This window comes from Microbacterium luticellae (genome assembly GCF_050408645.1).
In the GTDB taxonomy this organism is placed as follows: domain Bacteria; phylum Actinomycetota; class Actinomycetes; order Actinomycetales; family Microbacteriaceae; genus Microbacterium.
Window position 1 is genome coordinate 57,672 of the sequence record NZ_JBNTKE010000003.1, and the last position, 113,471, is coordinate 171,142.

Consider the following 113,471-nt stretch of genomic DNA (forward strand, 5'->3'; position numbering starts at 1 on the left):
TTGCCCTTCAGAAAATAAACGTCGGGTGCTTCTTCGGGGCGCTGCACATGAATGCCGATATCGGCGAGCGCACGAACATACTTTTCTTGTTTTCTTCGTGAACGCAACGAAGGTCGAAACGACTGAAGAAAAGAGTGTTCTTGATTGGTGAGCATCGCTCCGGCAATAACAACCATGGCTACCGGGCCGCGTTTACCCTGCGGTGCAAGTACCTGAATCTTTTTGTGTACGGCCAGTTGAACAATCGTTGCTGCTAACACTCGCCGGTTGGCGCGAAGAGCAAACCCGTGCTGTGTGATGTCACCGGGCGGCGGCACATAGTGGGCAACGAGCGAACGAGGAAGCCGACGCGTAAACGGGTAGGTGAGCGCGGCAATGAGCAGCGCTACACCAACGATCACTACCCCGAGACCAATAATCCCGACAACATAGTGGAGATCCACTGAACCGGATGCCACTATCGCCCTCCGGTTGCTGTGCTCATACGTAGCATCCGGAATTCACCCTGCAAAGTGCGGATACGTGTTCGTGTCGGCCGCGGTAATCGGCCGCGCGACCGTACAGGGAACACCCACCGCCACAACGTTGGCAGGAATATCTTTGGTGACAACGCTCCCTGCACCAATGACCGTGTTGTCTCCGATGGTGACGCCGGCCAATACGACGACCCCCGCGCCGATCCACACGTTGTTGCCGACGGTGATGGGCTTGGCAACCTCGATACCGGCCTTGCGCATCTCGGGATCGATAGCGTGTTCTGCGGTGGTAAAACAGCAGTTCGGAGCCACAAAAACGTTGTCACCAAAAGTAACGTGCGCCCCATCGGTGATCACCAGATTGTGGTTGGAATAAAAGTAGTCACCGACGGTGATGTTGTAGCCGTAGTCGCACCAAAACGGCGGCGTGATGGTTGTCTCTTGCCCCATAGATCCGAGCAGATTTTTCAGTATGCGGCGTTGAGATTCGACATCGTTTGGGTTGAGTTTGTTGTACTCAAAACACTGGTCTTTACCGCGGCGGATTTCTTCTTCAAAGACCGGGTTGTAACACCCCTGAAAAAAGGTGTTGATCGGCACCTCTGGCTTGTCCATTTTCACCTTGACGTTGTTCGCATAACAGTGTTGTGGCGAGTGCTCCGCGGAAGAAACATCCGGCCGAGTACTCTTTGGCAATCCCACGAACGTAACACGCAGACCTGCTGATGCTCGCCTATTCGGTCGACGTCATCGTTACTATGGCTGCGGCGATATTTGCCCGACGCTACCGGGTATCCGTTACGAAGACTGGCCCATCGGTGACCCGGCCCTCGCCTCAGCCGAGGGTATTGCCGCCATTCGCGCTGACATCGAAAATCGTGTCCGTTCTCTGCTCGAAACCACCACACCTTAAGAAAGCACGCCATGACCACTGCTCAGCCCTCTGTGCTGTTCGTTTGTGTCCATAACGCCGGCCGCTCCCAAATGGCGGCCGGATATCTACGCCATTTTGCCGGTGACCGCGTAAAGGTTCGCTCTGCCGGGTCGATGCCTGCAGAACACATCAACCCGGTGGCTGTTGAGGTGATGCTCGAAGAGGGAATCGATATCACCAGGCAGCAGCCGCAGGTACTCACGCCTGACGCTGTTGAAGCATCCGATGTCATCATCACTATGGGCTGCGGCGATGCCTGCCCTATTTTTCCGGGTAAACGATACGAAGACTGGGTGCTTGACGACCCGGCCGGAGAAGGCATCGATACGGTGCGGCGCATCCGCGACGACATACGCACGCGGATCAACAAACTCGTGAACGAACTACTGGGCTTGTGATTCCATGACCGCGCGCCGGCCGGTCACTATACGAGAATGGAATCATGTCGATTGATCGTTCCATCATCCGGGTGAAGGCCATGCTCATCACTACTAGCGACGATGGTTCACACCATCTGGTTAGCGTCAACGACCCCACGGACGAGAACCCATCGGGTTTTCATCGGCTCATCGGAGGCAGTGTCGAACTCGGAGCAACGCACAAGGATGCGATTATTCGCGAGGTACGCGAGGAACTCGGTGCGCAGATTATCGATCTCCAGCATCTTGGCATTATCGAAAACATCTTTCGCTTTAACGGCGAAGTCGGGCACGAAATCGTAGCCCTCTACACGGGCACCCTCAACCCGGCACCCGTCGAAGACGGCGGAACACTCACCGAATCAGACGGCACCGTCGTCCCGGTTGTGTGGCGCCCCATCGAAAACGCCGACCCGGCCGTGCCGCTGTACCCCGCCGGAATCGACGACTGGGTACGCTCACTGCGCGCTTAGAAGGCTTCCCCAGGCCAGGCTGTGTCTTGCAAACCACACCGCGCGAGCGGGTGACGGCACACACGGGGCGCCTACTGAATCGCGGCGAGGGCCTCGAGTTCATCAAACATCGCCGTCGTTTCTGCCTCGTGTCGAGGCTCGGGAGTAAAAACACCGTCACTCCAGTGCGTAAAAGCATTAAAGTTCAGCTCGGCACGTGCCATAAACATCGAAAAGTTCGCGAGAATCTGCCGCCACTGCTCCACCGCCCGCACACCACCAACAGAACCATGCGCGACGAAAGCCGCCGCTTTCTTCTTCCACTCCGGGCCGAGCAGATCGACCGCATTTTTCATGCCGCCAGGCACGCCGTGGTTGTATTCCGGCGTCACAAAAATGAACCCGTCCAACGCATCAATCGTGTCTGACCAGCGCTGCACCCGCTCATCGTCATACTGTTTGCCCCGCAGCATCGGATGCACCGGGTCGGTGAGCAGAGGAAGATCATAGTCGCGCACATCAATGAGGGAATACTCGACCGAGCCTGCTCGAGCCTCGGCCGCCGCATACACATACTGAGCGACAGCTTCTGTTGCACGCTGCTGACGAATCGAACCGACAATGATTCCGATCTTCACTGAATTTCTCCTCACGGTTTTTGATGCACTCCTTCTCTCATGCTAACGACGCACCACTGTGCTCTCCTTGACGTGAGCGAAGTCACTAGCATGGAGCCATGCCATCCGCCCCGCGCTACACGATCGACCTCGAATGGGTGTGGGGACCAGAAAACCGCCACCTCGAGGGCATCGCAACAGTGCGTGCGACAGTCTCCGACCCGGCTGCAGGGCTCGCCGCCCAAAAGACCCGAACATGGCTCAAGAGACTACGCCGAGACGACGAAACCTCGTGGATCAGCGGCGGCTGGGCGGCAAGCATCCGGCAACAAGACGCCGTAAGCATCGTGCTCGATCTCACAAGCGGAGGGCAAGATGTTGCCGAGTCACTCAGCGATGCCGTCGAACAGTTACAAGACGCAGTGCTCACGGGTGCCACAACGATACGGTGGGAGCCGCAACCGATCCGCCTGTAACTAAATTCGGTCTGCCTCGTCCCGAAGGAGAGCAATCTCTGCCGCAATGTCTGCGCGCAGGCCGTCGTGAGATGCACTCAATGCGTAACTCGGATCAGACCAGTTCTCCGGCGGATACAGCCAGACAGGTTTCTTCAGCAGAGCCTCTGGTTCCCAATCATAGCGCGGCCAGACATGGGCATGCAGGAATGCGTCGGTATTCCCAAGGATTTCCACGTTCACGCGACGGAAAGCGCTATCGCGACGACGGCAGACTTCTTCAACAGCCGAAGCAAGAAGGTCGACATCGGTCAGGTATCCGACTCTCCGCGCTCGCGGCAGATCGGAGAGCCGATCAACCCCTGGAACCTTCGTGAGCGCGAGTGAGTAACCCGGCAACCACTGCACGTCGCCGATAACGGCGAACGAATAGTCCAATTCCGCGAGCCCCTAACACAAGCAAGCGAGAAACACACTAAAACTGTATTATTTTCGCCCTCACAAACCGCATGAAAACGTTCCGTGCCTTCCTTGACAAATCCAGCGCCCCGAGCAACAGCGCCGGATGCAGGATTGTTCAACCGGTGCCCAAGTTCACGTCGTTCAGGTCCACAAACCGTCGACCCCCAATCCGCGACGGCCGCCGCCGCACGAGACCTCACCCCGACCCGCCATGTCTGCGTTTGATGCGAAAGCGGCGTGTACCGCGTCGGCATCCGTCTTACGCAGGCGACGCAGCGATGGGTCGATGCTCACGCGGCCTTCAGCGGAGTGATCGCAGCGACCTTGTCGCACAGCGCCCGCCGCTGTAACCGCAACTCGTAGTTCGACTGCAGGTTCATCCAGAACTCCTCAGATGTTCCGAAGTAACGCGCCAAACGAATCGCCGTATCCGCGGTGATCCCCCGCTTACGGTGCACGATCTCGTTGATCCGACGCGGGGGCACCCCGATCGACACGGCGAGCCTGTTCTGTGTGATCTCGAAGCCTTCGATGAAGTCCTCCATCAGGATCTCCCCCGGGTGGATAGGTTCGATCAGCTCCGGCTCAGTTGTAGTCGACGAGTTCGACATGTTCTGCACCTCCATCTCTCCAGACGAAGCAGAGACGCCACTGCGCATTCACCCGGATGCTGTGCTGACCACTGCGGTCGCCGACGAGCCGCTCCAGCCTGTTCGCCTGCGGGATCCGGAGGTCTTCGACCTCCTTCGCCGCGTGGACCAACTCGAGCTTCCGCAGGGTTGCCCGCTGCACCGTCCGTTCAACGCACTTGACGTACTGCTCATACCAGATGCGTTCGGTGTCCGTGCCCCCAAACGATCTGATCACAAGGCAAGCACATAACGGAACCCGTCAATATCGCTAGACGTTAAACCGGGACTCCACCACGTTCCAGCACCGACAGCTATCACGGCGCTCGTCTGCGTTGCGGCACGCTCATAGTGGGAGAGCCGAACACATCATGGTCGCTGGTAGAAGCGAAGCGCAGTCGACGAAGATACGCAACGCTCCGTCGAGAATACCCATCCGCTGTGCGCTTCCAGCCCAGTCGCGCATACTCGCCCAACTCAGAAAACTGCCGAGCGGACGATCTCTGTGATGCGCTGCTCTGTGGTCTCGTCGATGCTGTCGAAGTACCATGCAGCGGGCATCAGCGCCCCATCGGAACCGCCTGCGGGTCGGAGCGTAACCTTCTCGGTGAGGGCAAGGTTGACACGCTCGTCGTTGCGCAGTGTTACCAGTGCCGGTGTGCTCGCGGACTGCGCATAGGCTGGCATGCCATACCAGATTCTCGGCTTCAAAGAAGGTACAGCGATCAGGATGACCTCATGCACTCTCTGCATTAGCGATCGCTCCGGTTCGTCCATCTTCGCAATCTTGTCGATCACCTGGGCGAGGTTCTTCTCATCCTTCGATGCCATTACATGTCCTGTCGTCGACCGATGTCTCGCATCGGTGGTTGAAGTCGGCGCAGATACGCGCCATACCCCATCCGGACATGTCCCGAGCGAGTCGGTTCTCTCCGCAATGATTCAGGCGATGGATGCCTGGAAGTGCAGTCGGCAGCATTCGCTCCCATGGTCAGGCTACTACACGCTCAACCGATAGTGCGAGCGGAAGCAGAGCAGGGGACCCGTCATTCACACGTTGCGGTCACACGTTGAACCGGAACTCCACGACGTCGCCGTCTTGCATGACGTAGTCTTTGCCTTCGAGTCGTGCGCGTCCGCGTGCTCGAGCTTCTGCTACCGAACCGGCATCAACGAGGTCGTCGAATGAGATCACTTCGGCTTTAATAAAGCCTTTTTCGAAGTCGGTGTGAATAACGCCAGCGGCCTGGGGCGCCTTCCATCCCTTGCCGATTGTCCACGCTCGCGCCTCCTTGGGCCCGGCCGTGAGGTAGGTCTGTAGCCCGAGTGTGTCGAAACCGATGCGCGCCAACTGGTCGAGTCCCGACTCTTCTTGCCCTGTAGCGGCCAGCAGCTCTGCAGCGTCTTCGGCGTCAAGATCGATGAGTTCTGACTCAATTTTGGCGTCAAGAAAAATGGCTTGAGCAGGTGCCACCAAGGTGGCGAGTTCTGCCTTGCGTGCAGCATCCGTCAACACTTGTTCGTCGACGTTGAACACAAAAATCACTGGCTTCGCCGTTAGCAAACCCAGTTCGCGTACGGGTGCCAAATCAATATCGGTGGTCGACAGCAACTGCCCACGGTCGAGCGCCTCCTGCGCAGCGCGTGCTGTTTCCAGCACTGCAGGGTCAAGTTTGCGCCCGCGCACCTCTTTTTCGTATCGTGTGATCGCTTTTTCGAGTGTCTGCAGGTCGGCCAGCATGAGCTCGGCATTAATTGTTTCCATATCGGATGCTGGATTCACAGCACCATCGACATGCACAACGTCGCTGTCAGAAAACCCGCGCACCACCTGCGCGATCGCGTCGGCTTCACGAATGTTTGCCAGAAACTGGTTTCCGAGCCCTTCGCCCTCACTGGCTCCGCGCACAATACCGGCGATGTCAACAAAGCTGACCGTTGCGGGCAAAATTCGTTCGCTGCCGAAAATATCGGCCAGCACTCGCAAGCGAGGGTCGGGCAGGTTCACCACGCCAATGTTCGGCTCGATCGTGGCAAACGGATAGTTTGCCGCGAGCACGTTGTTCTTGGTCAGTGCGTTAAATAGGGTGGACTTGCCGACATTGGGCAGGCCGACGATTCCAATAGTGAGAGCCACGAAAGACGAGTCTACCCGCCCCAATGTCAGAGGCCCGTGTCAAGCTTCTTCTATGCCCGATGTTCTCTTTATTTTTCTTGCCCTCGCCGTAGGTGTCGCGCTCGGTGCTGTCGTCGGTGTGCTGTTTGCACGCACCCGGTCCGCCAGGCTCCATTCGGATGCTGCTCAGCAGATCACGCGCCTCGAGACTCAGATCGACAGCATGACGCGCAGCGCCCAAGAGCGCGAGCAGTATCTCGAGAGCACACACCGCGACAGTCTTGCGCGCACGCAAAAGGAGTATGAGAACCGTCTGGCCGATCAAGAAAAGGCTTTCACCGAGCGTGAAGACCTCATTCGCACCAACCATGAAGAAACACAGCAACGTATCAAGGCCGACCATGCGGCCCTGCGTGAACAGTTTGAAGCGCTGGCGTCCGAGGCACTCGACAAGAACAGTAAACGTTTCCTCGATGTGGCCAATGAGCGCCTCAAGCGCAGCCACAAAGAATCGGCTGCCGAACTAGAGAAACGTGAACAGCTATTCCGTAGCCTCGTCGAGCCCATGAAAGAAACGCTCAACAAGGTCGAAAACCAGACGGTTGAGGCCGAAAAGCTACGCGTACAAACGCAGGAGGCACTCACGCAGCAGATTCACCAGATGATGCAAAAGTCAGACGAACTCGGCAAGACAACAGAATCACTGCGGTCGGCACTCCGCCGCCCCGAAATTCGAGGCCGCTGGGGCGAACTCCACCTCCGCCGCGTTGTCGAAGTAGCAGGGCTCGTTAACGGAGTCGACTTCGTCGAACAGAGTTCCGACACCACAGACGAAGGCCACCGCCTACGCCCCGATATGATCGTCACGCTCTCGGGCGGCCGCAAAATTATTGTCGACGCCAAAGCACCCCTCGACGCCATACTCGACATCGATACCGATCCCGAAAACGCCGAACAGCATGCCCGCCGCCACGTCAAAAACGTGCGCGAACGGGTCAAAGAACTCAACTCCAAGCCATACCGGCAACAGTTCGGCTCCACCATCGACTTCTCCGTACTGTTCCTCCCCGCCGAGTCATTCCTCCAAGTCGCCACAGAGCAAGACCCACAACTACTCACCGACGCCTACGAATCCGGTGTCATCATCGCAACACCCACCGTGCTCGTCGCGATGCTCCGCACCGTCGCGCAAACCTGGAAAGCCGAAGCACTCGCCCAAAACGCGCAAGACGTACTCGACACCGGAAAAGAACTCTACAAACGGCTCTCCACCATGGGCGGGCATATCGCCGCCCTCGGCAAAGCCATCGACAGAGCAACCGACGCCTACAACCGCACCGTAGGCTCACTCGAACGCCAGGTACTCCCGCAGGCCCGACGATTCGCCGACCTGCAACAGATCGACAACGAACTCGACATCGCTGTCGCCGAAAAGACCGCGCGAGACATAACGGCACCCGAACTTACCGTGTCGCTCGACACAACAACGCTCGAACTGGAGTGAGAGAGTAGTCAGATGCCCGTGGACTTCACTGCCATCGACTTCGAAACCGCCAACTCTCACCCCGCCTCGGCGTGCTCCGTCGGCCTCGTGCGCGTTCGCAACGGTGTCGTCGTCGCCCACGACACGTGGCTCATCCAGCCACCCCACGAACACAGCATCTTCAACGAATGGAACATCCGCATCCACGGGATTCACCCCGAACACGTCACCGACGCACCCCAATGGCACAACCAGTTAGAACGACTCTGCGACTTCACCGGTAACGACATCCTTGTTGCCCACAACACCCGATTCGACATCGGGGTCCTCTACGGGGCCAGCGAAGCCACAGGCACACAGTGCCCACCATTCCGGTCACTCTGCAGCCTGCACATTGCCCGCCGCACCTACCAGCTCGACTCGTACCGGCTGCCCGTCGCTGCGGCTGCAGCAGGATACGGTGAATTTGACCACCACAACGCAGCAGCCGACGCCGCAGCATGCGCCCACATCATCATCGATGCAGCACAACGCGCACAAGCAGCCAGCGTAGAAGAACTAGCGACGCTCTCCGGCGTCGCCATCGTCAACAGCGATCAGAAATCACGCGCCGCCAGGAGCAAAGCTCAATAGCCAAACAACAGCGCTCGAAAAAGCCACAAAAGCGCCAACCATCCACCAGGCGCTCACCTCATGACCCTCTTCCCGTCGAACACGGAAAAGAACATCGGTGCGTCGAGCAGGGTCAAAATCGAGAACCTTCACGGTTCCCGTCTCCGTAACCGTCGTGTGCACCTTTTCGGTGGCCATCAGACTCGCCCTTCCTGAAATGACAAACCATTACGCGGGTTCGTCAAACGCTAGGAGTGTCTTCATTGTGCCAGGCCAAGATCGAAAAATGCTCCTATCCACCACCAAAACAGCACAGGGTAGGTAACAAAAGCATCACAACCACAGGGTTACGCAATTACAGCCACTTCGAAACCAGATGCTCCGAAGCAACCCTCCGCAACGTACCCGAAGCACTCCGCAACACCACGCTCTCGGTATAGACGTACCCACCCTCACGACTCACACCCCGCACCAACTGGCCATCCGTCACACCGGTGGCAACAAACAGCGTGTTGTTTCCGCGCACCAAATCATCGGCCTCATAGACATGATCCATATCCAGCCCGGCATCACTACCACGCTGACGCTCCTCGTCATCACGCGGCCACAAACGTCCCTGAATATGGCCACCCAGAGCCTTAATTGCGCATGCCGTGACAATGCCCTCCGGGCTTCCGCCCACGCCCACACACATGTCGGTGAGCGCACCAGGCCGTGCAGCGTTAATCCCACCCGCCACATCACCGTCCGACATAAGCCGCGTTCCCGCGCCCGCCTCACGAATCTCACGAATCAGAGCCTCATGCCGGGGCCGGTTCAACACCGAAACAACCATCTCATCAACAGGCTTACCCAGCGCCTTCGCAAGAAGACGAATGTTCTCGCCCACGGGCAAGCGAATATCGACAACGCCCACCCCTGCAGGTCCTGTCACGAGCTTGTCCATATAGAAAACACTCGACGCATCGAGCATCGTTCCACGATCCGACACGGCAATCACCGACAGCGCGTTCTGTCGCCCCGCCGCCGTCAACGACGTGCCATCGATCGGATCCACCGCGATGTCACACTCGGGGCCACGACCTGTTCCCACCTTTTCGCCATTGAAAAGCATGGGTGCTTCATCTTTTTCACCCTCGCCAATCACGACGCGGCCGGCGAAATCAACGGTTCCTAAAAACGCACGCATGGCATCGACCGCCGCGCCGTCCGCTGCGTTCTTATCGCCTCGCCCAATAAACGGAACGGCACGGATCGCCGCAGCTTCCGTGGCCCTCACCAACTCAAGAGCAAGATTTCGATCAGGACGCAGAGGGCTTAAATCAGCCGTAAGACTCACCATGCCCTCATGCTAATGAAGCAACCGAGTATTTTTCGCTAGTTTTCGCAGCATCCGGAGTTTAAAAACATCACTTCTTTCATCACTGGTAATTCGATGCAAATGCGAACCACCCTGCCTGCTACGACCCCTCCGTGACAGCCCGATAGAGTTGCTGGTGAAACCCCCACGCGAACTACAGGAGTCTCCATGCCCGTTGCCACCCCGGATCAATACGCCGAGATGATCGACCGCGCCAAGGCCGGCGGCTTTGCCTATCCCGCATTCAACGTCTCGAGCTCCCAAACCATTCACGCTGTCTTGCAGGGACTGACCGAGGCCGGTTCCGACGGCATTATTCAGGTCACCACCGGTGGCGCCGACTACTTCGCCGGGCACACCGTCAAAGCACGCGCTACCGGCGCTCTCGCCTTTGCTAAATACGCTACGGAAGTTGCCAAGTCGTACCCCGTCACGGTAGCGCTGCACACCGACCACTGCCCGAAAGAAGCACTGGACGACTTCGTGCTGCCCCTCATCGCCGCATCCGAAGAAGAAGTGCGCGCTGGCGGCAACCCCATCTTCCAGTCACACATGTGGGATGGCTCTGCGGTTCCCCTCGAAGAGAACGTGCGCATTGCCAGCGAACTGCTCCCCCGCATGAAGAACATCAACTCAATTCTCGAGATCGAAATCGGTGTCGTCGGCGGAGAAGAAGACGGTGTCAAGCACGAGGGCTCCAACGACGCCCTCTACACGACCTTCGGCGATGTCGATCAGGCTGTGCAGGCACTCGGCCTGGGCGAGCAGGGTCGCTACATCTCGGCACTCACCTTCGGTAACGTGCACGGCGTCTACAAGCCCGGCAACGTCAAACTGCGCCCCGAACTACTCGGAGAAATCCAGCAGCAGGTGGCAGCAAAATACAACACGGGTGCCAATCCCCTCGACCTCGTCTTCCACGGCGGTTCGGGCTCGAGCGACGAAGAGATCGCTACCGCTGTGGCCAACGGCGTGATCAAGATGAACATCGACACCGACACTCAGTACGCCTACACGCGTGCGATTGCCGACTACATGTTCAAGAACTACGACGGCATTCTCAAAGTCGATGGCGAGGTCGGTGTCAAGAAACTCTACGACCCGCGTGCCTGGGGCAAGGTCGCCGAAACAGCCATGGCCGCCCGTGTTGTTGAGGCAACACGCCAGCTGGGCTCCTTCGGTCACTCCCAAAGCTAATAGCCGCGTCAACGCAACAGGGGCAGAATCACACACCGTGGTTCTGCCCCTGTGCTGTACGTATCAACCTGCTGCGGCCGCCGAGAGGCCTGCCAGGTGAGCCTGAAACGACGGGTCACCCATAATGGCAACGGCCAACGCCAGCGAAGCAAGAATCGTTGTGACAACCGCGCCCACAAGTGGCACCCACCAGGCGTGCTTGGGAATACGCAACCGGCGCACAGAAAGATACGCCGTCAGCGTCCAACCCACAATGAGCACGGCGCTTGCCACTGTTGACCAGAGTCGCCCCTGCCCATAGTTCGTAAACGACCCCTCAACACCCAGCATTCGCCAGGCGTCATTCATCACGGCCGAAAAGTCGCGATACGCCAGCACCGTCATGATGACGTTCACCAGGCCGTACGCCAATAATCCGAGGGTGACCAGACGATCCACCGGCGAGACCGCAGCAGGCGAGGCACCACCTGTGGAGGCGGCCGCCTTATTGGGACCAGCGGGGGTAACCCCACGGCGCTCGTACGGTGCACGCTCGTAGGGTGTGGGCTCAGGCAGCGCGGGTTGCGCCGGCTGGATAGTGGCATCCGGATGCTGCACACCACTGCCCCGCCGTCGCTGCTGTTCTTCGACGCTGGCGTATTCGCCAAACTGCGGGCGCGCCGGTGTGGCGTCGCTCATTGGCTGCTGCGGCCGCCCCGAGCCCCGTCACCGCGAAGCTCTTTGGGGAGGGAGAAAATAAGGTCTTCTTCGGCGGTGCGGATCTCTTCAACGTCGCTGTAGCCGGCATCGTCGAGCACATCGAGCACCTGGCGCACCAGAACCTCGGGCACGGATGCCCCGCTGGTCACGCCGACGGTTGCGACGCCGTCGAACCATTCTTGCTGTAGTTCGTCGGCATAGTCGATACGGTAAGCAGCTTTTGCGCCGTTTTCGAGAGCAACCTCAACCAGACGAACACTGTTTGATGAGTTGGCAGAGCCAACAACAATCACAAGTTCGGCTTCGGCCGCCACCTTCTTAATCGCTACCTGACGGTTCTGGGTGGCGTAGCAGATGTCGTCGGACGGCGGGCTCTGCAGCTGCGGGAAACGCTTGCGAAGACGGTTGACTGTCTCCATCGTTTCGTCGACCGAGAGCGTTGTCTGTGACAGCCATACGACCTTCGACGGGTCGCGCACCTCAACCGTGTCGGCCTCGTCGGGCGAATTCACAATCGTCACGTGGTCGGGCGCTTCACCAGCGGTGCCTTCCACTTCTTCATGACCTTCGTGGCCGATGAGCAAAATTTCGTAATCGTCACGAGCAAAGCGCACAGCCTCGCGGTGAACCTTCGTCACGAGCGGGCACGTGGCATCAATGGCGTGGAGCCCGCGATCATCGGCGGCCTGTACAACGGCAGGAGAAACGCCGTGTGCACTGAAGACCACGTTGGCGCCCTCGGGCACCTCGTCGACCTCTTCAACAAAAACCGCGCCCTTTTCTTCGAGCTCGGTCACGACATGAATGTTGTGCACAATCTGTTTGCGCACATAAACAGGGGCACCGTAGCGTTCAAGCGCTTTTTCGACGGCAACTACGGCGCGGTCGACGCCAGCGCAGTAGCCACGGGGAGCAGCAAGGAGTACCCGCTTGGCTCCCGCGACCGGACGATTTTCAATAAGTCCGCGTGCGGGGGCATCCAATCGACGGGGAATCCGGGGAAGAGGAAGAGGCACGGATACAGAGGTCACGCCTTCGAGTGTAGCCGCGAGAACTGGGGTGAGGCTGGGTATCGCAGCATCCGGTAGTCAACAGCCCCGACTGCTCTGTCAGAGGCGCGGGCTATCCTGGTGATATTCCTTCCGGATGCACCGAGACATCCCCACACACGTGCCACTGCGTAATTCTTTTTGAGGACTCTATGACGCTCTTTCACGCCGCCGCAGGAGACACACCACCCCCTGCCGACGCCGTGGCTCCGCGCGACTCCACCGCAGAAGCACCCACCTCGGTTGCGCGCCTGAACTCGACGATTCGCGACGCCGTCTCTCGGTGGGGCACGGTGTGGGTCGAGGGCGAGGTGACCTCGTGGAATGTTCGTGCAGGGCACGTTTTTGCGCGACTCAAAGACGCAGCATCCGAAGCACAAATTTCTATCCGCGTATGGGCGAGCGTGCGGTCACGCATTCCTGGCGATATCGGTATTGGTGACCACGTGGTTGCGGCTGTCAAAGCCGACTATTTCGTCAAGGGAGGAGACCTGAGTTTTACGGTCTCGGCGATGAAGCACGTGGGCCTCGGCGATCAGTTAGAGCGCCTGGAACGGTTGCGCGCCCAGTTACGCAAAGAGGGGCTATTTGCCCCGGAACGCAAAAAGCCTCTGCCATTCTTGCCCGGACTCATTGGGCTCATTACGGGCGAGAATTCGGATGCCGAAAAAGACGTGCTCCGTAATGCTCAGCTGCGCTGGCCACACGTGCGCTTTCGCACTATTCACACCGCTGTGCAGGGTGAGCGCTGTGTGCCAGAAACTCTCGCCGCGCTCGCGCAGCTTGAGGCCGACCCCGAGGTCGATGTCATCATCATCGCGCGCGGGGGCGGCGACCCGCAGACTCTGCTTGGCTACAGCGACGAGCAGATCGTCCGAGCGGTCGCGGCTGCCCACACCCCCGTGGTGAGTGCGATCGGACACGAAAACGATCACCCGATTCTCGACGACGTCGCCGACCTGCGCGCCTCAACCCCGACCGACGCCGCGAAGCGGGTAGTGCCCGACGTCGGTGAACAGCACACCCTCATTTCGCAGTTGCGTGCGCGCGCCCTGCAAAGACTCACGCAGCGGCTCAGCCACGACGTCACACAGCTTGAACAGTTACGGTCGCGCCCCGTGCTGCGCAACCCGGAACCCATCGTGACTCAGCGCGCACAAGAGCTGTTCTTGTTGACGGCGCGCAGCAGTGATCTCATCAACCGCATGATCGACCAGGCCCACCGCCACACCGCCCAACTGCGGGCACAGCTGCGCGCACTATCACCGGCCTCGACGCTTGCCCGCGGCTATGCGATTGTGCACGACTCAACAGGTTCTGTCGTGCGAACAAGTAGCCGTGTGACCCGCGATGAACACCTGCTGATCACACTCGAAGAAGGCCAGCTGCACGCAATCGCGGCCGGAGATGCCTCCAATCCCAGCCCTACCCCCGCGGCGTCGGGCACCAGCCCGCACGCCGATAAGATAAAGGAGTGACCGTGGCGAGTGAACACAACGCAACGGACGAAACCGTAACTGCAACGGCAACGCCCGTGTCTGAGCTCTCCTTTGAACAGGCACGCGATGAACTTGTTCGTGTCGTCTCAGAACTTGAGCAGGGTGCCCCCACTCTCGAACATTCGCTCGAGCTGTGGGAACGAGGAGAAGCTCTCGCGGCCCGTTGCGAAGAGTGGTTGCGCGGAGCCCAGCAGCGCCTCGATGCGGCACGCGAACAAGCAGCATCCGGAGAATCATCATGACCGACTCACGACAGCGCGTTGTCGCCGAATTGGGCCGCCCAGAGACACCCGAAGAAACCGCCGCGCGCAAAGCCGAGTCATCGCGCATATACCGCTCCAGCCAAACTATGCGCAACCTGATCACGGCGCTGGGCGTAACTCTCGCCGTCGTTGCCATCATTATCTTCGCGGTTCCGCGCGGCGAGCCTCTCGAGCCTCAACCCATCGACATCGAAACCGTCGCGCACGACGCGCAAGTGTCACTTGACCGCCCGCTCGTTGTGCCCGAGGCGCCGGATGCTTGGCGCATAACGCAGGCGCATGTTGCCGGTGGTCCGGTGAAAACGTGGAACATGACGCTGGCGCCCATGGGCAAAGAAGACCGCGGATTCTTGCGTGTTACCCAGGCTGTCGAAGCAGATCGTCTGTGGGCAGCCACCCCTCTGCGCGGCACCCAGGCCGTCGGCACAACCTCGATCGCCGGAATCGAGTGGGACGAATATCGCCCCGCCAACCCCGAAGCTGTCGGCAATATTTCTTATGCCCTCGGCACACAAATCGGCGATGACTATCTGCTCGTCTATGGCGCATTATCGGCCGACAAAACAGCCGATTTCGTCACGACGCTGGCCCCCGCCATCAATCAAATACTGGAGAGCGAATGAACACTGAACCGCTGCCGACCCCCGACGAAGCCTGGCGCCAAATGCGCGAAGGCAACCGACGTTTTGTCGAGGGCAGTCCGCAGCACCCGCACCAGGATGTCGATACCCGCCATAGCCTCGCTGAAGGCCAGCGGCCCGTCGCCACCCTCTTCGGATGCTCCGATTCACGGCTAGCCGCCGAGATTATCTTCGACAAGGGGCTCGGCGACCTGTTCGTCATCCGAAATGCGGGGCACATGGTTTCAGCCTCGGCCGTGGGCAGTATCGAATATGCGGTCGAGATCTTAAACGTACCGCTCATTATTGTGCTCGCCCACGACACTTGCGGTGCCGTACGTGCCGCCATCGACGGCACCGCCATCGACGCGGCCCCGCTCCCCCCTCAAATTTGGAAGCTCATCGCCCCCATCGTTCCCGCAGCACGGAAGGTGCTTGCCTCCAATGGCGGCAAGTCGGCCGCAGAAATCGATGCAGAACAGGTCGGCCGCGAACATCTGAGAAACACCGTGGCAGAGCTACTGTCGTCGTCTGAAATTATCAGTGACGCCGTCGCCGAGGGTCGCCTCGGCATTGTCGGCGCCAACTACCGCCTCTCCCAAGGAGAGGTCATCCCCATCGTTTCCGTCGGGCTCTCAGAAGATGTGGGCCTGGCGAACGATACCCATCCGGCATCTGTGAAGGAGCAGCTGTGACCGATATCGAGTACCGCATCGAACACGACACCATGGGTGAGGTGCGCGTGCCCGCCAACGCCCTCTACAGTGCGCAGACCCAGCGCGCTGTAGAAAACTTCCCCATCTCGGGAAGCGGGCTAGAACCCACCCAAATCGCCGCCCTCGCGCGCATCAAAAAAGCAGCAGCGCTGGCTAACAAAGAGCTGGGCACTCTTGACGGCGCCATCGCCGACGCTATTGCCCAGGCCGCCGACGAAGTAGCTAGCGGCGCACACGACGACCAGTTCCCTGTCGACACCTACCAGACAGGTTCGGGTACGTCGTCGAACATGAACATGAACGAGGTTCTGTCGACCCTCGCTTCGCGCATTCTCGGTTCGACTGTGCACCCCAACGACCACGTCAACGCCTCGCAGTCATCAAACGATGTGTTCCCCACATCGGTACACATTGCCGTAACACAGGCACTCATCGACACGCTCGTGCCCTCCCTCGACCACCTTGCCCAGTCGCTCGAAGCGAAAGCTGAGCTCTGGAAAGACGCCGTCAAGGCCGGTCGCACACACCTCATGGATGCCACGCCCGTCACGCTCGGTCAAGAGTTCGGCGGCTACGCCCGCCAGATTCGACTCGGAATTGAGCGTGTTGAAGCGGCCCTGCCGCGCGTTGCCGAAGTTCCTCTCGGCGGCACCGCGGTCGGCACCGGGATCAACACTCCCCTGGGCTTCCCGCAAAAGGTCATCGCCATTCTGGCCGCAGAAACGGGCCTTCCCGTGACCGAAGCGAAAGACCACTTCGAAGCACAGGCTAACCGTGACGGGCTCGTCGAAGCATCCGGTGCGCTGCGCACGATTGCGGTGTCACTCACCAAAATCAACAACGACCTGCGCTGGATGGGCTCTGGCCCCAACACGGGCCTCGGTGAAATTCACATCCCCGATCTCCAGCCCGGCTCGTCCATCATGCCCGGCAAGGTGAACCCTGTTGTTCCCGAAGCCGTACTCATGGTGTGTGCGCGCGTCATCGGTAACGACGCAACAGTGGCCTGGGCCGGGGCATCCGGTTCTTTCGAACTGAACGTTGCCATCCCCGTCATGGGCACGGCACTGCTCGAATCGATCCGTCTGCTGTCGAACGCTTCACGTGTACTCGCTGACAAGACCATCGATGGGCTCGAAGCCAACCTCGAACGCGCCGCAGCCTTTGCCGGTATGTCGCCGTCGATCGTGACGCCACTCAACAAGGTGATCGGTTACGAGGCAGCAGCAGCAATCGCCAAACACGCCGTCGCAGAGGGCATCACCGTTCGCGACGCCGTTATTGCACTCGGCTACGTGGAACGCGGCGAAATTACCCTCGAAGTTCTCGACGAGAAGCTCGACCTGCTGTCAATGACTCACGCAGGCTAATAGTTCCTCACACACCAGAGGGCGTCGTTCACACTCGCTGTGCGAACGGCGCCCTCTGTCGTCCAACCTGTCGTGCGACAACCCAGCCGGATGCCGCCTATACGCCCGGCTCTAACAGTTCAGTCACCAACGCAGCAATCGCCGACCGCTCCGATCGGGTCAACGTCACATGACCAAAGAGCGCGTTGCCGCGCAAACTCTCAATCACGCTGGCAATGCCGTCATGTCGGCCCACGCGCAGGTTGTCGCGCTGGGCAACATCGTGGGTGAGCACGACGCGCGAATTCTGGCCGATACGACTGAGCACAGTCAACAAAACATTGCGTTCCAACGACTGCGCCTCATCAACGATCACGAACGAATCGTGCAGGGAACGCCCGCGGATATGCGTGAGCGGCAGCACCTCGATCAGACCACGTTCCACAACCTCGTTGATGACGTTCTCAGAAACAACAGAGCCGAGCGTGTCAAAAACGGCCTGTCCCCACGGAGACATTTTGTCGCCCTGATCACCGGGCAAATATCCCAGTTCTTGCCCGCCCACCGCATAGAGCGGGCGGAACACAATAATGCGTCGGTGCTGCCGCCTTTCCAACACCGCCTCCAGGCCCGCGCACAGCGCGAGAGCCGATTTTCCCGTACCGGCACGGCCGCCCAGCGAAACGATACCCACGGCGGGGTCGAGCAGCAGGTCAATTGCTAACCGTTGTTCTGCCGACCGGCCGTGCACTCCAAACACTTCCCGGTCACCGCGCACAAGCGCATATTCGCCGTCGCCGGTCACACGGGCAAGCGCCGAACCACGCTCGGAGTGAATGATGAGTCCGGTGTTGATCGGCAGGCCACGAGCAGCATCCGATGATCCCACTTCTGACTCATACAGGTCGACGATCTCGTCGCCCGAGACGTCGAGTGTACTCACGCCCGTCCATCCAGCATCCGGAGCCTGCTCGGCCCGGTACTCTTCGGCATCGAGCCCGGCAGCCGACGCCTTCACGCGGAGCGGTAGATCTTGCGATACGACCGTCACTGATTCACTATCACGCTGCAGATGCGCTGCGACCGCCAGAATCCGTGCGTCGTTGGTGCCGGCCCGAAGACCAGACGGAAGAACACTGACGTCAACGTTGTCGAGTTCTACCCGAATCGAGCCAGTACCACTCCCCCACATAATCGCGGTGTCGAGTCGTCCGATGCGCATGCGCAGGTCGTCGAGATGGCGCAGGGCCTGCCGCGCAAAATAGCCAAGCTCGGGATCGTGACGTTTTGCTTCAAGCTCGGTAATCACGACAACGGGAATGACGACTGCATGCTCGGCGAAGCGAAACAGCGCCTGCGGGTCGGACAACAATACCGACGTGTCGAGCACGTACGTTCGTGTCGTTTGCCGCTGCGCTGCGGTTTCGGAAGTCGTCGTGCGCTGTGCTGTACGTGTACTCACGGCCTGCTCCCACCCCGGGAAACCCGGTTATGTGTCAAGCCGACCGTGGTCACGAGTCGTGGATGTGGCCGACTCGATCAGACGAGGTGTCCGATACTGCGACCGTACGCCCACACCCTCGCCGCTCCTGCGGTCGACACGCGTATAGTTCGTGACTCCCTCACGAACATGCGGTAAATAGTTACCGGCCGAAGCGACGGTCCCGCGTGGTGTAGTCCCGGATAGCGCGTAAAAAGTCGACCTGACGCAGGTCGGGCCCTAATGCCTCAACAAAATAAAACTCACTGTGAGCGCTCTGCCACAGCAGAAAGTCGCTCAGACGCTGTTCACCGCTCGTACGAATGACGAGGTCGGGGTCGGGTTGCCCGACCGTATAGAGATGCTCACCGATCATCTCGGGTGTCAAGGATGCGGCAAGCTGGTCGAGTGTGCCACCGGATGCCTCGTGCCGGGCAATAATGCTGCGCACGGCGTCGACGATCTCGTTGCGCCCCCCGTAGCCGACCGCTAGGTTGACGTGCAGTCCGGTGTTTCCCCGCGTGCGTTCTTCTGCTTCGGCAAGAACGCTAGCCAGATCGCTGGGAAGCACATCGCGGCGACCCACGTGTTTGACCCGCCATGATTGGGCGTGCGACAGGGCGTCAGCCAGTTCGGCGATGATTTCAATCAGGTCATGAATCTCGCGCTTATCGCGTTTGAGCAGGTTGTCGCTGGAAAGCAGGTAGAGCGAAACGACCGGAATACTCAGTTCATCGCACCAGCCGAGAAATTCTCGCATTTTCGCGGCACCGGCGCGGTGCCCTTCCGCGGCTGTTTCGTACCCCAGGGCTCGCGCCCAACGTCTGTTGCCGTCAATCATCATGGCGACGTGGTGCGGAAGTGCCTCGGCGTTAAGTTGTCGGCGAAGACGACGACCGTACAGGCGATACAGCGGCCCCAGAGCGGCATCCGTGCGAGCGTTCACGAGTCCACGCTACCGCGTTGAGCCGATTTATCCTGTGTATGTGCCGCTGTGGGCATGCGGGCGGGAATACAATGACGGAGGTGAGCCAAGCACCCCGTGACGTACCCGAAACGTCGAGCGATGTTCCCCAATTGCCGCTTCTCGAAGCCGCTACCGTGGCGGAAGAAATCAAGCCCTCGTGGCGTGGTTGGATTCATGCTGCAACCTTTCCGGCAGCAATCGCAACCGGGATCATACTGATCGTTGTGGCTCAGGGCGGCGCCGCTAAGGCCGCGGCGGCCGTGTTTATGGCTACATCGATGCTGCTGTTTGGCAACTCCGCGCTCTATCACCGTTTTCACTGGGGCACTCGCACCAAAGTGATTCTCAAGCGTATTGATCACGCGAATATTTTGCTGCTGATTGCCGGCACCTATACTCCGCTGGCCACTCTGGCTCTGCCACCGCGCAAGGGCGCCCTGCTGCTGGTTCTTGTGTGGTCGGGTGCTGCGCTGGGCATTCTCTTTCGCGTGCTCTGGATCAATGCTCCGCGCTGGTTGTATGTTGCGCTGTATATCGCTTTGGGCTGGGCCGCCGTCATGTATATCGTCGATCTTTTGCATGCCAACGTAGCCATGATGGTGTTGGTGTGCGTGGGCGGCATCCTCTACACACTGGGCGCGGTTGTTTATGCGTTCAAGCGCCCCAATCCGTGGCCAGGTCACTTTGGTTTTCATGAGATTTTCCACGTGTGCACGGTGCTGGCTTTTCTTTGTCACTGGACGGCCTGTTTGCTCATCACTCTGCAGCCCTTGAGCCCGTCGCTAGGTGCCTAACGGCTGCACGAGCGCTGTCTGGTCTACAGACAACAAACGGGGCGATCGCATGCTGTTGTGATCGCCCCATTTGCTGTGCGGTTAGCCCTTGACGGCCCCCGAGACGAGACCGCTCGTCATACGGCCCTGAACGATCACAAAGAAGACGATCACGGGGATCGCGACGATGGTCGACGCCGCCATAACCTGACTCCAGTCGATGGCCTGCGTGTTGCTCTGCTGCACAAAAGTGCGCAGCCACAGCGGCAGAGTCTTGTTGTTCTCCATAATGACAAGTGCAACCGTGAACTCGTTCCAGCACTGCAAAAAGGCGAAGACCCCGGATGCCACGAGCCCGGGTGCGAGCAGCGGGAATGTGATGCGTACAAAGGCCTGCGTGCGGCTGAGTCCGTCGATCATGGCCGCTTCTTCAAGTTCAGCGGGAACACCTGCGACGAATCCGCGGAGCATCCAGATCGTGAACGGCACGACGGCGGCAACGTACAGGATGCTGAGGCCGAGAGCATTGCTGAGCAGACCGAGGCTGGCCATCATCTTGTATTGCGCGATGAACAGGCCCTCGGCGGGAAGCATTTGAATCAGCAGAATGGTGACGATAAAGCTCACCCGGCCTCGGAACTTAAACCGCGAAATGGCAATCGAGGCAAGAAAGGCGAAGGTCAAACAGACCGCGACCGACAGCAGCGTGACCGTAACGCTCAGGCCCAGTGCCGAGTAAAACGCTGGGTTGAGTACGCGCTCGTAGGCTCGGAGGCTTCCGCCGATGGGAAAGAACGTGGGTGTGCGCGACTCGAGCGTTGCCGACGACAGCAGCGACGAGTTCATCATCCAGTACACGGGGAAGGCCCACGCAATGGCCAGGAAGAGGCAGAGGGTGCTCAAGAGCCCCTTGCTGACGTTGATCCTGGCGCGCCGCACAGGCACAATGCTGCCGTCGTGGCTGCGAACCTCGGTGCGTCGCTTTGTGGGGCGCTGCGCTGTAGCAGTAGCCATGACTTAGGCCTCCTCTTTCACCAGGTTGCGCACATAGAACCAGCTGATGGCGATGGTCAACGCGAGCACGAAAATAGACATTGCTGCGGCAGAACCGAACTGGCCGCCACCAACACCGATCTTGTAGATGTACGTGCCCAGCAGGTCGTAGGCAGTTGATTTTGACCCGGCGTCTTGCAGCAGAGTGATTTGGGCGAAAACGCGGAGGTCCCAGATGAGGTTCAACAGCAGCACAATCGCGATCACAGGCTTCAGCACGGGGAACATAATGTAGCGGAAGCGTTGGAAACCATTGGCTCCGTCGAGCGAGCTTGCCTCGAGCACTTCGCCGCTGACCTGTGTGAGACCGGCGTATGCCGAGAAGGCGACGAAGGGCACCGACATCCAGATGATGATGATGCTGGCGACGCCGAAGAAGAGCGCGGGGCTGGAGCCGATCCAGTTAAAGTTGCCGATATCGACGCCGGGGATGCTGTTGATGAGGTAGTTGACAACACCGCGACGGCGGTCAAACAGCCAGATCCACACGGTCATCGCTGCAATAACGGGCATAGCCCACGCAACCAGCAGTGCGATCTGAAAGATCAAGCGGATCGTGTTGTGCACCTTGGTCATGAGCAGCGCCAAAAGCACGCCAACAATGATCGTGATGAACGCGGTGATGACACAGAACAGTACCGACCGCGCGGCAACTGCCCAGAATGTTGGGTCAGTGGCGATAGTTATGTAGTTTTCTAACCACACGAAGTCGGGTGCAGCTCCAAACTGCTGCTGCATGCCGTATTTCTGGAACGATGTGACGATCTGCCAGTAAACGGGGTAACCCATTCCTAGAAGCAGAACGAAAACCGATCCCGCAATCAGCAAATAAGGTACGAGTTTTACTCGCCACGGTTGTTCTTTGCGTGTTACTGCCCGGCGATGATCTCGCCGAGAAGTGGGCGCAGTGGTGGATGTCATGTATGCCCAGACCCTGTTCGTTATGCGTAAAGAGAGTGGGGGTCGGGTCCCAGCGACCCGACCCCCACGTTTTGTGATCAACCGTTGATGATTGCGTCGATCTTTGCGTCGTACTCCTCCGCAAGACTCGACACGTCTCCGCCAGCGGCGACCTTGCCGAAGAACTCTTCGAGGATCTTCTGGCCCTCAACAGCGGCCCAGCCGGGAGCTGCGGGGGTCAGCTTCGAACCGAGCGCAGAGTCACGCAGCGCGACAGCAAACTGGTCGTCGCCCAGCGAGTCCACGTACTCGGTGTTAGCCGGGCCCAGTCCGTTGGTGCCCAGAAGCTCTTGGTATTCCTGCGAGAAGATGATGCGCAGCAGTTCTTTCGCACCTTCCTGGTTCTCGCTGGCCTTCGAAATGGCAATGTTCGAGCCACCAGCGAAGACCGGGGCGACGGTGCCGGCTTCAACACCGGGCAGCGGGAAGACGCCGAAGACGTCATCATTCCAGGTGCGCTGCTCTACGCCTTCGTCGTTGACGCCGTCGTAGTCACCAATCGACCAGTGCGCCCATCCGGGAGCAATGATGGTTGCAGCGGTGGGTGCGGCACCGTTTTTGTCATTGTTGATGTTGATCCACGGCGTCGAGTCGTCTTCTGTCGCCGGCGCGTTGGATGCGTTCGTGAAGATGTCTTGGAACTGTGTCAGCCCCTCGATGCTCTTCTCAGCAGAAAGCGTGGAAACCCACTTGTCGCCATCTTTTTCAGCAAGTTCTCCGCCGTTAGCAAAGATCCACGAAACACCGTTGCGCCAGTCTTCGCCACCAATGTAGAAACCGGCCTGGTCAGCGGTCTTGAGCTGCTTGACCGACTCATTGAACTCGGCAAGAGTCGTCGGTTCGTCAAGACCCGCGGCCTGCCAAATGTCCTTGCGGTACGTGATGTAACGCGAGCCGAAATAGTACGGCAGTGCGTACTGCTGGCCATCAACACTGCCGACGTCAACGAAGGACTGCAGCAGGTTCTCTCCGCCGAGCTCATCGTAAATCGCGCTGAGGTTGGTGAAAGCACCGGCACCCGTAAAGGTCGGTGACCAGGTGTTACCGATCTCCGTGACATCCGGGGTGTTTTTCGAGTCGGGCAGCTGGTTGGTGAGCTTGGTCAGGGCGTCTGACCAGTCTTGCTGCTCGATCGTGAGTGTGCCGCCAGTGGCGTCTTTGTATTCGTCGACAAGGAACTGGCGCGCTTCTTCAGGCGTGTCGCCACCCATGACCCAGAACGTGATGTTCTGGCCCTGGGCGCCGTCGGGGTCGAAACCGCTGGCGTCGCCGCCAGCATTTCCGTTGTCACCGGTCGAGCAGCCCGCGATCGCTACTGCAGCGACGCTGAGGAGCGCGATGGCTCCGAGCTTCTTCTTCATTGAGTGATTCCTGTCTCTCGGTGGGGACATGCCGACGTTCATCGTCGGCATCGGGGGTTGGGCTTTAACTCAGCGTCAGGGCACGCTCATGCATCTCTGACGTCGGGTGCATTTGTTAGTACACCTGCCGAACTATGTAAACGCAAGCTCTAAGTCGCGCTGTTACACGATGTTTATCAAACCGTTACATCGAGAGCATGTTTCTCAGCGGTGCAGTAGCCTGCCGAGCTAGGCGCGAGGCTCGTCATCCGAGGGCGGTTCAGAAGCATCCGGATGCCCCTCGCCCTCGGTGTCTTCTCCAGGCTCAGCCGCCTGCTGCCGCTGCTGCATTTCGCGCTCTTCTGCATCAAGCTGCTCACGCACTTCGTCGCGATACCGCACACGACGCACGCGGCGGAGCATGTCAAAGATGATGAGTGTCACCATGACGACAAGCACAACCATGACAATGAAACCCACCGGGCCCGGTGAAACCAGCTCGGGATCGATAGTGGGGGTGGGAATGGGGGTTGGTGTGTCGTCAGCCAACCGCACCAGCGTGTCGATCATGAGTCTGCCTTCTGCTCAGAGAGCGCCTAGTCTGGAAGGGTCGATACCTCCAGCCTAACGATCGGAACCTGTGTTCTATGACCACGCCAGAGCAACTAGATGAGCGCTATGGCCGCACGGGCGGACGCCGCACCAAACTGGTCATCATTGTGAGTGCAGCCATCGCCCTCATCGCTGCCCTGGCCTGGATCATTATTCGCTCGACGGGTAGTTCTGTTGCGGCCACGGATCTCGGCTATGAGGTTGTTGATCAGCACAGCGTTACCGTCAAATTTCAGGTCACAGCACCGCGCGATCGCGCACTGCTGTGCGCGCTCGAAGCACTCGACGAAGAGTTCGGCATTGTCGGCTGGCGCATCGTTGAGTATCCGGCGACCTCGACACATGCTCGCGCCTTCTCAGAAACCATTCCGACGGTGTCTTTGGCGACGACCGGTTTGGTGAACACCTGCTGGGTCGAATAAACTCAAGGTGTAAATCGACGCCCCGGCACGGTGCCGGGGCGTTTTGCCATATACCGCGACGATGATCGCGGCCCATCCCGACGGAGGATTCAACGTGTCGGACAACGAACAGGTTCCCTTCCTCACGCAAGAGGCTTACGACAGGCTTGCCGCTGAGCTTGAGCATCTTTCAACCGTCGGGCGTGAAGAGATCGCCAAGCGTATCGAGGCCGCCCGCGAAGAGGGCGACCTGAAAGAAAACGGCGGCTATCACGCCGCCAAAGATGAACAGGGCAAGCAAGAGGCACGCATTCGCACTCTGGAGCACCTGCTTAAGACAGCAAAGGTTGGCGAAGCGCCCGAGAGCCGCGGCGTTGTTGAACCGGGTACGGTCGTGACGGCCGTTGTCGCTGGCGGCGAAGAAGTATTCTTGCTTGGCAGTCGCGAGATCGCCGGCGATACCGACCTGGATGTTTACAGCGAGGCGAGCCCTCTAGGCACTGCCATTCTGGGGCTTAAAGCCGGTGAAAAGACATCGTATGAAGCACCCAACGGTCGCAAAATTGCCGTGGAGATCGTTAAGATCGACACCTTCTCTGGCTGAACCTCTGGCTGAGCGCCCAGCGCTCTCGCGCCCGTGCAGTTTAGTCTTGCACCACGATGGGCGAGAAGCCCGCATGGCGGAGTACCCCGAGCGTGAGCTCTGAGTGCTCCGCCCCTCGTGTTTCTACACTGAGTTCAAGGATCACTTCGCTAATCTGCAGCCCGTGACCGTGGCGTGTATGCATGGCCTCAATCACATTGGCACCGGCCTGGGCGATCAGTTCCGAAACCCGAGCGAGTTGTCCGGGGCGATCGGGCAGCGGAATACGGATCGTCAGGTGCCGGCCCGAAGCGGCGAGGCCGTGGGCAACAACGCGCTGCAAAAGCAACGGGTCAATGTTGCCGCCCGAAATAACAGCGACCGTCGTGCCGAGCGCAGCTACGTTGCCTGCCAGTATTGCTGCGGCAGGCACAGCCCCGGCGGGCTCGGCAACCACTTTCGCGTTTTCCATCAGCACGAGAATGGCCCGCGCAATGTCGTCGTCGGTGACGGTTACGACTTCGTCGACCAGGTCGTCAATGATCGCAAACGGCACGTTGCCGGGTCGCGCGACAAGAATTCCGTCGGCAATCGTCGGCTGGGTTGTGATTTCAACCGGATGTCCCGCGGCCAGCGACGGCGGCATGGCCGCGGCGTTCTCGGCCTGCACACCAATAATGCGCACGTCACGGCCGCGCGCGGCTGCGGCCTGTTTGGCAGCGGCTGCGAGTCCAGCGATGAGCCCTCCACCGCCAATTGCTGCAATTATTGTGTCGACGTCGGGAACATCGTCGATAAGCTCGAGCCCCAGTGTTCCCTGCCCTACCACGACATCGCGGTGGTCAAAGGGGTGGATAAGAACGGCTCCCGTGCGCTCAGCGTATTCTGCTGCCAGCCGCAGTGAGGTAGCGACAGTATCGCCCTCGAGCACCACTTCGGCACCGTAGCCGCGCGTGGCCAACAGTTTGGGCACGGGCACACCGTTGGGCATGAAGATCGTTGCGGGGATACCCAGTGACTGCGCGGCGAGCGCAACGCCCTGGGCATGGTTGCCTGCCGAAGCCGCAACAACACCGCGACCGCGCTCTGCCGGGGTCAATTGCTGCAGTCGATGGGTCGCTCCGCGGATTTTAAAAGAGCCTGTGCGCTGCAGGTTCTCCATCTTCAGTAGTACGGGCGATCCGAGTGCTTCTGTCAGTGTGCGTGACGGCAGCGCCGGTGTGTGCGAAATAACACCGACGAGACCGTCTGCTGCCGCCTGGAATTCTTCCAGAGTCGGCAGCCCCTCTGTCATGCCGACCGTGCCGTCTTGGGTTTGCGTGGGTTGTGGGGCACGGTACTCCAAATGAGGTCTCCTTCTGGATCAGCCCCGGTGCGCCACGCACCTGAGCTCACGGTGACGACGGCAACGTTCACGAACGCTGCCAGGGGAACAGCAAACAGAGCGCCGGGAATACCGGCGATCATGGCACCGCCGGCAACGACGAGCACCACGGCCAGGGGGTGTACTTTCACTGCTGCTCCCATGAGCAGCGGCTGCAGTACGTGACCTTCCACCTGCTGCACTGTCAACACTACCGCCAGCATCGCCACAGCAAACCATAGTCCGTTGTAGACGAGGGCGAGGAAGACCGCCAGTGCACCGGTGAGCACGGCACCGACGATGGGGATGAACGAGCCCAGGAACACCAGCACTGCGATGGGGATGGCGAGTGGTACGCCGAGGAAGAACGCCCCCAGACCGATTCCGATGGCGTCAATGCTGGCGACAAGAAGCTGTGTGCGAGCGTAGTTGACTACGGTTTCCCAACCGTTGCGTGCGGCAGCGTTGACTGCCTGACGTGCTTGGCGGGGGAAGAGTCGCAGCGTCCACCGCCAGATGCCTTCGCCATCGGCCAGGAAGCACAGCAGAATAAACAGGGCCAGCACCGCACCGGTCACCACATGGCCGACGGTAGTGCCGATAACGAGAGCACCGGAGAGCAAGAAGTTTTTCTGCTCTTGCACGAAGGTCGTTGTCTGTTTTAGCAGGTCGGCGATCTGCTCTTCAGAAAGCTGAAGGGGGCCCGTTGTCAAAAAATGTTGGAATTCGGTGAGCGCTTCGCCAGTTCTGGCTCGCACGTCAGGCCACTGCTGGGCTACCTGCCATCCGACCAGCCAAAACAGGCCGGTCACGATCGCGACTGTGCCTACGAGCGCGACGACAATAGCCAACCATCGTGGCACGTGCTTCTTTAGCATCCAGCCAAAGAATGGCCACAGAAGTGCTGTGACAAGAATCGCCACCAGAATAGGAACAACGAGAAGTTTCAGCTGAATCACCAGCCACACCAGCAGCGCGATAGCGCCCGCCAGCACAAGAAATCTCCACGCATAGGCCGCGGCTATTCGCAAGCCCGCTGGCACAGTTGTGGTGGGTTCGATGCTCACCGTTCGATCACGCATGAGCTGTTGCAAGCGCGTCTTTTTCTCTGCCATTTGTTTAGTCTAGGTTGACGCGCCCCACATCTGCTGAAAGACGGCCCATCCCGTGCGGTGTGCCTATGCTGAGAAAATGACTGCTGTCCGCCGCCCTCGCAAAGTTCTGTTGGTGCTCGCAGTGTCACTCATTGTTATGGGTGTGGTCGCTATTACGCTGCTGTGGCTTTTCCGTTCGCCGCAGGCTACTGCCCGCACCACGGTTGACGAGGTTTTCCACGGGCTGGCTACGGGCGACAGCGATGCTATCTCGGCAGCAGGCATCCGCGTGCCGGATGCTGCGGCCCAGGCGTTTGCCGCAGCCGAGGCCTACCTCTCTGAGCCCACGATCACACAGCTGGTCAAACACGATAATTCGGCGACGGCCGACGTCACTTTTCAGCTCGACGGCGCAACGCACACCACGACGGTTCAACTGACACATGCTGACGGTGCCTGGTCGATAACAGAGGGGCTGTGGGGCACGCTCACGGCTACTTCTACGCAGGGCACGCACGTCGCGGTGGGCGATGCGCTGATGACGCTGGATGAGCAGCATCCGGTGCTGCCTGCTGTCTATACCGTTGTTGCGGCTCCCAGCAGCTTCTTGGGTGGTTCGGCGACGGCCACAGTGCTTCCGGATGCTGGTGGTGAGGCTGCTGTGACGGCTCAGTTGCATGAGAGCGGTCGCGCATTCGTGCAAGAAGCGATCGAGGACTATGCGCGCGACTGTGCGGCGGTAACAACTGCCCTTGCTGAACGTTGCGGTCTGACTGTGCCGTGGGCCGCCGACTTGGCCACGCTCGAATCGGTCAGTGTGGATATTGAGCGGATGCCGCGGGTGGAACTGGCCGAGATGAAACCGGGGGCAGACACCGCCGATTTCTCTGCGGCCGACGGTGTGGTCATTGTTACGGTGTCGGGAAAAACAACTGCGGGAAGCGACGAAGAATTTTCGTATCGCTCCCCGCAGTGGATGCTGACGGGCACGTACTCGTTCGAAGGCGACGAGCTTATAGTGCGTGTGCGCTGACTAGAACTGCACCCGCGGCGGTTCGGCGACGGCAGCTGCGTCGGCCACCTCGAAGAACTCGCGCGATGTGAAGCCAAGGTTGCGGGCGAAAAGGTTGTTGGGAAAGACTTTGATCTTCGTGTTCAGCTCACGAACGCCGCCGTTGTAAAAGCGACGCGAAGCCTGAACCTTGTCTTCTGTATCGACAAGAGCCTGCTGCAACTGCAAAAAGTTATGGCTTGCCTGCAACTGTGGGTAGCCCTCCGCAACCGCGAAGATGCTCTTGAGCGCCTGCTGCATGTGGCCTTCTGCCACTGCTGCATCGGCTGGGCCCTGCGCCGCCAGAGTTTCTGCGCGCGCACGGGTGACGTTTTCAAACACCGCTTTTTCGTGAGCAGCGTAACCACGCACGGTTTCGATAAGGTTCGGGATGAGATCGGCTCTTCGTTTGAGCTGAACAGTGATGTCACTCCATGCTTCGTCAACACGAACGTTCAATTGAACGAGCCCGTTATACGTCGACCAAAGATAAATTCCGAGTATGACCAGCAGGGCGAGAAATACCCCGATGACAATCAGGAATGCAGCGAACGCCGACATGGGCCCCTCCTTCGACAGTTTTCTTCATACTAATCATGCATCCTGCGCATCATCTGGATATTGGTCGCAGGCTGTGGAAACTCCAGCGCCACCGCACTAAGCGCCCAGCACTCGTTTCAGGTGTGTGTTGGCAAAAATACGGTCGGGATCGCACTGTTCCCGCAGCTCAAGAAAATCATCAAACTTCGGGTGTACTTCGCGCAGTTGCTGCGCCCCCAGCGTGTGCAGTTTGCCCCAGTGTGGGCGGCCCCCATGGGCGAGCATGATGCGTTCGATCGCACCAAAATATTCGGTCGGGTCAATGCGCCAATACCGGTGCACGGCGATGTAGACCGTATCGCGGCCATAGGCTGTCGACAGCCACCGGTCATCGGCGGCAGCCACACGCACTTCGATGGGGAACTCGATCTGCCAGCCCCTGTCAACGATCAGTTTTTGCACTGCTGTGAAGGCCGAAAGGAACTGTTCCCTCGGCAGCGCATATTCCATTTCGCGAAACCGCACTGTTCTGCTCTGGGTAAAGACGCGGTGCGAGAGATCGGTGTATTCGCGGTCGCCTGTGAGCTGCACAGCAAGCCGGTTAAACGGGCCTCGCACCGCGGGAACCAGGGTCGAGGTTGAGCATACGACGCGATAAACACCGTTCGACAACAGCGACTCATCGACCCACCTACCCACGGCCGGCAGGGGGTCACGCACAGCGGACTCTGCGAGTCGCGTTTGCCGCTTGGTGAGCGCGCGGTCGGTGTGCGGAAACCAATAAAACTCAAAGTGATCGTTGCCGTCGGCGTAGCGGTCAAACGATCCGAGCACGTCATTGAGCGGCGCAGGCTCGTCAATAGCGTGCACAACAAAGGCCGGAACACACTGAATCGTCACCTCGACCATGACACCCAGTGCACCGAGCCCAATCACAACCGCCGGTAAAAGGTCGGGCTCGTGTGTGTCATCAATACGACGAAACTCGCCCTCGGCCGTGATCATAGTGATGCCCACCACCTGTGCCGCAAGACCGGCAAACTGGGCCCCCGTGCCGTGCGTACCGGTAGATATCGCGCCCGAGAGCGACTGCCGGTCAATATCGCCAAGGTTTTCCATCGCAAGGCCATAGGGCGCCAACAGCGCTGGAATACGGTGCAGGCGTGTTCCAGCCAAAAACGTTACCCGCCCCAGCTCGTGGTCAACGGCAACGATTCCCTGCAGGTCGCTGAGATCGAGCAGCACTCCGGGCGCGACAGCAATTCCGGTAAAACTGTGCCCCGCGCCCACCGCTTTCACGGGTAGCTGCTGGGTCCGTGCCGCATGAACAGCGCGTTGCACAGCCTCGGGGCTGCGAGGGCGCTCAACTCGCGCCGGTTGTACCGCTGCGCTGCGGCCCCAGTTCGTCCAGCGGCCTCCCCATCGCGTCACAAGAATGTCCTTCCCTCACCCCGGTACGTGGGCAGTTCGCCCACTACCTCGTTGCCCTGTACGAGACAGTACTGGTCAATATGTTCGGCGGGTTCGCCGCTTTTCGCGTGCCGGAACCATACGCGGTCACCAATCGAGAGGTTGGTGGCGGCGGGGCCACGCAGGGGCGTCTGTACTTCTCCGGATGCCTCACGCGGCAGCATCCGGAGCCCTTCTGGCCATACGGGTAGCGGCTGTCGCGACGCCACGGACGGGCCGGATGCAATCCACCCGCCGCCGAGCACTGTCGCGATATCGGCTGCGGGTTTACGCACAACATCAAACGCAAACGCTGCCGCGGGCGCGAGTGAAAATGAGCGATAGCCATCGAAAAGGTGCCCGGCCAGTAGCCCACTACCCGCGGTCACCTCGGTCATCACAGGGTCGGCACCCGTGTATTCCAGTGATCCAGTTCCTCCGCCTGTCACAAACTCCAGCGGTGTGAACGCCGTAATTGCCGCGACAATCCGTGCGCGGCGCTCGCTCAGCTCGGCACGAGACAGAGCCTGCACCGCACGGATCACCCCCACATCGGCACCCACGTTATCGGGCTGGCCGGCAATCTGCGCCTCATACATTTGCACGCCCACCAGCCGAAAACCGGGGCGTTCAACAACCGAGCGGGCAAAAGCAGCAGTCTGTTCGGGGCTGAACCAGGGCGAACGGCGAACCCCAATGTGACCCAGGCTGCGTGTGCGCAGCGAAGCATCAACATCGATCGCCACGCGCACGCGACTGCGCTGGGAAGGCGCTACCACTGCATCAATAATGTCAAGATGAGCGTGGTCATCAACCATGAGGGTTATGCGGCGACACGCCTCTTCGTCACGCACAAGACGGGCAATACTGTCCCGATCCACAGTCGGGTATGCCACGACAATGTCGTCATGATCGCGCGCCAACCATAGGGCTTCAGCAAGAGTAAAAGCCAATATTCCACGGTATCCGGGCAGCTGCAAAACAGCGTCGAGAACTCCACGCACCCGCACCGATTTAGATGCCACCCTGATCGGCAGCCCACCAGAACGCACGAGCATATCGAGGGCATTATGCCGCAGAGCAGCCACATCGATGATGCCGAGCGGCGCGGCACGGCCAGCGGTAGCCGCAGTCAGTCGCGGCCACCAGTGTTCGCTATGCTGCCAGGGCTCAGCGCCCGACAGCGCAGGATCAGTGTCGGCAGCAGGAATGCTGTGCTGTTCAGCGGTGAGATCAAGCACTCCCCCAGCCTATGACAGACCCACCTTTTTCACCCGCTATCGGCCCCGTCGCCGAGGTGTTTACTTCCCAACCCCGCTAAGCTGTTGTCGTTACGCCCCCGTAGCCCAATGGCAGAGGCAGGCGACTTAAAATCGCTTCAGTGCGGGTTCGACTCCCGTCGGGGGTACCACTGCGTACGAGCACTCGCCGATGCGCACGTGCCCGCCTGTTTTACAGCATCCGGATGCTTCGTATTTACAGCAATCGGCAACGCGAAGGCCCCGCCCTCGACTGTGATCGAAGAGCGGGGCCGTAAGCGTTAGCGCACTGGAGTACTACTTGGCTGCCGCCTTTTCGGGCTTCTTAGCGTCTGCCGTGGACTCAGCTTTTGCTGCGGCCTCGTTCTTTTCGGCCGGGGCCGGAGCAGGTGCCGCCTCGGCTGCCGGGCGCGGACGCGAGGCAAACTCTTCGAATACGGCGCGGGGCTGCTGAACGGTTTCGAGGTGCACAATGTCACGACCCAGCCACAGGTTGTTCCACCAGCCCCACAGCACCCGCCACTTGCGTTCCCATGTGGGCATTGCAAGGCCGTGGTAACCGCGGTGGGCGAGCCAGGCGACAAAGCCCTTGAGGGCGAGGTTGCCCGACTGGAACACACCGTTGTTCAGGCCGAGACCGGCAACAGCACCGGCGTTTTTGTGGATGTAGTCTTTCGGGTCTTCGCCGCGAAGCACCGCGACAAGGTTCTTGGCAAGACGCTTCGCCTGGCGCACGGCGTGCTGTGCGTTGGGCACGCACATGCCGCCTACACCGCCGCCCGAGAGGTCGGGCACGGCCGATACGTCTCCGGCGGCCCAGGCACCCTCAACGAATTCTTCTTCTGTGCCCACGCGCAGATCGGCGCGGGTGCGAATGCGGCCACGCTCTTCAACCGGCAGATCGCCGCCGCGTACAACAGTGGGGTTGGCCATAACACCGGCGGTCCACACGATGAGGTCGGTGGGAATAACCTCACCGGTCGACAGCTCAACGTTTCCATCGACAGCACCGGTGACCTGCGTGTCGAGGTGCACATGAGCACCACGCTTCGCGAGGTCTTTGAGTACCCATTCGCTGGTCTTCAGCGAAACCTCGGGCATGATGCGGCCCATAGCTTCAATGAGGTGGAAGTGGGTGTCGTCGAACGTGAGTTCGGGATACTTCGATAGCAGCGACGAGGCGAGTGAACGCAGCTCGGCAAACACCTCAATACCAGCAAAGCCACCACCGACGACGACAACCGACAGCAAACGATCGCGCTCAGGGCCTGCCGGCAGGCTCGCGGCACGGTCGAAGTTCGACAGCAAACGGTCGCGCACAGCAACGGCCTCTTCGACCGTCTTCAGGCCGATGGCGTTGTCGGCGATACCGGGAATCGGGAATGTGCGCGAAACAGCTCCGGCCGTGACGACAATGTGGTCGTACGCGAACTCGTACGGTTCGCCCACCGAGGGAGTGATCGTTGCGACCTTGTCGGCGTGGTTAATGCCGGTGACTTTTGCCGTAATAATGTTGGTGCGCTTGAGGTGACGGCGGTGCGCAACCACCGTGTGCCGCGGTTCGATCGAACCGGCGGCCACCTCGGGCAGGAACGGCTGGTAGGTCATATAGGGCAGTGGATCGACGACTGTTACGTCGGCCTCGCCCTTGCGGAGGTGCTTTTCGAGCTTCCACGCTGTGTAGAAGCCCGCGTAGCCACCACCGACGATCAGAATCTTAGGCACGGTGCTGTTATTGGGCACGGAGGGACATCTCCTCGTGGTCATGGGGAAGGCGTGCGTCGATCGCGCGCCGAAAGGATTCGCCGGGCAGCTGCGGTGACGCCAAGCCCGACCAGAATACCAGGCACCGACACCGCAATGAGCGGAAGGGTACCGTAACGGAGTGTATCAAGGCTGGGCAGCAGTGCCGAACCGGTCTCGGCGGGGGCATCGGCGGGTGGTAACGGCGGGATCTCTACCGGCCCCGATGTTGGCTCCGGCTGGGGCTGCGATGGTGCGCGCCGATACAGGCGCACCCATTCGCGCAGGTCTCCCATGGGGTTGGCGTCGACCAGCGGAACATCGGCGTTCACTGCTGCCCCGGCATCAAGAAGACCGTAGCCATACAAGGGGTCGGGCAGTGTCTCGACGCCGTCGACGCTGCGCGCCGTACTGATGAGTCGTTGAATAACGTTCGCGGCGTCGAGATCGGGGTGCGCTGACCGCACAAGTGCTGCAGCACCGGCAACGATGGGGGCTGCACCGCTTGTTCCGAACCATTTATACAGCGAGCCGTCGGGCGTCACGCTCAACAGGTTCTCGCTGGGCGCCGCGACCCCGATCGTGATGCCCTGGGTTGAAGCAGCTTCACTGGCCTGCCCGTGCTGGTCGATTCCGGCAACCGTCAAGACACCGGGGATCGTGGCGGGGGCACCCACCATGGTGGTGCCCGACAGGCGATTTCCTGCCGCAACAACCACAACGACATCGTGGTCATAGGCGTAGAGAAACGCGTTGTCCCACAGCGGGTCCCACGTGAGCGAGTTCGTGGTGAGCGACATATTGATGATGTCTGCACCGTTATCGACGGCCCACACTATGGCATCGGCGATCTGTTCCACAAAGGGTACGGTCGCTGACGAACCAAACCCCACCGATATCGACAGCAGATTGGCCTCGGGGGCCACACCAATCAGCCCCGTCCCATCGGATGCACCACGCCCTGCCGCCAGCGAGGCAACACGCGTGCCGTGATCACTGTCGATCGGGCCCAGCGGCGTGCGCCCATCCGGTGATCCAATGCCCGAAACGTCGGTTCCACCGACCACGGCACCGTCAAACGCGGCTGGGCCACGCGCCACCCCCGTATCGATGATCGCGATTGTCACGCCTTCACCCCGCGTCACCATCCATGCGTCGCGCACATTGGCGCCGTCGAGCCAGTATTCCTGCGCACGAATCGGGTCGGTGGGTCGGTCGGGAATCGGCAGAGTCGGCGTGGGGTCTGGTGTGGGCGTGGGCGGCGGCGTGGGAGTGGGCGTGGCAGCAACAAGCAGGCTCACTGCCGCGACCGTCATGATCGCGGCAGTGAGCCTGCCGAGCTGCCGAAGAATCATCCGGTTGTCCGTGAGGTTTTTCGGATGCCGCTCACACGGCGGCTCCAGGGCTTTCGCAGCGGCACTCGTCGGGGCTCCAGCTCGAGCGCCGCAGGGTTTCATCCCCGAGGGGGTTGACGCCTGGCCCCGCGGCAAGGGCGTGGCCGGCCAGGGCGTGGAGGCATTTTACCCGTGTGGGCATTCCTCCGGCAGAGATACCCTCGATCTCTTCGACCGTGCCGTAGTGCGCGCGATCAGCCAGGTAGGCCTCGTGTGCGGATTGGTATTTCTCGGCGATCTGCGGGTCGTCGAGCAAGAGTTCTGCCAGTTCTGGCATGAGCTGATTGGCTTCGAGCGTTGACATAGCTGCCGTGGCTACCGGATGCGTCAGGTAGTAGAAAGTGGGAAACGGCGTGCCGTCTTCGAGGCGCGGTTGCGTCGCCACGACCGTGGGGTTGCCGCATGTGCAGCGCGCGGCAATACCGACGACGCCGCGGGCCGGCCGACCGAGTTGCGCCGAGATGACGGCGATTTCTTTCTCGGTGGGCGCAGAAAAAGGGGGTGTTGTCACGTAGTACAGAATATTCGAGCGCGGCTGTATGGGTGCGGTGAGGTGGTGCTGGTTATCGCTTTGTTAGCGGGCAGCTTTTTCTGGCACAACGGTTTGTGCGAGCCCTGCACCGATGAGGTTTCTCAGTAGCTGCGGCATCCAGTCGGAGGTTTGCTCTTCGACTTCGTCGCTGACTGCAGCGGGCTCCTGTGGCAGTGCCGCGGGGTCGAGGTCGTCGTCAATGAGGTACACGATCTCACCGGGTTTGACGTAGTACAGCCGTTCGCGCGCCTGCGTTGTGATGTATGCCGGGTCGTTGAGTCGTTCACGCTCGGTTTCGAGTTGCGCGATGCGTTCTTCATTCACGGCGACGGCCTGTTCGAGGCTCGCGATCTGCTGCCGCTGCTGAATAAACGTGCCCATGGTGGGCACGAGCACCCATACGGCCAACACCACGAGCGACAGCATAATGACAGCGAAGGTCGAGAGCCGGATGCCGCTGATCCACGCGCGCACATCGAGTCTTTCGGTGTCGCCCGACTGTGTTTCGTTTTTCACGGTGCGTGCCGACGACGGAGGGGGAGCCGGTCGTGACGACATGACTCCCCCTCTCGTGCTGAGCGTATGGTGTGCGCTGAGGCCTTATGCCTGGAAGCGCGGGTAGGCTGCGGCCCCTGCAAAGGCCGCGGCTTCGCCCAGGTCTTCTTCGATGCGCAGAAGCTGATTGTACTTGGCGACGCGTTCGCTACGCGCAGGCGCACCCGTCTTGATCTGGCCTGCGTTGGTGGCAACGGCGAGGTCGGCGATCGTGGTGTCTTCGGTTTCTCCCGAGCGGTGCGACAGCATCGCTGTGTAGCCCGAGCGCTGTGCGAGGCTGACGGCGTCGAATGTTTCGGTGAGTGTACCGATCTGGTTGACCTTGACCAGGAGCGAGTTGGCAACACCGCGACGGATGCCGTCGCCCAGGCGCTCGGGGTTGGTAACAAACAGGTCGTCGCCGACGAGCTGTACCTTGCTGCCGAGTGCGTCGGTCAGTGCTTTCCAGTTGTCCCAGTCGTCTTCGGCGAGTGCGTCTTCGATCGTCACAATCGGGTAGTCGGCAACCAGGCCAACGTAATACTCGATCATGTCGGAGGCCGACCAGTCTTTGTTTTCGAAGCGGTAGGTGCCGTCGTTGAAGAATTCGGTTGCGGCTACGTCGAGGCCCAGCGCGATGTCTTTACCGGGGGTAAAGCCTGCTTTTTCAATGGCCTTGAGCAAGAAGTCAAGGCCTTCGCGGTTGCTCGGCAGATCGGGAGCGAACCCACCCTCGTCACCGAGGCCCGTGGCGTAGCCTGCGGCCTGGAGTTCAGCGCGCAGCACGTGGTAGGTCTCCACGCCCCAGCGCAGTGATTCGCTGTAGGTTTCTGCGCCAATGGGTGCGAGGAAGAACTCTTGCATGTCGATGCCGTTGTCGGCGTGTTCGCCACCGTTGATCACATTGAACAGCGGTACGGGCAGCACGTGGGCGTTCGGGCCGCCCAGGTAGCGGTACAGCGGCAGGTCGGCGGAGTCTGCGGCGGCTTTGGCCACGGCGAGGCTGACACCGAGGATGGCGTTGGCGCCGGTGCGCTGTTTGTTGGCTGTGCCGTCGGCGTCGATCAGAATTTCGTCGACGATGCGCTGTTCGCTGGCGTCGACGCCTTCCAGTGCGGGGCCAAGCTCGTCGATGACGGCGTCAACGGCTTTGAGAACACCTTTGCCCCCGTAGCGGCTTTTGTCTCCGTCGCGAAGTTCGTAGGCTTCGAAGGCACCGGTGGAAGCACCGGAGGGAACAGCGGCGCGCTGCACGATGCCGTCGTCGAGCAACACCTCCACTTCTACGGTGGGGTTACCGCGTGAGTCAATAATTTCGCGAGCGGTTACAGCATCGATCAGGGCCACAGATGTACTCCTTTGAAAGGGAGGCAAAAAAGGTGAGGAGCGACGTCGATCCGCGCTCAGTCTAGACGACCCGCTATTCGAGAGCCATTAGTGCCGACCGTGTATCGGTGACGATGGAGTCGGCGAGACCGGAAAGAAGCACTGCCCTCACGGCTTTTTCTTTGCCTGCGCCCCCACCGATGGCCATGCGTGCGGGTATGGCCCGCAGCTGCCGCTCTGAGATTCCGATAAATCGTCCTTCGAGTCCGTCAACGACGGTGCCTTCTGCATCGAGCAAGCAAGTGCCGAGTTCGCCTACCACTCCCCTGCGTTCAAAGGCTTCGCGTTCGCCTTTGTCGGCCAGTATGTGGGCGAGAAGCGACGCCTCGGGCCAGCCGCCAATTGTCAGAAAGGCTCGGGTGATGTGGTCGAACCGCCGCAGGGTGTGTTGGATTGCCGGATGCCCCAAAATAATGCTCTCTTCGGGTTCGAGCAGCATGGGAGCATAGAGGGGGTGTGTGGCGCCGCGCGCTGCGCGCCCTATGTTTGAGATCACTTCGACACCGTCTTCGAGGCGCGTCCACCCAACGCCTGTGAGCTGCACGACATCGGCCCAGGGAAGCTCTGTGATTCCGCGCGAGGCGACAACGAGCGTTCGCCCGGGAGTGAACCCGAGAACATCGTCTTCTTGCACGCTTTCGATGATGATTCGTGAGGTGACTTCGGCAATGGCTTCGCGTGCGAGCACTTCGTTGTCGGATTGCGTGGCAACAACGACGGCAGAGCGAAGCCCGTATCGCTGCGCCAGTCGTGTCGACAGGTCAACGTCGACCGGGTCCTCTACCGTGGCGCGCACCTCAACAAGCCCTAATTCACGGGCTCTTTTTACCATGCGTGCGGTGGCAAAACGCGACCGCCCGATCTCTTCGGCAATTTCTTTGACGGGCCTGCCGTGTTTGAGGTTTTGTAGCGCCACATAGACATACAGGACTTGCTGATCAATAGGAACTCGCCCGCTCATACGTGCATCTTATACGGACTTATGAGCGATGTCATTAGGCTGTCGATACTGACCGAATGGAGTTTTCATGAGCAACACCTCGCGCCCAGAACTGCTGTCTGATGCCAGTGGATCCGCTCTCGAGGACCGTCATTCCGAGCTTGCTGAAGCACTACGCAGCGGAGCAGAGATCGAACTGGCCGGAATGCTGTTCGATATGGACGGCACGCTGGTTGATTCCATTGCTGCAGTGGAATCTGCGTGGCGGGAATGGTCACAGGAAATCGGCGTTCCGATGCCCGATATGGCTCTGCACGGGCGCACTCCGCGCGCCGTCGTGGAGGCAAGCGGAGTGGCATCCGAACACATAGAAACAGCCATGGCCCGTCTGTGCGAGATTGAATCGGCACCCGCCGTACCCTCTCGCGTGCTTTCGGGTGTGCTCGACTTTCTTGCGGTGCTGCCCGAAGACTCGTGGGGGGTTGTTACCTCTGCCGCGGGCGCTGTGTTCCAGTCACGTATCGAGTCTGCAGGGCTACCCGCCCCCACCTTTCGCATCACGGCCGACGATGTGACGCGAGGCAAACCGCACCCCGAACCGTTTGCTCGCGGCATCGCTGAGCTTCGTGATCGAGGGCGCAGCGGAACGATCGTGGCATTCGAAGACTCCATCGCCGGTCTCACTTCGGCTCGTGACGCAGGATGCCTTGCTATTGGCATCCACGGAGCCGATCCTTCTGTCAACCTCAGCGACTATGCGCACGCAGTCATTCCTTCATTTACCGCTTTGTCCGTCACCACACAGGAGTCAACACTGCGTATGCGCATGATCGTGCCATAACCAAGAAAGGGCACACCCTGTGTTGTCCGAACTATATTCAGAAACAACGCTCACCGAGATCGCATTACTCAGCCTGGCTTTTGTGCTGTCATCGATCATCGGAGTCGAGCGTCAGCGGCGCCTGAAAAGCGCAGGGCTGCGTACTCACGCTCTCGTGGGATTAGGCTCGGCCGTTTTCACCCTTGTTTCGGCCTACGGCTTCGGTAACGTCATCGGCTCGGAAGTCATTCTCGACCCGTCGCGGATCGCCGCACAAATTGTCTCGGGGATTGGTTTTCTCGGGGCCGGTGTCATTTTTGTGCGCAAGGGCGCGGTAAGCGGGCTCACCACAGCCGCCACCATCTGGGTAACAGCAGCCATAGGAATGGCGTGTGGCGCAGGAATGCCCGTGCTGGCCATCGCCACAACGGCCTTTCACCTGTTGACCGTTGGGTTACTCACCGTGATTGGTCGCGCCATTCAGCCTGATCTTTCTGAGCCCGTGATCACTCTGCGCTATCGCCTCGGTCACAATGTTCTGCGCCAGGTGCTGGCACAGACTTCGCAGTTGGGTTACCACTCGGCCTTAGAAGAGGCCAACACCGATGAAGAGTCGCGCGTGCGCGAGCTGACACTGCGGCTCACGGGTGATGAACACGGCATTTCTGCCCTTGTCGGGCAGCTATCAGAGATCAAGGGCGTGGAATCGGTCTCCAGCAGTACTGATGACGACGATTAGGCAGCCGTAGCACCCGTAAAAGACACGGCACACGCGATTGACATGACGCGGACATAACGAAAGCGGCGAGGCGGATCACCACCTCGCCGCTTTCGTTGCGACCTTAGATTTGCTTCAGCCAGTCAAAGGCCAGCGCCGGATCATCGGCGGTCACGCCATCGATCCCCATCGCTACAGCGCGCGCCAACTCTTCGCTGGTCTTTAATGGCCAGGCGTGAATCGTCAAGCCACGGTCGTGTACCTCATCGACGATCTCCTGCGTGAGCCCGTCGAATCCACAGGCAAATCGACTGGATTTCGTGTACTCCAGCAGTGCACGCCAACCGCCATCGAACTCTTCAGCCTTGGCCATGTTCGCGGTAATAATGCACCGGTCGATTGTCGGCATGAGCTCGGCGGCCTGGGCCAAGGCATCCGGATGAAAACTTGTCAGGATTGTGCGTTCGGCGTCGCGGGGCCGCTCAGCAAAAAACTCTGCCAGGTAGGGCACGGTTGCCGGGTCTTTGATTTCCAGCTGGATCGGCGTTTCTGTGGCGTCATACATTTCTTGGAGTGTGACTACGCCTCGCCCGGAGTCAAGAACGACCGACTGCAGGGTTGCCAGGTCAAGCTCTGCTGCCGGCCCCCTGTTGCGCGCCGAGTCGTCTCCTGCCGTGCGATCCAGCGTGGCATCGTGCAGCAGAAAGAGCTGGTTGTCGGCGCTGAGTCGAACATCCAGTTCGATCTCATCGACACCCACTTCTTCGGCGAGCGCATACGATGCGAGGCTGTTCTCGGGCTCGTGCGCCATTGCTCCGCGATGGCCGACGATCATGATCGTCATAGTTAGTTACCCACCTTTGCTTCGTATTTGGCGCGGATCTTGTCGATGGCCGGTTCAAGGTTCTTCTCGAGTGTGGCCAATGTCTGCTCGGCGTCGTCACCGCTGGAGTAAACGGCCTGCAGTGCCTGCTGCGCTTCACGGATGGTTTCGGGCACGTAGCGACGAACTGTGTCGGGGCCCTGCGCAATGTCGAGCTGATCGATAGCGACTTGGAAGTTAGGAACCTCGGATGCTTTTGCCTTCACCTTCTCTGATTCCATGGCCGATTTCGTCACCGGCATATACCCGGTGCCCAGCGTCCAGTCGACGGCGGCATCGCCGGACGAGAGGAACTTCAGTACCTCCCACGCGGCCTGTTTGCGTTCCTCGGAGGCGTTGCGGAATATTGCCAGGCCCGAACCGCCCGTGGGCACCCCTGTTGTCTGCTGCTTCGGCATGAAGCCGCAGCCCACTTCAAATGGTGCTGCTTCTGTGATGCTGGTTAGGGCGCCCGTCGATTCAAGGATCGTGGCTGTTACACCGGCAACAAAGTCGCCGCTAATGTCGGTGCCAAAGTAACCGACCTTGTCGTCGTGAATGAAGCCGCGCTCGTATTCGAGTGCGGCAATGGTGCCTTCCGAAGTGAAGGTCGTCTCAAGACCATTCGAGAATCCGCCGCCAAAGGCCCACGCGGCACCCGAGAAGTACCAGTCGTCGCTGCCCTTGAATGCGCGGATTCGTACGTCGTTACCGTTGTTCTTGTATCCCAAGAACTCTTTACCCCACTCGCGATATTCATCGTAGGTTTCGGGTGCACGGTCGGGCAGGCCCACGGCGGCGAAAGCGTCGCGGTTGAAATAGAACAGGGGTGTTGAGCGGGCAAAGGGCACCCACCAGACATCGTTTTTGACGGTGCCTTCTTCTAAGAACACGTCGTGGAAGGAGTCTGTGCCAAATGACGAGTCGAAGTAGCCGGTGAGCGGCTCGATGACGTCGTTCAGGTAGAACCGGTTCCAGAAGACGTCGCTCATAACCGAAATATCGGGCACCTGGCGTGACTGCAGGCTTGCGGCAATCTTTGATTCGAGCTGATCGTAGCCTTCAAAAACCTGAACCTCACAGAAGATTTCGTTCTGTGATTCGTTGAATGCGTCGATGTTCTTCTGCATGATTTCGCCGTTGTGCGCGGTGAAGCTGCTCCACAGCACCACCCGCAGGCGGTCGTGATACTGCTTGGGTATATCGCCACTGGGCTGGTCGTATACGGCATCGCTGCCGCCCCCGCCGAAGCATCCGGCAAAAAGAGGAAGAGAGGCAAGCATCAGCCCTCCGGCAAGCACCTGCCGACGAGAAACGTTCAGATCACCCAGTCGTGCCAGGGGCTGATGGGGTCGATGGGGAGTCATTGTTTTTCCTTCCGGGTTTGTGCATGGGATAAAACGCTTATTTGCCGCTGCCGGCTGCAGCGCCGGTCAGGCCCGAGACGATGTACCGCTGAGCAAACAGGAACACGAGCAGCATGGGAATCACGACGATGAGGGTTCCCGACATCAGCACGCCCCACGAGGTCATGCCGTCGTTCGCCTTCAAATACATGAGACCGATCGGCAAGGTGCGCATGTTGACCGAGTTGGTAATAATGAGCGGCCACACAAAGTTGTTCCACTCATCGATCACGGCAATGAGGGCCACTGTTGCCACAGCCGGAATCGACATGGGCAGCGTGAACGAGAACAGTTTGCGAAAGTGACCGGCCCCATCGACTTCGGCTGCTTCAAACACTTCTGTCGGCAAAGACAAGAAATGTTGACGCAGCAAGAACGTGCCGAACGCCGAGGCCACGCCGGGCAAAATGATTCCGGCGTAGGTGTTAATGAGCCCCATCTGACCGATCGTGAGGTAATTGACCAGCAGCGTGACGTGGCCAGGAACCATGAGCGCACCGAGCATAAGAATAAAGAGGAACCGCTTGCCCGGAAACGGCAGAAAAGCGAAAGCGTAGGCGGCAAAAACGGCGAGGGTGACCTTAGCGACAGCCCCAATCACGGTCACAATAACCGAGTTGACGATAAAGGCGTCAAAGGGCGCGATCTCCCATGCTCGTGCCAGGTTGTCCCACGTGAATTCAGTCGGTAACCACTGAAACGGCCAGGTGTAAATCTCGCTGTTCGTCTTAAATGCTGTGGTCACCAGCACGTATAGGGGCACCAGAAACGCGAGTCCGGCAGCGATGAGAAGCAGCAGCGCCCACCAGTTGCGGGCGACATAGCGTGCGCGCCCCCGCATGCCGCGCCGCGGTGCTCCACTATCAGCACCCGAGGGGTGCTGGGGCGATTCTTCTGTGCTGGATGAGGGTGCAAGAAGAACAGACATCAGTAATGCACCTTCTTTTCGATAAAGGCGAACTGGAGAGAGGTGATGATCATGAGAATCACGAACATGACGGTGCCACCCGCTGCCGAGTACCCGACGTTCGAGCGCTGGAAGGCCTGCTCGTATATAAACCAGCTGAGCGTGGTCGTTGAGCCTGCGGGGCCACCACCCGTCATCACGGCGATGATGTCGAACGCTTGAAACGCCGCAATCGTCTGGGTAATAACAAGGAAGAACGTTGTCGGTGACAGCAGGGGCAGAATCACCTTCGAGAACGTTTGCCACCGGCCAGCGCCGTCCAGGCGCGCTGCTTCGAGTACGTCGCTGGGCAGGCCCTGCATGGCTGCCAGGTACACGATCGAGACAAAGCCAACACCCTTCCAGATCGACACGATCAACAGGGCCGGCAGGGCCCAGTTGGTATCGGCCACCCAGGAGGGCGACGACGCACCGACGGCATCAAAGGCCATGCGTGCCAGGCCATAGTTGGGGTCAAAAATGAACAGCCATACGGCTGCGATCGCCGCACCTGAAATCACGTGCGGCGCAAAAATAATGCCGGTCACGGCGGTTGTCCCCGGCAGCTTCATCGAGAACAACGAGGCTAAAGCCACACCAGCAATGAGACTTATGCCCACCACCACAACGACCCATACCACCGTCACCCACAGCACATGGCGAAACGACGCCGAAGCAAACAGGTTGGTGTAGTTCGATAGTCCAATAAAAAACGGCTCGGGAGAAATGAAATCCCAGCTGGTAAAGCTGAGGTAAAAGTTCTGAATAATCGGCCAGTAAGCAAATACCAGAATGAGAAAAAGGTTGGGGAAAGCGAACAGCGCAAAGAGTCCGTAACCGCGCAGTCGGCGGCGGCGAGAGTTGCCTGCCCGCGTGGATGCTACTGGGGTGTCTCCGACAACCAGTGCCTGGGTAGCTGTCATGACGATGTCACCGCCTCGTTGGGGTAGATGATGGCTTTCATGGAGTCGCTGACGGTGCGGGAAAGCGTGAGAGCTTTCTCGGTGTCGTCGAGCGAAAAACGGTGCGTGATGATCGATTCCACATCCACCCGACCATCGGCCACATAGGCGATGGCGGTGGGCCAGGTGTGTGCGTATCGGTTCACGAGAAAAATCGAGAGTTCCCGCACGTTCAATCGCGATAGCGCGAGGCTCACATCGTTTTTGGGCATGCCGACCATTGCTGCACGGCCGCCATTGCGCAGCCGCCAGAGACCCTGGGACAGAGCCTGGGGTGCACCCGAGCACTCCAGCAAGACATCGGCGGTGGGCGCCGAGTGTTCCGGATCGACCTCGTTAGCGTTCTCGGTTCGGAACCCGAGTTTTTGTGCCGCCTGCAACCGGAACTCTGAGATGTCGGATACCACAACGTCTCGTGCGCCCTCGGCTCGGGCGACCTGCGCAGCGAGCAATCCCACGGGGCCCGCGCCAGAAACATGCACGCTGTCACCGGGCTGCAACTGTGCTCGCCGACAGGCCCAGATGCCTACCGACAGCGGCTCGCACATGGCGGCGGCCTCGATCGACATAGAGTCAGGAATTGCAAACAGGTTGCGTTCGTCGAGGGCGAGGCGCTGCACAAGCGCACCGTCATAGGGTGGCGTGGCAAGAAATGCCAGATCAGCGCACAGGTGGTAGTTACCGCTCATGCAATCGTGGCAGTCGCGGCAGGGACTACCCGGTTCGATAGCCACGCGATCGCCCACCCGCACGCGCGTGACCTCGGCTCCCACGGCAAGCACAGTTCCGGCGGCCTCGTGCCCAAGAATGATGGGGGCTTCGACGCGCCAGTCTCCTATGTAACCCACCTCGTAATAGGCGGTATCAGAACCGCACACGCCCACGGCGTCAATGCGAACAACAGCTTCACGTGGCCCGACTTCGGGCTCTGCAACCGATCGAACTTCAATGCGTCCGAGATCTGGCATTACGGCTGCACGGTTGGCCATCGCGGTACTCTCCTCTGAATACGAAATCAGGGATAAGCACGGTTTTTGTGCCCATCGAGCACCACGCTAACCGGCGCAGAGCACGCGTATTCCGCACCGCTCTTATGAGCACTTAGCCAGCAAAGAAGAGCGCTTTTGTTTATGAGTTATTTACTTGTGGGCGAGAACCACGTCACGTTTTATCGTTATAAATAGCCTATCGACGCGGCGCACCCAGCGCGGGCTGCTTCTTCATCTGACCACTCAGCGCCAGCACAATAACGACGGCACCGCCCACAATCCAGCCAGAAACGCCCAGCACCGAAACCCATGCTGCGTCGGGTTGAGTACCCGCAGCGAAGAACCACAGGTAGAGCGCGGCGGCCGCGTTGAGCGCACCGTGGGCGAACACGGCCGGCCATACCGATGCGGTGCGCAAACGCAGCCAGCCCAGAAGAATGCCCCACACGGTGCATCCGGCAACCATCAACAGCACCCCGGATGCATCGGTGCGATTAAAGTTGTATCCCAGCAGAATGACGGGCGTGTGCCACAGGCCCCAAATAATGCCGCTCACAATGAGGGCCGGCCACGTTCCGTATGGGCGCAGGGCAGGCAGCAAGAACCCACGCCAGCCGAGTTCTTCACCAAAGGCGAGCACGGCGTTGATGGTGGCTGCGGCAATGGGAATAGAGATCAACTGTGAAGCCACAACAATCCAGGCCGGTGGTACGGGTACACCCTCGGGCGTTTGCTGCTGCAACAGTTCGGTGAAGCCAGAAAGATGAACAAGATCAACCGTCAGCCAGCCGGATGCTGCGGCCACAGCCGTCGAAAGAATAATGATGACCACCGGCGCAATAAGGGCGATGGCGCTCATGCCCACCACGCGTCGAACCGGGCGCAGCGGCCACATCCCCAGTGTGCTCAAACGTGTGCCACGGGGTAGGGGCTTGAGCACCCAGAGAGTAATGACGACTGCGAGCGCTGGAGTTGCCATGATCGCCGGAATAATGAGCCCAGCCAACGGATGCGCCAGACCCTCGCCGAGCCACAGCGGCAGGGCAAAAAGCCAGGCGAGTCCACAGGCCAGCACAACAAAGGTCACGGTGGCGGCAAGAGGAATGCGGTGCGTAGGGGCCGGCGTCGCCGCGGCTGCGGGTTTCGGTGCTGTGGTCACAATGTCATCCTGCCGTGTGCGTTGTTGTTGTTTAAGAAATTGTTCCGGATGTCGACGCCTGCCGTAACCCCTCAAGTGTCGCCGCGGCCTCGCCTGCGTGTTCGAGGGTGACAACGAACACCGTACCGTTGCGGCGGGTCACCTGTAGGGCGTCGCCGCCCCGAAGCACAACTCCGCGGCGGCCATCGGCACCGATCCGCCACCCCCAGCCACCAAATTCAGCGAAGGGCTGCACGGTAGTCACGGTGACGACTGTGATGTCGTCGAGCGGAATGCGGGTGTCGGGCCATCCCAGAAATGAACGCACCCGCAGGCCCGCAGAACCAATGCTCACGCGAAAAACAAGCCCGCAGCTGATCGCCAGCAAACACAGCACGGTCGACGCGATAAGAATACTGGCGCCCGTCCATGTTCCGTCGATCGGTGCCCGCACAATCGCGACAACCGTCAACGCCAGCAGCAGCACAATAACGGCGATGATCGTGATCACTCCGGCGCGGGAGATCGAGACTGACCCGAACCACGCTGCGCGCTCGGTTGCTGCCAGGGGTGTGGCATCCGGATGCTGCGCCGGCGGTGCCGCGAACTCTACGCGTGGTTGTGCAAACCAACCGATAAGACTCGCGATCACCTGCCCGGCCAAGCCCACGGCCACCCACGCAGAAATATCGGGGGTGAGTGTAGCGTCGTCGAGACCACGCTGAATCGCCGTCGACGACACGGCCATAACGGTCAGCAGCACGGCGAGACCAAGGTTCACGGCACCCAACAGTCGTGCCGTGACCGACCATGCCGGGGTGGCGGCATCGGGCCGCGCGCGCCCCGACCGTGGAATACGGTGCGCAAACCACGCCAACATTGCCAGCAGCCCCACAATGGCCAGCCCAATAAGGGGGTTGAGCACCGCCATCCAGCGAGGCCCAAAACCGTCGACTCCCCCGGTGCCCCAGTGGGTGGCAATCGGGTCAGGCAGGGCCGGCAGCCACAGCACGATAATCATCGTGGCCGCACCGAGCAGCAGGATCGGCAGTGCAACACCTACCACGAGAAATGCGCGGCGGGCGTGGGCAATATCGGTGTTCATACGGTGCCGTTCTGTAGGGGGGAATGGTCAGCGGAGTGTCGAGCAACCTCATCGACGAGCGCCGACAACGCCGACGGAGGAATATCGAGGCTGGCAGCCCGAGCAACCAGGTGAACAATGTCGTCACGCAATTGCACGAGCGGCGCAGCACCGCTGGCAATAACCGCACCGCGCCCGCGCCGAAGATCCACCAGCCCCTCTTCTCGCAGTTGCTGGTAGGCACGCAGCACGGTGTGCGTGTTGATGTCGAGCGCTTCACCCAGCTCCCGCGCCGCGGGCAGGCGGTCACCCACGCTCAGACTGCCTGCCGCCACCCGTGCCCGCACAGCACCCGCCACCTGTTCAAACAGGGGCCGGTCGCTGCCGACGTCGATGCGGATAAGCATGCAGTTATTCTACTACAACTAGAACAATTGTATGTTTACTCCTGAGCATTCGCGAGATAGCTCACGGCACCGACAATAGAACTATGCGCATGACACCACGCCTGCTCGCGACCGGTATGAGCCTGTGGATTCCCAACCTCTTCAGCGGCATCCGGGTACGACAATTCAGCGCCGACTGGACCCACGCGACCGTAACGCTGCACGTAAATATTTTTACCCGCAACTACGTCAAAACAGCGTTTGGCGGCTCGATGCAGGCCATGACCGACCCGTACTTTTTTATGCTCGTGATGCATCAGCTGGGCCGCGACTATGTGGTGTGGGACACCCGCGCCGAAATTGAGTTCGTCAAGCCCGGCCGCGGCATGCTCACCGCCGAATTCTCGGTGCCGAAGGCAACCGTCAACGATATTCGTGAGCGTGCCCGCGGCGGCCGTAAAGTGCTGCACTGGTTTGACACCACCATCACCGACCGCACGGGCGATGTCGTGGCCCGCGTACGCCGTGAAGTGTATGTGCGCGAGAAAAAACGTGTCACCGAGCAGCAATCTGCGCCGTAGCAGTCAGCGGTGGCGTCGCTCAGCTGCGAGCGGCCTGCAGGGGCTTCACTTCGGCGAGCCCCGGTGCGTCTCCGGCATGAACGGCAACAAAGCCCGTGAAACCATCGCCCTGCGCTCTCTCGAGCAGGCCCTTCAGGTTCTTGGTACGTTTTTCTAGCCGCACCCGAGCACCCGTGCGCATGAGGTGTGCTTTGTGTACCAAGAGCTCGGCCACGGGTACGTCGGCATCGTGCACGATAACGATGGCCGACTCACGCGCGTCATCGTTCGCGGCAACCAGGTCGACAATGCGTTCAAAACCGATCGAAAAACCGACCGCCGGCACCTGCTGGCCCAAGAACCGGCCAATCATGCCGTCGTAGCGGCCACCACCACCCAGGGAATAGTTCACGCTGGGGTGCGCGAGCTCAAAAATAGTGCCCGTGTAGTAGCCCATGCCGCGCACGAGAAACGGGTCAAATACGAGTGGCACGGTCGTGTCGCTATCGGATGCCGCATCGGTACCGGATGCTGCTGCCGAGCGTGCCGCTGCCACTGCGTCGCCAATGCTCACAACGTGATCAATGAGTTCTTCCGGTGCGCCTTCGGGGAGGGCACGCAGCACGTGTTCGCGTCCATAGGCGAGAACCTGTGTGGTTTGCGGCCGGGTGAGGAACGCCCGGAAAGCGTCGATAGCGCCCGTTGCCGCACCACGCTCGGCCAGTTCTTGAGCAACCCCATCGACACCAATTTTGTCGAGTTTGTCGATGGTGATGAGCACACCCGGGCGTTCGTCTTCGGTGAAACCGAACGATTCCAGCATCCAGTCCAGAATGCGGCGGTCGTTAATGCGCACCGAACCGCCTTCGAGCCCGAGAGCATCAATCGCATCGAGCGATGCGGTAATCAGTTCGGCTTCGGCGCGCACGGTGGCATCGCCAATAATGTCGATATCGCACTGCACAAACTGGCGATAGCGGCCCTTTTGCGGCCGCTCTGCGCGCCATACGGGGCCAATGTGAATGGCACGGAACACCGGCGGCAACTGTGCCCGGTTGCTGGCATAAAAACGGGCCAGCGGCACGGTGAGGTCGTAGCGCAGCCCCAGGTCAGACAGCGCTGCCGTATCGTCGGCTGCACCACGTACAGCCTCGGCATCAAGCCCGCGACGCAGAATCTTAAACGATAGTTTTTCGTTGTCGCCCCCCATGCCGGCGTGCAGGCGATCATATTCTTCAACAACGGGCGCTTCGATCTCGTCGAACCCATGGGCGCGGTACCGCTGACGAATAACCGACAAAATACGCTCGCGACGAGCCTTATCGGCCGGAAGAAAGTCGCGCATTCCACGTGGGGGGTTCACTGTCGCCATGGCCTCTATCTTTCCATGAGTGAAGGGTCGGCTTCGGCGCGGCGAACCTCGGCCTCCAGCATCCGGAGCCTCTCCCGCAGCGCCCGTTCGGCGTCGACGCCGGCAGCACGCGCCTGTGCGACCAGTTGCAGCAGCGCCTCACCAAATTCTTCTTCGCTGGTAGGTACGCGGGTGGGTTCACTCGCTGTCGCCGCAGGTGCCTCTGGTTGCACCCCTACCCTGTGTGCTCGCGGCAGTAGCTTGTGGGCTCGCGCGAGCGCGGGCATGCTGCGCGGCACACCATCGACAACACTGCTGCGCGCGGTTTTTTCTGCCGCTTTCGCCGCGTTCCAGTACACAAGCACTTCTTCGGGTGTGCGCGCCGTCTCGCCACCAAAAACGTGCGGATGTCGACGCATCATTTTTTCTGTGATGGTGCGCGCCACGTCATCAATATCAAAAGCGGCACCCTCGCTCTCGGCAGCAACAGCCGCATGAAAAAGCACCTGCCACAGCAGGTCGCCGAGTTCTTCGCGCCGGTCGTCGGCGCTGCCGGTTTCTACCGCGTCTATCAGCTCATAGGCTTCTTCGATCAAATACGGCACAAGGTCACGGTGCGTCATCTGCTGCGACCACACGCATTCGCTGCGCACCCGCCGCATGACTTCGGCGGCTTCACGCAGCGGATCCGGGCGCGGATCGATCGGGCTCGTGCTCATGCGATGGTTTCTTCCGATGCATCCGAAATCTTTACTGCCGGATGCTGCTTGCCCGGCGCGCGCCTGCGGTAGTAGCGCGCGCGCCCCGACACCAGCGCAATCGACAGCACGAGGGCTATGAGCGAACCGACAAGAACGCCCAGGATCGCCTGGTCACTCGTTGCCGGGTCGGCGGCAAAAGCGAGGTTGGCCAGCAGCAGCGACACGGTAAAGCCGATGCCGCCCAGGGCTCCCGCCGCAACCACGTCGAGAATCGCGAGGGTGGGCGGCGTGCCGCGCGGACGCACCTGCAGTGATAGCCAACCAAACGCCGTGATCCCGATGATCTTGCCGACCGGCAGAGCCAACACAACGGCCCAAAATGCGGGGGAAAGCTCCGACGGGGCAACACGGGGAATCACAACGAAAGCGGCAGCGAAAGCAAAGATCGGCAGTATGAGGGCGTTGACCCACGGTTCTAGCGCGTGACGTGCGTGATCGGCGGGGCGGGGCGCCATAACAAGCCCGAGAGCGACCCCGGCGATGGTCGCGTGAATACCCGACTGCAGCACCAGTAGCCACACCGCTACCGCGATAGCGACCATGACGATCGCGACCAGGACACCGCCGCGACCCCGCAAGAAATAGCTGAGCGCGCCGAAAGCTATCACCCCAATGATGGCGAGCCCCAGCAGCGCGAAATTAACGTCGGTGGCAAAGAGTACAGCGATAAAAATAATGCCGACGATGTCATCAAGAATGGCCAGTGCCAGCAGGAATGCGCGCACGGCCGTCGGCAGCCCGCGGCCAAACATCGCGAGCACCCCCAGCGCAAAAGCAATATCGGTGGCAGTGGGAATCGGCCAGCCACTGACGGTGTCGCTACCCTGCGCTACCGCCAGATATACCAGCACAGGAACGAGGATTCCGCCCGTCGCTGCGATCGCGGGCTGCACAGCCTTACCTATGCTGTTAAGATCGCCGCGCGTCACTTCGTAGCGCAGTTCGAGCGCCACGACAAAGAAGAAGATGACCAAAATGCCGTCGGAGATCCACTCGGTGACGGGCAAAGAAATACTTGTCCCCGGCAGGGACAGCAGCGAGTGCAACACCCCCGCTACCGGGTCATGTGCCGGAGTGTTGGCGATAAGAAGGCCCACCAGGGCAGCGCCCAGAAGCAGTATCGCGGGAAACTGCTGAGAACGAAGAAGTGAGCGATTCTTAGACATGCCCTCCAGCCTATGCAAGAGCACCGACAAAATTTTCACGGCAAAAAATACCGCCTGTCATCGGCCCGATTCTCACTAGAAGCACTCAGGCTACTACCCTCGAAACCGTGAGCCCCGAACCTACGAACACAGAAGCCATTGCTCTTATCGGCCGTTTCGAAGCCGGTCGAGGTATTCCCGAAGCCATGCGTGCCGATGTGCGCATGCTGGGATCGCTCCTCGGTCAGGTGCTGCGTGAATGCGGCAGCCTGGGGCTGTATGAAGACGTCGAACGCCTGCGGATCGCAACGATTCAGGCGTACTCCGACCCCGAGTCCGACGCATTCGAGCGTGCCGTAGCCATTGCCGATGGCTTCAGTGTTGAACGCGCCGACGAAGTCGCACGCGCATTCACCTGCTACTTCCACCTCGTCAACCTGGCAGAAGAACACCAGCGCGTGCGTGTCTTACGCGAACGAGCAGGCCAGCCTGGCCGCGAAGCCACCTATGACACCGTCGCCAACGCCTTCGACAAACTCCGCGAAGAGGTCGGCGAAGATGAGGCCTACCGTCGCCTGCAATCACTGCGCTTTCACCCGGTCTTTACCGCGCACCCCACCGAAGCTCGCCGACGGGCAGTGTCGACCAGCATCCGGCGGCTTGCAGGGCTTCTTGCCGAGCACGATGTAGCAACCCCGGGTGGTTCTGAACAGCACCGCGCAGAGCGTCGGATGCTCGAAGAAATCGACACACTCTGGCGCACCGCGCCCCTGCGCGCCGAAAAACCCACCCCGACCGACGAAGTACGCACGGTCATGGCGGTATTCGACGAGACACTGTTCACCACCATCCCGCACGTATACCGCCGCATCGACGACAACCTGCGCGGACACCAGTCAGGCCTGACCGAACCGGTCGTACCTGCGTTTATGCGCATCGGATCGTGGGTGGGTGGCGACCGCGACGGCAACCCGTTTGTGACCGCCGATCTCACACGTGAAGCCGCCGAGATTGCCTCCGACCATGTGCTGCGCGGGCTCGAAAACGCGCTCGCCCGCATCGGCCGCACCCTCACGCTCGACGCCGAAGACACCCCCGCCAGCCTTGATCTCGACGCCCTGTGGCTACGCCTGCGCGACACCGATCACGAAGCCGCAGCAGAAATCGCCAAACGCTCCCCCAACGAACCTCACCGCCGCGTCATGCTCATGATGTCGCGTCAGGTGGCAGCAACCCGTAGCGGCGCCGGTTACACCAGCGCCGAAGAGCTACTCACCGACCTCTACACGGTACAGAACTCGCTGTTGGCCGCCGGTTCGCGCCGCCACGCCTACGGTGGCGTGCAGCACCTCATCTGGCAGGTACAAACCTATGGTTTCCACCTCACCGAACTCGAGGTGCGTCAGCACTCTGAAGTGCACGCGCGTGCCCTGGCCGAACTTGATGCGGGTGACCAGCTGAGCAAACAAACCGAAGAGGTGCTCGACGTTTTTCGGGCCGTTGCCGATATTCAGCGGCGTTTCGGCCGCCGCGCGGCAGGTCGCTATGTGGTCTCGTTCACCCGCTCGGCCGAAGACCTCGCCAATGTGCACCGCCTCGCGCACTATGCGTTCCCCAACGGTAACGGCCCCGTGCTCGACGTCGTACCGCTTTTTGAAACCTTCGCCGATCTGCAGGCAGCGCCAGGAATCTTGGCCGAGACCGTGCAGCATCCGGAAGTCGCTGCACGCCTGAAAGAAACAGGTAATCGCCTCGAAGTGATGCTCGGCTACTCCGACTCGTCGAAGGATGTTGGCCCGGTCGCCGCCACCCTCGCGCTCTACGATGCCCAGGCAGCGCTGGGCGCATGGGCAAAAGAGTCGGGCATCGAACTCACTCTGTTCCACGGCCGCGGAGGCGCCCTGGGCCGCGGCGGTGGGCCCGCAAACTCCGCGATTCTTGCCCAACCGCCCTACTCGGTCGATGGCCGCTTCAAACTCACCGAACAGGGTGAAGTGATTTTTGCGCGCTACGGCGAACCCGTCATCGCCATGCGGCACATCGACCAGGTAGCGGCCGCAACACTGCTGGCATCATCACCCTCGGTCGAAGAGCGCACCAGTGCCGCTGCAGCCCGCTTTGCCGATATTGCCGCCACCATGGACGCCGCATCGCGCGAAAGGTTCTTCTCGCTCGTGCATGCTGAAGGTTTCGCGCCGTGGTTTGCCACGGTCACCCCGCTCGAAGAAATCGGCATGCTCGCGCTCGGCTCGCGCCCTGCTCGCCGTGGACTCTCGGTCGAATCGCTCGAAGATCTTCGCGCTATTCCCTGGGTTTTTGCGTGGACGCAGTCGCGCATCAACCTCGCCGGCTGGTTTGGTCTCGGCACAGCACTGGCAGCCGTCGGTGACGAAAAACTCTTGCAACAGGCCTATCGAGAATGGCCTTTGCTGCACACCATGATCGACAACGTGGCCATGAGCCTGGCAAAAACCGACGCGCGCCTTGCTCGCCAATACCTCGAACTGGGTGACCGCCCCGACCTCTCGCAGATTGTGCTCGACGAGCTCGAACTCACCCGCGATTGGGTTGTGCGGGTCACCGGTGGCAACGAACTACTCGAATCGAAACCGATTCTGCAGCGTGCCGTCAAACTGCGCAGCCCCTACGTTGACGCGCTCTCGCTGCTGCAGCTGCGTGCCCTGCAGGGTCTGCGGAACAGTGCCACGGAACAGCCGGTCGACGACCCCGAACTCCAGCGGCTTCTGCTGCTTTCTGTGAGCGGTGTTGCGGCGGGCCTGCAGAACACTGGATAATCAAACAAGGCAGCACTGTCTTTCGTACTCGCCTCACCGTCGCGGCATCGGCATTCCGCTGAGCGCGCTACAGTGTATGCTCTGCCGCAACCCGGCATCTGGCGCATGACACGATCCAGCGCGAAATATACATACCCTATGTTGTGAGAAAGCTTCCCCCCGCGTGACCGAGACAAATACTCTGAATCCGACCACCTCGGAATTCCATCCCCTTGCACCGTCCGTCCAGTCGGTTTTCGATACCGTCACCGCTCGCGACCCTCATGAACCGGAATTTCACCAGGCCGTGCACGAGGTTTTGCACTCCATCGCGCCGGTGCTCGAGAAGCATCCGGAGTTTGTGGAAGCCGGTGTTCTCGAACGCCTTGTCGAACCCGAACGCCAGGTCATGTTCCGCGTGCCGTGGATTGACGATGCCGGCCGCCTCCACGTCAATCGTGGCTACCGTATTCAGTTCTCGTCTGCGCTGGGTCCGTACAAAGGTGGGCTGCGTTTTCACCCCTCAGTGAACCTGTCGATCATCAAATTTTTGGGCTTTGAGCAGATTTTTAAGAACGCACTCACCGGTCAGGGAATCGGCGGAGGCAAAGGCGGTGCCGACTTTGATCCGCATGGCAAATCGGATGCCGAAGTTATGCGATTTTGCCAATCGTTTATGAACGAACTGTTCCGCCACATTGGCGAGCAGACCGATGTTCCCGCCGGAGACATTGGGGTGGGAAGCCGCGAGATCGGCTACATGTTTGGCATGTACCGCAAGATCACCAACCGGCACGAGACGGGTGTGCTCACCGGTAAAGGTATCGGTTGGGGTGGCGCGCAGGTACGCACCGAGGCCACCGGATACGGTGCCGTGTTCTTTGCGCAAGAAATGCTTGCCGTGCACGGTGAATCACTCGAAGGCAAAAGAGTGGCCGTTTCGGGCTCGGGCAACGTTGCGATCTACGCGATTGAAAAGGCAACCCAGCTGGGCGCTCGCGCCGTCACTGCGTCCGACTCCTCGGGTTACGTCGTTGACGAATCGGGCATCGACCTGGCGCTCCTGCGCCAAATCAAAGAGGTCGAACGTGGCCGGATCGTCGAGTATGCGCGCCGTCGCCCCGGCGCCCGTTTTATCGAGGGCGGCAGCGTGTGGGAAACCCCCGTCGATGTTGCGATTCCCGCAGCGACCCAGAACGAACTTGACTTCGACTCGGCCGAAACACTTGTCGGTAACGGCGTGCGTGTCGTTGTTGAAGGCGCCAACATGCCCACAACGCCCGAAGCTGTCGAGATCTTCCAGCGAGCCGGAGTGCTGTTTGCACCCGGTAAAGCCGCGAACGCCGGTGGTGTTGCTACCTCTGCGCTCGAAATGAGCCAGAACGCCTCACGTCAGCGCTGGGGCTTCGCCGAAAGCGAGCAGCGCCTGCGCGACATCATGGCCGACGTACACCATGCGTCGTTCTACGCCGCCGAACGCTTCGATGCCCCCGGTGACTATGTCGTGGGGGCAAACTGCGCTGCTTTCGAACGCGTTGCTTCTGCCATGCTGGCGCAGGGTGTAATTTAGTTCGTCGTTACCGGGGCGGGTGCAGCGTCATGATTGCTCGTTACGCTTGCTCGTCCCGGAACACTTCACGGTCGTCGGCGTGCCGCGCCAGCGACGAAGCATAACGCTCGGTCAGCTGCACCATCAGATCGGGGGTGTCGCGATCGACACCAAAAACAAAACCCGGAAAATCTAGCTCAGGCTGTGCCGCACCGATCTCTGCCGCATTTTCTGCCGGATGCAACTGCACAGGGTCGCCCACGGCAACCCAGCCGATCGGCACAACGGTGTTTTCGGGCAGTACTGCTTTACGGTGCACAATCGCATGCACACGAATCTCACTTCGTGCCCCAACCCGCGCGCCGTTAAACACCCGTGCGCCCGAAGCAAGAAAAGATTCTTCGGCAATATCGGCGCCCGCAACGCTCGAGAGAGTACCCAGCAGAGTATGTCGACCGATGCGCACAGAGTCGGCCGCTGTGGCACGAATCAGAGCGTTTTCCATCACGATCACGTGCTCTCCCAGCACGATCGGTCCGCCTTCGGCCGTAATGACGGCACCGTGCAATATCTGGCAGTGCGGGCCAATCTCAACATCGCCCGACACAACAGCACTGGGCGCAATAACAGCGGTCTCATGAATGCGGGGCCGAGCCCCCAGGTGCTCGTAGATCATGGCCCGAGCGTAGCCCGCCAGGCCCGCGCTGCACAGAGGCGCGCAGCATCCGGATGCTACTGGCTGGTCTCAGGGAAAAGCGCCGTGAACAGTTGCTCAACCCACGCCAACAGTTCGGGTGCTGATGGTGGCTCGAGCCCGACCCCCACCGACGCCTGCTGCATCGGCATGGGCACAACGAGCGCCTCGCCGCCCGAGACAAACTTGGCTTTCGGGTACAGTCTCGCCACGCGCACCTTCATCGAATCGGCGAGCTTGGCCGGGGCAATCCGCAGGTTTGTGCCCATGGCGACCACGTCGCTCAGCCCCGCGCGTGCAGCCCGGCGCCGCAGCCGCGCAACGGCAACAAGACCCGCAACTTCTTCGGGCATTTCACCGTAGCGGTCGGTGAGTTCTTCGACCACCAGGTCGATCGCTTCGTCAGGGGCAGTAGCGGTGGCTGCCGACGAAAGCTTCTGGTAGGCCTCCAGGCGCAACCGTTCACTGTCGATATAGGCGTCGGGAATGCGCGCATCGACCGGCAGCTCGAGCCGAAGTTCAGCGCCCGTCTCGGTCTCTTCTCCACGGAACGTCGCGACAGCCTCGCCAATCATCCGCAAATAGAGGTCGAAGCCCACGCCGGCAATATGGCCAGCCTGCTCGGCCCCCAAAAGGTTTCCGGCACCGCGCAACTCGAGGTCTTTCATCGCCACCTGCATGCCGGAACCCAGGTCGTTATTGACCGCGATGGTTTGCAGCCGGTCGGCAGCGGTCTCTGACAGCGGCTTCATTTCGTCGTATAAGAAGTAGGCATACGCGCGCTCTCGTCCGCGCCCAACACGGCCGCGCAACTGGTGCAGCTGAGACAGACCATAGCGATCGGCGCGGTCAATAATGATCGTGTTGGCATTCGAAATATCGAGGCCTGTTTCGATAATCGTGGTCGAAACGAGAACATCGTACTTGCGTTCCCAAAAGTCGTCGACGACCTGCTCCAGCTGGTGTTCGCCCATCTTGCCGTGCGCCACCGCAATGCGTGCTTCGGGCACGAGTTCAGCCAGTTGCGCGGCAACCTTCTGAATCGACTGCACCCGGTTGTGCACATAAAACACCTGGCCTTCGCGCAAAATTTCGCGCCGGATGGCCGCTGCTACCTGTTTATCGCTGCGCGGGCCGACAAATGACAGAATCGGATGCCTGTCTTCGGGCGGTGTCTGCAGGGTAGACATTTCACGGATTCCCGTGACGGCCATCTCGAGCGTTCGCGGAATAGGCGTGGCGCTCATAGCAAGAATGTCAACGTTCGTCTTCAACTTCTTCAGCGCGTCTTTATGCTCAACCCCGAATCGCTGCTCTTCGTCAACGATCACGAGCCCCAGGTCTTTAAACTTCACCTGTTCGGTCAGCACCCGGTGCGTACCGATAACCATGTCGACGCTTCCGTCGAGCAGCCCGTCGACCACCTGCCGCGCCTCTTTGTCGGTCTGAAACCGTGACAGCGACTTCACGTGCACCGGGAAGCCAGCAAAACGCTCGTGAAAAGTCTCGAGATGCTGTTTTACCAGCAGGGTTGTTGGTACCAGCATCGCCACCTGTTTGCCATCTTGAATAGCTTTAAAAGCGGCGCGCACGGCAACCTCGGTCTTACCAAAACCCACGTCGCCCGAAAGCAACCGGTCCATGGGAATCGGCCGCTCCATGTCGGCTTTGATTTCGTCGATCGTTTGCAGCTGATCGGGCGTTTCCGCAAAGGGAAACGCTTCTTCTAGTTCACGCTGCCACGGGGTATCTGCACCAAACGCATAACCTTTGGCGGCCATTCGCGCCGAATACAGCTTGACCAGCTCTACGGCGATATCGCGCACAGCCTTGCGGGCTTTACCCTTGGCTGCGGCCCAGTCACTGCCACCCATCTTCGACAGCGTGGGCGATTCGCCACCCACATACTTCGACAGCAGATCGAGCTGGTCAGTGGGCACATAGAGTTTGTCGCCCGGGTATCCGCGCTTTGACGGCGCATATTCGAGCACAAGATAATCGCGCAGCGTGCGCGTGGCGTTGCGCCCGCCGGTAGAAACCTCGCGCTGGGTCATCTCAACAAAACGGCCAATACCGTGCGTGTGGTGCACAACGTGATCGCCAGGTTTCAGCTGCAGCGGGTCGACCACATTGCGTCGACGGCTGGCGAGCTTACGCACGATACGCTGGTCGCCACCGATCGTGCGCCCATAAAATTCGTCTTCTGTTAGCACGGCGAGGCGCGCTTCGGGCACCTGAAACCCGGCCTCCAGCTGCGCGGTAACAAGCGTGGCGATACCCGGTTCGGGCTTGCTACTCAGCTGATCGACGCTGCGAGCACCCACGCCCCTATCTGAGAGCACGTCACGTGCGCGGTCGATGAGTCCTGTTCCGGATGCAGCAAGCACAACGCTCCACCCCTGACCAATACGGTCGGCGACAAAATCAATCGCACCATCAACATTGCCCTGAAAAGACGGAATGGCTGCGGCCGCGAGTCCTTCACTCGTATCGGATACCTGGGCGTCTTCCGTGCCGGGGTCGAAAGGGCTCAGCCGCCACCACACACCCCCGTGCTGGTGCGTTGCCTCACGAAGCTCGGCGAGCGTTAAGAAGTCTCCGGCGCTGAGGCCAGTATGAATATTTGCGCCCACATCGATGGGTGCGTCGGCACCGGATGTCGCAGCGCTCCACGCCGCATCAAGAAATTCACGGTTCGTCTCAATAAGCCCCGCAGCACGCGCGCTACTGCGCTCGGGGTCAACGATCGCAACAGCGCTAGCTCGTGGAAGCTCATGAAGCAGCGTGTGCAGTGGACCTGCCACGAGCGGCAACAGCGACTCCATCCCCTCAACGGGAATACCCTCCGCCATTTTCTCCAGCATTCCAGCAATACCCGGAAAGCGGGAGATGTTTTCTGCAGCCCGCTGACGCACCTCATCGGTCAGCAGCAGTTCTCTGCTGGGGGGTAGTTCAACAGCGGCAACATCGCCGGGAAGCGAACGCTGATCGGCAACAGAAAAGGCCCGAACACCGTCGACCTCGTCGCCAAAAAACTCGATGCGGTACGGGTGATCGGCAGTGGGCGGAAAAACATCGAGAATCCCGCCACGAACCGCAAACTCTCCCCGGCGCGACACCATATCAACACGTGAATAGGCGTGTTCAACAAGCTTCGCCACAACATCGTCGAGCTCATGACCGCGGGTGCCCAGCGCCAACGTGAGTGGTTTTTTGCTACCAAGCCCGGGAGCCAGTGGCTGCAGTGCCGCGCGCACCGAGGCGACGACGATCAGCGGATCAGAGCCCTCCCACGTTGCGATAGCACGCAGCGCTGCCAGCCGCTGCCCCACCGTATCGGGGCTCGGGCTCAGGCGCTCATGGGGCAGGGTCTCCCATGCAGGAAAATTAACGACCTGCGCTCGCGGGATAAGCGATAGCACCGCCGCAGCAAGCGACTCGGCACGCCTACTCGTTGGTGCGACAATAAGAGCGGCAGCAGGAAGACCGGCCGTAGCACGTTGAGCCACAAGTCCGGCGATCATGGGTGCATCGATCCCTGCCGATGCAACAAGATCGGCATCGGTCTGTGCCCAGCTCAGAGCGTCGCTAAATGACTCAGCATCCTGTAACGATTGAATGATTCCCTGCACAGTCACCAAACGAGTCTACGGTGCCTCAGCCTGTTCGTTACCCTGGCCCGCTCATTATCCTGACCGTTCGTTACACTGGCCCGCATGACGAACCCCGGCACACCGTATCCGCCCGCGCCGTCGGCCCCGCCAGCACCCCGCTCCCCCGCGCTCGGCCGCTGGGCGATGGGGCTCGGCATTACCGCACTCGCACTCGGCCTGTTCACCGCCGTCGGAATCGTGCTGTCGACATTCGACCTGTGGAGAGGCCCTACCGGCGCGCCTCTGCTGCTGGGAACACTGTGCGGACTGCCCGCATTCGTGCTCGGCATCATCGCCGCCGTCAGCCGCCGCGGCCGAAAACAAGCACTCACCGGCATCTGGACAGCCGTCGGTGGCGCCGCCGCCGTGCTGCTCACCATCACCCTGCTCATGGTCATCTTCACCCTCGGATTGACCGCTCTCCTCGTCGACCACACGCCGTAAACCACGCCCGCACACTCGCACCCACCCCACACGCACTCACTCACACCCCACAAATGACAGACGTAGCGTTTAGGATGAGGGCGTGAGCGATCAGCAGCAACCCCCGTACCCACCGCCCGCACCCGTGCCTCCGGCACCGCACAGCGCAGTGCCTCCGGCACCGCACGGCGCGCCTTCATCTGCGGCATCCGGTGGCGGTTATGCCCCGCCACCAGCGCCGGCTCCCTATGGACAGCAAGCTCAGCAGCAGCCACCGCAACCTTTTGGGCAGCCGCAGCCCGCGCCGCCGCAATCTCAGCCGCAGTCGCCTCCACAACCGTACGGCCAGCAGCCCACGCAGCCGTATGGCCAGCCGCCCTATGCTCCGCCGAGCGGGCCTACCCCTCCAACTTTTGGGCAGACGGGCTCGCCTTACCCGGGTGCCTCGCTACCACAACAGGTACCCGCGGCTCCTGCGCGCAAATCGAAGGTGACCGGTGTCATCGCGTTCGTCATGGGTGTGGTTGCCGGTGTGATTGCACCGATCCTGGCGTTTTCGCCGTCATACAAAATTGGCCAGGCGCTCATGTCGCCGGGCGCCACCCAATATCTCGAAAACGACGACCTCACTCCCCTCATTCCTGTGCGAGGCGACGTCTTGTTTGTCGAGCTGTTGTTCTGGGGCGGAACGCTGCTCGGTATTGCGGCAATAGTGATGGGAATCATCGCTATCGCTAAGAAGAAGGGCCGTGGCTTCGGTATTTTTGCGATAATTCTGGCGCTGCTGGGTGCCGTAGCGTTCTGGCTTATCGTGGTACTTGCGATGGGTACCAGTGCCGTCGACATCGTAACGAGCTGACACCCGCGCCTTACGTGGCCGAATGAAAACGCTGTTGCGTTGCAATCAGGCCGTCATTGACAAGCTGTTCGACAGCGTCGGCCGCATCAGAAACAAGATTTCCGAGGGTCTTGTGTTCTTCGTTGTTGAAGGGTGATAGTACCCAGTCCGACACATCGCGGTGACCGGGCGGGCGACCTATGCCTACTCGTACACGCAAAAAGTCGGGTGTGGTGAGCGCACGCGCAATGTCGCGAACTCCGTTGTGGCCGCCGTGCCCGCCACCAATTTTTACCTTGATGGTGTCGTAGGGAATATCGAGTTCGTCATGAATGACGATGATGTTTTCGGTGGGCACGGAATAAAACTTGGCGAGCGCCGCTGTTGGTGCCCCCGAAACATTCATGAAGCAGTTCAGTTTCGCCACGATCATGCGCGGGCCACCCGGACGCAAACGAGTTTCGGCAACCCTGGCTCCGGCTTTGTGCTGCCGGAAACGCTCATTTCGCCGATCGGTGAGCTCATCACTCACCAACTGTCCAATGTTGTGACGCGTGGTCTCGTATCGTGGCCCAGGGTTTCCGAGGCCGATAACGAGCCAGGGGTCAGTCATGATCTTTCACTTTCTTTGTGCTCCGCCGATGTGAATACGGCTGCCAACAAAAATCACGCGGGGTACGGCCTCGAGACCGCACCCCGCGTGATGAATATTGCTCCGCAGGAGCGTCGGCCGCTTACTCTGCAGCCGGCGCGTCTTCTGTAGCCTCTTCCGATGCCTCGTCTGTGTCTTCGGGTTCTTCGGCCACAACCGGCACGGTCACCGACACCAGCAGCAGGTCATCTTCGTCAGCCAGGGTCGCGCCCTTCGGCAGAGCGACATCGCCAGCAGTGATGTGTGTCGGTGCCTCACGGCCTTCAACATCAACCTCAACGTGCTCCGGAATGTTGGTGGCTGCAACCTCAAGACGGATCGTAGCGACGTCAACGGTAACGATGGTGCCCGAGAACGACTCGCCGGTCACTACAACAGGAACCTCAACGATAACCTTCTCGCCCTTCTTAACCACGAGAAGGTCGATGTGCTCAATGACCTGGCGCACCGGGTCGCGCTGCACATCTTTCACCAGCGCCAGTTGCTCTTTACCGTCGATTTCGAGGTCGAGCAGTGCGTTGGCGCGGCGAACGATCAGTGAAACCTGGTGGCCGGGCAGCGACAGGTGCACGGGGTCGGTACCGTGGCCGTAAAGGACCGAGGGAATGCGGCCAGCTGCGCGGAGGCGGCGGGCAAAACCCTTACCGAAGTTTTCGCGGACTTCTGCAATGACCTTAGAGTCGTCAGACATATGTTCTCCTTCAAAGCACGCGGCGATGCCACGCGGTGGTCTGGGTGCTCATCGGAGATATCAACAGGAAAGCACAGCCACCGGGGCCAACTTCGCCGCGTCGATAACGGGCACAACCACCTGAACGGGTCATACCCCTCGCCGAGGAACCTCTCTATCGTAGCGGAAGACACTGTAAGCTAGAGCCACACTTGTCTTGCCGCACTCGATTCGGCTTGAGTCACCCTCGAACAGGAGTATTTCTATGCTCGACGCAGTCTTTCTCTCGCACGCGATCAACTGGCTGATCGGGGTCATGACCGTTGTGGGCGGAGTTTTGTGCATCGGCGCGCTGCTCTCGATGGGCCGCACTCCTTCACGCAAGAACTAGGCTTTTATCGCGTAAAAACGACGCTTTCTCTTTTATGAGGTCGCCGCACTGCGGCGGCCTCTTTTTTTGTGCCTGAGTTTCACCCCTCCACGCGTTGATCCTCTCCGCCCTGTCGTCTCCGCCGCCGGGCACGGGTGTCTTCTCCGCCACCGGACACGGGTGCCTTCTCCGCCACCGGACGCAACACGCCGCCTCCACACCACACCACACGGCATGTCGTGACCGGTCGCACAAAAGAGACAACGCCACCCCACCGCCACCGGACGCAACACGCCGCACCCACACCACACCACACGGCATGTCGTGACCGGTCGCGCAGAAGAGTGCGGGCGAAAGGGAGAGCACGCCCGGTGAAAGGGAGAGCACGCCCGGTGAAACGGAGAACGCGCGCAGCGAAAGGGAGAACACACCCGGCGAAACGGAGAACGCGCCCGGTGAAACGGAGAACGCGCGCAGCGAAACGGAGAACGCGCGCAGCGAAACGGAGAACGCGCGCAGCTAAAGGGAGAACACGCCCGACGGAAAAGGGAGCCGAGTCAGAGGGCGACGACGACCTTTCCGGATGCAGCGGAGTCTTTCGCCGCGGCAAAGGCGGCGACGGTGTCGTCCAGTGAGAATTCGTGGGTGATGACCTGTTCGATCGCGGGATTGTCGGCGAGCAGCTGGACGGCCTCGTCGATTTCGTCGCGGAAGCGGAAGGTGCCGCGCACGGTGAGTTCTTTTGCGATTGCGGGTGCGAGGTTGATGGGGCGTGGTTCGTCGGGCACCATACCGACCTGGATGACAGTGCCTGCGGGTCGGGCTGCAATGAATGCGGTCGAGATGGCGGGCGCGACGCCCGAGCATTCGAAGACGACGTCGTAACTGTTGGGTGCGATGTCGTCGGTCATCACGTTGTAGACGGTGTCGGCACCGACTGCGCGGGCGCGTTCGAGGGGTTCGGCAAGAACGTCGGTGGCGGCGACGGATGCTGCACCGTAGGCGTGTACGGCGGCGACCATGAGCAGCCCGATGGGGCCTGATCCGCTGACGAGTACGCGCTGGCCGGCGATGTCACCGCTCACTTCGATGGCCCGGTGCAGTGCGTGGAGGACGACGGCGAGGGGTTCGGCGAGTACGGCCCGGCGTACGGGCAGTGTTTCGGGCAGTACGCGCACCATCGAGCGTTCGACGATGATCATTTCGGCCATTCCGCCCTGTGTGTGCGGCCAGGTTGATGCGCTGCCAAGGTACGAACCTCCGGCCCACAGGTGCGGGTAGTCGTCGAGCTTTTCGGCGGGGGTACCAAAACGTGCCGGGTGGATGGTGACGGGTGTGCCTGTGGGCCATTCTCCGCGGGGGTCGTGGTCGATGCGGCCCGAGACTTCGTGGCCCGGTATGAGAGGTTCGCGTACGACGAAAGCGCCGTTGGCTCCCTCGTAGTAGTAGTGCAGGTCGGAGCCGCAGATGCCGACGTAGTCGATGCGAATGCGTACCTGGTCGGCACCAGCATCCGGGGTGTCGACGGTGCGAATCTGCAGGTCTTCTTTGGCGGTGATGTATGCGGCGCGCATGGTTTCTCCCGGGTGTGACGGTGGTGGATGGCGGGTTGTTAGACGACCGCGGTCATGCCGCCGTCGACGAACAGGTTTTGTCCGGAAACAAAACTGGAGGCGTCGGAGGCAAGGAACAGGAGGGCTCCGGCGAGTTCGTCGAGCGATCCCCACCGGCCGGCTGGGGTGCGCTGGGCAACCCAGGCGCTAAATTCGGGGTCGTCAACGAGTGCGGTGTTCATTTCGGTGGCGAAGTAGCCGGGCGACAGTGCGTTCACCTGCACTCCGTGTCGGGCGAGGTCGGCGGCCATGCCTTTTGTTAGCTGTGCGACTCCGCCTTTTGTTGCCGAATAGGGTGCGATGGTTTGGCGTGCCAGGTGTGACTGCACCGAGGCGATGTTAATGATTTTTCCGGATCCGCGTTCGACCATGCCAGGAAGCAGTGGGCGCGATACGTAGAAGGCGCTCGACAGGTTCGAGGCCACGATGAGGTCCCAGTCGTCGGCGGCGAAGTCTTGAATGGGTGCGCGGCGCTGCAGCCCCGCATTGTTGACGAGAATGTCGGGCACGCCGTGCTCGGCAACAGTGTCGCCGAGCACGCGTGCCGTCTGGGTTGCGTCGGTCACATCACAGCGAATAACAGCTACCGGATGCTGGCTGACAGCCTGAATCTGCTCCTGAGCCACCTGCAGGGCCTGCTGGTCGCGGCCGTGCAGAATCACGCGTGCTCCGGCTTCGGCTAAGACGCGGGCAAAGGTTTGACCGATTCCGCGTGAGGAGCCGGTGACCAGTGCGAGCCTGCCGGTGATGTCGAAGAGGCTGTTCATGAGGTACTCCTTGGATGTGAGCGATTGCTGTGATGTGACCGAGCGCTACCGAAATGCCTCCTCGCGGTTAGAGGAGTGCTCCGATGCCGTAGACGACGAGCACGAGCGCGAAGGCCAGCAGTGATTCGATGGTCTGCTGTATGGTCCACGTTTTGAGTGTGGTTTTTACGTCCATGCCCATGAGTCGGCCGACCAGCCAGAAGCCCGAGTCGTTGACGTGGCCGGCAAAGACCGATCCGGCCGCGGTTGCGAGGGTGATTGCTGCTACCTGCAGTACCGAGAAGTCGCCGGCCATGACGGCGGGGGCAACCAGGCCTGCGGCGGTGACGAGTGCGACGGTTGCCGATCCCTGTGCCAGGCGCAGGATGACGGCGATGAGGTAGGCGGCAACGATCACGGGCATGCCGAGGTCAGACAGGGTGTCGGCGAGGGCGTCGCCGATTCCGGATGCTCGAAGCACAGCACCGAACATGCCGCCGGCTCCGGTGATGAGTACGACCGAGGCGATGGGGCCGAGGGCCGAGTCGATGACCTTTTCGAGTGCGGTGCCGTTTTCGCCGCGGCGCCAGCCGAGCACGATGGTGGCGACGATGACGGTGATGAGGAGGGCGATGGGTGAGTTCCCGAGCAGGATGAGCACCTGCGCCCACGTTTGTGTGACGTCGATCGTGCCCATGGAGCCGAGTGTGGAGAGCCCGGTGTTGAGGAAGATGAGCACCATGGGCAGGAGCAGCAGCAGGATGACGGTCGAGACCTTGGGCGGGTTGCTGGGCTGGTCTTCGTCAATGTCGCCGAAGAGTGCCGGTACGACGAGCGAGTGTCGGGCGGCAACGAATTTACCCCACAGGTAACCCGAGACGTACCAAACCGGGAACACGATGATGAGGCCCACGAGCATAACGACACCGATGTTGGCGTTGAATGCTTCGATGGCGGTGACGGGGCCGGGGTGCGGGGGTAGGAATACGTGCATGACCGAGAAGGCGGCTGCTGCGGGGATACCGAACAGCAGCACGTTGTTCTTCGAGACGCGGCGGGCGATCGCGAAGATGATGGGCAGCATCATGATGAGCCCGGCGTCGAAGAACATCGGGAAGCCGAGGATGAGCGAGGCGATACCCAGGGCAAATGGTGCACGTTTTTCGCCAAAGGCTTCGACGAAGCGTTCGGCGAGGATGCGGGCGCCACCGGAGTATTCGACGATGCGCCCGAGCATGGCTCCGAGTGCTACGAGGAGGGCGACGGAGCCGAGGGTTCCGCCGAAGCCACCGACCATTTCTCCTGCGATGGCGGAGGTGGGTATTCCAGCGACGAACGCTGTGAGTAGTGACACCAGCACCAGGGTGATGAAGGCGTGCACTTTAAATTTGATGATGAGCAGCAGAATGAGGGCGATTGCGCCGGCTGCGATCAGCAGCAGGGGTACCGCTCCCAGGGTCTGGGTCCAGTCGTCCATGTCGGATCTCCATTGATTCGTGGGTATCGGCCGATAGGCCGGTATCTCACGAGGATAAGATTCAGGGAGTCTGCCGTGTGGGTAACATCGGCAATTCCACAAAAGTAACACCTTTTGGTGTTATTGATAGTACTTTAGCGAGGTTTTGCGTGCAGGTCTCTCACGGCTCCGTTCTTGACGAGCTCGGATCCGATATCGCCAACGGCCATATCGGAGAGGGCACCGTGCTGACCCTCGCCGCCCTCGAAACCCGCTTTGGTGTTTCGCGCACCATGATCCGCGAGGCCGTGCGCGTTATAGAAGCCCTCGGCATGGTGGCTTCGCGCCGCCGCGTGGGCGTTACCGTTCAGCCCGAAAGCGAATGGAGTTCGCTCGACTCGCGTCTCATCCAGTGGCGCCTGGCGGGCAATCGTCGTCATCAGCAGATCGCAGCGCTGACAGAACTACGCCTGGCGATAGAACCGATTGCCGCGCGCCTGGCTGCCCAGCGCGCCACTCATTCGCAGCGCCAGCACTTTTCTGATCTGGCCAGCACGCTCGAGCACCTCGGCGCGCAGGGCAAGGGCGACTCAGAAGAGTACCTCGCCGCCGATATTGCCTTTCACGACCTACTGCTCGATGCCAGCGGCAACCTCATGCTGTCTTCGGTAAAAGCACCCATTGCCGATGTTATTCGTGGCCGGCATCAGCTGGGGCTTACCCCCGGCGACCCCAAAGACGAAGCGCTGCACAATCACGTCGAAACTGCCGCCGCTATTCTGCGCGGCGACGCCGATGCCGCCGAGCACCATACCCGCGGATACGTGCTGGCCGTGCTCGAAGAGGTGCAGGTGCCCGAAGGCGCAGCATCCGGCAACTAGCTGACGGCGGCAATAAGGTTATCGACGGCTGCGCGCGCTGTGCGGTCCACCGCCTCGGCCGTGTGTGAGCCGGCATGCGGTGTCGATACGGCGTGCGGGTGTGCCACCAGTGGCGAGTCAACCGGCGGCTCGATCTCGTAGGCGTCGAGCCCCACGCCCCACAGGTGCCCGGTTTCGAGGGCTGCCAGCGCGGCGCCTTCATCGAGCAGTCCCCCGCGGGCGGTGTTGATAATGATGGCGTCGCGGGGCATCGCAGCGATGCGGCGGGCGTCGACCAGGTGCCGTGTGTCTTCGGTGAGCGGAACGTGCAGGGTCAGTACGTCGCTGACGGCAAAAATATCGTCGAGTGCTCGCGGTTCCATTCCCGCCTCACGCATGGTTTCGGCATCGACAAAGGGGTCATAACCGTACACGGTCATTCCCATGCCGGATGCTGCGCGGGCCACCCGCTGCCCAATGGCTCCTGCCCCCACCACGCCCAACCGGCGCCCCGATAGTTCGATGCCTGTGATGCGCGGCCAGCCACCCTCACGCACCTGCTCGTGCAGGGTGGGTATGCGCCGCGCGACAGAGAACATGAGGCCGAGAGCAAGTTCGGCGACCCCTTCGGCGTTGGCGCCGGGCGTGCGGGTAACAGCAATACCGTGGCGCTGTGCGGCATCGAGATCGATGCGGTCGGTGCCCACGCCGTAGCGCGAGATCACGCGCAGACGGTCGGCGGCGGCGAGCGCTTCGGCCGTGTAGTCGTCGACACCGGCCAGCACTGCGTCAACGCCCGGGAGCCACTGTTGTAGTTCGGGCCCGGTGAGGGGTCGGCCCTGGTCGTTAAAGACCACGTCACCGAGTTCGCGCAGGCGCTGAAGTTGCGGATGCTGCTGGTGGCGGCACAGCGAGGTGGCCGTGACGAGAATTGTCATTGCGTTACCACTGCTCTTCACAGCACCACCTCTGCTCCCGGTGTCGTGCGCATATAGGCGTCGATGTAGCGGTCGAATTCTTCGCGGTAGGCGGTGGCTCGCGCAGCATCCGGGGTAAGAATGCGGGGTTCGTCGCTGCGGAGTCCGGGCTGGTCGGCGTCGTAGCCGAGGTGGGTGAGAGCGAGACGCGCGGCGCCCATGATCGAGCTGTGTTGCAGCGACGATGTTTGCATTTCGATTTGAAAAACGTCGACCGTAAACTGCGTCCAAAACGGTGACGACAGCACGCCCCCCGAGAGCAGTGCACGGTGCGGGGGTCCGTTGAGGGCTGCGAGTTCTTTGTAGCAGTGGTAGAGCGAGAAGACGATGCCTTGCAGTACGCTCTGGTACATTTCGGCGCGGCCGTGTTCGGGTTGCACTTCGAGGAATCCGCCGCGGCGCTGGTCGTTCCAGCCGGGGCTGCGTTCGCCGAACAAAAACGGCATAAACAGTGGGAGTCCGCGGCGGTTGGGGTTGAGCATCGGCTCGATTTCGGCAAAAGAGGTCTGTGAGCCAAAAAATAGTGCTTTGGCCCAGTCGACGCAGTTTCCGCAGCCGCTTGTGGCGGCGCCGCTGAGCCATCCGGCCGGTGAACGGTAGGCCCATGTGCCCATGGTGGGAGAGAGCGCGGGTAGCGGTGTCGAGTAGCGCAGTGCACCGCTGGTACCCATCGAGAAGGTCATGTCGCCACTGCCGTGCGCGTTGTCGCCCACCTGGCTGAGGCCGCCGTCGGGGCCGGGAACCATCACGGGAATACCGGGGCGCACCCCCAAAAGGGTTGCTGCTTCGGCGGTGAGGGGCGCGCTGGTATCGCTGTCGACCAGGCGAGGTAACCGGATGCTGCTGATACCCAGTCGCTCCATAACCTCGGTGTCCCACTCGTCGGAGTGGGTGGCAAGCAGCCCGGTGCCCGAGGCGAGCGAGCGGCTCGTCCAGGTTTCCCCTGTCATGCGGGCAAAGATGAGGCTGCCCTGGTCGAGCACGAGGGCGTTGTCGATGTCGACGCCACTGCGGGCAAAGTGGGCGATCTTAAATGCGGGGTAGATGGCGTTGACGGGGCATCCGGTGCGCTCATAGAACCACGTGGTGAACTCTTCGTCCGTGCGGTACTGGGCGGTGAGTTCTGCGGCACCCGTGTAGGGCCATTCATACACGGGGGTGAGGGCCGAAAGGTCGGGGCGCCGTAGTGTGAGCCCGTGCCAGGTGCTCGACAGTGCGATGATGTCGACCGTGACGCCCGCGGTGGCTTCGCGCCCGAAAGCCATCAGCTGCGTAAAAATGCTGTCGCCGTCGCGCACCACACCTTCGCCGTCAAAACGGCGCGCCCGCACCTGAACCTGCTGCGTCTCGGTGTCAAAGAGCATGGTCTTGGCCGAGGTTGTGCTCGCCTCCAGCGCGAGAATGATCATCGTCTTCTCCTTATTTTGTGCCGGGCGAAGCCCACCGTCCCACCCCGCAATAATATGATCATTACATGAGAGTGGCTCCGCACCCGCATACGTGGGCGAGCATACGGCTAGTCTGAGAGCACAGCACACTCACGCACCACACACGAACAAGGAGCAGGATGAGCGACAACGCCAGCGCCAATATCGGGGTCATCGGCCTCGCCGTCATGGGGTCGAACCTCGCCCGCAACCTCGCCAGCCGCGAGGGCAACACGGTGGCGGTCTACAACCGCAGTCACGAAAAGACCCAGGCGCTGGTCGATGCGCACCCCGAAGCCGGGTTTATTCCCGCCGCCTCGTATGAAGAGTTTGCGGCGAGCCTGCAAAAACCACGCACGGCCATCATTATGGTCAAGGCCGGCTGGGCGACCGACGCAGTGATCGACGAGCTTGTGAAGGTCTTTGAGCCGGGCGACATTATTGTCGACGGGGGCAATGCCTACTTCCCCGACACCATCCGCCGCGAAAAAGCGGTGCGTGAGACGGGCATCAACTTTGTGGGTGCCGGTATTTCGGGGGGTGAAGAGGGCGCCCTTCTTGGCCCGAGCATTATGCCCGGTGGCTCTGATGAGTCGTGGGTAACTCTCGGCCCGATCCTCAAGTCGATTGCGGCGGTTGCCGAGGGCGAGCCGTGCGTCACGCACGTGGGTCACGACGGCGCCGGCCACTTTGTCAAGATGGTGCACAACGGCATCGAGTATGCCGATATGCAGCTGATCGCCGAAGCCTACGATCTTATTCGCCGCGGAACAGGCAAGAGCCCCGCCGAAATCGCCGAGATCTTTGCCGAGTGGAATAAGGGCGAACTCGAGTCGTACCTCATCGAAATTACGGCGGAGGTTCTGCGCCAGTTCGATGCCGACACCGGCAAGCCTCTCGTCGACGTTATTCTCGACCAGGCAGGCGCCAAGGGAACCGGCGCATGGACCGTGCAGACGGCGCTGTCGCTGGGTGTTCCGGTATCGGGTATTGCCGAGGCTACTTTCGCTCGTTCGCTGTCGTCACGCCCCGATCAGCGTGCGGTTGCAGCAAACCTCCCCGGCCCCGACGAAGAGTTCACGGTGGCCGACGAAGCCGCCTTCATCGAAGACGTTCGTCTTGCCCTGTATGCGTCGAAGATTGTCGCCTACTCGCAGGGCTTCGACGAGATTCGCGACGGAGCAGCTGAATACGACTGGAAGATCGACCTCGGTGCGATCGCCAAGATTTGGCGCGGGGGCTGCATTATTCGTGCGCAGTTCCTCAACCGCATCGCCGACGCCTATGCCGAAAACGCACAGCTACCGCTGCTCATGGCTGCCCCATACTTTGCCGAGGCACTCACGCGCGGGCAGGCTGCCTGGCGCAGGGTTGTTATCGCCGCGGCACAGTCGGGTATTCCTGCACCGGCGTTCTCCTCGTCGCTGGCGTACTACGACGGCATCCGCGCCGACCGTCTGCCGGCAGCACTCGTGCAGGGGCAGCGTGACTTCTTTGGTGCGCACACTTACAAGCGCGTCGATAAAGAGGGCACCTTCCACACGCTGTGGTCGGGCGACCGCACCGAAGTAGAAGCAGAAGACACGCACTAAGCGTCACAGCTTTACCCGTTCACGATCGGGGTGAGGTGGCCGACGGGCTGCCCCACCCCGATCGTTGTTAACCGGCCACCCGCAGGGGTTACACGGGTTACACGGACTGCTCGGCCCGCACTGCATCCACGAAGGCCCGCGCGCGTTCGCGCAGCGCCTGCTGGTCGCCACCGGGGCGGGCGGCATCGGCGACGAGCGGTCCCCCAACACCACACGCCCAAGCACCGGCAGCAAGCCATTCACTCACGCTGTCAACGTTCACGCCACCGACCGGAACAATCCTCGCCTGCGGTAGGGGGTCACGCACGGCGCGAACAAAACCCGGCCCCACCGTAGCCGCCGGAAAAAGCTTGGCGGCGGCAGCACCGGCATCCATCATCCGATGAATCTCGGTGGGCGTATACACCCCCGCCAGCACACCAATATCGTGGCGCAGTGCATGATCGACGGATGCACTCAGGGTGGGGGTCACAATAAAACGCGCTCCAGCCGCAATTGCTGCATCCGCGTCGTGCTCGGTGAGCACGGTGCCCGCCCCCACGACAACACCCGAGGGGGCAGCGGCGTTCACCCGTGTGATGGCCTCGAGTGCGCCATCGAGGGTCAGGGTAATTTCTAGCATCCGGATGCCGCTGTCTATCAGCGTTTGTGCGGTCTGCACTGTCGCGTCGATATCGGTGCCGCGAATAATGGCGACGATTTTTTCTTGCGCCAACTGTTCACTGAGTTGGCTGTTCGTGATCGCATTCATCGTTGCGCCTTTCGTGTGTGTTGTTACCACTCGGCGAATGAGCCGTCGTCGTGTCGCCATACGGGGTTGTGCCATGATTCCCAGCGGGCTGCAGCCTGGCGTACGGCGGTCTCATCGATGGTGATGCCGAGCCCGGGAGCGGTGAGTGCGGTAAAGCTGCCCTCGCTAAATGCGAGCGGTGCGGTGTCGACCACGTAGTCGAGTACTTCGGCGCCCCGGTTGTAGTGAATACCGATCGACTGTTCTTGAATCAGATAGTTGGGGGTTGCAAACCCTACCTGCAAGCAGGCGGCCAGCGCGAGGGGGCCGAGCGGGCAGTGCGGCGCAAGCACGGCGTCAAAGGTTTCGGCGAGCGCGGCAATGCGACGCACCTCAGTGATTCCTCCCGCGTGCGAGAGGTCGGGCTGGGCGATGGCGATGCCCTGTTGCAGCACGGGCAAAAATTCTTGACGGCTGTAGAGCCGCTCACCCGTGGCGATAGGAATCGTGGTGGCGTCGACGAGCTTTTCGATGGTGTGCGAGTTTTCGGGCACGACCGGTTCTTCTAAGAAGAACGGATGCAGCGGCTCGAGCAGTGGCGCGAGGCGTCGGGCGGTGGCGAGGGTAAACCTCCCGTGCAGGTCGACGGCCACATCGCGGTGCGGACCGAGTACTTCGCGGGCGCTGGCCACGCGCTGCACAACGCCGTCGAGCTCGGCCACGCTGCCGTTACGGCCCATCCGCCCCGAAGCATTCATTTTTACTGCGGTGAGTCCCACCTCGATTTGCGCGGCAATGTGGTCGGCGACTTCGGCGGGGTCATCGCCACCCACCCAGCCATACGCCCGGATGCTGTCGCGCACCCGGCCACCCAAGAGTTCATACACCGGCACGCCTAGGCTTTTACCTTTGATGTCCCACAGCGCCTGGTCAATACCGGCCACGGCGCTGGCGAGCACTGCTCCCCCGCGATAAAAGCCGCCCTTGGTGAGCACCTGCCAGTGGTCTTCTATGCGGGCGGGGTCTTTGCCGAGCAGATAGGTGCCGAACTGGTCGACTGCTGCGCGCACCACATCGGCGAAGCCTTCGAGCGACGCTTCGCCCCAGCCGATAATGCCGTCGCTGGTTTCGACGCGCACGAATAGCCACCGTGGTGCGACGGGAAAGGTTTCGACGCGGGTGATCGTAGTCAACGGGCTTCCTCCACCAGTGCGATAAGTAATATTTATCATCTATTATGACTCATGAACACTATGAACCAGTTATCTTCTTCTGCACGCAGTGCCCACCTGGGTGCCAGTTTGCACAGCCAGGTGGTCGACACCGTTGGCCAAAAAATTGTGGCGGGCGATCTTGCTCCCGACACCGTGATTAACGCGCAGCAACTGTGCAGCCAGCTAGGTGTCTCGCGCAGTGTTGTGCGCGAGGCGCTGCGCACCCTCGCCTCGCTCGGCCTGGTTCAGGCCCGCCAGCAGGTCGGCACCCGGGTGCTCGGCCACAACAGCTGGGACCTTTTACACCCGCTCGTTGTGCGATGGCGCGCGCTGGGGCCCGATCCGGTTCGTCAACTCCACGAGCTCTTGCAGTTGCGGCTCGGACTTGACCATGTTGCTGCGGCCCTTGCTGCCCAGCACGCCGATGACCACGAGCGCACAGCCCTCACCGATGCCGCCGCCACCATGCGTCGTGCTTTTCAGAGTGACGATCCCGTAGCGTTTTATACCGCCGACGCCACTTTTCACCGGATGCTTCTCACCGCCACAGCCAACCCGCTCATCCAGCAGTTGGCGGGCACGATCGCGGCCGCCCTGTCGTTACGCGGCAGTGATCAGCGCCGCGGTATGCATGAGATCACCGACCAGGCCGTCACGCTGCACGAACACCTCGCAGCAGCGATCGCTGTCGGCGCGGCCGACGACGCGGCACAGGCAGCGCAGCGGTTGATAGAACTCAGCCAGAAAGAAATAACGGCAGCAACAACAGCATCCGAAAAAACATAGGAAACACACAGCATCGCAGTGAGAATAGAAAGCATGACCGATGCTGACCGCCCCGATCTGCGCCGCCCCGACGGCTCGCCCTTACGAATTCTTGCCGTCGATGACGAGCCCATGCTCACCGATCTGCTGAGCATGGCGCTGCGTATGGAGGGCTGGGAGGTACGTACGGCCTCGTCGGGCTATGAAGCGCTGCAGGTGGCAAAAGAGTTTTCACCCGATGCACTCGTGCTCGACATTATGATGCCCGACCTCGATGGCATGGCCGTGCTCAGTCGCCTCCGTGAATCAGACAACCTTGTGCCCGTCCTCTTTCTCACCGCCAAAGATGCTGTCTCTGACCGCATTGCCGGACTCACCGCCGGTGGCGACGACTATGTGACCAAGCCATTCAGTCTCGAAGAGGTGGTTGCGCGGCTACGTGCGGTTATTCGGCGCTCGGGGCGCGGCAATGACGACATCGGCGAATCGATTTTGCACGTTGGTGATCTGCGGCTGAACGAAGACAGTCACGAAGTTTTTCGCGGCGACACCGAGATTGAACTCACTGCTACAGAGTTTGAGCTCTTGCGTTTTCTTATGCGCAACGAACGGCGGGTGCTTTCGAAAACCCAGATTCTCGACCGCGTATGGAGCTATGAGTTCGGCGGAAAATCAAGCGTTGTCGAACTGTATATCTCGTATCTGCGTAAAAAAATTGACGCCGACCGCACACCTCTCATTCACACGGTTCGTGGCGTGGGATACATGATCAAGGCTCCTCAGTGACCCGACTGGGGTTGATGACCGCTCCTGCCGGCAAACGGCCACTGCGTTTACAGACGAGGCTGATGGCCGCGGTCATCGGTTTTGTCTCGCTCATTCTGGTGTTTGTTTCGATTGTCATCAGCCTGTTTTTGGGCGGTGCAATGGAGCGCCAACTCGACGACCGACTGGCCGCTTCTCTGCGCATAACCCTGCAGTGGACGCTGGCGAGCCCTCTTGGCGCTCCGGCCGAAGCGATTCTCGACGGCAAAGACGTCAACCCCGGGCTGCTACTCATCGTCGCCGATGGCGAAACACCGGCAACAGGGGCGATCGTCAAAGACGCCGGCGGCGGCACCGGAGAAATTCTTAGCCTCAGTAACGCACAGTTACAGTCGGTCTCTGAGGCCCTGCTGCGCGAACAGGTTATTTCGATGACCATCCCCGGGCACGGTTCGTATCGCATTGAAGCAGCCCATGCCGACGGCACAACCATTGTGGTGGGACTGCCGCGTCGCGATATTCAACGCACCATGACCGAACTGTTCACCATCATTGCGCTGGCTACGGTCGGCGGCCTGCTCATGCTTGCGCTCACCACCGCCATCACCATTCAGGTGGCGCTGCGCCCTCTTCGAGCCGTTGCGGCCACCGCCACCCGAGTGTCGTCGCAACCTCTTGACCGGGGTGATGTCACGATCACCGAGCGGGTTCCCGAGTCGGAGGCCGACCCGTCGACAGAAACGGGGCTTGTGGGTGCGGCGCTGAACGTACTACTTGATCACGTTGACTCTTCGCTGGCTGCCCGCCAGCGCAATGAAGAACGCATGCGGCAATTCATCGCCGACGCCAGCCACGAGCTCCGCACACCCCTCACATCGATCCGGGGCTACTCAGAACTCTCTTTGCGTTCCACCGACCTCAGCGATAACACGCGGATGTCGCTCGAGCGCATCCAAGCCCAATCGCTGCGCATGACCGGCCTCGTCGAAGACCTGCTGCTGCTTGCCCGTCTCGATGAGGGCCGCGAGCTCGCTGAGTCTCCTGTCGACCTGTGCCGCCTCGCGGTGGAAGCCGTCGACGACGCGCGCCCCACCGGCACCGACCACGAATGGCGCCTGGAAGTACCGAGCGAACCGGTTGAGGTTACCGGCGACAGCGCGCGCCTCGCCCAGGTTGTCACCAACCTTGTCGCCAACGCCCGCACGCATACGCCCGCGGGAACAACCATCGTCGTCGAAGTGGGCACAGAACCCGCAGCCGACGAACACGCCTCACCTCACGCATTTTTGCGCGTGACCGATAACGGCCCCGGTATTGCGCCTGAGGTGCGTGACACCCTGTTTTCTCGTTTTGCGCGTGCCGACCGTTCGCGCGCACGTCACACGGGCGGCACGGGGCTAGGCCTCGCGATTTCGCAGGCCATTGTAACGGGGCATGGAGGAACAATCGAGGTCGAAAGTGCCCCGGGCAAGACGATGTTTACGGTGCGTCTACCGCTGCGATAAACGCTGCGTACTTAAGCGTCGCCACCAAACATGCTCGTGACCGAGCCGTCTTCAAACACCTGACCGATAGCGCGAGCCAGGAGCGGCGCAATCGACAGCACGGTGAGGCCCGGGAAGCAGCGTTCCGCATCGAGGGGCACCGTGTCGGTGACAACAACCTCGTCGATCGCTTCGTCTTGCAGGCGTCGACAGGCCGGGTCACTAAAAATGGCATGGGTTGCCGCAACAATCACTTTGCGTGCCCCATTGGCTTTCAGCGCGCGTGCTGCCTTCACGATCGTGCCGCCGGTGTCGATCATGTCGTCGACCAGCAGGCAGGTACGGCCATCGACGGCCCCAACGATCTCGTGCACGGTCACTTCGTTGGCAACCTTCGGGTCGCGACGCTTGTGAATAATGGCCAGGGGCGCGCCTAGGCTGTCGGACCACGTGTCGGCAACACGTACACGACCCATATCGGGTGAGACAACCGTGAGTGTTTCGCGGTCTTCCGGCGTGAGCGTGTTTTCGAAGTGTTCGAGCAATACGGGTTTAGCGAAGAGGTGGTCGACGGGTCCGTCGAAGAAACCCTGCACCTGGGCTGCGTGCAGGTCAACACTCATGATGCGATCGGCACCGGCAACTTTCAGCAGGTCGGCCACAAGCCGTGCGCTAATGGGTTCGCGTCCGCGACCCTTTTTGTCTTGCCGCGAATACGGGTAATACGGGGCAACGACGGTGATGCGTTTGGCAGAGGCACGCTTAGCGGCGTCGAGCATGATGAGTGTCTCCATGAGCCACTCATTGACCGGTTCACCGAACGATTGCACGATAAATAGGTCGCATCCGCGAATCGATACTTCGAAGCGCGAGTAGATCTCGCCCGAAGCAAAAGTGCGGTGCTCTGTTGGTGCAACAACAGTGCCGAGCGCTGCTGCAACAGCCGAGGTGAGTTCGGGGTGCGAACGACCGCCTGTCACCACCAGTCGCTTCTTGGTTTTCTTGACCAGACTGGGGGCTACCCCATTGTCGCGATCAAGTTCTACCGTGTGTTTTTTGCGCCCCATCGGTCCGCCTATTCCGCCGATCGTGCACGAGAGGCCGCTTGCGCAGCACCCGTGCCTGCCCTGTTCTTTTCGACCCACCCATCGATGTTTCGCTGGGGGGAAACGCTTAGTGCCAGGGCGCCTGCGGGGACATCCTTTCGGATGACCGCACCCGCTCCGGTCTTTGCTCCATCACCGATACTAACGGGCGCAACCAGCACCGTATGCGAGCCCGTGTGGGCCTCATCGCCCACGCTCGTGCGGTGCTTGTGCACGTCGTCATAGTTCGCAGTAATGGTTCCGGCACCCAGGTTGACGTTCTTGCCAATGGTTGCATCACCGACGTATGACAGGTGCGGCACCTTCGAACCCTCACCGATCTCGGCGTTCTTTGTTTCGACGTAGGCACCAATTTTTCCATCGGCCCCGAGAATGGTGCCCGGCCGCAGATAGGTGAAGGGGCCCACCGTGGCACGCGCACCAATAACAGCAAGGTTCGCGTCGGTGCGGCGTACGGTGGCGTCTTCGCCGACTTCGCAGTCAACAAGCGTCGTGTCGGGGCCGATGGTTGCGCCGGGGCCGACCACGCTCGCACGCAAAATTTGAGTGTTGGGCAAAATAGTGGCATCCGGAGCCAGCACTGCCGTGTCGTCGATCCAGGTGGTGGCGGGGTCGACCACGGTCACACCTTCGCGCTGCCACCGCTGCACGATGCGCTGGTTCAAAATGCGGCCGGCTTCGGCCAGTTGCACGCGGTCGTTAACACCGAACGCTGCTACTTCGTCGTCGGCAACCTCGGCGGCGACGGGTTCGTTCGCCCGACGCAGAAGTTCGATAACGCTGGTGAGATACACCTCGCCCTGCGCGTTGTTTTGGTCGACCCGTGCGAGGTGGTGACGCAACTGCGCCGCCCGGAACACGTAGACTCCGGCGTTGATCTCGTTGACTGCGGCTTCTTCTGCCGAGGCATCTTTCTGTTCAACAATGCGTGCCACGCCGCCGGATGCATCACGAATAATGCGGCCGTACCCGGTGGGGTCGTTGAGTTTGGCCGACAAGATGGTGGCGGCGGCCTGTGCACGCCGGTGTTCGTCGATGAGGCGCTGCAGAGTTTGCGCTTCGAGCAGGGGAACATCGCCCGAAAGCACCAGCACGTCGCCGTCGAAGTCGGCCGGTAATGCTTCGATAGCAACCTGCACGGCCCGGCCTGTGCCAGGAATGTCGTCTTGGTCGACAATGATGGCTTCCGGATGCTCGTGTGTGAGCGCCGCTACGACGGTGTCGCGTTCGTGCCGCACAACCACTTCGATGTGTTCAGCACCCAGGTTTTGTGCGGTGCGAAGCACGTGGCCGACGAGCGGGCGACCACCGATGGGATGCAAGACTTTGGGTAGCCGTGATTTCATTCGCGTGCCTTGGCCTGCTGCAAGGACGACGATTGCAAGGCTTTTCCCTGTCATGCTCCGCCGCCAGGATTCGAACCTAGACTTCACAGCTCCAAAGGCTGTCGTGCTGCCATTACACCACGGCGGACCGTTGCTCCCTCTCGCACGAAAGGGGCCACCCCTATAGTCTGCCATGCCTTGATGGGTGCTCTGTGCCGAACCGGGCGATAATGGTGAAGTGACTGCTACCGACGAAGTGGATCGTATCGTCGGCGCGTGGCGAACTCAGCGCCCTGATCTTGATTTTTCTCCGCTGGAGGTTCTTTCTCGCGTCGACCGTCTCTCGCGCCATCTTGACCGGGCGCGTCGAGATGTTTTTCACCGCAGTGATCTTGAGTCGTGGGAGTGGGATGTTTTGTCGGCGCTGCGTCGCGCCGGTGACCCTTTTCAGCTCTCCCCCAAGCAGCTTTTGCAGCAGACGATGGTGTCGAGTGGCACGATGACGAATCGTATTGATCGCCTGGTGGGTCGCCGTTTTGTGCGGCGCGAGGCTGACCCTCAAGATGGCCGTAGCGTGCTGGTGACTCTGACTGAAGATGGTAAGACGCGGGTGGATGCCGCGATTACTCGGCTGGTGGATGTGGAGTCTGATTTGCTGGAGGGGCTTCCGGATGCTGATCGTGACCGTTTGGCGGGGCTTTTGCGCACGTTGAGTCTCACGTTTGGTGAATAGCGGGCACTGATCACGATGGCGATGCTTTCCCCTCTTCCTGTGCGCGATGGCGTGGGTGCTACCCGGCTGCGTATTCCGCGTGAGGGTCCGTGGGTGACGGTGGCCGACTATATGGTGGAGCGTTTCGGCCATCTTGATCCCGAGCGTTTGCTGGCGCGGTTTGATCGCGGCGAGATTGTGGGTATCGGTGCGGTGGTGCTGCACCGCGATACGCCGCTCGGTGCGCACGAGTTCGTTTGGTATTACCGTGAGCCGCCGGTAGAAAACGAGATCCCTTTCGAGATCGATGTGCTGTATGCCGACGATGATCTTGTTGTGGCCGATAAACCCCATTTTTTGCCGACCACACCGGGTGGCAAATATCTGCAAAATTCTGCGCTGGTGCGGTTGCGGCGAGCACTAGGCAACGATGATCTCACTCCCATTCACCGGCTTGATCGTGCGACGGCCGGGGTGCTGATGTTTTCTGCACGCCGCGAGACTCGCGGTGCATACCAGCTGCTGTTTGAAAATCGGCGGGTAACGAAGGTGTATGAGGCGGTGTCGAGTTTGCCTGCCGAGTGGCATCCGGATGCCCCACTGCTGGGCGGTATGCCGTTTCCGTTGACCTATCGCAATCACATTGTGAAGCAGCCCGGCAGTGTGTGTGTGCAGGTTGATGAGACGGCAGAACCTAACTCTGAAACGCGTATCGAACTGCTGGGTTTTACTGCCGAGGCGCTGCACACGCGGCTCTTGCCGCATACGGGCCGCATGCACCAGTTGCGTGTGCAGTTGGCTGCTCTCGGGGCGGGCATTCGCAATGATGGTTTTTACCCTGTGCTGCTGCCCGATGGCCCGGATGATTTTTCGCGGCCGCTGCAACTGCTCGCCAAGCAGCTCCGTTTTGTTGACCCGCTGTCGGGCGAAGATCGCACGTTTACGAGTCGGCGCGTGCTGGCAGAAGCACCGGATGCCACTTTGTCAACCTGATTGCATACTCAGGCGAATTTCGTAGCCTGGCTAGATGTCTTCGCAACGTACTCCCCTATTTTTGTCTCTGGCCGCAGTTGTCGCTCTCGCGGTTCCGCTGTCGGGATGCACCGGCGGACCTGCGTCACCGGGTGACTCGACGCCTGACCCGGCATTGCCGACGATGACGGCACAGCCGGATGCTTCGGAAGGTGGTGAGAGCGGCGATGACGCACCCGGCGATGCTCCGCAGCGCGGCGCTGACCTTGCCACAACGAATTTTGCAGTGTCGTGGGAGCAGGCGGTCGAGACGGCACGTGCTGCTTTTGACGGCGAGCTGACCGAGGTGGAGTTGGATTGGAGTCGCGACCGTTATGCCTACACGGTCGAACTGGTCAATAACGAGACCGAGTATGAGGCCGTTATTGACGCCACAACGGGTGAGATTGTTCGTGAAGAAACCGACAGTCTGAGTAGCGATGATGCGGCGAAGAAGCTGGCCAAGGCGATCACTGTGAGCGAGTTGATTTCTTTGCAGGATGCGCTCGATGCCGCTCTTGCCGCGCAGCCGGGCGAGGTTGAGGAGTGGTCGCTGGAGGGCGAGCGCTCGGGCCCTGTTTTTGAGTTTGATATTGACGACGGCAATGACGACTACGAGGTAACGATCGATGCCCGCACCGGTAAGGTCATCGAGATTGATGACTAGGAGTATCGGTATTCGCGTGCCGGGGGTTTAGCGTCTCATAATGTGGCGAGCGAAGCGGTCGCCGAGCCACTGCACGGCCTGTACAAAGATGACGATGAGCACGATAGCGGCCCACATGACGACGGGTTCAAACTGGCGGAAGCCATAAATTTGGGCGAAGGCCCCGAGCCCGCCGCCACCGAGTAGTCCGGCCATGGCCGTCATGTCAATGATGGCGACAACGATAAATGTGTAGCCGAGGATGAGCCCGCCGAGTGCTTCGGGAATCGCTACCGTGCAGAGGATTCGCCAGGGTCCAGCTCCCATCGATCGGGCTGCTTCGATGACTCCGGGGCTGACCGCAACGAGGTGCTGTTCAACGATGCGGCCGATGGCGAAGGCGGCTGCGAGACCAATCATGAATGCGCCGGCGGTTGTGCCGATGCCAATGCCCACCACGAGGCGGGCGAGGGGTTGGGCGACAGCAATAAAGATGACGAACGGTATGGGCCGAAAAAAGTTGACGATAAAGTTGGCGACACCGGCGACAGCACGGTTGGCCATGAGCCCGCTCGGTCGGGAAACATACAGAATAACGCCGATGAGTAGCCCGAGTATCCCGCCCATGAGTAGGGCGAACCCGGCCATGTAGAGCGTCTCGATGGCTGCGTTCCAGAATTCGGGCCATAGCTCGTTAAGGCGGGTCATGCCTGCCCTCCTTCGGTCGGCAGCTCAGTCACTTCGGTGCGGGTGCGAATGACGTCGAGGGTCTGGTCGATCACGGCATCCGTACCGCGAATTGCCAGCGTGAGGTGGCCAAATGCCCGACCCCGAATGTCATTAATACCGCCGTAAACGACTTCGAAGCCGAGGCCTGCTTCGGCGAGGTCGAGCAGCACTTGTGCCTGTGATGAATCGCCGTCGCGGAACGAGAAGGTGACGAGTCGGCCCTCATGACGCTCACGCAGTGACGCGATTTCGGTGGGTGTCGGGATGCCTTTGATAACAGTCGAGACGAAGCGCTGCGAGGCGGGGTTTTGTGGTCGTGAAAAAACTTCGAACACGTCTCCCTGTTCGATCACTTGCCCGTTTTCCATCACGGCCACTTTGGTGGCGATCGTTTGAATGACGTCCATCTCGTGCGTGATGAGAATAATGGTCACGCCCTGCTCTTCGTTTACTCGTTTGAGTAGTGCGAGCACTTCGTGGGTTGTTTGTGGGTCAAGGGCACTGGTTGCCTCATCGGCGAGAAGAATGGCGGGGCGTGTGGCGAGGGCCCGCGCGATACCGACCCGCTGTTTTTGCCCGCCCGACAGCTGTTCGGGGTAGGCGCGCGCACGATCAGCAAGCCCGACGAATGCTAAGAGTTCGGCGACGCGCTCCTGAATTTCGGCTTTCGGCCATCCGGCGAGTTTGAGCGGATAGGCCACGTTGGCTGCGACAGTTTTTGATGAGAACAGGTTGAACTGTTGAAAGATCATGCCGATCCCGCTGCGCACGCGACGCAGCTGGGTCTCGGAGAGTGTGGTGATATCGGTGCCGTCGACCACGATGGAACCGGAGGTAGCGGGTTCCAATGCGTTGATGAGGCGTACGAGAGTCGATTTACCGGCACCGGAGTATCCGATGATGCCAAAAATATCGCCGGGGTCGACGGTGAGAGTAACGTCGTCGACGGCCGTCACGTCGGGTGCATGGCGGTCGCGCGCCGGGTACGTTTTTGCCACATCAGTGAGGCTCACAATGGCCATTGGTTCTCCAGGCATCCGGATGCAGGTGTGCATTCACGAGGAATCGGGCGATGCATGCGCATCGCCCGATTCTCTCGCATTTTTGTTGCTCGGCGTCTTAGCCTTTTTGTGCCTTGGTGTCGGCTTCGACCTTCTGCAGGGATGCAACGAGGTCTTCGGCCGGAACCTGGAGGGCAACGCCGGTGTATCCCGACGACTCTGCGAGGCCTTCTTGCACCTTTTCGTCGGTCTGGAAGATCTCGACCAGCTTCAGGTAGAGCGGGTTGTCGACGTCGTCGGCACGTGACGCAAAAATGTTCACGTACGGCAGGGCGTTCGGGTCGCTGGGATCATCTTGAGCGATCGCGTCGTCAAAGGTAAGACCCGCGTCGGTCACAAAGTCGTTGTTGATGATGGCTGCAGCGACATCCGGCAGCGAGGTGGGCAGGAGTGCTGCTTCGAGCGCGATAACTTTCACCTTCGACTTGGCAGTGTCGACATCGGCGAGGTCAGAGAAAATAGAACCGCCGCTCTTCAGCGTGATGAGACCGGCCGACTGCAGTACGAGCAGGGCACGTGCCTGGTTAGAGGCATCGTCGGGAACAGCAACACTCTCGCCGTCACCGATGCTGTCGACGTCGTCGTACTTGGTGGAGTACAGGCCGAGCGGGTAGATCGCGGTCGACCCGATGGGCTGCAGGTCTTTGCCCGAGGCTACGTTGTAGCCGGCAAGGTAAACGATGTGCTGAAACTGGTTGAGGTCGAGCTCACCCTCGGTCAGGGCCGGGTTGGGCTGCTCGTACGAACCGAAGTCGACCAGTTCGACTTCAATGCCCTCGGCCGCTGCGGCCTCAACAAATGCGGGCCACTGCGGGTCGCCTTTGCCGACGACTCCGATACGAACGTGTTCGGTGGCAGCGTTGTCTTCTGTGGGTGCTGCTGCGGGTGTTTCACTCTGGCCGGCGCAGGCGGCAAGGCTGAGCGCCAGGGGAATAGCCGCGAGGGCGGCAATAAGTTTTGTGGTGCGGCGTGACATGGTGGTGCTGTTTCCTCTCGTGGGGACTCAGCCAAGATACGCGGATCTCTTTCAACTCATAAAATCGCGTGTCACACAGCGCAATGCACAGCTGTGTCCGCCACCGGAACACCGATGGCGGACACACTGTTTACGACGATTTATGCCTGACGGCTGCGGCCCGTAATAAGACCGTAGATGAGTAGCACAATCAGCGAGCCACCAATAGCTAGCAGCCAGGTTGAGATGGAGAAGAAGCCCTGCAGATCAACACCAAAGATCATGCCGCCGAGCCAACCGCCCAGCATTGCGCCCACTACTCCGAGCAGCAACGTGGCTATCCATCCTCCGGCCTGTTTGCCGGGAAGAATGGCTTTTGCGATGGCTCCTGCAATAAGGCCAAGGAGAAGAAAAGCTAAGAAACCCATAATGATCCTTTCCCGATTTTTCGGTACACGTGCGGGTGACGAACTTAGTTTCTGTTAGTCCTTAAACGCGTCTTTGACGTTCTCGGCCGCATCCCGCAGGTGGCCCTTCGCCTGATCGGCTTTACCTTCGGCCTGCAGTTTTTCATCATCCGTAGCCTTACCGGCGGTTTCTTTCGCCTTACCGGTGACCTTGTCTGCAGCAGCCTTAATCTTGTCTTCTGCACTCATGGCGTCTTCCTTTCTGTTGGGTGTCTGCAGGGCCACAACCCTGCAGAGGTCAACACCATGCAACTGACGATACGCCTGCCCCCTACCGAAGCACTACCCCCTTGACGCCTGGGATTTTGGTTGCAAAGGTTCGCGCTCAATGGTCAGAACACTTCGCCGAGGCCGTCGCCCTAGTCGAGCTGGGCAGAAAGCTCGAGCCACTGCTCTTCGAGAACGGCAACGTCGTCTTCGAGGGCGGTGATCTTTGCCATCTCAACGTTCAACAGCTGGTAATCGCTCTGATCGAGCGTGGCGAGCCCTACACGAGCCTTCGCTATGTCGCCCGTGATGCGTTCGATTTTGCGTTCGACAGCGGCGATCTCTTTTTCGACGGCGCGCAACTGCGCACCAGACAAACCAGCGGTTGCCGGCTGGGCAGCAGCATCCGGTGCGGGCGTGGCAGAACCCGCCGACTGTTGCACGGAACGCAACCGCAAATATTCATCAATACCGCCCGGCAGGTGCCGCAACCGGCCGTCAAGAATGGCGTACTGTTTATCGGTCACGCGCTCAAGAAAATAACGGTCGTGCGAAACAACAATGAGAGTGCCCGGCCACGAATCGAGCAGGTCTTCGATAGCCGCGAGCATATCGGTATCCATGTCGTTCGTGGGTTCGTCAAGAATGAGCACGTTCGGCTGGTCAAGAAGCACCAGCAGCAGTTGCAGTCGGCGCTGCTGACCACCAGAAAGATCTTTCACCGGCGTCGACAACTGAGCCGAAGTGAAACCCATCCGTTCCAGTAGCTGCCCGGGCGTGAGCTCTTGCGCCTTTGACCCTGAACCGATCGTGTACGAGGTGCGCAGTCGGCTAATGACGACCCGCACCGGGTCATTCCACACCTCAGTGAGGTCATCGAGACGCTGCGTCAGAGTACGCACCCGCACCGTCTTGCCCTGCTTCACACGGCCACTGGTGGCTTCTACATCACCCGAAATAAGCCCCAGCAGTGTTGATTTTCCGGCACCGTTAACACCCAGAATGCCGGTGCGTTCCCCCGGCGCGATTCGCCACTCCACATCGCGCAAAACTTCGCGGTCACCAAACTGCACGCCCACATCAAGCAGGTCCACAACGTCTTTACCCAGCCGGGCAACAGCCAATGACTGCAGCCCGATACTGTCGCGAATCTCGGGCACGTCAGCGATAAGAGCGTTCGCGGCTTCGATACGAAACTTCGGTTTCGCGGTGCGCGCCGGAGCGCCCCGCCGCAGCCATGCGAGTTCTTTACGCGCCAAGTTTTGACGTTTCGCTTCGCTCGCCGCCGCCATGCGGTCGCGTTCCACCCGCTGCAACACATAGGCCGCATAGCCGCCCTCAAAAGGCTCAACAATGCGGTCGTGGACCTCCCACGTTGCCGTAGCTACCTCGTCAAGAAACCAGCGGTCGTGCGTCACCGTCAACAGCGCACCCTGTTTGCGGCCCCACCGCTGCTTCACGTGCTGCGCCAGCCACGCAATCGCCTCAACATCGAGATGGTTGGTGGGCTCATCGAGCATGAGCACATCCCACTCCCCCGCCAACAACTGCGCAAGGCTCACGCGACGCCGCTGACCACCCGATAACGAGCCCACCTGCGCCTGCCACGGCACATCGGCCAGCAAACCATCAATAACATCCCGGATGCGGGCATCCCCCGCCCACTCATGCTCCAGCGCGTCACCCACAACAGCCTGCGCAACCGTGACCGAGTCGTCGAGAGTGTCGGCTTGGTCGAGCACGCCGATGCGGGTGCCACCGCGCACCGTCACCCTTCCAGCATCCGGCTCTAAACGACCCGCAAGCATAGCCAGCAGACTCGACTTGCCGTCGCCGTTGCGGCCAACAATTCCGATGCGGTCGCCTTCTTCTACGCCGAGCGTGACCGAGTCAAAAACGATGCGGGTAGGAAACTCAAGATGAAGCCCTTCGGCCCCCAAAAGATGTGCCATCGCCATCCAGCGTAGCGGTGGCTACGCTTCGATCACCTGAGCACCAGCAACCGGTCCGTGTGCACGCATCACCTGACGACCTGCATCACTCAGCGTGCGGGCCACACGGTCGGCGTCGGCACGATCACGGCACAGCAGTGCCACGGTCGGGCCCGAGCCCGACACGATTCCGGCCAGTGCCCCCTCATCACAGCCGTCAGCGATCGTTTGCGCCAGCGCGGGCTGTTCGGCAATAGCGGGCGACTCCAGGTCGTTATACATATGCTCGGCCAGTGCCGCGACATCACCCGAAGCAAGTGCCTGTAGCACATCGCGGGGCACCTCTAACGGTGAATCAGGCTCATCGGCCGTTACCCGCTGTTCGGCCATCGCCTCATCGAAACGAGCGTAAATATGCGGCGCCGACAGCCCTTCTTCACCATGTACAAGCACCCACTCATAGGTGCCGCGCGCCAAAACGGGCGTCAGCCGGTCACCGCGCCCTGTACCCATCGCAGTACCGCCCACAAGAGCAAAGGGCACGTCGGAACCCAGCTGCGCAGCCAACGGATGCAGCCCGGCAATTCCCAAACCCGTACCCCACAGCTCATCGCATGCGACCAGCGCGGCAGCCGCATCAGCCGAACCGCCACCCATACCACCAGCGACAGGAACACGCTTAATGATTTGCAGATGCACACCCTGGGTGCATCCGGTTTCTCGAGCTAAGAGCTGCGCGGCTTTTACCGCAAGATTGCGTTCATCCAACGGCACCTGCTCGGGCTGCACACCCCGCACCGACACCGTAATAGTGTCGCTGGGCGTGGCATAAACATCTTCATACAGCGACACGGCCTGAAAGATCGTGGCCAGCGGATGATAACCGTCATCTTGCACGGCACCCGCGGCTAAAAAAATGTTGATCTTGCCTGGCGCACGCACATGCACGCTGCGAGAGGGTGCAGACCCCGCCACAGCGGAGCCTGCACCCGAACGCGAGTCGTCGCTCACAGGTCCGACGACTTTGCCCACAGATTGACATCGAGCGCACCCGAGAGCTCGTCGATGCGCGCCAACTGGTCGCTACTAAACTCGGGGCCATCCACGGCGGCAGCGTTTTCTTCCAGCTGCTCAACCCGCGAAGCACCAATCAGTGCCGAGGCCACCACGCCATCGCGCAGCACCCACTGCAGGGCCATTTGGGCCAGGCTCTGCTCACGTTCGCGAGCAACTTCACCCAGACCACGCAGCGCCTCGAGCGCCTTTTCGGGCAGCGGGGCATCATTCAGCGAACCACGCTTCTGCGCGCGCTCGGCGGTGCCATCACCCAGGTAACGGTCGGTGAGGAGCCCCTGAGCCAGCGGGGTAAACGCAATCGCGCCGAGGCCGGTCGAACGCAGCGTATCGGTGAGGCCGTCTTCTACCCAGCGGTTGAGAATCGAATATGCCGGCTGGTGAATAACCAGCGGAGTACCCAGATCGCGGGCCACGTCAACAGCGGCCTGCGTGCGCTCGGCACTGTATGAAGAAATGCCCACATACAGGGCCTTACCCTGGCGAACAAGGGTGTCGAGAGCGCCGATCGTCTCTTCGATAGGGGTCACGGGGTCGACGCGGTGCGAGTAGAAGATGTCAACGTAATCGAGCTGCATGCTGCGCAGCGACTGCTCGGCACTGGCGAGAATGTATTTGCGGCTGGCGAAGTCGCCGTAGGGGCCCGGCCACATGTCCCATCCGGCCTTCGACGAAATAATCAGTTCGTCGCGGTAAGGCTTCAAGTCTTCGCTAAAAATGCGACCGAAGTTCTTTTCGGCCGAGCCATACGGCGGACCGTAATTGTTCGCCAGGTCGAAGTGGGTAATACCCAGGTCGAACGCGCGGCGCAGCAGTGCGCGCTGGTTGTCGATAGGAAAGTTGTCACCAAAGTTCCACCACAATCCCAACGATATGGGCGGCAGATACAAACCAGAGGTTCCGACCTGCCGATATTCCCACCGCTGGTAGCGGTCGGCGGCGGCCACAAAAGGACGATGGATCTCGGGCACATTCGTGCCAAAACGCGGTTGGCTCACGATGCCAGGCTACCCGGGCTGCGCCGATAACGGCAGATCCGGATGCTACGAAACCCCGGCAATCCGCTGATAGTCATCGACCGACAGTGCTTCGCCGCGTGACGTGGGGTCGACGCCAGCTTTTTCGAGCACGGCCGACGCCGCCGCCGAACCACCATAAATGCCCGAGAGCGCCTGGCGAAGCATTTTGCGGCGCTGTCCGAAAGCTGCATCGACGATCGCGAAAGTGCGGCGACGTAGTTCTTCTGATCCGCGGGGTTCGGCATCGCGCTGAAAGCCCACGAGCAGACTGTCGACATTGGGAACGGGCCAAAAGACGTGTCGCGAGACGGTTCCAGCCAGTTTCCACGGGCCATACCAGGCAGCTTTCACGCTCGGCGCGCCGTACACCTTCGACCCGGGTGGTGCCGCTAAACGCTCGGCGACTTCGGCCTGCACCATCACCACACCCCGCTGCAACTGCGGAAAAGTTTCGAGCAGGTGCAAGAGCACCGGCACCGAGACGTTATAGGGCAGGTTGGCGACCAGCACGGTCGGGTCACCCGCGAGCTCGTGCACCTGCAGGGCGTCGGCACGAACAACCTCGAGCGCACCCTCAGGTACGCCCCGTTCGTGTGCTGTCTGTGGCAGGCGCTGCGCAAGCCGGTGATCAATTTCTACCGCGGTCACGCGCGCACCCGTCTCGAGAATCGCCAGCGTGAGCGAGCCGAGCCCGGGACCCACCTCAAGCACCGTCTCACGGGCAGTAACCGACGCGGCATGCACAATTTTGCGCACCGTATTGGCGTCTACCACAAAGTTCTGGCCGAGTTTCTTCGTCGGTGTCACATCAAGTTCGGCGGCCAACCGACGAATATCTGCGGCACCCAGAAGTGAAATCACTGCACCATTCTAAGCGGTGCGGTCGCGGAAGCTGCCGTATACGGTTTCGGTGTTTGCCGCCAGCTGCGCACACAGTTCGTCAACGTCAACACCCAGTTCAGCGGCCATAAACCGCACCGTGATCGGAACCAGATACGAAGCATTGGGGCGGCCGCGCAGAGGCACGGGAGTAAGAAACGGCGCGTCGGTTTCTACCAGCATCCGATCGTGCGGGGTAACAGCAAGCGCATCACGCAAATTTTGCGCATTTTTAAACGTCACATTGCCGGCAAACGACACGTAATAGCCCGCATCGGCGCACTCTTTTGCCATGGCTTCGTCGCCCGAGAAACAGTGGAACACGGTGCGATCGGGGGCTCCTACGCGGCGCAGTGTCGCTAAGACGTCGTCGTGCGCATCGCGGTCATGAATCTGCATGGCCAGGCCGTGCTTTTTTGTCAGCGCAATATGCGCTTCAAAAGACTCGTGCTGCACAGCGTGGCCTTCGGGTCCGGTACGAAAATAGTCGAGCCCTGTCTCACCGATGGCCCGAGTGCGCGGGTGCGCGGCCAGCTCATCAATCACCGCGATGGCCTCGTCGAGACGGTTTTGTGCCGCATAGACAGGGGCGTCGTTGGGATGAATGGCCACAGCCGCCAACACTCTCGGGTCGCTCTCGGCAGCTGCGACCGCCCAGCGCGACGATTCGATGTCTCCGGATGCCTGTACGACGCCCATCACGCCCACCCGTTCTGCGCGCTCTAAATGGTCGTGCAGGCTCAACGGTTCTTCGCCGTCAAGAATTTCTAGGTGGGCGTGATTGTCGTAGACCCCGACCGCGAGGGGTTCGGGGGCGGCCGGGTAGCGTATATCTTTTCTGCCGTCGTGTGACCGCTGGCGAATATACGTGGCGGGCTGCTGGTCCATGACGAACTTAGGCGGTCGACTCTACGCGGGGGAACAGCGGAGCGAGCGTGTGCACCTTTGTTCCCACTGGCAGTTGACCCCAGCGACCGGCATCACGAATGGGCTGTGCTGTGAGGGCCCCGAGTGCGTCTTCTGCACCCAAAGCTGTCCACAGCGTGGTTGTTGCCTTCGGCATAACCGGCGACAGCAAAACGCTCAGCGCACGCAAGCTCTCCGCACACGTGTACAGCACCGTTGCGAGGCGTTCGCGCTGTGATTCTTCGCGCGCCAGTGCCCACGGTTCGTTTTCGGTGATGTAGCCGTTGAGGTCGTCGACGATCACCCAGATCGCTTCGATGGCATCGTCGATGCGGAACTGCTCCATAGCGGCATCGGCCTGTTTTCCGGCCGCTGCCACATGAGACTGAATCGTCAGATCGGCGTCGGTGTATTCACCGGCGGCAGGAACAACCCCGTCGAAGTATTTCTGGATCATCGCCGTTGTGCGTGAGGCGAGGTTGCCGAAGCCGTTGGCGAGTTCTGCCTGGTACCGCGAGGCAAGATCTTCCCACGAGAATGAGCCGTCGTGCCCGAATGAAATCGCCGACAAGAAGTAGAAACGGTAGGCGTCTGAGCCGAAGACGTCGATGATCTCGCTCGGTGCGATACCGGTGAGCTTCGACTTCGACATCTTTTCGCCGCCCACCAGCAGCCAGCCGTGCGCAAAAACGCTCTTGGGCACGTCGACACCGGCGGCCATGAGCATGGCCGGCCAAATGACGGCGTGAAAACGCAGAATGTCTTTACCGACAACGTGGTGTGCTGGCCAGCGACGCGCGAACTCTTCGGGGTCGGTGCCGTAGCCGACGGCGGTGACGTAGTTGAGCAGGGCGTCGACCCACACATAGATCACGTGCGAGTCATCCCACGGCACCTTAATGCCCCAGTCGAACGCCGAACGAGAAATAGAGAGGTCTTTTAGGCCCTGGCGCACAAAAGAAACAACTTCGTTGCGGGCAGATTCGGGCCGCACGAAGTCGGGCTGCTCGCGGTACAGCTCCAGGAGGCGGTCTTGGAACTCGCTGAGCTTAAAGAAGTAGTTCTTTTCTTGCAGTAGTTCGAGCGGCTTGGAGTGGATAAGACACACCTTCAGCCCCTCAAAGGGCCCCGTACCGTCGACGATTTCGCTATCGGGTTTGAACTCTTCGCAGCCCACACAGTAGAGCGCTTCGTATTCACCCGCGTAAATATGACCGTGGTCATAGATCGCCTGCACAAACTGCTGCACGCGCTCTTCGTGACGCTGCTGCGTGGTGCGGATGAAATCGTCGTTAGCGACATCGAGGGTGTCGAGCAGGGGGAACCATGCTTCGCCCACGAGCCGGTCGACCCATTCTTGGGGTGTGACGTTATTGGCTGCGGCCGCGCGCAGCATTTTCTGGCCGTGCTCATCGGTACCCGTGAGCATCCAGGTGTCATCGCCGCTCTGGCGGTGCCAGCGGGCAAGGGTGTCGACAGCGACGGTCGTGTAGCCGTGGCCGATGTGCGGCACGTCGCTGGGATAGTAAATCGGCGTGGTGATATAAAACGATTCGCCTGCGGGCATGAATTCGATTCTAGGCCGGATACACAGCACCTGCCGACCAGGTGACGAATGGCTACACCGCAGGCGTCATGAACGACCCGCAAGCACAGCCTGGTACAGGTCGCGCGACGACAACCCTGTGGCTGCCGCAACGTCGGCACACGCGGTCTTCAGACGTGTGCCCTCGGCCACTAACTGCTGCACCCGCACGAGTGCTGTCTCTATCGACACGGCAGCGGCCGGTGCACCCGCAACAACAATCACGATTTCGCCGCGCACCCCCTCTGCCGCCCAGGCCGCGAGTTCGTCGAGGCTGCCCCTGCGCACCTCTTCATACAGTTTGGTCAGTTCACGACACACAGCAGACTGCCGGTCGGCACCAAAGACGGCGGCCATATCGGCCAGGGTTTGCGCGAGACGAGCCGGTGATTCAAAGAACACCATCGTGCGCTGCTCTATCGCCAACTGCTTGAGCATGCTGGCGCGGTCCCCCGCTTTACGGGGCACGAAACCGTCAAAACTAAACCGGTCGGTAGCAAGGCCCGAGACCGCCAGTGCAGTAATCACGGCGCTCGGGCCAGGAATAGCCGTGACGGTAACGCCTAGCTGCACAGCGGCGGTAACAAGCGCATAGCCGGGGTCGCTCACCGTGGGCATTCCCGCGTCGCTGAGCACCACGATGTCTTCGTGCTCGGCGCGCGCTGCTAATTCACCCGCCCGCTGCTTCTCGTTGTGGTCATGCAGGGCAACGAGCTGTGGCCGGTTAGTGATCGACAAGGCACCGAGCAGGCGCTGGGTGGTGCGGGTGTCTTCTGCCGCGATCGTCGTCGCGTTTTCGAGTACTTCGCGCAGCCGCGTCGAAGCATCGCCGAGATTGCCGATGGGGGTGGCAGCCAGAATGATCACTCGCTCAGCATAGAGGCGCTGCTTGTGGAGTATCCAAAACCAGCCGCGCAATCAAACGTAGGCTTATCGGGTGACTTCTGCCCGACTGCGACTGTCTTTACCCTGGCTTCTGCCCGCCCTGGTGACCATGCTGGCCGCCGCCGCACGGCTGTGGAATGTGGGGCATCCGGCAACCCTCGCCTTTGACGAAACGTATTACGTCAAAGACGCCTGGTCGCTGTGGCAGTGGGGTTATGAGGGCAAATGGGGCGAAAACGCGAACGAGCTTTTTGCGCAGGGCGATACTTCGGCGCTCGGTACCGATGGCTCGTTTGTGGTGCACCCGCCGCTGGGCAAGTGGCTGATCGCGCTGGGGATGGCCCTGCTAGGGCCGGGCTCGAGCGTCGGCTGGCGTTTAGCGACCGCCATTCTGGGTGCAGCAACGGTGCTGCTGGTGTATTTCATTACACGCGAGCTCACCCAATCGGTCGCTTTTGCCACGGTGGCGGGCCTGCTACTGGCTGTGGATGGCCTGGGCATCGTGATGAGCCGTATTGCTCTGCTCGACACCATTGTGACGTTCTTTATCGTGCTCGCTTTTCTTTTTGTGCTGTACGACAGACGTCAAAATGGCGAGCATCCGCGCCACGAGCAACCGCCCGTGTGGGGCACCATTGTGGCGCGGCGGCCATGGATTATTGCGGCCGGTGTTGCCCTCGGTGCTGCGACGGCCGTGAAGTGGTCGGGAGCATATGCCCTGGCCGGAATAGGTATCTACCTGGTGGTGACCGATGCGCTGGCTCGGCGGCGCGCCGGGGTTGTGCAGTGGCCTGCCGATGCCGCGTTCCGCCAGGGACCGGTCACGTTTCTGCTGTTGGTTCCGGCGGCTGTTGTGACATATGTGGTGTCGTGGAGTGGTTGGCTGCTCACCCGAGGCGGCTACGATCGGGATAGTTCTACCAACCCGCTGATCGCGCTGTGGAACTACCACCGGTCGATTTACAACTTTCACATCAGCCTTTCTGCCGGGCATTCCTATGCGAGCCCCGCGTGGGAGTGGCCGTTGCTGCTGCGCCCGACCGCTGTATGGGTGGGTGGTCAGCAAGACACCGAATGCTGGGGTTCTGACCACTGCATTGCCGTGATTTCGACCATACCGAACCCCGTCACCTGGTATTTGGGTGTGGCGGCCGTGCTGTATCTGATGTATCGGGTGGTACTCGGCTGGTTCGAGAAGAAGCCTGCGTCGTGGACGCTATCGGTGCCGCTGGTGGGTATCGCGGTCACGTATGTGCCGTGGCTGTTGGTGCCCGACCGCACAATTTTCCAGTTCTATACCGTGGCCATGCTGCCGTTTATCGTTATTGCTCTCACACTCGTGCTGCATATGATCGCGCATGCTCCGGATGCCACTCCCGCCCGCCGTCAGGCTGGCCGAGCCACCGTTGTCACCATTGTGGTGATTATCGTGCTGGTCTCGCTGTTTTATTACCCGGTATGGACGGGAATGACGGTGCCGTATAAGTTTTGGCTCCTTCACAACTGGTTGCCCGGCTGGATCTAGCCGTTCGTTCGGTGCGCTGTTTGTTACTCGTCGCGCAGATCGTGTGGGTCTGTTGTGGGTAGCGAGCACACAAAGTTGCTGCAGTCGTAAGCTGCGGGCTGCGTTTTGTCGGCAAAGAGCTCGAACCCACTGTGCGCCAATGCCGAAGCCTGTTCTGCCGTGACAACCGCGATCACCTCGGCGTGCAGTGTGCGAGCGGCCTGAGCCAGTGGTGCGGCCGGTTGATGGGTGATGACAACAACCTGGCGGGGTGCTGTAGCAAGCGCTGCGGCAGCGCTCAGCATCGCGCCGTGAGCGAAGGGTTGGTGCAGTGCGGGGCCAATATGGCGGGCGACTATGCTTTCTGCCCGCTGGCGGTAGTGCTCACCGGCGCCGTATTGCCAGGCACGCACGTATGCCTGTGCGAGGGCCGAGGGGCCCGAGGGGAGGTCGCCGTCGCTGTGGTCGGGTGAGGGGCTTATGCCGTGCTCGGTGAGTACCGGGTCGTGCACGGTAGTGGATTCTGCATGCTGTTCGGCCTGGCCTAACAGTTCGAGCCCCTGCTGGGCGTACACGGCGTCGCCGCTGGCAACAGCGAGCGTCAGTAGGGCGTCGGCAAGAAGCGCATAGTCGGCGAGCGTGGCGGCGGCTGTGGCAGAGCGACCATCGAGCGATGAGCGCACGAGGTTACCGTTGCTGTCACGATTATCGCGCAGCACGGCCTCGGCTGCGCGGCGAGCACTCGTGATCCATCCAGGGCGGTGCAACCGAACACCCGCCTCGGCTAATGCTCGTATGGCCAGCGCATTCCAGGCGGTGAGTACTTTGGCGTCAACGGCCGGTGCTGCAAGACCGTGCCGCTCTGCGCCGCGGCGGCGATAATATTCGCCTTCGCGGCGCTCGCCGTCGATCCACGACTCTGAGTCTTGCGCGGCACCAAACCCGCCGCCCGGCTGCTGCAGTACAGTGCCCAGAAAGTGGGCGATGCCCTCGGCTGTTTCTGCGTCGCCCTGAACGGTTGCTATTTCGAGCAGTTGGGCGTTGTCGTTGAGCATCCGCTCGTAGTGCGGCACTGTCCAGTCGCGCTGTGTGGCGTAGCGAAAAAATCCGCCGTCTTCGGGGTCTCGTAGTTCGCTGGCAGCCATGGCCGCCAGCGCCCGGCGTGCGCTGGCTGCGGCCTGCGGACTGTGTTCACGAATAAGCGTTGTGCACAGGTATGCCAGCGTGGTCGCGACGGGAAACTTGGGGGCCCCGCCAAACCCGCCGTACAGGTGGTCTTCGCGCGCGGCGATGGTGCGCGCGGCATCGACAAGGTGTTGTGTGCCCCAGTCGGTGGCATCCGGAAGCACAGCAGCCTGCCTCAGCGCATCGGCCACAGCACCGGCTGAGTGCTGCACTTCGTCGTGACGGTCGCGCCACGCTTCAACCACGGCTGTGAGCACATCGCGGAAGGCGGGGAGGGGTGGTCGTGCGGCGGGTGGAAAATAGGTGCCGGCGTAGAACGTTTGCCCCTGAGGTGTAGCGAAGATGGTCAGTGGCCAGCCGAGGTGCGAGGTGAAGGCGCTGGCTGCGGCCATATAGGCGGCGTCGACTTCGGGGTGCTCTTCGCGGTCGATTTTGATGGCAACAAAGTTGGCGTTGATATGCGCGGCGGTCTCGGGATCGGCAAATGATTCGCGTGCCATCACGTGGCACCAGTGGCAGGTGGAGTAGCCGATGGAGATAAACAACGGCACGCCGCGACGCTCAGCCTCATGAAAAGCTTCGCTCCCCCACGGCCACCAGTCGACAGGGTTGTCGGCGTGGGCCTGCAGGTAGGGGCTCAGTGTCGCGGCGAGCCGGTTGCTCATGTGTTGTTAGTTCATTTCTTCGGGGTGGGCGCTGACGCGGCCCGAGCCGTCACCCGGGTCGAGGGCGTCGATGGCGGCCACCTGGTCGTCGGTGAGTTCAAAGTCAAACACGGCAATGTTTTCGCGCAGTCGCTCGGCCCGCACCGACTTCGGGAAAATAATGTTTCCCTTTTGCAGGTGCCAGCGCAGCACGACCTGTGCCGCGGTGCGGTCGACAGCCTCGGCGGCCTGGGCAACAGCCGGTGTGCCAAAGAGGTCGTATTTACCCTGCCCCAGCGGACCCCATGCCTCAATGTGCACACCGTGCTGTGTGCACCACTGCACAACATCACGCTGCTGGTAGGCGGGGTGGAGTTCGATCTGGTTGACCACCGGCGTCACACCGGTCTCGGCAACAATGCGCTCCAGGTGCGGCACCAGAAAGTTCGACACCCCAATCGAGCGTGTCAGGGCACGCTCACGAATACCCACGAGCTTCTGCCACGCATGCACATAGTTGTCACGTGCAGGGGTAGGCCAATGCACCAAATACAGGTCAACAAAGTCGAGGCCTAACCGTTCGAGACTCTCGGCAATCGCAGCATCCGGCTCGTCGCCATCGTGCCGATCGTTCCAAAGCTTGGTGGTGACATACAGCTCGTCGCGGGCAATACCGCTCGCCGCAATCGCCTTACCCACACCCTCTTCGTTGCCATAAATAGCAGCGGTGTCAATGTGGCGGTACCCGATCTCGAGCGCTTCGCTCACGGCACGCTCGGCGTCGTCGGCGGGCACTTTGAATACCCCGTATCCCAACTGCGGAATACGGTGTCCGTCAAGAAGTTCGATCTGTGGAATGCTCATAACACCAGCTTAGAACGGCACACCGACACCGGCACCGACTGTGCCAGCTACCTGCGCCGCAGGCTTCAGCGGCTGTCGCAGCACACGGGTCATGAAGCGACGAGCTCAGTGACATTCGGGGTATGCGGCAGCAGCGGAATGCTGCGTTCGGCGGCGAGGTCAATGCGGCGGCGGAGTGATTCGTCAGTTATCACGGTGCCGTCAAAAGATGCATGGCTCGCGTACACTCCCAGCGGAAGCGTGAGCGCTTGAAAAAACGAAAACAGCGGGCGCAGCTGGTGTTCGATGATGAGCGCGTGGCGTTCGCCGCCACCCGTTGCTGCCAAGAGCACGGGCGTGCCCACGAGCGCATACTGGTCGACCAGATCAAACAGGTGCTTAAACAGGCCACTAAACGACGCGCGATACACGGGGCTGCCGACCACCAGCAGATCGGCCTGTTCAATCGCACGCACCTGGGCTTCGGCATCCGGATGCAACTGATCGCGCGACAGCGCGCCGGCCAACACCGGCCCCCACTGGGCCAGTTCTACCGTGGCCACCTCGGCGGGGATGCGGGCGGCGACGGCCTCGGCGAGCGCGGTAACAACCGCCGTGGTTTTGCTCGGTTCTTGCACAGACCCCGAGACGGCAACAATTCGGTAGGGAGCAGTCATGCTGCGACGGTACCCACCCGGATGCCGGTCGGCACTCTCCGCACCCGCTGTATGTCGAAACATTGCGCGAAGTTTCGGTAGGTAACAAACCGTGGCCTGCACACTTTCGTGCGCAGCGTCTTCGACTTAGCGTCGGGGCATTCTCTGTTCTTTCGTCTGGAGGCCCCCATGACCACTCGCCGTCGCAAACAACTACATATCGGACTCGCCGCTTACGGCACAGGATGGGATTTGCGTGCGTGGCGTCTACCCGAAGCCAATAACCACGGGCTTATCGACCCGAGTGTGATCACCGATATTGCGCGTATCGCCGAGCGCGGCAAACTCGACTACATTTTTGCGGGCAGTTCGCTGGCCAGCGATGCCGACAGTCTGCAGCGTATTCACCGGTGGGACACCAGCGTGTTCGCCGGTTATGCGGCCGCTGTTACCCGCAATGTGGGTTTTCTTGTCTCGGTGAACTCCAGCTTCGAGCACCCCTTTACCGTCGCCCGCCAGGTGGCTACACTCGACAACTTTTCGCGCGGACGCGTAGCGCTCAATGTGGTGTTTGGTATTGACCGTTCGGGGCATCCGGAACTGAACTATGAAGGTGAGAACCTTCCCGATGAGCAGAGCAAATATGTGCGCGCCCGCGAATTTACGGTGGCACTGAACCAGCTGCTGCACAGCTGGGACCGCGACTTTGTGCTCGACGATAAAGAGGGCGGCACACTCGTGCGCCCCGGGTCGTGGCACACGATCGACTTTCGCGGCGAGTTCTTTAACGTGCGCGGCCCGCTCAACGCTCCCCCGCCCGTGCAACAGCAGATCGCCAACGTTCACGTGGGAATGTCACCCGAGTCTCTCGACTACGGTGCCGACCTCGCCCACGTGCGTTTCTCGCCGTATTTTGGGCTCGAAATTGGGCGCGAACACTATCGCAGCCACAAACAGCGCGTGAGTGACCGTGGCCGCGACCCAGAAGCATTCAAGATCATTCCCGGCATCACACCGTTTGTGGGCGGCACACTGCGCGAAGCCCGAGAAAAGTTTCGTGAAGTGCAAGCGTTTCAGGTCACCACGCAGCTTCCGGCCGCATACTCGCGTGCGTTTGGCCTTAACCTACGCGAAATCAACGAGAGCGAACGCGTGCTTGACGTTATTGACACCGATACGATCGGTGCCGACTCGCTCAAACAGCTCGTGAGCGACCAGGCCCACCGCACCAGCCGCCTCGCCGGACAAGAACGCACCGCCGATGACGACGCCCGTTGGCTGCGCGACGTTGTTATTCCCACCCTTGGTGAAGACCTCACCCTTGCCGACCTGTACCGTTTTACCCTCAGTAACCGCTACTCCCAGGGCGCCGTCGTCGGCGACGCCGCCACCATCGCCACGTGGCTCGAAACACACCTCGAAGAAGAAGCCCTCGACGGTATTCAAATCTTTCCGCCGTACCATCGCGGCCCCGCCGATGCCTTCGTCGACCAGGTGGTGCCAGAACTGCAGCGGCGCGGAATCTTCCGCACCGAATACGAACACGACACCCTCGCCGAAACACTCGGAATCGCCGCCGACGCACGCATCCCCAAGCCCGCATCAAGCACGCAGAGTGAACACAGCGACGAACAGGCCGAACAGGACGCCGCATGACAGCCACGAGCGCCACACCCGTCACGGCAAGCACGACCATCACTGCACGAACAGCACGCGAGCGTACGCACGGCACACGCCCGCCGCGGGCGTTCACGCTGGCCACCGGCATCCGAATATCTGGTCAGGTGGCCGTTGTGCTGGCCATTCTGGGTCTTGTGCAGTGGCTGGTTGACAGCGGCCGAGTAGCCCCGATCTATCTGGCGTCGCCGACGCAAGTCATCGCCCGGTTTCCGGTGCTCCTGACCGAACACAATCTGCTGCAGCACACCGGCATTACCCTGTGGGCGGGCCTGGTGGGTACAACGCTCGGCATTGTCGTGGGAGTCGGCCTGGGTATTTGGCTGGGGCTCTCGCGCGGGGCAGAAAAGTTTTTTAGCCCATTCGTGAGCGCCATCTATGCCATACCCAAAGTGACCCTTATTCCGCTGCTCACGCTGTATCTGGGCATCGGTATCGACCACAAAATTGCAGTCGTGTTTCTCTTCTCTGTGTTTGTGCCGCTGTTTAACACCATCTCGGGCATCAAAAACGTGGAAGAAAAACACCTCAAAGTGGCACGGTCATATGGTGCCCGCCGGGCACAGATTATTCGCACTGTGATTCTGCCTTCGGCGGCCGCCTCGATCGTGACCGCCATCCGTATCGAAACCGCCGGGATCGTGGTGATCACGATCTTTGCCGAAATGATCGCCTCGCAGGGCGGTATCGGCTACCTCGTGCAGCGCGCCGTGGGCCTCTACGACACCCCGAGCCTGTTCGCACTCATCATTTACGTCACGCTCATCGCCGTCGCACTGATCAGCATCGTCAACGCGCTCGAACGCCGCTTTCTGCTGCGGTGGCAGCGCTAAACCTTGAAAGAACACCATGTCAGAGACCAATTCTCTACCCCACAGCAGTACATCTTCGCGCCGCACGTTACGCACCCTACGCACACGCCTCGTCGCCGCCCTGGGTGCTGTGACCGCCAGCGCCCTGGCGCTTACGGGCTGCTCTGCCCAGGCCGCTTCGACCGTCACCGATGCTGATGGCCTGCACACCATTCGCCTGCTCGACCCCACCGAATACACCCAGATGCCGCTGCGCTACGCCGAAGAAGCAGGCATTTTTGCTGACGAAGGTTTGCGGGTGGAATGGGTACAGACCGACGACGCCATTATTTCTACCGGCTCGGGCGATCTAACAATTGCTTTTGGCCCCACCACCACCTACCTGCGGGCCGCAGCCCAGGGCGCACCCGTACGCCTAGTGGGTGCCGGTTTTCGCACGAAGGGCCCCTTCTGGTTGATCGCTGACGAAAGCATTTCGAGCATCGAAGAACTGCGTGGCAAAAAGGTGGGAATCGCTGTGCCCGGTTCGGGCCTTGAAACCTATGCGCTGGCCATACTGCAGGCGCACGGTATCGACCCCTCCGAGGTCACCACGGTCGCCTCGGGCACGAATGAGACCGCTTACGGTGCTGTCACCACCGGTCAGGTAGACGCAACGATTATTCACCAGCCGTTCGCCGCGCTCGGAGAACTCGAAGGAACAACAGCAACCCTCGCCCGCGGTTGGGACTACCTACCCACGTATCAAACCGGTGCCCTCATCGCGAGCACCACACTCATCGACAGCAACCCCGAGCTGCTCGAGAAAACACTTCGCGCCTATTACCGCGCCTACGATCACGCCAAAGACAATTACGACGACTATGTGCCGTGGCTCATCACCCAGTTGCCCTCGCTGAATCCGGATGCCGTGCGCACCGCCATTGATCGAGAAGACGTGATTTGGGAGACCAACGCCAACCTCGATCTCGATGCGATCAACGACAGCCAACAGCTCGAAATCGACTTTGGTCACCAAAACGAGAAGTACGACACCGAAAAATATGTTGACCTGCGGTTTATCCCCGAAGAGTTCACGCTCAACTTTGTGTATCCCGATCCGAAAGATCTCGACCAGAACAACGCCGGCCAGAAGGGGGCCGACCAGTGAGCGCCATCTTCACTGTCTCGCAGGCCACCCGCCGTTTTAGCAGCTCCCGCAAAGAAACACTCGCCCTCGACGCCATCGACCTCTCGGTACGCGAAGGAGAATTTTTGGTCTTGCTTGGGCCCAGCGGATGCGGCAAAAGTACTCTGCTCGAGATTTTGGCTGGCCTGCAGCATCCGGATGCCGGTGACGTACTGTTTCGTGACGAGAAGGTGACTGCTCCGCGCCGTGAACTGGGCGTTGTGTTTCAGGACCCTGCCCTTTTTCCGTGGCGGACGGTCGTACGAAACGTTGCAATCGGGCTGGAAATCGCCGGAGTTGCCGCGCGAGAACGCGAAGAGCGTGCACGGCACGAACTTGCCCGAGTAGGCCTTGCCGCGTTTGCCGACAGCTACCCCCACGAACTTTCGGGCGGTATGCGGCAGCGCGCCGGCATTGCCCGCGCCCTCGCCGCCGACCCCGAAGTGTTGCTGATGGACGAACCCTTTGGCGCGCTCGACCACTTCACTCGTTCTCAATTGCAGCACGACCTGCTGCAACTGTGGGCCGAACAAAGACGCACCGTCGTCTTTGTGACCCACGACGTGGGCGAGGCCGTGTATTTGGCCGACCGCATTGTTATTCTCACGCCGCGGCCCGGTCGAGTACTGCACGAAATAGATGTGCGAGCAGCACGCCCCCGCGTGCACGGCGACCCGGCACTACTGGCTATCGAAAGCGAGATTTATCGTGCTCTGCGCGAAGCCGAAGACCCTGTCGCCCCACCAGAATGGGCCATATAGCACCGCCAGGCATACGATAGAGGGCTATGTCTACTCCCCTGTTCTCGTATCCGCCAGAGCTGCCCGTCAGCGCTGCCCGCGAACAGATCGGCGAAGCCATCACCAACAACCAGGTGGTGATCATTGCCGGGGCGACAGGGTCGGGTAAGACAACGCAGCTACCCAAAATATGTCTCGAACTGGGCCGCTCAGCCATCGCCCACACGCAGCCCCGCCGCCTCGCTGCCCGCACCATTGCGGAGCGCGTCGCCGAAGAAATGCAGGTCGAACTCGGTGGCCTTGTCGGTTACCGCGTACGCTTTACCGACCAGGCCTCCGCCGACACGCGCATCACCCTCATGACCGACGGGATTCTGCTCAACGAAATCCATCGCGACCGGCTGCTGCACCGCTACGACACCATCATCATCGACGAGGCTCACGAGCGCTCACTCAACGTCGACTTTCTGCTCGGCTACCTGCGACAAATTCTTGTCGAACGCCCCGAGCTCAAGGTCATTATTACCTCGGCCACCATCGACCCCGAAAGCTTCGCCCAGCACTTTGCCCTGCCACCCGCGCAGGGCCTAGGCGATAAGAGCTCGAGTGACAGTGCGGCGGTGCCGCATCCGGCGCCCATCATTGAGGTTTCGGGCCGCACTTTTCCGGTAGAAGTCCGCTACCGTGCCCACGACAGCCAGAGCCCGCAGCAGTCGGAAACCTCGCGCGACCAGCGCAACAAAAAAGACGCCGCCGATGCCGACAGCGCCGACCCCACGGCAATCGTTGCGGCGCTGCGCGAACTCGACCGCGAAGCACCCGGCGACGTACTTGTGTTTTTGCCCGGCGAAGCAGAAATTCGCGACGCCGCCGACGCTGTGCGCGCCGCGTACAGCAACCACCCCACTGCCACCGAAGTGCTACCCCTGTATGGTCGCCTTTCGGCCTCAGAACAGCACCGCGTTTTTGAACGCCCCGCCCCCAACGCTCGCATCAACGGTAAACCCGTGTCGCGCCGAGTGGTGCTGGCCACCAACGTGGCAGAAACCAGCCTCACCGTGCCGGGAATCAAATATGTGATCGATACCGGCACGGCCCGTATCTCGCGCTACAGTGCACGATCAAAAGTGCAGCGGTTGCCCATCGAAGCCATCTCGCAGGCCTCGGCCCAGCAGCGATCAGGTCGTGCCGGGCGCACCAGCCATGGCATCGCCATTCGGCTCTACAGCGAAGACGATTTCGACGCTCGCCCCGAGTTCACCGAACCCGAAATTTTGCGCACCTCGCTCGCCTCGGTCGTACTACAAATGCTGGCGCTGGGTTTCGGTGACATCACCGAGTTTCCCTTTCTCACCCCACCCGATTCGCGCGGTGTGCGTGCGGCGCTCGAACTGCTCACCGAACTGCGCGCCATCACCCCGCCCCGCACGCCCGAAGCAACCCCCACACTCACCCGCATCGGTCGGCGCATGGCCCGCATGCCCATCGACCCTCGTTTTGCCCGGATGCTGCTCGAAGCCCAGCACCTGAATGTGACCGACAGTGTCGTGCCCATCGTCGCCGCGCTGTCGATTCATGATGTGCGCGAGCGCCCCTCGGCTGATGCACCCCAGGGTGTGCGTGACGAAGCAGAACGCATGCATGCACGGTTTTCCGACCCGACGAGCGACTTTCTTACGCTGCTGAACCTGTGGAACTACCTGCGCGAACAGCAGAAAGCCCAGGGATCGAGTGCTTTTCGGCGCATGTGTCGGCAGGAACACATTAACTATGTGCGGGTGCGTGAATGGTTCGATGTGCATCGGCAGCTGAAGTCATTGTTGTCGACGCGGTCGGGCGACAAAAAACTCGGCGGTCACACGCATGTCGCCGCCGCAGGCACGACTGCGTCCGGGCACGCGATGGGCGATGCCGTGCACCAGGCGCTGCTGGCCGGGCTGCTCTCACACATCGGAATCCTCGACGAACGCACGGTCGCCAAAAAACAGCAGGGTGCCGGTAAGCCGGGCGACAAGAAGCACCGCATTACCGAATATCGGGGGGCGCGCGGCATCCGGTTCAGTATTTTTCCGGGATCGGGGCTGCGCAAAAAAAGCCCTGCTGCGGTGATGGCGGCAGAAATTGTGGAGACCTCGCGAACTTTTGCGCGTACGGTTGCTCAGATTGACCCGGCATGGGCCGAAAGCCTGGCGGGTGACCTCGCGAAGAGCCATATTTCTGAACCGCGCTGGTCAAAAGATGCGGGCGCAGCCATTGCGACCGAAAAAGTGAGTCTGTTTGGCGTGGATATTATTCCGCGGCGACGAGTGCAGTTTGCCCGCATCGACCGGGCTGGCGCACGCGACCTGTTTGTGCGCCACGCGCTGGTCGAGGGCGAATGGGATCCCTCCCGCATCGACAAGCGGGTTACCGCATTTTGGCGCAAGAACCATGAACTGCGCAGGCGCCTCGAAAAACGCGAAGAGCGGGAGCGTCGCCGCGACATTCTGGCGGGCGACGAAACCATCTATGCGTTTTATGACGCCCGTGTTTCGCGCGACGTTTTTGACGTGCGCTCGTTCGAAAAATGGTGGCGCAACGAACTGACAACGCAACCGCACTTGCTAACCATGCGCGAAAGCGACCTCATCGATGATGAGGAAAGCGCCGACCAGAGAGACTTTCCGACCCGCTGGCAGCAGGGCGACCAGACCGTGCACCTGGCGTACCGTTTTGAGCCGGGTGCTGCCGACGACGGCGTGAGTGTCGTGGTGCCCCTGGCGCTGTTGGCGGGCCTGCAACCGGCAGGTTTTGACTGGCAGGTGCCCGGCCTTCGACCAGAACTGATGACGGGCCTGCTGCGAGCGCTGCCGAAAAATATTCGCCGCCATGTGGTTCCGGCGGCCGACTGGGCCGACAAGTTTGGTGACGAACTGCGTGGTGAAGGACCTGAGTCTCATGGAGGTCTGCCGCCGTCGAGTCTGCTGGAGGCGTTGGCTCGCCGTATTCAACCGTTGGCTAATCAGCCGGTGCGGGCCACTGATTTTGATCTCGACCGTGTGCCTTCGCACCTGCACATGAATTTTCGTGTGGTCGATGAGCGAGGTCGTGTGGTGGGTTCGGGCCGTAACCTGGGCGACCTGCAGCAGCAGTTGGCTCGCCGTATGCAACAGAGTGTTGCCCGCTCGGTCACCGCGCAAACAAACACAGGGCAAGCAAGCACCGGGAAGGCTAGCAAGAACGGGCGGGGTGGCAAGCATCCGGATGCCGCGGGCACTACCGGCGCCGATTCTCTTGCTGCCGTGGCGGCAGCGAGCGCCAGCACGCAACAGTCGGGGTTGACGACGTGGCCCGAGCATGATGTCGCCGAGATGGTGGATCGCCGGGTGGCCGGGGGTGTTGTGCGCGGGTATCCGGCGCTGGTGGATGACGGTTCTTCGGTGTCGGTGCGTATTGAGGCGACGGCCGAAGATGCCGAGGCTGCCCTGCGGCAGGGCGTGTTGCGGCTGGTGTTGTTGGCGGTGCCTTCGCCTGCATCGTATGTGCTGGAGCATGTGACGGCGCACGAGAAGCTGGCTTTGGCGGCATCGCCCTACGCCACAACAAACGAGCTGCTCGATGATGCACGCACGGCCGTGGCGAGCAGCGTTATTGATGCCGCTGTGCCCGGCGGCGTTGTGCGCACGCGTGCGGATTTTGAGCGTGTGCGTGATGCTGTTTCGGCCCGCATGGTTGACGACATGTTTGCGTGTGTGAGTCTTGCCGCCCGGGTATTGACGCTGTCGCGCGAGGTAGAAAAGGCCATGAAGAAGCAGAACTCTCTGGCCCTACTGGCACCGCTGGCCGATATGCGGCGGCAACTGGATGGCCTGATTTTTCGTGGTTTTATCGGCCAGATCGGTGTCGAGCAGCTCGCGCATGTGCCTCGATATTTGCAGGGCATGCTCGAACGCTTGCAGACCCTGGCCGACGCCCCGGGCCGTGATCGCACTCGTATGACGGAGTATGAGCGCGTCGAGCAGGCGTTTACGGCCGCCGGGGGCACCGTACCGATGCCCACCACCACGGGTGCTGCAGCGAATGCTGCCGAGCCGCTGCACCGTGCGCGATGGTTGCTCGAAGAGTATCGGGTGAGTCTTTTTGCGCAGAAGTTGGGCACGGCGCAGTCGGTGTCTCCGCAGCGCATTATGAAGCTTCTGGCCGAGTGACAGCCAGCGCGGCTACGCTGACAATATGGCTCAAGCAATCGTTTTTACCGAGTTGGGTGCACCGAGTGTGCTGCATGCGATCACTATTGATGATCCGGTGCCGGGTGCGGGCGAGGTTGTTGTTCGTATCGAGGCGGCGGGGGTGAATCCGCTCGACGCGAAGCAGCGCAGCGGTTTGCGTCCGACACCACCGATTGTTGAACCGCGCCGGGTGGGTTTTGATGGTGCCGGAATCATCAGTGCCGTGGGCGAGGGTGTTACCGAGTTTTCGATTGGTGACCGGGTTGCCGTGTTTAATACGCCCGGTACCTATGCCACGCATGTGGTGGCGGCCGAAGGGTCGCTGGCGCTGCTCGACGATGCAGTGACCTATAGCGAGGGTGCTGCACTGGGTATCCCTGCGGGTACGGCGTATCAGGTGGCTCGTTCGCTCGATTTTTCGGCTGATGACACGGTGCTGGTGCACGGTGGTTCGGGTGCTGTGGGGCAGGCTCTTGTGCAGTTCGCTGTTGCGGCCGGTGCCACGGTGGTGGCTACGGCGAGTGAGCGGCGGCATGACCGGATGCGTGCGATTGGCGCTATTCCTGTCACCTATGGCGAGGGTCTGCAGCAGCGTGTGGTCGAAGCTGCGCCGCAGGGTGTCACGGTTGCGGTCGACTGCATTGGCACCGACGAGGCTATTGAGGTTTCGAAGGCTGTTGTTGCCGACCACAATCGGGTGGCAACAATTGTGCGGGGGCCGGATGCAGCGCAGCTGGGTATTCGCGCGTTTTCTGGCGGGAGCCCCGTGCCCCTCACCGACCAGGAAGAGCAGTGGCGCATCGACGCGGTGTCCGAGACCATTGCGCTGATCACGCAGAAGAAGTTTTCGGTCGAATTTGGTGAAGAGTTGCCGATGAGCCAGGCTCCTCGCGCTCATGAGCTGATGGAGGCGGGGGCTTCGGGCGGCAAAATTATTCTGCGCCCGGAGTTCTAGGGTTCTGCGTTTTCCGGTTCTGCCGCATGCACCCGGCGGATGCCGGTCGTTGTGTGTCATGGAATGAAACAGTTCGACACACGAAACGGCCGTATCTGCCGGGTGCGAGCATGATGGGGGCATGACCACTCGGCTTGGCTTTGCGACTCAGCAGGTGCAGGCGGGGTACACCCCCGGTGCCACCTATACGGGGGCTGTGCCGCCTATTTCACAGACGGCGGCGTACCAGTTTTCTTCTTTGGCCGAGGCTGCCGATCTTTTTGCTCTGCGGCAGGCGGGGAGCCTTTATAGCCGCAATGCCAGCCCCACCCAGCAGGTGCTCGAAGAGCGTGTGGCGCTGCTCGAGGGCGGGGTTTCGGCGGCCGCTGTCGCTTCGGGGCAGGCCGCCGTCGCTATGGCTCTTTTGGCTCTTGCGGGTCGCGGCGGCCACATTGTTGCTGCCCATCAGCTGTATGGCGGCACGGTCGATCTGCTGCACGATACTTTTGCCGACTGGGGCATTACGACCACCTTTGTCGATCAAGACGACCATGAGGCGTGGAGTAGCGCGGTACAGCCCCACACCCGCGCGTTTTTTGCCGAGTCGGTGGCGAACCCTGTTGCGCAGGTGCTCGATATTCAGGCGGTGGCCGACCGTGCGCACCGGGCCGGTGTTCCGCTGGTGGTCGATAACACGGTCGGCACGCCCTATCTTGTGCGGCCGGGTGAGCACGGTGCCGATGTTGTTGTGCATTCGGCGACAAAGTTGTTGGGTGGCCATGGCACGTCGCTGGCCGGTGTGATTGTTGATCAGGGTTCTTTTGATTTTGGTCACGAACCCGAACGCTGGCCCCAGTTCACCAAACCCTATGCCCGTTTTGGTGACCTCGTGTTGTGGGAGCGTTGTGGGCGCGGTCAGGCTCTCACGACCCTCATCAAGTCGCAGTATGTGCACGATCTTGGTCCCTCGCTGTCACCGTTTAATGCGCACGAGATTCTCTTGGGGTTAGAGACGCTAGATTTACGGGTTGCCCGGCAGGCGGCAACGGCGCAGCAGGTGGCCGAATTTTTGCAGCAGCATCCGGCTGTCGCTCGTGTTAATCATCCGGGTCTTGCCGGTAATGCGTGGCATGGTTTGGCGCAAAAATATTTGCCGCGGGGCGTACCCTCGGTGTTCTCGTTCGACCTGCATGAACGCGATCACGATGGGGCTCCGGATGCCGCGGGTGCGGCGTCTGCCCCGATACCTGCGCCGACGCTGCGTACCGCCGCCGATTTCGCGGCCGGTTTTGAGCGCGTTGCTCGAGTCGTCGATGCTTTGCAGGTGGTGCGCCTGGTGGCAAACATTGGCGATGCCCGCAGTCTGGTGGCGCATCCTGCGTCGATGACGCACGCGCATATGACGCTGCAGCAGCGCGCGGACGCCGGGATTACACCCACTACGATTCGGCTTTCTGTGGGGCTCGAAGACCCCGAAGACATCGTGCGCGACCTCGCCCAGGCGCTACGGTAGCGGGCAGTGGTTGGGGCTGCGCCGGGCTCGAGCGCGGCCTCGCCTAGAATTGGGATGTTATGGCGTCTTTCGAGCAGTATCCCGCATCACGCCTCGACAGTCGCCCCGTCGAGGAATACCGCAGCACCCTGGGCGCGCTGGCTACACACCTGACCGGTACGGCCTCGCCACCCGACAGCGTGGGCGGTGCAGCTCGTGCTTTTGCTCCGGATGCTGCGTTTACCGGTGTCACGATGAATACGGCGCTCGTGCGCCCGGGCGACCTTTTTGTTGCCGTGCGTGGCGAGAACAGTCACGGTGCTCGTTTTGCGGGCGCTGCGCATGAAGCAGGAGCCGCCGCTGTTCTTACCGACCGCGAGGGTGCAGCGCTGGTGCCAGAGGGACTGCCGACTCTTGTGGTTGATGACCCCCGTCGTGCAGCAGGGCCCGCCACAATGCACCTGTATGACGACCCGGCCGCAGCCCTCACCACCGTGGGGATTACCGGTACGCAGGGTAAAACGACCACGGCGTTTTATGTGGCGGCAGCGGCGGGTATGCAGCAGTCGGGCACGATCGGTTCGATCGGTGTCACGGTGGGCGATGACTTTTTTCCGCCCACACTCACCACGCCCGAGGCTCCCGAGCTTCATGCGCTGTTTGCAGTGATGCGTGAGCAGCGTCTTTGCACCGTGGCGGTCGAGGCGTCGAGCCACGCGCTCATGCTGGGCCGGGTAGACGGTTTTGCTTTTGACACGGGCGTGTTTTTAAACCTGGGCCATGATCACCGCGATTTTCATCCCACCCAAGCCGACTATTTTCAGGCGAAAAGCATTCTGCTCACCCCCGAACACGCCCAGCGCGGCGTTGTCGACATCGACAGCCTGTGGGGCCGCACGATGGCCGAGCAGGCGACCGTGCCGGTAACAACGGTGTCTGCTGCGGGGCATCCGGCAGACTGGCGTGCCGAAGCGATCGAGCTGCGCCCCGATGGTTCGTCGTTTATTGTGCACTCGCCCGCGGGCGAAGCAGTGCCTTTTACCACCCAGTTGACGGGCGCTTTTAACGTCAACAATATTCTCGCGGCCGTCGCTGCCCTCAGCCCCGCACTGCCCCTCGAACAACTGGCCGCGGGTATTGCGGCGCTCCCTGCTGTCGAGGGCCGCCTGCAAAGGTTTGATCACGGCCAGCCGTTTACAGCCATTGTTGACTCGGCCCACAAACCCGAAGCGATTGCCGCAGCACTCAGCGCTATTCGCACCACGGCACCCGACACCCGCATTATTACCGTGCTGGGTGCCAACGGGCACCGTGATGCTTCAAAACGCCGCATGATGGGGCGCTTTGCCGCGATGGTGTCAGACGTACTGATTGTGACCGACGACAACCCTTACACCGATGACCCGGCGCTCATTCGTGCCGCGCTCATGGATGGCGCGCGCTCGTCGCACGTAGAGATTATTGAAATCGGTGACCGCCGCGAAGCGATCTTCGCCGCAGCACGGATGGCCCGGCCTGGCGACACCGTCGCTATCCTCGGCAAAGGACACGAACGCTACCATGCGCTCGCCGATGGCGACATCGCCTGGTACGACCCCGACGTGCTGCGCGAAGCGATCGAAGCGACGCTGGCCTAGATCGTCGCTTCTGCCTCGTCAATTGGCTCGTCCTCGGTGGCGGGGCCTGTTTCGATTTCGGCACCGGGGGTGTTTGACCAGGCGCTCCACGAGCCGGGGTACAGCGTTACTTCGCGGCCGATGAGGGTTCCGGCCAGCGCAAGTTGTGCCGCTGTGACGCCGGAACCGCAGTATGCGGCGATGGGAATGTTCTCGCCGGCACCGACCGTTTCAAAGGCCGCGGCAATGGTCACCGGGTCGTGAAAACGGCCGTCATCGGTGAGAATCATCGACATCGGCAGGTTGTGGGCACCGGGAATATGGCCGGCAACAGGGTCGAGTGGTTCTGTTTCGCCACGGTAGCGCTCGGGAGCGCGGGCATCTAAGAGCACTCCTGTCCACTGCGCGACCGATTCGGTTGTCAGCACATCATCAAGCCCCGGATGCCGCACTTCTCTGTCTCCGGGCTGCGCCTCGACACCCCCCTGTTCGGCCTCTCCCCCGGCGGCGAGCCACGCTTTCCATCCGCCGTCGAGCACACGAACGTTGTCGACGCCCGCGCGCTGCAGCGCCCACCAGGCACGGGAGGCGGGCAGCATCCGGGCGTCATCATAGATAACCACCGGCACACCCTGGCGTAGCCCCCAGCGACGCACGGCCTCGGCAAAGTCGGCGTCGTGCGGTAGCGGGTGGCGGCCCTCATCGGGCGTGCCGTGGCGCGAGAGATCACGGTCGAGGTCGACGAATACGGCACCGGGAATATGGCCGGCAAGGTACTGCTCATAGCCGTCGGTGTGGCCCAGTCGCCATCGCACGTCGAGCACGTGCACGGCAGCCCCCGTTTTTTGCAGAGAAAGTAGTTCGTCAACCGTGATCACAGGAGAAACAGCCATGCGCCATTGTCTCACCCCGTACGCTGGATGTCATGACGGGTTTACGATGGGGAATTCTTGCCACGGGCGGTATTGCTGCCGCCTTTGCTTCTGATCTGCGCACCGAGGGTTTGGCGTTGCAGGCGGTGGGTTCGCGCAGTGCTGCTTCGGCCCAGGCTTTTGCTGAACGCTTCGATATTGCGCGGGCACACGCCAGTTATGAAGAGTTGGCCGCCGACCCCGACATCGACATTGTGTATGTGGCTACCCCGCACCCTATGCATCATGAGAATGCCCGGATGCTGCTCGAAAACGGTAAACATGTGCTGGTCGAGAAGCCGTTTACCATCAACCGTGCCGAGGCGCATGATCTGCAGACGCTAGCCGCCGAGCGGGGCCTACTGGTGATGGAGGCTATGTGGACGCGGTACCTGCCACACATGGTGCGCATCCGTGAGATTGTGGCCGCGGGCACGCTGGGCGAGCTTCGCAGCATGCATGCCGATCACACACAGAGCCTGCCGGTTGACCCGGCGCACCGCATAAACGCTCTCGAACTGGGTGGCGGGGCTCTGCTTGACTTGGGGATTTATCCGCTGTCGTTTATTTGCGATGTGCTGGGTGTGCCCACCGGCATCCGGGCTCTGGCAACCCTGGGTGAGACGGGGGCCGACACCGAGGTGGGTACCGTGATGCTGCATGAGGGCGGCGCAGTATCGACGTCGCTGTCATCATCGCGAGGTGCGGGAGCCAATACGGCCACGATTGTGGGCACAAAGGCCCGCATCGACGTTGACCGCGTGTGGTACACACCCACGAGTTTTCGCGTGACGAGCGCCGATGGCACGGTGCTCGAAGAGTACGACGGCAGTATTCCTGCCGGTCGCGGTATGCAGTTTCAGGCGTTTGCCGCCGAACGTCTCGTGGCAAGCGGTAGCTGGGCCGGAGACATTCTTCCGATCGCCGAGAGCGTGGCCATTATGGGCGTGCTCGATGACATTCGTGCCCAGATCGGGCTGAAGTATCCGGGCGAATAAGCTGCCACGAGTTTTCGAAAGGACACCCTATGGCTGACCCGCAAGATTCCCGCGTCGCCGTCTATCTCGACTTCGACAACATTGTTATCTCGTGGTACGACCGCGTACACGGCCGAAACGCTTATGGTCGCGACCGGCAGCGCATTGCTGAAAACCAGAATGACCCCGAAATTGTCGAGCGGCTAGCCCAGGCAACCATCGATGTGGGCGCGATTATCGACTACGCGTCGTCGTTTGGGTCCCTCGTGCTCACGCGCGCCTACGCCGACTGGTCACTGCCCGTCAACGCCGAGTATCGTGCACAGCTGGTGGCCCGCGCGGTCGATCTGGTGCAGCTTTTTCCG

General features: G+C 60.9%; 112 protein-coding genes, 2 tRNA genes and 1 pseudogene (2 of these 115 cut by a window edge). 45 read left to right on the forward strand and 70 right to left on the reverse strand.

Annotation, left to right across the window (positions count from 1 at the left end; genetic code table 11):
• Together ACQUSW_RS08875 and ACQUSW_RS08880 are read right to left on the reverse strand one after the other, a co-directional pair.
• Positions 1–458, reverse strand: the 5' end (the start) of a protein-coding gene (locus ACQUSW_RS08875; protein ID WP_428931939.1) for a DUF2207 family protein. 706 nt of this gene lie to the left of the window's left edge; the window shows 458 of its 1,164 coding nt (coding positions 1–458); its start codon is at positions 456–458; its stop codon lies beyond the left edge, outside the window.
• Positions 459–500: 42 nt separating this feature from the next.
• A complete protein-coding gene (locus ACQUSW_RS08880) occupies positions 501–1,091 on the reverse strand; it encodes a sugar O-acetyltransferase (RefSeq protein WP_428931940.1) in 591 nt (196 codons plus the stop codon).
• A 145-nt stretch (positions 1,092–1,236) separates the two neighbouring features.
• On the opposite strand from ACQUSW_RS08880, the pseudogene ACQUSW_RS08885 reads away from it, so the two are divergent.
• The 3 genes and pseudogenes from ACQUSW_RS08885 to ACQUSW_RS08895 all read left to right on the forward strand — a co-directional run.
• Positions 1,237–1,389, forward strand: a pseudogene (locus tag ACQUSW_RS08885) (ArsR family transcriptional regulator); the annotation flags it as partial.
• Between the two features lie 11 nt (positions 1,390–1,400).
• Entirely contained in the window at positions 1,401–1,808 is a 408-nt protein-coding gene (locus tag ACQUSW_RS08890) for an arsenate reductase ArsC (RefSeq protein WP_428931941.1), read from the forward strand.
• Between the two features lie 44 nt (positions 1,809–1,852).
• The gene (locus tag ACQUSW_RS08895) at positions 1,853–2,302 is read left to right on the forward strand and encodes an NUDIX domain-containing protein (RefSeq protein ID WP_428931942.1); all 450 of its coding nucleotides are present in this window, start codon (positions 1,853–1,855) and stop codon (positions 2,300–2,302) included.
• Between the two features lie 71 nt (positions 2,303–2,373).
• Here the strand turns inward: ACQUSW_RS08895 and ACQUSW_RS08900 are convergent, their stop codons facing one another.
• Positions 2,374–2,919 (reverse strand): NADPH-dependent FMN reductase, encoded by a 546-nt coding sequence (locus tag ACQUSW_RS08900; RefSeq protein ID WP_428931943.1) that lies wholly within the window; start codon positions 2,917–2,919, stop codon positions 2,374–2,376.
• A 98-nt stretch (positions 2,920–3,017) separates the two neighbouring features.
• On the opposite strand from ACQUSW_RS08900, the gene ACQUSW_RS08905 reads away from it, so the two are divergent.
• Together ACQUSW_RS08905 and ACQUSW_RS08910 are read left to right on the forward strand one after the other, a co-directional pair.
• Complete coding sequence (locus tag ACQUSW_RS08905) at positions 3,018–3,374, forward strand: hypothetical protein (protein ID WP_428931944.1); 357 nt, start codon at positions 3,018–3,020, stop codon at positions 3,372–3,374.
• A 174-nt stretch (positions 3,375–3,548) separates the two neighbouring features.
• Complete coding sequence (locus ACQUSW_RS08910; protein ID WP_428931945.1) at positions 3,549–3,740, forward strand: hypothetical protein; 192 nt, start codon at positions 3,549–3,551, stop codon at positions 3,738–3,740.
• A 216-nt stretch (positions 3,741–3,956) separates the two neighbouring features.
• Here the strand turns inward: ACQUSW_RS08910 and ACQUSW_RS08915 are convergent, their stop codons facing one another.
• From ACQUSW_RS08915 to ychF, 5 genes are all read right to left on the reverse strand, one after another.
• Positions 3,957–4,109, reverse strand: a complete 153-nt coding sequence (locus tag ACQUSW_RS08915; RefSeq protein ID WP_428931946.1) for a hypothetical protein — start codon at positions 4,107–4,109, stop codon at positions 3,957–3,959.
• Entirely contained in the window at positions 4,106–4,426 is a 321-nt protein-coding gene (locus ACQUSW_RS08920; protein ID WP_428931947.1) for a HigA family addiction module antitoxin, read from the reverse strand. The genes ACQUSW_RS08915 and ACQUSW_RS08920 overlap by 4 nt, the downstream gene beginning before the upstream one ends.
• On the reverse strand, positions 4,401–4,682 hold the full coding sequence (locus ACQUSW_RS08925) for a type II toxin-antitoxin system RelE/ParE family toxin (RefSeq protein ID WP_428931948.1): 282 nt from the start codon (positions 4,680–4,682) through the stop codon (positions 4,401–4,403). The genes ACQUSW_RS08920 and ACQUSW_RS08925 overlap by 26 nt, the downstream gene beginning before the upstream one ends.
• A 239-nt stretch (positions 4,683–4,921) precedes the next feature.
• Positions 4,922–5,275: a DUF1801 domain-containing protein gene (locus ACQUSW_RS08930; protein ID WP_428931949.1), complete on the reverse strand. Its 354-nt coding sequence runs from the start codon at positions 5,273–5,275 to the stop codon at positions 4,922–4,924.
• A 232-nt stretch (positions 5,276–5,507) separates the two neighbouring features.
• A complete protein-coding gene (ychF, locus tag ACQUSW_RS08935; protein WP_428931950.1) occupies positions 5,508–6,581 on the reverse strand; it encodes a redox-regulated ATPase YchF in 1,074 nt (357 codons plus the stop codon).
• A gap of 52 nt (positions 6,582–6,633) precedes the next feature.
• Between ychF and ACQUSW_RS08940 the strand changes: the two genes are divergently transcribed.
• Both ACQUSW_RS08940 and ACQUSW_RS08945 read left to right on the forward strand, forming a co-directional pair.
• Complete coding sequence (locus tag ACQUSW_RS08940) at positions 6,634–8,064, forward strand: DNA recombination protein RmuC (protein ID WP_428931951.1); 1,431 nt, start codon at positions 6,634–6,636, stop codon at positions 8,062–8,064.
• A gap of 12 nt (positions 8,065–8,076) precedes the next feature.
• Positions 8,077–8,676 (forward strand): exonuclease domain-containing protein, encoded by a 600-nt coding sequence (locus tag ACQUSW_RS08945; RefSeq protein ID WP_428931952.1) that lies wholly within the window; start codon positions 8,077–8,079, stop codon positions 8,674–8,676.
• Here ACQUSW_RS08945 and ACQUSW_RS08950 read toward each other — a convergent pair.
• Both ACQUSW_RS08950 and glpX read right to left on the reverse strand, forming a co-directional pair.
• A complete protein-coding gene (locus ACQUSW_RS08950) occupies positions 8,647–8,853 on the reverse strand; it encodes a UDP-N-acetylmuramyl pentapeptide phosphotransferase (protein ID WP_428931953.1) in 207 nt (68 codons plus the stop codon). The genes ACQUSW_RS08945 and ACQUSW_RS08950 overlap by 30 nt on opposite strands.
• Before the next feature lie 157 nt (positions 8,854–9,010).
• A complete protein-coding gene (gene glpX / locus ACQUSW_RS08955) occupies positions 9,011–9,997 on the reverse strand; it encodes a class II fructose-bisphosphatase (protein WP_428931954.1) in 987 nt (328 codons plus the stop codon).
• 186 nt (positions 9,998–10,183) lie between these two features.
• On the opposite strand from glpX, the gene fbaA reads away from it, so the two are divergent.
• A complete protein-coding gene (fbaA, locus tag ACQUSW_RS08960; RefSeq protein WP_428931955.1) occupies positions 10,184–11,212 on the forward strand; it encodes a class II fructose-bisphosphate aldolase in 1,029 nt (342 codons plus the stop codon).
• A gap of 63 nt (positions 11,213–11,275) precedes the next feature.
• On the opposite strand, the gene ACQUSW_RS08965 is transcribed toward fbaA, so the two are convergent.
• Positions 11,276–11,890, reverse strand: coding sequence for a DUF6264 family protein (locus tag ACQUSW_RS08965; protein WP_428931956.1), 615 nt, complete (start codon positions 11,888–11,890; stop codon positions 11,276–11,278).
• Complete coding sequence (locus ACQUSW_RS08970; protein WP_428932261.1) at positions 11,887–12,894, reverse strand: 4-hydroxy-3-methylbut-2-enyl diphosphate reductase; 1,008 nt, start codon at positions 12,892–12,894, stop codon at positions 11,887–11,889. The genes ACQUSW_RS08965 and ACQUSW_RS08970 overlap by 4 nt, the downstream gene beginning before the upstream one ends.
• A gap of 218 nt (positions 12,895–13,112) precedes the next feature.
• Between ACQUSW_RS08970 and xseA the strand changes: the two genes are divergently transcribed.
• From xseA to ACQUSW_RS08995, 5 genes are read left to right on the forward strand one after another with little or no spacing between them, the layout of a single operon-like run.
• Positions 13,113–14,438, forward strand: a complete 1,326-nt coding sequence (gene xseA / locus ACQUSW_RS08975) for an exodeoxyribonuclease VII large subunit (RefSeq protein WP_428931957.1) — start codon at positions 13,113–13,115, stop codon at positions 14,436–14,438.
• Positions 14,439–14,440: 2 nt separating this feature from the next.
• A complete protein-coding gene (locus ACQUSW_RS08980; protein WP_428931958.1) occupies positions 14,441–14,701 on the forward strand; it encodes an exodeoxyribonuclease VII small subunit in 261 nt (86 codons plus the stop codon).
• Positions 14,698–15,345 (forward strand): DUF4245 family protein, encoded by a 648-nt coding sequence (locus ACQUSW_RS08985; protein WP_428931959.1) that lies wholly within the window; start codon positions 14,698–14,700, stop codon positions 15,343–15,345. Before ACQUSW_RS08980 ends, ACQUSW_RS08985 begins: the two co-directional genes overlap by 4 nt.
• Positions 15,342–16,037, forward strand: a complete 696-nt coding sequence (locus ACQUSW_RS08990) for a carbonic anhydrase (RefSeq protein WP_428931960.1) — start codon at positions 15,342–15,344, stop codon at positions 16,035–16,037. The genes ACQUSW_RS08985 and ACQUSW_RS08990 overlap by 4 nt, the downstream gene beginning before the upstream one ends.
• Positions 16,034–17,428 carry a class II fumarate hydratase gene (locus ACQUSW_RS08995; protein ID WP_428931961.1) on the forward strand — a complete coding sequence of 465 codons (1,395 nt, stop codon included), beginning with the start codon at positions 16,034–16,036 and terminating at the stop codon, positions 17,426–17,428. The genes ACQUSW_RS08990 and ACQUSW_RS08995 overlap by 4 nt, the downstream gene beginning before the upstream one ends.
• A gap of 97 nt (positions 17,429–17,525) precedes the next feature.
• On the opposite strand, the gene phoH2 is transcribed toward ACQUSW_RS08995, so the two are convergent.
• Both phoH2 and ACQUSW_RS09005 read right to left on the reverse strand, forming a co-directional pair.
• Positions 17,526–18,869: an RNA 5'-3' helicase PhoH2 gene (gene phoH2 / locus ACQUSW_RS09000; protein ID WP_428931962.1), complete on the reverse strand. Its 1,344-nt coding sequence runs from the start codon at positions 18,867–18,869 to the stop codon at positions 17,526–17,528.
• A 181-nt stretch (positions 18,870–19,050) separates the two neighbouring features.
• Positions 19,051–19,833 carry an isoprenyl transferase gene (locus ACQUSW_RS09005; protein WP_428931963.1) on the reverse strand — a complete coding sequence of 261 codons (783 nt, stop codon included), beginning with the start codon at positions 19,831–19,833 and terminating at the stop codon, positions 19,051–19,053.
• Positions 19,834–19,904: 71 nt separating this feature from the next.
• Here ACQUSW_RS09005 and trhA point away from each other — a divergent pair, with 71 nt between their 5' ends.
• Positions 19,905–20,648, forward strand: a complete 744-nt coding sequence (trhA, locus tag ACQUSW_RS09010) for a PAQR family membrane homeostasis protein TrhA (protein ID WP_428931964.1) — start codon at positions 19,905–19,907, stop codon at positions 20,646–20,648.
• Between the two features lie 81 nt (positions 20,649–20,729).
• Here the strand turns inward: trhA and ACQUSW_RS09015 are convergent, their stop codons facing one another.
• The 4 genes from ACQUSW_RS09015 to ACQUSW_RS09030 form a co-directional block, all read right to left on the reverse strand.
• Positions 20,730–21,641, reverse strand: coding sequence for a carbohydrate ABC transporter permease (locus ACQUSW_RS09015; protein ID WP_428931965.1), 912 nt, complete (start codon positions 21,639–21,641; stop codon positions 20,730–20,732).
• 3 nt (positions 21,642–21,644) lie between these two features.
• Positions 21,645–22,469, reverse strand: a complete 825-nt coding sequence (locus tag ACQUSW_RS09020; RefSeq protein ID WP_428931966.1) for a carbohydrate ABC transporter permease — start codon at positions 22,467–22,469, stop codon at positions 21,645–21,647.
• A 209-nt stretch (positions 22,470–22,678) separates the two neighbouring features.
• Positions 22,679–24,001: an extracellular solute-binding protein gene (locus ACQUSW_RS09025; RefSeq protein WP_428931967.1), complete on the reverse strand. Its 1,323-nt coding sequence runs from the start codon at positions 23,999–24,001 to the stop codon at positions 22,679–22,681.
• Between the two features lie 228 nt (positions 24,002–24,229).
• Positions 24,230–24,550, reverse strand: coding sequence for a hypothetical protein (locus ACQUSW_RS09030; protein WP_428931968.1), 321 nt, complete (start codon positions 24,548–24,550; stop codon positions 24,230–24,232).
• Positions 24,551–24,627: 77 nt separating this feature from the next.
• Here ACQUSW_RS09030 and ACQUSW_RS09035 point away from each other — a divergent pair, with 77 nt between their 5' ends.
• Together ACQUSW_RS09035 and greA are read left to right on the forward strand one after the other, a co-directional pair.
• Complete coding sequence (locus ACQUSW_RS09035) at positions 24,628–25,014, forward strand: DUF4307 domain-containing protein (RefSeq protein WP_428931969.1); 387 nt, start codon at positions 24,628–24,630, stop codon at positions 25,012–25,014.
• A gap of 61 nt (positions 25,015–25,075) precedes the next feature.
• On the forward strand, positions 25,076–25,597 hold the full coding sequence (gene greA, locus ACQUSW_RS09040) for a transcription elongation factor GreA (protein ID WP_428931970.1): 522 nt from the start codon (positions 25,076–25,078) through the stop codon (positions 25,595–25,597).
• A 40-nt stretch (positions 25,598–25,637) separates the two neighbouring features.
• Here the strand turns inward: greA and ilvA are convergent, their stop codons facing one another.
• Positions 25,638–26,870, reverse strand: a complete 1,233-nt coding sequence (gene ilvA, locus ACQUSW_RS09045; protein ID WP_428932262.1) for a threonine ammonia-lyase — start codon at positions 26,868–26,870, stop codon at positions 25,638–25,640.
• Positions 26,867–28,054, reverse strand: coding sequence for an AI-2E family transporter (locus ACQUSW_RS09050; protein ID WP_428931971.1), 1,188 nt, complete (start codon positions 28,052–28,054; stop codon positions 26,867–26,869). Before ACQUSW_RS09050 ends, ilvA begins: the two co-directional genes overlap by 4 nt.
• A 76-nt stretch (positions 28,055–28,130) precedes the next feature.
• Here ACQUSW_RS09050 and ACQUSW_RS09055 point away from each other — a divergent pair, with 76 nt between their 5' ends.
• Complete coding sequence (locus ACQUSW_RS09055) at positions 28,131–29,066, forward strand: hypothetical protein (protein WP_428931972.1); 936 nt, start codon at positions 28,131–28,133, stop codon at positions 29,064–29,066.
• Here the strand turns inward: ACQUSW_RS09055 and ACQUSW_RS09060 are convergent, their stop codons facing one another.
• The 3 genes from ACQUSW_RS09060 to ACQUSW_RS09070 all read right to left on the reverse strand — a co-directional run bounded on the left by ACQUSW_RS09060 (position 29,067) and on the right by ACQUSW_RS09070 (position 32,314).
• Positions 29,067–29,645, reverse strand: coding sequence for a LemA family protein (locus ACQUSW_RS09060; protein WP_428931973.1), 579 nt, complete (start codon positions 29,643–29,645; stop codon positions 29,067–29,069).
• Positions 29,646–29,741: 96 nt separating this feature from the next.
• A complete protein-coding gene (locus ACQUSW_RS09065; RefSeq protein WP_428931974.1) occupies positions 29,742–31,055 on the reverse strand; it encodes a D-arabinono-1,4-lactone oxidase in 1,314 nt (437 codons plus the stop codon).
• Positions 31,052–32,314 (reverse strand): alanine racemase, encoded by a 1,263-nt coding sequence (locus tag ACQUSW_RS09070; RefSeq protein WP_428931975.1) that lies wholly within the window; start codon positions 32,312–32,314, stop codon positions 31,052–31,054. Before ACQUSW_RS09070 ends, ACQUSW_RS09065 begins: the two co-directional genes overlap by 4 nt.
• 94 nt (positions 32,315–32,408) lie before the next feature.
• Between ACQUSW_RS09070 and ACQUSW_RS09075 the strand changes: the two genes are divergently transcribed.
• Positions 32,409–32,484, forward strand: a tRNA-Leu gene (locus ACQUSW_RS09075).
• A 145-nt stretch (positions 32,485–32,629) separates the two neighbouring features.
• On the opposite strand, the gene ACQUSW_RS09080 is transcribed toward ACQUSW_RS09075, so the two are convergent.
• From ACQUSW_RS09080 to ACQUSW_RS09105, 6 genes are all read right to left on the reverse strand, one after another.
• Positions 32,630–34,057 (reverse strand): NAD(P)/FAD-dependent oxidoreductase, encoded by a 1,428-nt coding sequence (locus ACQUSW_RS09080; protein WP_428932263.1) that lies wholly within the window; start codon positions 34,055–34,057, stop codon positions 32,630–32,632.
• Between the two features lie 38 nt (positions 34,058–34,095).
• Complete coding sequence (locus tag ACQUSW_RS09085) at positions 34,096–35,430, reverse strand: S8 family serine peptidase (RefSeq protein ID WP_428931976.1); 1,335 nt, start codon at positions 35,428–35,430, stop codon at positions 34,096–34,098.
• 31 nt (positions 35,431–35,461) lie between these two features.
• Complete coding sequence (locus ACQUSW_RS09090; protein WP_428931977.1) at positions 35,462–35,980, reverse strand: DUF501 domain-containing protein; 519 nt, start codon at positions 35,978–35,980, stop codon at positions 35,462–35,464.
• 63 nt (positions 35,981–36,043) lie between these two features.
• On the reverse strand, positions 36,044–36,559 hold the full coding sequence (locus ACQUSW_RS09095) for an FtsB family cell division protein (RefSeq protein ID WP_428931978.1): 516 nt from the start codon (positions 36,557–36,559) through the stop codon (positions 36,044–36,046).
• A gap of 42 nt (positions 36,560–36,601) precedes the next feature.
• Positions 36,602–37,882 carry a phosphopyruvate hydratase gene (eno, locus tag ACQUSW_RS09100; RefSeq protein ID WP_428931979.1) on the reverse strand — a complete coding sequence of 427 codons (1,281 nt, stop codon included), beginning with the start codon at positions 37,880–37,882 and terminating at the stop codon, positions 36,602–36,604.
• Positions 37,883–37,955: 73 nt separating this feature from the next.
• The gene (locus ACQUSW_RS09105) at positions 37,956–38,882 is read right to left on the reverse strand and encodes a sugar-binding transcriptional regulator (RefSeq protein WP_428931980.1); all 927 of its coding nucleotides are present in this window, start codon (positions 38,880–38,882) and stop codon (positions 37,956–37,958) included.
• Positions 38,883–38,949: 67 nt separating this feature from the next.
• Between ACQUSW_RS09105 and ACQUSW_RS09110 the strand changes: the two genes are divergently transcribed.
• Positions 38,950–39,702 carry an HAD-IA family hydrolase gene (locus ACQUSW_RS09110; protein ID WP_428931981.1) on the forward strand — a complete coding sequence of 251 codons (753 nt, stop codon included), beginning with the start codon at positions 38,950–38,952 and terminating at the stop codon, positions 39,700–39,702.
• A gap of 19 nt (positions 39,703–39,721) precedes the next feature.
• Positions 39,722–40,420, forward strand: a complete 699-nt coding sequence (locus tag ACQUSW_RS09115; RefSeq protein ID WP_428931982.1) for an MgtC/SapB family protein — start codon at positions 39,722–39,724, stop codon at positions 40,418–40,420.
• Positions 40,421–40,523: 103 nt separating this feature from the next.
• On the opposite strand, the gene ACQUSW_RS09120 is transcribed toward ACQUSW_RS09115, so the two are convergent.
• The 8 genes from ACQUSW_RS09120 to ACQUSW_RS09155 all read right to left on the reverse strand — a co-directional run bounded on the left by ACQUSW_RS09120 (position 40,524) and on the right by ACQUSW_RS09155 (position 48,193).
• Entirely contained in the window at positions 40,524–41,243 is a 720-nt protein-coding gene (locus ACQUSW_RS09120) for a glycerophosphodiester phosphodiesterase (protein WP_428931983.1), read from the reverse strand.
• A 2-nt stretch (positions 41,244–41,245) separates the two neighbouring features.
• On the reverse strand, positions 41,246–42,628 hold the full coding sequence (locus ACQUSW_RS09125; RefSeq protein WP_428931984.1) for an ABC transporter substrate-binding protein: 1,383 nt from the start codon (positions 42,626–42,628) through the stop codon (positions 41,246–41,248).
• Between the two features lie 37 nt (positions 42,629–42,665).
• Entirely contained in the window at positions 42,666–43,595 is a 930-nt protein-coding gene (locus ACQUSW_RS09130; protein WP_428931985.1) for a carbohydrate ABC transporter permease, read from the reverse strand.
• On the reverse strand, positions 43,595–44,536 hold the full coding sequence (locus ACQUSW_RS09135; protein ID WP_428931986.1) for a carbohydrate ABC transporter permease: 942 nt from the start codon (positions 44,534–44,536) through the stop codon (positions 43,595–43,597). The genes ACQUSW_RS09130 and ACQUSW_RS09135 overlap by 1 nt, the downstream gene beginning before the upstream one ends.
• Positions 44,533–45,564 carry an NAD(P)-dependent alcohol dehydrogenase gene (locus ACQUSW_RS09140; protein ID WP_428931987.1) on the reverse strand — a complete coding sequence of 344 codons (1,032 nt, stop codon included), beginning with the start codon at positions 45,562–45,564 and terminating at the stop codon, positions 44,533–44,535. Before ACQUSW_RS09140 ends, ACQUSW_RS09135 begins: the two co-directional genes overlap by 4 nt.
• Positions 45,565–45,760: 196 nt before the next feature.
• Positions 45,761–46,723 carry a CPBP family intramembrane glutamic endopeptidase gene (locus tag ACQUSW_RS09145; protein ID WP_428931988.1) on the reverse strand — a complete coding sequence of 321 codons (963 nt, stop codon included), beginning with the start codon at positions 46,721–46,723 and terminating at the stop codon, positions 45,761–45,763.
• A gap of 31 nt (positions 46,724–46,754) precedes the next feature.
• Positions 46,755–47,807: a DUF1648 domain-containing protein gene (locus ACQUSW_RS09150; protein WP_428931989.1), complete on the reverse strand. Its 1,053-nt coding sequence runs from the start codon at positions 47,805–47,807 to the stop codon at positions 46,755–46,757.
• Positions 47,804–48,193 (reverse strand): GntR family transcriptional regulator, encoded by a 390-nt coding sequence (locus ACQUSW_RS09155; protein WP_428931990.1) that lies wholly within the window; start codon positions 48,191–48,193, stop codon positions 47,804–47,806. The genes ACQUSW_RS09150 and ACQUSW_RS09155 overlap by 4 nt, the downstream gene beginning before the upstream one ends.
• A gap of 83 nt (positions 48,194–48,276) precedes the next feature.
• On the opposite strand from ACQUSW_RS09155, the gene ACQUSW_RS09160 reads away from it, so the two are divergent.
• Entirely contained in the window at positions 48,277–48,753 is a 477-nt protein-coding gene (locus ACQUSW_RS09160) for a DUF4442 domain-containing protein (RefSeq protein WP_428931991.1), read from the forward strand.
• Between the two features lie 19 nt (positions 48,754–48,772).
• On the opposite strand, the gene hisS is transcribed toward ACQUSW_RS09160, so the two are convergent.
• Genes hisS through ACQUSW_RS09175 form a run of 3 tightly spaced genes read right to left on the reverse strand, consistent with a single transcriptional unit; the run spans position 48,773 to position 52,010 of the window.
• Entirely contained in the window at positions 48,773–50,104 is a 1,332-nt protein-coding gene (hisS, locus tag ACQUSW_RS09165; RefSeq protein ID WP_428931992.1) for a histidine--tRNA ligase, read from the reverse strand.
• Between the two features lie 5 nt (positions 50,105–50,109).
• Entirely contained in the window at positions 50,110–50,802 is a 693-nt protein-coding gene (locus ACQUSW_RS09170; RefSeq protein WP_428931993.1) for a nucleoside triphosphate pyrophosphohydrolase, read from the reverse strand.
• Complete coding sequence (locus tag ACQUSW_RS09175; RefSeq protein WP_428931994.1) at positions 50,799–52,010, reverse strand: Na+/H+ antiporter NhaA; 1,212 nt, start codon at positions 52,008–52,010, stop codon at positions 50,799–50,801. The genes ACQUSW_RS09170 and ACQUSW_RS09175 overlap by 4 nt, the downstream gene beginning before the upstream one ends.
• Before the next feature lie 185 nt (positions 52,011–52,195).
• On the opposite strand from ACQUSW_RS09175, the gene ACQUSW_RS09180 reads away from it, so the two are divergent.
• Positions 52,196–54,784, forward strand: coding sequence for a phosphoenolpyruvate carboxylase (locus ACQUSW_RS09180; RefSeq protein WP_428932264.1), 2,589 nt, complete (start codon positions 52,196–52,198; stop codon positions 54,782–54,784).
• A 181-nt stretch (positions 54,785–54,965) separates the two neighbouring features.
• Positions 54,966–56,333 carry an NADP-specific glutamate dehydrogenase gene (gene gdhA / locus ACQUSW_RS09185; RefSeq protein ID WP_428932265.1) on the forward strand — a complete coding sequence of 456 codons (1,368 nt, stop codon included), beginning with the start codon at positions 54,966–54,968 and terminating at the stop codon, positions 56,331–56,333.
• 40 nt (positions 56,334–56,373) lie between these two features.
• Here the strand turns inward: gdhA and ACQUSW_RS09190 are convergent, their stop codons facing one another.
• Together ACQUSW_RS09190 and mfd are read right to left on the reverse strand one after the other, a co-directional pair.
• Positions 56,374–56,988 carry a gamma carbonic anhydrase family protein gene (locus ACQUSW_RS09190; protein WP_428931995.1) on the reverse strand — a complete coding sequence of 205 codons (615 nt, stop codon included), beginning with the start codon at positions 56,986–56,988 and terminating at the stop codon, positions 56,374–56,376.
• Positions 56,989–57,044: 56 nt separating this feature from the next.
• Positions 57,045–60,644 (reverse strand): transcription-repair coupling factor, encoded by a 3,600-nt coding sequence (mfd, locus tag ACQUSW_RS09195; RefSeq protein WP_428931996.1) that lies wholly within the window; start codon positions 60,642–60,644, stop codon positions 57,045–57,047.
• A 78-nt stretch (positions 60,645–60,722) separates the two neighbouring features.
• Between mfd and ACQUSW_RS09200 the strand changes: the two genes are divergently transcribed.
• Positions 60,723–61,103 carry a hypothetical protein gene (locus ACQUSW_RS09200; protein ID WP_428931997.1) on the forward strand — a complete coding sequence of 127 codons (381 nt, stop codon included), beginning with the start codon at positions 60,723–60,725 and terminating at the stop codon, positions 61,101–61,103.
• Between the two features lie 82 nt (positions 61,104–61,185).
• Positions 61,186–61,941, forward strand: coding sequence for a hypothetical protein (locus ACQUSW_RS09205; RefSeq protein WP_428931998.1), 756 nt, complete (start codon positions 61,186–61,188; stop codon positions 61,939–61,941).
• 10 nt (positions 61,942–61,951) lie between these two features.
• On the opposite strand, the gene pth is transcribed toward ACQUSW_RS09205, so the two are convergent.
• The gene (pth, locus tag ACQUSW_RS09210) at positions 61,952–62,533 is read right to left on the reverse strand and encodes an aminoacyl-tRNA hydrolase (RefSeq protein WP_428931999.1); all 582 of its coding nucleotides are present in this window, start codon (positions 62,531–62,533) and stop codon (positions 61,952–61,954) included.
• 121 nt (positions 62,534–62,654) lie between these two features.
• Positions 62,655–63,263 (reverse strand): 50S ribosomal protein L25/general stress protein Ctc, encoded by a 609-nt coding sequence (locus ACQUSW_RS09215; RefSeq protein ID WP_428932000.1) that lies wholly within the window; start codon positions 63,261–63,263, stop codon positions 62,655–62,657.
• Positions 63,264–63,507: 244 nt separating this feature from the next.
• On the opposite strand from ACQUSW_RS09215, the gene ACQUSW_RS09220 reads away from it, so the two are divergent.
• Positions 63,508–63,633, forward strand: coding sequence for a hypothetical protein (locus ACQUSW_RS09220; protein ID WP_428932001.1), 126 nt, complete (start codon positions 63,508–63,510; stop codon positions 63,631–63,633).
• A gap of 536 nt (positions 63,634–64,169) precedes the next feature.
• On the opposite strand, the gene ACQUSW_RS09225 is transcribed toward ACQUSW_RS09220, so the two are convergent.
• The 3 genes from ACQUSW_RS09225 to ACQUSW_RS09235 all read right to left on the reverse strand — a co-directional run bounded on the left by ACQUSW_RS09225 (position 64,170) and on the right by ACQUSW_RS09235 (position 67,448).
• Positions 64,170–65,186, reverse strand: coding sequence for a zinc-binding dehydrogenase (locus ACQUSW_RS09225; RefSeq protein ID WP_428932002.1), 1,017 nt, complete (start codon positions 65,184–65,186; stop codon positions 64,170–64,172).
• Between the two features lie 38 nt (positions 65,187–65,224).
• Positions 65,225–65,992 (reverse strand): glucose 1-dehydrogenase, encoded by a 768-nt coding sequence (locus ACQUSW_RS09230; protein ID WP_428932003.1) that lies wholly within the window; start codon positions 65,990–65,992, stop codon positions 65,225–65,227.
• Positions 65,993–66,059: 67 nt separating this feature from the next.
• A complete protein-coding gene (locus ACQUSW_RS09235; RefSeq protein WP_428932004.1) occupies positions 66,060–67,448 on the reverse strand; it encodes a GntP family permease in 1,389 nt (462 codons plus the stop codon).
• 149 nt (positions 67,449–67,597) lie between these two features.
• Between ACQUSW_RS09235 and ACQUSW_RS09240 the strand changes: the two genes are divergently transcribed.
• Positions 67,598–68,308: a FadR/GntR family transcriptional regulator gene (locus ACQUSW_RS09240; RefSeq protein WP_428932005.1), complete on the forward strand. Its 711-nt coding sequence runs from the start codon at positions 67,598–67,600 to the stop codon at positions 68,306–68,308.
• Here the strand turns inward: ACQUSW_RS09240 and ACQUSW_RS09245 are convergent.
• Positions 68,305–69,225: a phosphoglycerate dehydrogenase gene (locus tag ACQUSW_RS09245; RefSeq protein WP_428932006.1), complete on the reverse strand. Its 921-nt coding sequence runs from the start codon at positions 69,223–69,225 to the stop codon at positions 68,305–68,307. The two genes, ACQUSW_RS09240 and ACQUSW_RS09245, sit on opposite strands and share 4 nt — an antisense overlap.
• Before the next feature lie 17 nt (positions 69,226–69,242).
• Positions 69,243–70,673: a gluconokinase gene (locus tag ACQUSW_RS09250; protein ID WP_428932007.1), complete on the reverse strand. Its 1,431-nt coding sequence runs from the start codon at positions 70,671–70,673 to the stop codon at positions 69,243–69,245.
• A 158-nt stretch (positions 70,674–70,831) separates the two neighbouring features.
• On the opposite strand from ACQUSW_RS09250, the gene gndA reads away from it, so the two are divergent.
• Entirely contained in the window at positions 70,832–72,283 is a 1,452-nt protein-coding gene (gene gndA, locus ACQUSW_RS09255) for an NADP-dependent phosphogluconate dehydrogenase (RefSeq protein ID WP_428932008.1), read from the forward strand.
• 97 nt (positions 72,284–72,380) lie between these two features.
• On the opposite strand, the gene ACQUSW_RS09260 is transcribed toward gndA, so the two are convergent.
• Both ACQUSW_RS09260 and dgoD read right to left on the reverse strand, forming a co-directional pair.
• Positions 72,381–73,034 carry a bifunctional 4-hydroxy-2-oxoglutarate aldolase/2-dehydro-3-deoxy-phosphogluconate aldolase gene (locus tag ACQUSW_RS09260; protein WP_428932009.1) on the reverse strand — a complete coding sequence of 218 codons (654 nt, stop codon included), beginning with the start codon at positions 73,032–73,034 and terminating at the stop codon, positions 72,381–72,383.
• Positions 73,035–73,057: 23 nt separating this feature from the next.
• On the reverse strand, positions 73,058–74,206 hold the full coding sequence (gene dgoD / locus ACQUSW_RS09265; protein WP_428932010.1) for a galactonate dehydratase: 1,149 nt from the start codon (positions 74,204–74,206) through the stop codon (positions 73,058–73,060).
• 51 nt (positions 74,207–74,257) lie between these two features.
• Between dgoD and ACQUSW_RS09270 the strand changes: the two genes are divergently transcribed.
• Genes ACQUSW_RS09270 through ACQUSW_RS09280 form a run of 3 tightly spaced genes read left to right on the forward strand, consistent with a single transcriptional unit; the run spans position 74,258 to position 77,262 of the window.
• Complete coding sequence (locus ACQUSW_RS09270; protein ID WP_428932011.1) at positions 74,258–75,013, forward strand: FadR/GntR family transcriptional regulator; 756 nt, start codon at positions 74,258–74,260, stop codon at positions 75,011–75,013.
• Between the two features lie 33 nt (positions 75,014–75,046).
• Positions 75,047–75,778 (forward strand): response regulator transcription factor, encoded by a 732-nt coding sequence (locus ACQUSW_RS09275; RefSeq protein ID WP_428932012.1) that lies wholly within the window; start codon positions 75,047–75,049, stop codon positions 75,776–75,778.
• A gap of 14 nt (positions 75,779–75,792) precedes the next feature.
• Complete coding sequence (locus ACQUSW_RS09280; protein ID WP_428932013.1) at positions 75,793–77,262, forward strand: sensor histidine kinase; 1,470 nt, start codon at positions 75,793–75,795, stop codon at positions 77,260–77,262.
• An 11-nt stretch (positions 77,263–77,273) separates the two neighbouring features.
• Here ACQUSW_RS09280 and ACQUSW_RS09285 read toward each other — a convergent pair whose 3' ends face one another.
• From ACQUSW_RS09285 to ACQUSW_RS09295, 3 genes are all read right to left on the reverse strand, one after another.
• Entirely contained in the window at positions 77,274–78,308 is a 1,035-nt protein-coding gene (locus ACQUSW_RS09285; protein WP_428932014.1) for a ribose-phosphate diphosphokinase, read from the reverse strand.
• Between the two features lie 8 nt (positions 78,309–78,316).
• Positions 78,317–79,747, reverse strand: coding sequence for a bifunctional UDP-N-acetylglucosamine diphosphorylase/glucosamine-1-phosphate N-acetyltransferase GlmU (gene glmU, locus ACQUSW_RS09290; protein WP_428932015.1), 1,431 nt, complete (start codon positions 79,745–79,747; stop codon positions 78,317–78,319).
• A 1-nt stretch (position 79,748) separates the two neighbouring features.
• A tRNA-Gln gene (locus ACQUSW_RS09295) sits at positions 79,749–79,820 on the reverse strand.
• A gap of 90 nt (positions 79,821–79,910) precedes the next feature.
• On the opposite strand from ACQUSW_RS09295, the gene ACQUSW_RS09300 reads away from it, so the two are divergent.
• Genes ACQUSW_RS09300 through ACQUSW_RS09310 form a run of 3 tightly spaced genes read left to right on the forward strand, consistent with a single transcriptional unit; the run spans position 79,911 to position 82,062 of the window.
• Complete coding sequence (locus ACQUSW_RS09300) at positions 79,911–80,405, forward strand: MarR family winged helix-turn-helix transcriptional regulator (protein WP_428932016.1); 495 nt, start codon at positions 79,911–79,913, stop codon at positions 80,403–80,405.
• A 15-nt stretch (positions 80,406–80,420) separates the two neighbouring features.
• The gene (locus ACQUSW_RS09305) at positions 80,421–81,377 is read left to right on the forward strand and encodes a pseudouridine synthase (RefSeq protein ID WP_428932017.1); all 957 of its coding nucleotides are present in this window, start codon (positions 80,421–80,423) and stop codon (positions 81,375–81,377) included.
• Between the two features lie 34 nt (positions 81,378–81,411).
• Positions 81,412–82,062 carry a PepSY domain-containing protein gene (locus tag ACQUSW_RS09310; RefSeq protein WP_428932018.1) on the forward strand — a complete coding sequence of 217 codons (651 nt, stop codon included), beginning with the start codon at positions 81,412–81,414 and terminating at the stop codon, positions 82,060–82,062.
• 27 nt (positions 82,063–82,089) lie between these two features.
• Here the strand turns inward: ACQUSW_RS09310 and ACQUSW_RS09315 are convergent, their stop codons facing one another.
• The 12 genes from ACQUSW_RS09315 to rsmI form a co-directional block, all read right to left on the reverse strand.
• Positions 82,090–82,749: a methionine ABC transporter permease gene (locus tag ACQUSW_RS09315; RefSeq protein WP_428932019.1), complete on the reverse strand. Its 660-nt coding sequence runs from the start codon at positions 82,747–82,749 to the stop codon at positions 82,090–82,092.
• Positions 82,746–83,792: a methionine ABC transporter ATP-binding protein gene (locus ACQUSW_RS09320; RefSeq protein ID WP_428932020.1), complete on the reverse strand. Its 1,047-nt coding sequence runs from the start codon at positions 83,790–83,792 to the stop codon at positions 82,746–82,748. Before ACQUSW_RS09320 ends, ACQUSW_RS09315 begins: the two co-directional genes overlap by 4 nt.
• Positions 83,793–83,889: 97 nt before the next feature.
• Positions 83,890–84,807 carry a MetQ/NlpA family ABC transporter substrate-binding protein gene (locus tag ACQUSW_RS09325; protein WP_428932021.1) on the reverse strand — a complete coding sequence of 306 codons (918 nt, stop codon included), beginning with the start codon at positions 84,805–84,807 and terminating at the stop codon, positions 83,890–83,892.
• Positions 84,808–84,947: 140 nt separating this feature from the next.
• Positions 84,948–85,214: a GlsB/YeaQ/YmgE family stress response membrane protein gene (locus ACQUSW_RS09330; RefSeq protein WP_428932022.1), complete on the reverse strand. Its 267-nt coding sequence runs from the start codon at positions 85,212–85,214 to the stop codon at positions 84,948–84,950.
• Between the two features lie 54 nt (positions 85,215–85,268).
• Positions 85,269–85,442: a CsbD family protein gene (locus ACQUSW_RS09335; RefSeq protein WP_428932023.1), complete on the reverse strand. Its 174-nt coding sequence runs from the start codon at positions 85,440–85,442 to the stop codon at positions 85,269–85,271.
• Positions 85,443–85,612: 170 nt separating this feature from the next.
• Positions 85,613–87,412, reverse strand: a complete 1,800-nt coding sequence (locus ACQUSW_RS09340) for an ABC-F family ATP-binding cassette domain-containing protein (RefSeq protein ID WP_428932024.1) — start codon at positions 87,410–87,412, stop codon at positions 85,613–85,615.
• A 21-nt stretch (positions 87,413–87,433) separates the two neighbouring features.
• Positions 87,434–88,402 carry a 4-(cytidine 5'-diphospho)-2-C-methyl-D-erythritol kinase gene (locus ACQUSW_RS09345; RefSeq protein ID WP_428932025.1) on the reverse strand — a complete coding sequence of 323 codons (969 nt, stop codon included), beginning with the start codon at positions 88,400–88,402 and terminating at the stop codon, positions 87,434–87,436.
• Positions 88,399–89,466 carry an L-glyceraldehyde 3-phosphate reductase gene (gene mgrA / locus ACQUSW_RS09350; protein ID WP_428932266.1) on the reverse strand — a complete coding sequence of 356 codons (1,068 nt, stop codon included), beginning with the start codon at positions 89,464–89,466 and terminating at the stop codon, positions 88,399–88,401. Before mgrA ends, ACQUSW_RS09345 begins: the two co-directional genes overlap by 4 nt.
• Positions 89,467–89,508: 42 nt before the next feature.
• Entirely contained in the window at positions 89,509–90,345 is an 837-nt protein-coding gene (rsmA, locus tag ACQUSW_RS09355; protein ID WP_428932026.1) for a 16S rRNA (adenine(1518)-N(6)/adenine(1519)-N(6))-dimethyltransferase RsmA, read from the reverse strand.
• Between the two features lie 9 nt (positions 90,346–90,354).
• Positions 90,355–91,251: a TatD family hydrolase gene (locus ACQUSW_RS09360; RefSeq protein ID WP_428932027.1), complete on the reverse strand. Its 897-nt coding sequence runs from the start codon at positions 91,249–91,251 to the stop codon at positions 90,355–90,357.
• 7 nt (positions 91,252–91,258) lie between these two features.
• Positions 91,259–92,836, reverse strand: coding sequence for a methionine--tRNA ligase (gene metG, locus ACQUSW_RS09365; RefSeq protein WP_428932028.1), 1,578 nt, complete (start codon positions 92,834–92,836; stop codon positions 91,259–91,261).
• Positions 92,837–92,902: 66 nt separating this feature from the next.
• Complete coding sequence (gene rsmI, locus ACQUSW_RS09370; RefSeq protein ID WP_428932029.1) at positions 92,903–93,721, reverse strand: 16S rRNA (cytidine(1402)-2'-O)-methyltransferase; 819 nt, start codon at positions 93,719–93,721, stop codon at positions 92,903–92,905.
• A 70-nt stretch (positions 93,722–93,791) separates the two neighbouring features.
• Here rsmI and ACQUSW_RS09375 point away from each other — a divergent pair, with 70 nt between their 5' ends.
• Entirely contained in the window at positions 93,792–95,264 is a 1,473-nt protein-coding gene (locus tag ACQUSW_RS09375; protein WP_428932030.1) for a dolichyl-phosphate-mannose--protein mannosyltransferase, read from the forward strand.
• Positions 95,265–95,287: 23 nt separating this feature from the next.
• Here the strand turns inward: ACQUSW_RS09375 and ACQUSW_RS09380 are convergent, their stop codons facing one another.
• From ACQUSW_RS09380 to msuE, 3 genes are all read right to left on the reverse strand, one after another.
• A complete protein-coding gene (locus ACQUSW_RS09380; protein ID WP_428932031.1) occupies positions 95,288–97,093 on the reverse strand; it encodes a thioredoxin domain-containing protein in 1,806 nt (601 codons plus the stop codon).
• A gap of 6 nt (positions 97,094–97,099) precedes the next feature.
• Positions 97,100–97,936: an aldo/keto reductase gene (locus ACQUSW_RS09385; RefSeq protein WP_428932032.1), complete on the reverse strand. Its 837-nt coding sequence runs from the start codon at positions 97,934–97,936 to the stop codon at positions 97,100–97,102.
• A gap of 89 nt (positions 97,937–98,025) precedes the next feature.
• Positions 98,026–98,592, reverse strand: a complete 567-nt coding sequence (gene msuE, locus ACQUSW_RS09390) for an FMN reductase (RefSeq protein ID WP_428932033.1) — start codon at positions 98,590–98,592, stop codon at positions 98,026–98,028.
• Positions 98,593–98,760: 168 nt separating this feature from the next.
• Between msuE and ACQUSW_RS09395 the strand changes: the two genes are divergently transcribed.
• The 8 genes from ACQUSW_RS09395 (at position 98,761) to ACQUSW_RS09430 (ending at position 111,239) form a co-directional block, all read left to right on the forward strand.
• A complete protein-coding gene (locus ACQUSW_RS09395; RefSeq protein WP_428932034.1) occupies positions 98,761–100,227 on the forward strand; it encodes an LLM class flavin-dependent oxidoreductase in 1,467 nt (488 codons plus the stop codon).
• Positions 100,224–101,081, forward strand: a complete 858-nt coding sequence (locus ACQUSW_RS09400) for an ABC transporter permease (protein ID WP_428932035.1) — start codon at positions 100,224–100,226, stop codon at positions 101,079–101,081. The genes ACQUSW_RS09395 and ACQUSW_RS09400 overlap by 4 nt, the downstream gene beginning before the upstream one ends.
• Before the next feature lie 16 nt (positions 101,082–101,097).
• Positions 101,098–102,210, forward strand: coding sequence for an ABC transporter substrate-binding protein (locus tag ACQUSW_RS09405; protein WP_428932036.1), 1,113 nt, complete (start codon positions 101,098–101,100; stop codon positions 102,208–102,210).
• Entirely contained in the window at positions 102,207–102,989 is a 783-nt protein-coding gene (locus ACQUSW_RS09410; RefSeq protein WP_428932037.1) for an ABC transporter ATP-binding protein, read from the forward strand. The genes ACQUSW_RS09405 and ACQUSW_RS09410 overlap by 4 nt, the downstream gene beginning before the upstream one ends.
• 26 nt (positions 102,990–103,015) lie before the next feature.
• Positions 103,016–107,155: an ATP-dependent RNA helicase HrpA gene (gene hrpA / locus ACQUSW_RS09415; protein ID WP_428932038.1), complete on the forward strand. Its 4,140-nt coding sequence runs from the start codon at positions 103,016–103,018 to the stop codon at positions 107,153–107,155.
• 25 nt (positions 107,156–107,180) lie between these two features.
• Positions 107,181–108,131 (forward strand): quinone oxidoreductase family protein, encoded by a 951-nt coding sequence (locus ACQUSW_RS09420; protein WP_428932039.1) that lies wholly within the window; start codon positions 107,181–107,183, stop codon positions 108,129–108,131.
• 121 nt (positions 108,132–108,252) lie between these two features.
• Positions 108,253–109,623, forward strand: a complete 1,371-nt coding sequence (locus tag ACQUSW_RS09425) for an O-acetylhomoserine aminocarboxypropyltransferase/cysteine synthase family protein (protein ID WP_428932040.1) — start codon at positions 108,253–108,255, stop codon at positions 109,621–109,623.
• Positions 109,624–109,682: 59 nt separating this feature from the next.
• Entirely contained in the window at positions 109,683–111,239 is a 1,557-nt protein-coding gene (locus ACQUSW_RS09430) for a Mur ligase family protein (RefSeq protein ID WP_428932041.1), read from the forward strand.
• Here ACQUSW_RS09430 and ACQUSW_RS09435 read toward each other — a convergent pair.
• On the reverse strand, positions 111,236–112,111 hold the full coding sequence (locus ACQUSW_RS09435) for a sulfurtransferase (RefSeq protein ID WP_428932042.1): 876 nt from the start codon (positions 112,109–112,111) through the stop codon (positions 111,236–111,238). The two genes, ACQUSW_RS09430 and ACQUSW_RS09435, sit on opposite strands and share 4 nt — an antisense overlap.
• A 32-nt stretch (positions 112,112–112,143) precedes the next feature.
• On the opposite strand from ACQUSW_RS09435, the gene ACQUSW_RS09440 reads away from it, so the two are divergent.
• Both ACQUSW_RS09440 and ACQUSW_RS09445 read left to right on the forward strand, forming a co-directional pair.
• Positions 112,144–113,127 (forward strand): Gfo/Idh/MocA family protein, encoded by a 984-nt coding sequence (locus ACQUSW_RS09440; RefSeq protein WP_428932043.1) that lies wholly within the window; start codon positions 112,144–112,146, stop codon positions 113,125–113,127.
• 29 nt (positions 113,128–113,156) lie between these two features.
• Positions 113,157–113,471 carry the 5' portion of an NYN domain-containing protein gene (locus ACQUSW_RS09445; protein WP_428932044.1) on the forward strand. The gene runs 609 nt beyond the window's last position, so only the first 315 of its 924 coding nucleotides appear in the window; the start codon lies at positions 113,157–113,159; its stop codon lies beyond the right edge, outside the window.

Bases quoted from the DNA above. Each gene is read 5' to 3' on its own strand.
- ACQUSW_RS08880 (WP_428931940.1), bottom strand. From the start codon at position 1,091: ATGGACAAGCCAGAGGTGCCGATCAACACCTTTTTTCAGGGGTGTTAC.
- ACQUSW_RS08890 (WP_428931941.1), top strand. From the start codon at position 1,401: ATGACCACTGCTCAGCCCTCTGTGCTGTTCGTTTGTGTCCATAACGCC.
- ACQUSW_RS08895 (WP_428931942.1), top strand. From the start codon at position 1,853: ATGTCGATTGATCGTTCCATCATCCGGGTGAAGGCCATGCTCATCACT.
- ACQUSW_RS08905 (WP_428931944.1), top strand. From the start codon at position 3,018: ATGCCATCCGCCCCGCGCTACACGATCGACCTCGAATGGGTGTGGGGA.
- ACQUSW_RS08910 (WP_428931945.1), top strand. From the start codon at position 3,549: ATGGGCATGCAGGAATGCGTCGGTATTCCCAAGGATTTCCACGTTCAC.
- ACQUSW_RS08920 (WP_428931947.1), bottom strand. From the start codon at position 4,426: ATGTCGAACTCGTCGACTACAACTGAGCCGGAGCTGATCGAACCTATC.
- ACQUSW_RS08930 (WP_428931949.1), bottom strand. From the start codon at position 5,275: ATGGCATCGAAGGATGAGAAGAACCTCGCCCAGGTGATCGACAAGATT.
- ACQUSW_RS08940 (WP_428931951.1), top strand. From the start codon at position 6,634: ATGCCCGATGTTCTCTTTATTTTTCTTGCCCTCGCCGTAGGTGTCGCG.
- ACQUSW_RS08945 (WP_428931952.1), top strand. From the start codon at position 8,077: ATGCCCGTGGACTTCACTGCCATCGACTTCGAAACCGCCAACTCTCAC.
- ACQUSW_RS08950 (WP_428931953.1), bottom strand. From the start codon at position 8,853: ATGGCCACCGAAAAGGTGCACACGACGGTTACGGAGACGGGAACCGTG.
- glpX (WP_428931954.1), bottom strand. From the start codon at position 9,997: ATGGTGAGTCTTACGGCTGATTTAAGCCCTCTGCGTCCTGATCGAAAT.
- fbaA (WP_428931955.1), top strand. From the start codon at position 10,184: ATGCCCGTTGCCACCCCGGATCAATACGCCGAGATGATCGACCGCGCC.
- ACQUSW_RS08965 (WP_428931956.1), bottom strand. From the start codon at position 11,890: ATGAGCGACGCCACACCGGCGCGCCCGCAGTTTGGCGAATACGCCAGC.
- xseA (WP_428931957.1), top strand. From the start codon at position 13,113: ATGACGCTCTTTCACGCCGCCGCAGGAGACACACCACCCCCTGCCGAC.
- ACQUSW_RS08985 (WP_428931959.1), top strand. From the start codon at position 14,698: ATGACCGACTCACGACAGCGCGTTGTCGCCGAATTGGGCCGCCCAGAG.
- ACQUSW_RS08990 (WP_428931960.1), top strand. From the start codon at position 15,342: ATGAACACTGAACCGCTGCCGACCCCCGACGAAGCCTGGCGCCAAATG.
- trhA (WP_428931964.1), top strand. From the start codon at position 19,905: ATGACGGAGGTGAGCCAAGCACCCCGTGACGTACCCGAAACGTCGAGC.
- ACQUSW_RS09015 (WP_428931965.1), bottom strand. From the start codon at position 21,641: ATGGCTACTGCTACAGCGCAGCGCCCCACAAAGCGACGCACCGAGGTT.
- ACQUSW_RS09020 (WP_428931966.1), bottom strand. From the start codon at position 22,469: ATGGGTTACCCCGTTTACTGGCAGATCGTCACATCGTTCCAGAAATAC.
- ACQUSW_RS09025 (WP_428931967.1), bottom strand. From the start codon at position 24,001: ATGAAGAAGAAGCTCGGAGCCATCGCGCTCCTCAGCGTCGCTGCAGTA.
- ACQUSW_RS09030 (WP_428931968.1), bottom strand. From the start codon at position 24,550: ATGATCGACACGCTGGTGCGGTTGGCTGACGACACACCAACCCCCATT.
- ACQUSW_RS09035 (WP_428931969.1), top strand. From the start codon at position 24,628: ATGACCACGCCAGAGCAACTAGATGAGCGCTATGGCCGCACGGGCGGA.
- greA (WP_428931970.1), top strand. From the start codon at position 25,076: ATGATCGCGGCCCATCCCGACGGAGGATTCAACGTGTCGGACAACGAA.
- ilvA (WP_428932262.1), bottom strand. From the start codon at position 26,870: ATGACAGAGGGGCTGCCGACTCTGGAAGAATTCCAGGCGGCAGCAGAC.
- ACQUSW_RS09050 (WP_428931971.1), bottom strand. From the start codon at position 28,054: ATGGCAGAGAAAAAGACGCGCTTGCAACAGCTCATGCGTGATCGAACG.
- ACQUSW_RS09055 (WP_428931972.1), top strand. From the start codon at position 28,131: ATGACTGCTGTCCGCCGCCCTCGCAAAGTTCTGTTGGTGCTCGCAGTG.
- ACQUSW_RS09060 (WP_428931973.1), bottom strand. From the start codon at position 29,645: ATGTCGGCGTTCGCTGCATTCCTGATTGTCATCGGGGTATTTCTCGCC.
- ACQUSW_RS09085 (WP_428931976.1), bottom strand. From the start codon at position 35,430: ATGATTCTTCGGCAGCTCGGCAGGCTCACTGCCGCGATCATGACGGTC.
- ACQUSW_RS09095 (WP_428931978.1), bottom strand. From the start codon at position 36,559: ATGTCGTCACGACCGGCTCCCCCTCCGTCGTCGGCACGCACCGTGAAA.
- ACQUSW_RS09105 (WP_428931980.1), bottom strand. From the start codon at position 38,882: ATGAGCGGGCGAGTTCCTATTGATCAGCAAGTCCTGTATGTCTATGTG.
- ACQUSW_RS09110 (WP_428931981.1), top strand. From the start codon at position 38,950: ATGAGCAACACCTCGCGCCCAGAACTGCTGTCTGATGCCAGTGGATCC.
- ACQUSW_RS09120 (WP_428931983.1), bottom strand. From the start codon at position 41,243: ATGACGATCATGATCGTCGGCCATCGCGGAGCAATGGCGCACGAGCCC.
- ACQUSW_RS09125 (WP_428931984.1), bottom strand. From the start codon at position 42,628: ATGACTCCCCATCGACCCCATCAGCCCCTGGCACGACTGGGTGATCTG.
- ACQUSW_RS09130 (WP_428931985.1), bottom strand. From the start codon at position 43,595: ATGTCTGTTCTTCTTGCACCCTCATCCAGCACAGAAGAATCGCCCCAG.
- ACQUSW_RS09135 (WP_428931986.1), bottom strand. From the start codon at position 44,536: ATGACAGCTACCCAGGCACTGGTTGTCGGAGACACCCCAGTAGCATCC.
- ACQUSW_RS09140 (WP_428931987.1), bottom strand. From the start codon at position 45,564: ATGGCCAACCGTGCAGCCGTAATGCCAGATCTCGGACGCATTGAAGTT.
- ACQUSW_RS09150 (WP_428931989.1), bottom strand. From the start codon at position 47,807: ATGAACACCGATATTGCCCACGCCCGCCGCGCATTTCTCGTGGTAGGT.
- ACQUSW_RS09155 (WP_428931990.1), bottom strand. From the start codon at position 48,193: ATGCTTATCCGCATCGACGTCGGCAGCGACCGGCCCCTGTTTGAACAG.
- ACQUSW_RS09160 (WP_428931991.1), top strand. From the start codon at position 48,277: ATGCGCATGACACCACGCCTGCTCGCGACCGGTATGAGCCTGTGGATT.
- hisS (WP_428931992.1), bottom strand. From the start codon at position 50,104: ATGGCGACAGTGAACCCCCCACGTGGAATGCGCGACTTTCTTCCGGCC.
- ACQUSW_RS09170 (WP_428931993.1), bottom strand. From the start codon at position 50,802: ATGAGCACGAGCCCGATCGATCCGCGCCCGGATCCGCTGCGTGAAGCC.
- ACQUSW_RS09175 (WP_428931994.1), bottom strand. From the start codon at position 52,010: ATGTCTAAGAATCGCTCACTTCTTCGTTCTCAGCAGTTTCCCGCGATA.
- ACQUSW_RS09180 (WP_428932264.1), top strand. From the start codon at position 52,196: ATGCGTGCCGATGTGCGCATGCTGGGATCGCTCCTCGGTCAGGTGCTG.
- ACQUSW_RS09190 (WP_428931995.1), bottom strand. From the start codon at position 56,988: ATGATCTACGAGCACCTGGGGGCTCGGCCCCGCATTCATGAGACCGCT.
- ACQUSW_RS09200 (WP_428931997.1), top strand. From the start codon at position 60,723: ATGACGAACCCCGGCACACCGTATCCGCCCGCGCCGTCGGCCCCGCCA.
- pth (WP_428931999.1), bottom strand. From the start codon at position 62,533: ATGACTGACCCCTGGCTCGTTATCGGCCTCGGAAACCCTGGGCCACGA.
- ACQUSW_RS09215 (WP_428932000.1), bottom strand. From the start codon at position 63,263: ATGTCTGACGACTCTAAGGTCATTGCAGAAGTCCGCGAAAACTTCGGT.
- ACQUSW_RS09220 (WP_428932001.1), top strand. From the start codon at position 63,508: ATGCTCGACGCAGTCTTTCTCTCGCACGCGATCAACTGGCTGATCGGG.
- ACQUSW_RS09225 (WP_428932002.1), bottom strand. From the start codon at position 65,186: ATGCGCGCCGCATACATCACCGCCAAAGAAGACCTGCAGATTCGCACC.
- ACQUSW_RS09230 (WP_428932003.1), bottom strand. From the start codon at position 65,992: ATGAACAGCCTCTTCGACATCACCGGCAGGCTCGCACTGGTCACCGGC.
- ACQUSW_RS09235 (WP_428932004.1), bottom strand. From the start codon at position 67,448: ATGGACGACTGGACCCAGACCCTGGGAGCGGTACCCCTGCTGCTGATC.
- ACQUSW_RS09245 (WP_428932006.1), bottom strand. From the start codon at position 69,225: ATGACAATTCTCGTCACGGCCACCTCGCTGTGCCGCCACCAGCAGCAT.
- ACQUSW_RS09250 (WP_428932007.1), bottom strand. From the start codon at position 70,673: ATGATCATTCTCGCGCTGGAGGCGAGCACAACCTCGGCCAAGACCATG.
- gndA (WP_428932008.1), top strand. From the start codon at position 70,832: ATGAGCGACAACGCCAGCGCCAATATCGGGGTCATCGGCCTCGCCGTC.
- ACQUSW_RS09260 (WP_428932009.1), bottom strand. From the start codon at position 73,034: ATGAATGCGATCACGAACAGCCAACTCAGTGAACAGTTGGCGCAAGAA.
- ACQUSW_RS09270 (WP_428932011.1), top strand. From the start codon at position 74,258: ATGAACACTATGAACCAGTTATCTTCTTCTGCACGCAGTGCCCACCTG.
- ACQUSW_RS09275 (WP_428932012.1), top strand. From the start codon at position 75,047: ATGACCGATGCTGACCGCCCCGATCTGCGCCGCCCCGACGGCTCGCCC.
- ACQUSW_RS09280 (WP_428932013.1), top strand. From the start codon at position 75,793: ATGACCGCTCCTGCCGGCAAACGGCCACTGCGTTTACAGACGAGGCTG.
- ACQUSW_RS09285 (WP_428932014.1), bottom strand. From the start codon at position 78,308: ATGGGGCGCAAAAAACACACGGTAGAACTTGATCGCGACAATGGGGTA.
- glmU (WP_428932015.1), bottom strand. From the start codon at position 79,747: ATGACAGGGAAAAGCCTTGCAATCGTCGTCCTTGCAGCAGGCCAAGGC.
- ACQUSW_RS09305 (WP_428932017.1), top strand. From the start codon at position 80,421: ATGGCGATGCTTTCCCCTCTTCCTGTGCGCGATGGCGTGGGTGCTACC.
- ACQUSW_RS09310 (WP_428932018.1), top strand. From the start codon at position 81,412: ATGTCTTCGCAACGTACTCCCCTATTTTTGTCTCTGGCCGCAGTTGTC.
- ACQUSW_RS09315 (WP_428932019.1), bottom strand. From the start codon at position 82,749: ATGACCCGCCTTAACGAGCTATGGCCCGAATTCTGGAACGCAGCCATC.
- ACQUSW_RS09320 (WP_428932020.1), bottom strand. From the start codon at position 83,792: ATGGCCATTGTGAGCCTCACTGATGTGGCAAAAACGTACCCGGCGCGC.
- ACQUSW_RS09325 (WP_428932021.1), bottom strand. From the start codon at position 84,807: ATGTCACGCCGCACCACAAAACTTATTGCCGCCCTCGCGGCTATTCCC.
- ACQUSW_RS09330 (WP_428932022.1), bottom strand. From the start codon at position 85,214: ATGGGTTTCTTAGCTTTTCTTCTCCTTGGCCTTATTGCAGGAGCCATC.
- ACQUSW_RS09335 (WP_428932023.1), bottom strand. From the start codon at position 85,442: ATGAGTGCAGAAGACAAGATTAAGGCTGCTGCAGACAAGGTCACCGGT.
- ACQUSW_RS09340 (WP_428932024.1), bottom strand. From the start codon at position 87,412: ATGGCACATCTTTTGGGGGCCGAAGGGCTTCATCTTGAGTTTCCTACC.
- ACQUSW_RS09360 (WP_428932027.1), bottom strand. From the start codon at position 91,251: ATGGACCAGCAGCCCGCCACGTATATTCGCCAGCGGTCACACGACGGC.
- metG (WP_428932028.1), bottom strand. From the start codon at position 92,836: ATGCCCGCAGGCGAATCGTTTTATATCACCACGCCGATTTACTATCCC.
- ACQUSW_RS09380 (WP_428932031.1), bottom strand. From the start codon at position 97,093: ATGAGCAACCGGCTCGCCGCGACACTGAGCCCCTACCTGCAGGCCCAC.
- ACQUSW_RS09385 (WP_428932032.1), bottom strand. From the start codon at position 97,936: ATGAGCATTCCACAGATCGAACTTCTTGACGGACACCGTATTCCGCAG.
- msuE (WP_428932033.1), bottom strand. From the start codon at position 98,592: ATGACTGCTCCCTACCGAATTGTTGCCGTCTCGGGGTCTGTGCAAGAA.
- ACQUSW_RS09395 (WP_428932034.1), top strand. From the start codon at position 98,761: ATGACCACTCGCCGTCGCAAACAACTACATATCGGACTCGCCGCTTAC.
- ACQUSW_RS09400 (WP_428932035.1), top strand. From the start codon at position 100,224: ATGACAGCCACGAGCGCCACACCCGTCACGGCAAGCACGACCATCACT.
- ACQUSW_RS09405 (WP_428932036.1), top strand. From the start codon at position 101,098: ATGTCAGAGACCAATTCTCTACCCCACAGCAGTACATCTTCGCGCCGC.
- hrpA (WP_428932038.1), top strand. From the start codon at position 103,016: ATGTCTACTCCCCTGTTCTCGTATCCGCCAGAGCTGCCCGTCAGCGCT.
- ACQUSW_RS09420 (WP_428932039.1), top strand. From the start codon at position 107,181: ATGGCTCAAGCAATCGTTTTTACCGAGTTGGGTGCACCGAGTGTGCTG.
- ACQUSW_RS09425 (WP_428932040.1), top strand. From the start codon at position 108,253: ATGACCACTCGGCTTGGCTTTGCGACTCAGCAGGTGCAGGCGGGGTAC.
- ACQUSW_RS09430 (WP_428932041.1), top strand. From the start codon at position 109,683: ATGGCGTCTTTCGAGCAGTATCCCGCATCACGCCTCGACAGTCGCCCC.
- ACQUSW_RS09435 (WP_428932042.1), bottom strand. From the start codon at position 112,111: ATGGCTGTTTCTCCTGTGATCACGGTTGACGAACTACTTTCTCTGCAA.
- ACQUSW_RS09440 (WP_428932043.1), top strand. From the start codon at position 112,144: ATGACGGGTTTACGATGGGGAATTCTTGCCACGGGCGGTATTGCTGCC.